The following is a 115,343-nucleotide window of genomic DNA, read 5'->3' as shown; positions in this document are numbered from 1 at the left end:
TTCTGAAAGTTTTACAACTTCATTATTCATGTCTGCCATTTTTTGATAATCTGTAATGATATCATCTAAAAAAGCATCTACTTCTTCTCTTCTATAGCCACGAGCCATAGTTTTTTCAAAATCTTTCTCATAAATATCTTTTGCTGATAATTTTAATGAAACATCTGACATTTTTTCCACCTCATTCGAAACTTTGATCTTGAGACCACTGCAAGTCGTTGATGAAGTCAGTGAGTTCATCAAACGTCACAATATCACAAGTATAGTTTGTTTTTTCCATAAAATCAACTAACATAGATTTAAAAAATTTAGGACTTGCTTCTTGTTCTTCATCGTATATTAATAAAGTTTGATCAGTATGGTCTAGCATAAATTGGTCGGTTTGTTTAAATTGAAACGGCCCCTGATACTCAGAATGAAAAACACTTTCAGTAAAATCAGCGTTATTAATAATATTCATGTACTTAGCTTGATTTTGTTCATTCCATTTAGATGTATGTCCCTCGAAAGGCGTTATCACACCTAGTTTAAGTTCGGGGTATATTTCTTTTAATTCAATAACAACATCTGCAGTCCATAATTCAATGCCCATCTGACCTTGTATTAATACCCATTCCAAACCTTCATCTAATAACTGTTCAATTTTATGTTTAATAAATTGCTTTAGATAGTAAACTTCTGGAGCATCATCTTTAAATATATTTAATTCATAAGATTTATATCCAGTGATATAAACAGTTTTAACCATAATTTCCCTCTTTAAACATTAAATTTTAAAATATTATTCAAATCATATTGTACAGCTTTAATTTTTTCTGTAAAAAGCTTTCGACTTGTTCGTTTAAAATGGCATTCTACGGAAAGTTCTTCAATATTTTTAAATAATAAATCAACTTTCTTCTTGTTCATATATGTAGTATTAACGAGTGATTGTTCATAGTTTCTCAGTTGATTGAGCTGTGTATCTATATTTCGAACATATGGTTCTACAACTTTATGAAAATCTTCGTCTTCCTCTTTTTCTCTAACTCGTTCATATTTTTGGCCCATATGATTGACTTCTAATATTAAATTTTTAATGATATCTAACATCTAGTAGCCTCCTACATTATTAATCTATCATATTGTTTATCCCCCGTCATACGTGACGTATTGTTTTTATAGTTATAAATTGCACGTTAAATAAAAAAACTACCTGTTTACTATGCTTTATATAAAAATAAACGTGTTAAATAAGCATACAAAGGAAATAAATGTGTCTATTTTTATTGTTTATTTAATGAAAGCACGTTAAAATAAGGTTTGATGTATTTTAGGTTAGTGAAAAATGCATTAATTTTATAAAAGTTTGGTTAATTGTAAAATCTTGTGTATAATAATCGCAGTTTACTACCAGACTTGTGTGGTGAAATATATGAATTATCCTAATGGTCAACCATACAAAGAAAATAAGACTTTGGACGGACGCAAATCGTCATCATACTCAAGTAATATTGAATATGGTGGACGAGGTATGTCACTGGAAAAAGATATTGAGCATTCTAATGCTTACTATTTAAAAAGTGGCATCGCAGTCATTCACAAGAAACCTACTCCTGTACAGATAGTCAATGTTCACTATCCAAAACGGAGTAAAGCTGTGATAAATGAAGCTTATTTTCGTACGCCTTCAACAACAGATTATAATGGTGTCTATAATGGCTATTATATCGATTTTGAAGCAAAGGAAACGAAGAATAAAACTTCTTTCCCCTTGAATAATATCCATGATCATCAAGTTGATCATATGAAGAACACATACCAACAACGAGGTATTGTTTTTTTAATGATAAGATTTAAATCACTTGATGAAGTTTATCTATTACCCTATTCTAAATTTGAATTCTTTTGGGATAGATACAAAAAAGATATTAAAAAATCGATAACAGTTGAAGAAATACGAAAAAATGGTTACCATATTCCTTATCAGTATCAACCTAGATTGAATTACCTCAAAGCAGTTGATAAGTTGATATTAGATGAAAGTGAGGACCGCGTATGACGGAAAACAAAGGGTCTTCTCAGCCTAAAAATAAAGGCAATAATGGGAAGTCCGACGAAAAAAAGAATAGAAATGTGAAGAGAACGATTATTAAGATTATTGGCTTTATGTTTATTGCCTTTATTGTTCTATTGTTACTCGGTATCTTACTATTTGCATATTACGCATGGAAAGCACCTGCATTCACTGAATCTAAGTTAGAGGATCCTATCCCTGCTAAGATTTATGATAAAAACGGTGACTTAGTTAAGACGTTAGATTATGGTCAACGTCATGAACATGTGAATATCAAAGATGTACCACAAAGTATGAAAGATGCCGTCTTAGCTACAGAAGATAATCGCTTCTATGATCACGGTGCTTTGGACTATAAACGTCTATTCGGTGCAATAGGTAAAAACTTAACTGGTGGATTTGGGGCTCAAGGTGCTTCTACCTTAACTCAACAAGTTGTTAAAGATTCATTCTTATCACAACAAAAATCTATCGGTCGTAAAGCTCAAGAAGCTTACCTTTCATACCGATTAGAACAAGAGTACAGTAAAGATGAAATATTCCAAGTTTACTTGAATAAAATTTACTACTCTGATGGTGTAACTGGTGTTAAAGCTGCTGCTAAGTATTACTTTAATAAAGACCTTAAAGATTTAAACTTAGCTGAAGAAGCTTACCTAGCCGGCTTACCTCAAGTACCAAATAATTACAATATTTACGATCATCCTAAACAAGCTGAAGATCGTAAAGACACTGTATTATACTTAATGCATTATCATCATAGAATAAGCGATAAAGAATATGAGAAAGCTAAGAAAATCGATGTTAAAGCTAACTTAGTTCAAAGAAGTGATAAAGAACGTCAAAATACTACAGAAGATAAAAACCCAGAGTTAGCATCTTATGTGAACTTTGTTAAATCAGAATTAATGAATAACAAACACTTCAAGAAAGAAAACTTAGGTAACGTTCTTCAAAGTGGTATTAAGATCTATACAAATATGGATAAAGATGTTCAACAAACGCTTCAAGATAAGATTAACAATGGTAGCTTCTACAAAAACGATGACCAACAAGTTGGTGCTACTATCTTAGATAGTAAAACTGGTGGTTTAGTAGCCATTTCTGGTGGACGTAATTATAAAGACGTCGTTGACAGAAACCAAGCTACAGATCCACATCCTACTGGTTCATCATTAAAACCATTCTTAGCTTATGGTCCAGCTATTGAAAACATGAATTGGGCAACTAATCATGCTATTCAAGACGAATCTTCATATCAAGTAGACGGTTCAACATTCCGAAACTATGATACGAAGAGTCACGGAACTGTCTCTGCATATGATGCATTAAGACAAAGTTTCAACATCCCTGCCCTTAAAACTTGGCAACAAACTAAATCTAGCGCAGGTAACGATGCACCTAAGAAATTCGCATCTAAAGTTGGTTTAGATTACGATGGTAAAATTGGACCATCTGAAGTACTTGGTGGTTCTTCATCAGAATTCTCACCAACTCAATTAGCATCTGCATTTGCTTCATTAGCAAATGGTGGTACTTATAACAATGCTCATTCAATTCAAAAAGTTGTTACTCACGATGGTGACACTATTGAATATGATCATACTAGCCATAAAGCAATGAAAGATTCTACAGCCTATATGTTAGCTGAAATGCTTAAAGGTACATTTAAAGCCTATGGTTCAGCTTATGGTCACGGCGTATCTGGTGTTAATATGGGTGCTAAAACAGGTACTGGTACTTACGGTGCTGAAGTTTATAGTCAATATAACTTACCTGATAATGCAGCCAAAGATGTTTGGATCAACGGATTCTCACCTCAATACACTATGTCAGTGTGGATGGGCTTCAACAAAGTTAAAGAATACGGAACTAACTCTTTCGTAGGACATTCTGAACAAGAATATCCACAATATCTATTTGAAGAAGTCATGTCAGACATTTCTTCAAGAGATGGTAAAGACTTTAAAAAACCAAGCTCAGTTGAAGGTAGTGACCCTGATTCATTATCAGTAAAAGGACATTCAGATAGTAATACAACTAATAAGAGCACACATGGTGATAGTGATTCATCAACATCTTCTAATAGCGGTAACAGCAATGGAAGTAATGGATCATCATCAAATGGTTCATCAAGCTCTAACAGCTCAAATAGTTCAAATAGCAGTTCCCAACAAAGCGGAAATGCCCTAACTAGTCTATTCAGCTTTAATTCAATATTTAATAATAAAGCTTCATAATATAGACGAAACGCCCAAATCCTAAAATAGGATTTGGGCGTTTTTTTGTTTTTATATAAATTAAAAAGTACCTACTAGATTTAACCAGTGGGTACTTCAACTTTATTATAAGTATGAAATGATTAGTGAATCACAATACATTTATTGGTTTCTTTTTTTACGAATTTGGTACGAAGCATTCATTTTTATTAACTCGGATTTTAATGTTTTCATTTGTCTATAACCCATAAAATGATATTTTCTTGCTAACATGTATTGATAGCGCTCACCAAAATTCATAGGAACAACTGGATAGTTATCAAGCTCATTTAGATTTAACTCATTGATTTCATTTATTTGTTTAAAATAACTTATAATCATTTCGAAATAAGCATCTATAACTGGTTTTGCTTCTGCTGATTTTAATTGTTTTTGGCTTGCGAATTGATCGAGTTGTTGTTCTAACTCTTCAAAGTCTTGTTTAGTTATCAAATGTTTCACGCTTCTTTCAAACTTGCTTTGTATCTTTTCTGACCTTCTCTACAATCTTTGAACAATGGACAAATATCACATTTTGGCTTACGAGCGAGACAATGATATCGACCAAAGAAAATAAGTTGATGATGGCTTTTATTCCAACGGTCTTTTGGTATGACAGAACAAAGTCTATCTTCAACTTGTCTTACATTATCTTTCCAGCGATTAATACCTAAACGTTTAGAAACACGTTCCACATGTGTGTCTACAGCGAGTGAAGGTTCATTAAAAGCGACACTCATTACGACATTTGCAGTTTTACGTCCAACACCAGCTAAACTTTCTAGTTCTTGATGTGTTTGTGGAATCTTTCCATCAAATTGATCAAGTAATGATTGGCAAAGTTTTTTGATATTTTTAGCTTTATTTCTATATAATCCAATGGAACGAATATCCTGTTGTAATTCTTCATCACTTACATTTAGATAATCTTCTGGTGTTTTATATTTGGCAAATAATGAACGAGTAACTTTATTAACTAATATATCGGTGCATTGCGCAGATAAAAGTACTGCAATTGTTAATTCGAATGCATTATCATGTTTTAGTTCACATTCTGCATCTGGAAACATATCGGCAATTACATCAATCATTTCAAGTGCTTTTTTCTTACTAATCATCTGATTTCTCTCCATTTAACCAATCAAATTTTGGTACTTTCTTAACAGTGTGTTTCATTTTTGGTTTATTAAATTGCTTTCTAATTTCTTTTGAGTCATCAATTGTTTTGACATTATTTTTCTTCCAATTTAACAATATTCTATCCATATATTTAAAACTTAATTTATTTTGGCTATTTGCTTCATCAAGAGCAGCTTGAATAATTGATATATCATGTTTATCAACATCAATCCATTGGTTCAACGTTTCAATTTCATAAGGTGACAATGGTCTAGCAAATGTTTGTTCTATCATTTGGAATAATGTTTTAAACTTTTCTTTATCACTTTGTTCATTGGTATCAATTGTTTGCTTTTTAAGCAATTGACTTAGTTTTTCATAAAAAGGATCTAAATTCATATATTCTGTGAAGCGACCTTCTTCATCTTTATTAACGTTTAATTCTAATAATTCTCGTTGAATTAAATTTTGAATGACTGCAGTAACTTCACGTGGTTGCATCGTAGATCCCTGTTGAAGTGATTCAATGGATGGTTGTTTATTTGATGTTTCTGATGCATAAATAAGTTTGATTAAAATGATTAAATCTTGTTCATCTATACCTAGTTCACTGTAATGATCTAACAATTCACGACGAATCACAACTGGTCGTGTTTTTAATTGAAACTTGTCCATTGTAACCCCTCCTATCATTAAAATTTAGACCTTCATTATATTTGATTAAATAGAAGGATTTATGGATGCCCTTTATAAAATGCAATGCATCATTATAAATTAGTATAAGATAAAAATGAACGCCCAGTCTATTTATACGACTGGACGACATGTAATATAATAACTTAAATTTAAATGAATGATGCTTATGGGTATAAACGATTTAATAAACGTGGGAATGGTGCAGTTTCACGTACATGTTCTACGCCTGAAATCCAAGCAACCGTACGTTCTAATCCTAAACCGAAGCCACTGTGAGGTACACTACCATAACGACGTAAATCTAAGTAATAGCTATAAGCTTCTGAATCTAATTCATGTTCATTAATACGTTGTTCAAGTAACTCTAAATCATTGATACGTTCTGATCCACCGATAATTTCACCATAACCTTCTGGAGCAATTAAATCAGCACACAATACTGTGTCTTCATTTTCAGGGTTAGGTTCCATATAGAATGGTTTAATTTTTGTAGGATAATTAGTGATAAATACTGGTAAATCATAATGATTAGCGATAGCAGTTTCGTGCGGTGCACCGAAATCTTCGCCCCATTCAATATCATCAAATCCTTCTTCTTTTAAGAATTTAACTGCATCGTCATAAGAAATTCTAGGGAATGGCGTAGCAACCTTTTCAAGTTTTGATGTGTCTCTATCTAATATTTTTAATTCTAATTCACAGTTTTTAAGAACGGATTGTACAACGTGTGCCACAAATTGTTCTTGAACTTCTAAGCTTCTTGCATGTTCAGTAAATGCCATTTCTGCTTCAATCATCCAAAACTCAATTAAATGACGTCTTGTTTTTGATTTTTCTGCACGGAAAGTTGGTCCGAAAGAAAATACATATCCGTGAGCCATAGCTGCAGCTTCTAGGTATAGTTGCCCACTTTGTGATAAGAATGCATCTTCATCAAAATATTTAGTATGGAATAATTCACTTGTGCCTTCTGGAGCACTTGCAGTTAAAATTGGTGGATCAATTTTTGTGTAGCCATTATCATTAAAGAATTCATAAGTTGCTCTAATGATTTCGTTTCTAATTTGCATAACAGCATGTTGTTTCTTAGAACGTAACCATAAATGACGGTGATCCATAAGGAACTCAGTACCGTGATTTTTTGGTGTAATTGGGTAATCATGAGCCTCATGGATAACCTCGATAGATTTAACTTGCATTTCGTAGCCTAAATCTGAGCGGTTATCTTCAGTGATTGTACCAGTTACATATAAAGAAGACTCTTGTGTAATTTCTTTAGATAAATTAAAAACATCTTCGTCTACTTCTGATTTCACTACTACACCTTGCATAAATCCAGTGCCATCACGTAATTGTAAGAACGCAATTTTACCACTAGAACGTTTGTTAGTTAACCAAGCGCCAATTGTCACTTCTTGGTTAAGATGTTGTTTTGCTTGTTTAATCGTTGTATTCATAACCAGTCTCCTATTATTTTATCTTTTTTCAATACTTATTTATTTTAACAAAATATATTACCAACTTCTACAAGTTGAATTAAAAGTATGTGTATCCTATCACACAACTTTTATTTATCCACTGATTTTTGGATTTGTGATAATAATTTACTAAATTGATTAATGTCACCTTTTTTCTGGTGGTAATGTTCTAATGTTTGTTCAAAGAAACTTTTGTAATTACTATTGATGAGACGATCATCGAATGACACAATTAATCCTTTATCATTTTCATGTCGTATTAAGCGCCCTAAACCTTGTCTGAAACGTGTCACAGCATCAGGTAATACATAATCTTTAAAAGTTGATGTAAATTCAGAATTCATTAACCAATATTTAGCATTGTTTTTATTCATAAACGGTAATTTCGCAATCATGACGCATTTAATACCATTAGCTTGAAAATCAAAACCTTCAAAGAATGTTGAAGTACCTAAAAGAATAGACTTATCAAAGTGGTTAAACTGTTGAACAATTTTATAATTTTGATTTTGTTGTTGTGTTAATATGACATAATCCTCAAATTCAGGCAGTTCATTAAGCATATCTTGAACCATATGCATCATTTTATAACTTGTAAAAAGGATTAAACATTTAGATTCTGTTGTCGTTGTATATTCAATAACATAATTAACAATTGATGCTACATAATCGTCGACATTCTTATAGTTGTATGGTGCGACATCCGACGGAATAAATACATTAGTGTTTTTAGTATTTTGTAATGCTGATGCCACTTCGTACGTATTAAATTTAACATCTTTGTTAAACCAATTTTTAAAGGAGTCAAACGACTGATTAAACGTTAATGTTCCTGAAATAAATGTTAAGGATTTGAATTTATCTAAGACTTGTTGTGTCAAAATATCTTTAACAGCATAATCTTTTACAAGTAAACGAATCGTTGATTTTTGGCTTAAATTTTTAATTGAAATAAAGCTTGTATGATTATCTTTCAAACTTTGTTCTGTTTGTCTAAAACGCTCTTTTAGGTATAATAATTGCTTTCTCATAGTCTTTATAGTTTTGTGACTCATGCCATTAAACACTTCTAATGTTTTGTTTAATTTGTGTATTAAACGATGTAAATCTTTGATAATCTGATCATTGTCAAATTCGTAAACATAATGATATTTGTGTTTGTCATCGTCATATACGTCTGCGTTTTGTACAATATCGTAAATATTATTGAACAACTGTTCATTAAGTTCATGAATATCGTTAATATTTGATTTCAGACCAAACACATCTATTGGAGCTATATCTAATTTCTCTAAAATACGTTGTTGTTCTAAATGATCTATGGCTTTTAATAATTTTTCATTTTCATTTTTACCGATAAGCCCTAACTGATATTTAATATCTGCATAGTTTAATTCATTTGTAACTTGATTAAGTGCATAATCAGGTAAGCGATGTGCTTCATCAATAATACAATCGTCAAATAGCTGGTAAATTGAATTTTCAGCATCAGAATGAATTAAATGAGCGTGGTTCGTAACGCCAATTTGGATACTTTGAGCATTGCGTTTGAGGTAATTATAGTAATGAATATCATGACGAACTGGAACATAAGTTTCAATCTTCTGATCGAAATACATTTTTTGTCCGCCTTTTAAGTTCAATTCTTGAATATCACCTGTATCCGTTTCTGTAATCCAAATCAATAATTGCATTTTAAGTATACTAACTTCGTAATTGTTAGTTTCTTCTTTTAAAATTTGGCTTATAAGTCCAAGTGAAATATAGTCATTTTTACTTTTAATAAGTGTTGCGTTGACTTTGAAATTGAGTGCGTTATTTAAAGCCGGTATATCTTTTTCTAATAATTGACTTTGTAATAACTTTGTATTTGTTGAAATCATAACATGTCGACCAGTTTCGATATTATACATTAACGCAGCTAAAAGGTATGCTAGAGACTTGCCACTTCCAAGTGGTGCTTCTATCATGGCTTTTTCACCATGCATAAGTTGTTCTAAAATAATTTCTGATAAATAAAGTTGTTGCGGTCGATATGTTAAATCTAATTGTTTAGTTGCTTTTTTATATAGCGTCTTTAATGTGCCATTAAATTCAGTAACAGGTCCTTTTAAATCTACTTGCTTTTTATAAATAATTTGTTCAAATTGACCAAATTGTTGATCTAATGGTGCGGATTTATGTTGTCTTACCATTTCAAATAAAATGTGATATAAATCATATTTTAAGTCTTTACTTAAATAATATAATTGTTTCAATGTATCAAGCGGTAATTGTTCAAACTTTTCAAAGGCTTTAATCATTAAGTGAGCCGTGGTTGTAGCATCTTCATCTGCTCTATGTGCATTTGTTAGAGGGATGTTATGTGCTTCGGCTAATTCACTTAATTGATAGCTTTTATCTGTTGGGAAGGCAACTTTAAATAATTCTAACGTATCCATAACTCGTTTAGGTCGGTATTTGATATTGCAATTTTTAAATGCTTTTTTAATGAAGTTTAAATCAAACGCGACATTATGAGCAACGAATACACAGTCTTTAAGTTGTTGATAAATATCATTAGCAATATCTTTGAAATACGGTGCTTGTTCAAGCATTGTCTCTTCAATTGAAGTAAGTGCTTGAATAAACGGAGGTATTTCTAAATCAGTTCGAATCATTGAATGATATGTGCCTATTATTTTGTTTTGTCGAACGAAAGTAATGCCGATTTGAATAATATCATCGTAATCAAGTTGATTACCTGTAGTTTCTAAATCAACAACTGCATATGTTGCTATTCCCATAGCTATCTCTCCTAGTTTACATTGTTATAATTCTATATCTGCACTAATTAACCTTCTAAGTTGTCCTTGATTGTCCTTAACCATTAAGAAACCATCATGATCAATATCAATGGCTTCACCGATAAATTGTTCATTATTTTCTGTGAAAAGTAATGGTCTTTGCCACATGTTTGTAGCTGCAATATATTCCTCACGAATCTCTTCAAATGGTACTTTTAAGAATTGATTATATCGCTTTTCAATTTCTTTAATTAATATATCTAAAAATTCATAACGATTAAAATCGTATTCTGAATGTATACGCATACTTGTTGCTCTATGCCTTATCTCTTCATCAAAATCAGTTTCTTGATGATTCATATTAATACCGATACCACAAATAATTGCTTCAATCGCATCGTAATTGGCAACCATTTCTGTTAGGAAACCACACACTTTTTTGCCATCTATGTATATATCATTAGGCCATTTAATCGTAACATCATCAGTTGAAAATTGTTGAATCGCATCTTTAATTCCTAATGCCATAAATAAATTGAATTTCGGAATCATTGCGTACGGTACATCAGGACGAAGTACTAGTGACATCCAAAGACCTTTGCCTTTACTAGAAGCCCAATTTCGATTAAAGCGACCTCGCCCTTTTGTTTGTTCATCACTCAATATTAAAAAGGTATCATGATTACCTACTAGTGCTTGTTTCGCTTTTAATTGTGTTGAATCTACTGTACTCATCACTTCTATTTGATCAAATAAATCACGTTGCTCGATAATCGGATTAACAATACCACTATACCAATGATCTGGGAGTGTTTTTAGTAAATGCCCTTTATGATTAATAGATTCAATATCACAACCGTCTAGTTTTAATTGATCAATGACTTTTTTAACAGCTGCTCTTGAAATATTAAGTTGATCTGCTATGTATTGACCTGAAATATATTCAGGTTGATGTTCATATAGCATTCTTACAACATCTTGACTATATTTTGACATGACTATCCACCCATTTCATTATTTCATTATACGTATTGCTTACTTTGTTAGTTACGACGGCAATTTCTACTTTTCTTAAGACATCTTTGACCCATGGACCACCTTGTTGATTTAAATGTTGCATCAAATCATTCCCGTTTATAGCTAGTTGTTGTCGTTGATTAATAGGTAATTGTTGATATGAATCTTTAATTGTCTGTTGATTTATAATCAGTGGACTTGCAGTTTTAATGTGATTTTTAGAAAGAGTTGGCGTATGCTCAATAATAGTTAAAATATCATTAATATCAAAATCATACACCATCATTGTTAAATCTGATTTTGAATTGACTTCCGGTAATTGATTGATGATTGAAACCAGATGCTTAATATGTGATTGTTCTTTATTACTTATTTTAAGTTTTGATAATGGTTCTTCATTATTCATTTTCGCATTAAGTATAGCAATCCATACATCAAACTGCATAGGTTCATCAATTATTAAACGTTGCATGTCTAATTTTTCAAAATATGGAATATATTTAAAGGCATCTAATTGAATTAAATGATGATAGCTAGTAGCAATATTTTGACCACTGATTAATTTCTTTAGTTCAACGATAATACGTTCAATGGATAAATATTTGATATCTTCAATTTGATTTACCATAGCTTGGAACGTGTTATCTTCTATTGAAAAGTTAAGCTGAGATTGAAAACGTAAACCTCTTAATATACGAAGTGCATCTTCGGCAAATCTTTCAGAAGGATTACCCACTGTTCTTATAATGCCTTGATGAATATCACTTTCACCATTAAAATAGTCAAATGTCTTGTACTCAGTGTCCATTGCAATCGCATTTATTGTAAAATCACGTCTTTGAACATCTTCGTATAAATCTCTTACGAAATGAACATCACTTGGGCGACGGTGATCAATATATTCCTCTTCTGCACGAAATGTTGTTACTTCATAATTTTCATGATTGAATACTACATTAATCGTACCATGTTCTTTTCCTACTGGGATAGTATGGCTGAAAATGGATTCAATCTCGTCTGGTGTTGCACTTGTAGTAATATCTATATCGTGAATCTCTCTATGCATGAGATAATCTCTTACAGAGCCACCTACAAAATAAGCTTGAAATCCTTGTTGTTGTATTTGAGTTAATATGGGTTTGGCTTTTTCAAATAGTTCATTACTCATGCAAGTTCTCACCTTTATTTAACATTTGACGGTAATAATGTTCATATTGATCTGTAATCAATTCTGAGCCAAATCGTTGTTCTATATCTAATAACATTTGTGATTGTAATTGTTGATAAAGCTCATTGTCTTGTAATAGTTTAAGTGCATATTCAGCCGCTTTGTCACTGTCACCTACATCGACAATATATCCAGTTTCACCGTGTTTAATGACTTCTTTAATACCACCTGCATTTGAACCAATAGGAACGACACCTGTTTTCATAGCTTCTAAAAGCGTTAATCCAAAGCTCTCTTTTTCACTTAATAATAAAACTAAGTCTGATAATTGATAGAATGCACTAACGTTATCTTGCTTGCCTAAAAAGAGAACATTCTCTTCTACACCAAGATCTCGTGTTTTTTGACGCATATCAATGAGTTCTGGGCCATCACCTAGTAAAATTAATTTACTTGGGATTTGTTGATGAACTTTAGCAAATGTTTCAATGACTGTATCAATTCGTTTTACTGATCTAAAGTTAGAAACATGAATCAATACCTTTTCATGTGGTTCAATACCGTAATCAGATTTGAAGTTTTCATCATGACGAGTTGGAAACTCATTTTCTCTGACGAAGTTATATATAGGTATAATTTCTTTTTCAGTATGAATAATTTCTTTAGTTTGTTCTGCTAATGAATGACTGACACTTGTAACGATATCACTCTCTTCAATACCGAATTTAATAGCACCTTTAAGTGAATGGTCATAGCCAAGAACTGTTATATCAGTACCATGAAGTGTCGTCATAATTTTAATATCTTTACCTGACATTTGTTTTGCTAAAATACCACAAATCGCATGTGGTACAGCATAATGCATATGTAAAATATCTAAGTCATACTCTTTTATCACTTCTGAAATTTTAGTACTTAACGTAATATCATATGGTGGATATTGGAAAACGGCATATTGGTTTACTTCAACTTGATGGAAAATGATATTAGGTAATGGTTTGCGGATTCTAAATGGTATGTTTGACGTAATAAAATGAACTTCATGACCTCGCTCAGCCATTTTAATACCTAATTCTGTGGCAATGATACCTGAGCCACCCATGGACGGGTAACACGTTATTCCTATCTTCATTTATGTCCCATCCTTTCTATTATCAATTTATAAAATAGTTACTTTCTCTCGAATCGATTATAATCACGTGTATTGAATTTTTGCATAGTTTCATCAAAACTTTCAGTCATATCGATTCCTAATGAATTGGCAATACATAGTAATACAAATAAGTTATCGCCTAACTCTGCTTTAATCGTATTATCTTCTTCAGTATCTTTCTTTTTCTTCTCACCGTAATGATGATTAATTTCTCGAGAAAGTTCTCCAACTTCTTCTGTTAGTCTAGCGAGATTAGCTAAGGGAGAAAAATAACCTGCTTTAAATTGACTAATATAATCATCTACTTCTTTTTGCATTTGAGTCATTGATTTCAATTAAATTCTCTCCTTTGAATGCATTTCTAATATAGTATATATCAAAATAAAGTGATATGCATTCTTAGTGCAATTTAAGGTTGGTAATTTATTTTTATTGCTTATTGGGATGGTGATTAATGATGATTAATATGAAAAAGCATAAAAAAAACTGGTTAATAATGTCTGTATGACAATATCAACCAGTGGATGTGTCTAAATTTAAATCATATAGTTATTAATCACTTGATCTAGCGATTAAAATAATACGTGCTAATTCAGCTAATGCAACTGCTGTTGATGCAACGTAAGTCATTGCTGCAGCTGATAATACTTTTTTAGCGTGTTTGTACTCTTTCTCATTTACGATATTCAATGCTGTAATTTGTTTCATTGCACGTGAACTGGCATCAAATTCAACGGGTAATGTCACGATTGAGAATAAAACTGCTAGTGACATTAATCCAGCACCAATCCATAATGCAGTAGATCCAAAGGCACTACCTAATGCAGTTAACACAATACCTAACATAATAACAATGTAACTTAATGAACTACCTAAGTTAGCTACAGGTACTAATGCTGATCTGAATCTCAAGAATACATAACCTTGTTGGTGTTGAATTGCGTGACCAACTTCGTGGGCTGCAATGGCTGTACCAGCAACAGAAGGTCTATCGTAGTTTGCAGGAGATAAACAAACAACTTTTTTATTTGGGTCATAGTGGTCTGTTAAGAAACCATCACCTTTAACTACATCGACATCATAAATGCCGTTTGCATGTAGGATTTCTTCAGCTACTTCACGACCAGTCTTACCACTTGTGGATCTAACTTGTGAGTATTTTTCATAGTTAGATTTAACTTTATGTTGAGCCCACATTGGAATGACCATTAATATTACAAAATAAATAATCATTGATATTAAAGACAATAAACTCACTCTCCTTTAATCATATTTTACTGTCAAAATGCACTTTAATCAAATGATTTAACTTTCAATACTTGTTTAAGAAATAAATATAAAAATAGCGAAATGATACTTAGACAAATAGATAATACCCCAATTTCAATAACATGGGAAGCAATAAACTTATAATAAGGAAATTGCATTTTAACATAGTCCATATAATCGTTTAAAAACACCCAAATTAATGAAATTACAAAACCCAAAATAGTTATTTTAAAGCGAGGATAAAAGTAAAATGCTTGTAATGCCATAATGCCATGTGATATCAAAAGCATTAATCCATTAATAGTTACCTCTCCATCTATTACAAACATAATCAAGTTCATAATCACTGCCCAAACACCATATTTTATTAAAGTTACAAATGCTAGAGCTTCAATTATGGATGATGATTTATTTAATAACAATAATGCAATGGCTATAGTTAAAAATAAGGAAGCGGTTGGGCTATCTGGAACAAAAGGAACAAAATAAGATGGTGTTATATACAACTGACCACTATACCAGTCATAGCCATATATTGTACCTATCGCATTACATACAAGTAAAAATATTAAAAACGGTCGATAATATAATGAAACTTCCCAGTATTGTTTAATAGTCATTATTGTTATCTCCGATATCATGTTTAGTTTTCTTAGCTTTTAAAATATTAAGTATTTGTGTAAGTTGGTAAAATCTTTCTTGTTCTTTCATCTGTAGACTTAAATCTATATTATCTTGAAGTGTTTCAATTAAGGTTGTTTGTTTACGATCACTCATAGAGATTGAATACAAATCTTGAACATACGATGTATAATGTGGCGAATGGATTAATTGCGCTAAAATTAAATCGTCTAATCGACTTTCACGTTGATGTTCAGAAGAAAAATGCAATTGGATATCAAAAGTCATATCGTTATTTGCAATGACTTCGAAAATTTCATTTGTGTTAACGAGTTCTTGTTGATGGTCGTTAAATTGAATTGCAGAAGCATCTGAATTTACTTCTGCAATTTGTAATGTCATATGTTGTTGTATTTTTTCCTCGACGAAATGTATACGTTGTAGTTTTTTTGGACTAGCTTTTAAATAATTTAATACCCATGCTGAAATACGAGATTTAAATTCATAATGGAATAGCAAATATTCGATAAAACTTTGTTTCATTTTTGTAAGGGAGCTATTCATTTCGTACCATTCCTTTTAAGATTGTAAACGCATTGCTTCATCATGCCATGTTTCATTGCTTGGATCCATTTCAAGTAGTTGATCAAGAATAGATTTAGCTTGTTCTTTTTGCCCTATTTCTAAGAGATAGAAATAGTAGTCGCTTAAGAATTCAGATTGTGTTTTTAAAGTTGGATAAGCTAATTCAAAGAAATGTTGTGCTTCTTTGTCACGTTCTTCTTGTCCGTAGGCATATGCTAAATGCCACATAAACACTGGGTCTAAATCTTCTTCATCTACATATGTGAGCAAGTCGATAAGTGCTTCATAATCTTCTTCACTTCTATATAAATCACTTAAAATCAATAATGGCTCATGATATGCATTATCTACTTCTAGTGCTTGTTTTAATAAAGTGACACCTTCATTTGCATCGCCATGTTCAATTTCTATACTACCTGTTGAAACCATTAATTCTTTATAAAATTGACTTAAACGTAATCCTTCTTTACCAATTTCAATAGCATCCGGATAATTTTTTTCGTTTTCGTATAATGATTGTAAATAGAAATAACCTTGTAAGAAATCAGGGTCTTTCGTTAATAACGTTTTCATTATTTTAATGGCTTCTTGTGTTATGTCATTTTTTTCATAAGCAATTGCTTTTTTGAAATAATCTTCAGAATTCATCTCAGTTTCATTAATTTCATCATATAGGCGAATAGCATCACTATAATTTCCGCTTTGTAAGCTACAATCTGCTTGTCTAGAGAATAAGTTAATACCATTGACTTCATATTCACCAGTTTCAAGTACTGTTTCATATTCAGTGCTAGCACGTAAATATTGCCCATCGAAATATAGTAATTCTGCTAAAGCGAAATGTAGAATTGGATCATTAGGTTCTAATTGAATCGCGGCTTGAATTTTATCGATAGCGACTTCAAGCATATTAATTTGTTGATATAAATCTGCTTCGAGCATTAATTTTTCTGTAGATTCTTCAACTTGACTTAAATACTCTAACGCTTCGTCTGTTTGGTTCTCTGACATTAGTCCTTCAATAAAGTAAATAAGTAATTCACTTTCGTCTGGATATCTGTGATAGAGCGTTCGGAATACTTCTAAACCTTGTGGTGTTAAACCAAAGTTGTAAAGTGTTTCACCTAAAATGAATAGTGCATCATCGTTATTTGAACTCAACACTTCATTAACGCGAGTATCTAAATTTGTTAATTTTTGTAAATTGATATCGTCTATTAATTTATAGATATCTTCCATTACTATTTTCCCTCATTTTCTAAAAGCTTGAATTTTGGTAAGAAACCTGGAAATGAAACATTAACTGCATCAAATTGTTCTATGGATAAAGGTTCTGAGCTGAGTAGTGATGCAACAGCTAACATCATTCCTATACGGTGATCGGTTTGACTATCAACTGTGACACTAGTTTTAAATTCAGAAGGATGGATTATAAGACCATCATTTGTTGGTTGCAATTCAAAACCTAATTGATTTAGCATATCTGCTGTCGTATCAATTCTGTTTGTTTCTTTAACCTTTAATTCTTCAGCATCTTTAATCACACTCGTACCTGAAGCTTGTGTACAAAGTAATGCAATGACGGGTAATTCATCAATTGCTCTCGGTACAAGTTCTCCATGTATTTGAATGGGTTTTAAATTTGGTGTATAACGCACACGTATAGATGCAGTCGGTTCCGATTCTTCTGTAATGTCACTAAGTTCAATATGACCACCCATTTGTTTAACGATGTCTATGATACCTGAACGAGTTGGGTTAATGCCAACATTATGAATTGTAACATCACTGCCAGGTGTGATTAAGGCTGCAACGATGAAAAATGCAGCAGAAGAAATATCGCCTGGAACATGAAAATCACGTGGTTGTATATGTTGTACTGCTAATGGTTTGGTAGTAATCGTTTTATCATTAACTGAAATAGGAATATTAAAATGTTCAAACATAGTCTCTGTATGGTTACGGCTAACATCTATTTCTGTGATGCTAGAAGATTCTTGAGAAAAGATACTAGCAAATAAGATAGCGCTTTTTACTTGAGCACTAGCTACTTCCATAGTATATTGCATGCCTTTAATGTTTGAAGGCTTAATAATTAAGGGTGTGTAATTACCATCCACGCCACTAATTTGTGCGTTCATTTTTAGTAATGGTTTTAATACTCTATCCATTGGACGTTTACCGATTGAAACATCTCCCGATAATACACTTTCCAGACCAACACCACTTAACAATCCGGCTAATAAACGTGTTGTTGTGCCTGAATTACCTGTATACAGAACTTGATGTGGCGTTTTAAAATTTTGATAACCAGGTGAATCAACAATAATACGATCTTCTTCTTCGGTGATTGTTACACCTAAAAGTTCAAAGATGGCCATCGTTCTTTTACAATCTTCACCTAATAATGGTTTATATATAGTTGTTTGTCCTGTTGCTAATGATGCGAGCATAATTGCTCTGTGCGTGATGGATTTGTCACCAGGCACCTCAATGTTCCCTGTTAAAGGACCATTAATATCAATTGTTTGTGTAGTCGACATCATTTATTCACCTACTTTATTTTTGATTGAAGTTCGTTAAATGCAGCTAAGTGTGTAGATTTGTCTACATGTTCTACAACTGCATGACCTAATGATTTCATTAGTACCATTTGAATGCCATCTTGATTATTCTTTTTATCTAAAAGCATATATTGATAAATATCATCGAATTCCAATTCTTTTATAATATTAATTGGATATCCTAGTGATTCTAAATAATTAAGATAATGATCAATATCAAATGTGGTTTGTAATATTTGATTAGACACAATAAATTGATAAACAATACCTATCATAACAGCATGACCATGTGGAATTTTATATTTATATTCTATAGCATGGCCAAATGTATGCCCTAAATTTAAAAACTTACGCATACCTTGCTCTTTTTCATCATTCACAACGATATTTAACTTTGTTTCGATACCTTTATAAATATACGTTTCAATATCATCTAATGACGCTAATACTTCTTTATTAGGAAAATGTTGTTCGATATTGCTAGTGTCTTCTTGACCATTCAGTAATGCGTGTTTATAGACTTCTGCATAACCACTAAGTACTTCACTATATGGTAATGTTGTTAAGAAATCTAAATCATAAATAACAGCTTTAGGTCGATAAAATGCACCTATTAAGTTTTTACCATGTTGAGAATTAATTCCAACTTTACCACCAATACTTGAATCATGGGCTAAGATAGTTGTTGGTATTTGTATAAATGACACACCTCTTAATACACTTGCAGCTATAAATCCTGCAAAGTCACCTGTTGCGCCTCCGCCAATAGCGATAATTGCTGTATTTCTCGTAATTTTAAAGCTTAAAATATGTTCGACAATTTCATGGAAGTAATTAAAAGATTTCGTTTGTTCACCTGATGGGATGATTATTTTATGAGCGTTATTCACACTAATAAAGTAATCTATTTTATCTTTGAAATGTTGATACACTGTTTCATCAATGATAAAAAATGACTGATCATAAGATTGAGTGAAATCATGTAGTTGATTAATAGCACCATGCTCAACAATAATTGGATAATTGTTATCTTGATAAGTTGTATTTAACTTCATATTTATTCACCTGATTTAAATGATTAGAATTCGATATTTAACTGTCGACGTTCTGCGATTTGTGCTTTTAGTTGATCAATGTGATTAGCTTGGAATTCTTCTAATAATGCTTTAGCTAATTCAAAAGCTACGGCATGTTCGCAAACAACGCTTGCTGCTGGAACAGCACAACTATCTGAGCGTTCAATCGTTGCTTTGAAATCTTCTTTTGTGTTGATATCTACTGAGTTTAATGGTTTATATAATGTAGGAATAGGTTTCATTACACCATTAACAATGATAGGCATTCCGTTTGACATACCACCTTCAAATCCACCTAAGTGGTTTGAAGCTCTATAGTATCCTTGAGTTTCGTTATACATAATTTCGTCTTGAATTTCGCTACCAGGCTTTTCAGCGGCTTTAAATCCTTCGCCAAAGCTAACTCCTTTAAAGGCATTAATACTTACTACACCTTGAGCTATACGACCATCTAATTTTCGATCATAATGAACATAGCTTCCGATTCCTACAGGCATATTTTCTGCCATTACTTGAACCACGCCACCAATTGAGTCGCCTTCTTTTTTAGCTGCATCAATTTTATCTCTCATTTGTTGAGCAATATCTTCATTAATAACTCGAACGTCATTTTTATCGATATTAGATTTAAATGTCTCAGCATCGTATAGACCTTCATCTTTTATGCCGCCGATTTCTACAACACGACTATATATATGAATATCTAATTGAGCTAATAATATTTTAGAAACAGCACCCACTGCTACACGAGCAGCTGTTTCTCTAGCTGAAGAACGTTCTAAGACGTTTCGTAAATCTCTGTGGTTATATTTCATTCCGCCAACAAGATCAGCATGTCCTGGTCTTGGTTTAGAAATAGTACGTTTCATATTTTTTCGTTCTTCTTCACTAATTGGTTCAATACCCATGATATTTCTCCAATGAGTAAAATCATCGTTTGTTACGACTAGTGTAATCGGGCTTCCTAGTGTATAGCCATTTCTTACACCTGAAACAATCTCGATAGCGTCTTTTTCAATTTGCATACGACGGCCTCTACCATATCCGCCTTGTCGTTTAAACATTTCTTTATTAATATCTTCAGCTTTAATTTCTAAATTAGCTGGAAAACCTTCAATTATTACTGTTAGTTGTGGGCCATGTGATTCTCCTGAAGTTAAATATCTCACTAAAGCACACTCCTTTCCTTTTAGTTCTTTTATGAATTATTATATGTGTTTAATAATATCACAATCAATAAATCAATATAAGTTTATCGAGCTAACGTCATTTTTATTACAAATCAAAAATATGAGTTTAAGATTTATTTCTAAATGAAATTAATTGATTGATAGCAGATGATATTATTTTGTACAAGTTTTGATTGAATTATAATTACTTGCATATTATTTTGTTAAAGAACCAAATAAAAAAATGATAAAGTACCACTTCCTAAATTGGGTTAGTGATATTTACGCATTAGTTTTAGCTAAGGTATTCAATAAGTTATAACTAATGCAACAACTGCCAATATATAATTGAAGCCTGAGACATTGATTTATGTCTCAGGCTCTAAGGATAAAATGAATTACTTTTTTAAATTTTATTTTTTTATTCGTATAACCAAGCATCTCTAGGAGATTCATAAGTATTTACTTCTTCATCATTAAACCATAAACTAATTTCTCTTTGAGCAGATTCCACTGAATCAGAACCATGAATGATATTTCTACCAACTGTTAAACCTAAATCTCCTCTAATAGATCCAGGAGTAGCATCAGATGGGTTTGTGCTTCCGATGATATGACGAGAAACCGCTACAGCATCTTCACCTTCAACAACCATTGCAAAAACTGGTGCAGAAGTAATGAAAGAAATTAAATTGTTGTAGAAAGGTTTACCTTCATGTTCGCTATAATGCTTTTCAGCTAATTCTTGTGGTACTTGCATTAATTTGCCACCTACAAGTTTTAATCCTTTGTTCTCAATACGAGAAATTATTTCTCCGATAAGATTTCTTTGTACTGCATCTGGTTTAATCATTAAAAATGTACGTTCCACTTTGTGTTGTCCCCCTGTAATTTAAAATAACAAGCTTCTGAAGTATGTATAAATTAACTTGTCCGCTAATTATAAAGTAGCTAACTTATATACTACCAATTAATTAAAGCGCTTTCAAGCTGATTTACATGATTTACACATTTCTAGAACCCATTTTTTTAATTAACTTTTTAAATAAGTTTCGGGCTTGATTATCATCTAATTCATCAATTAGATTGAGCGCTTTATTCAAGTATTTTTCACTTATATCTTTTGAAACTTGAATATTATTTGAATTGCGTATAATATCTATACATTTTTCAAATTCTTCTTTATTACTGTCTCTATCTAAGTGAGCAATCATATCTTTGAAAGATGCATTATCTCTCATTTCAAGCAAAACTGGCAATGTGATGTGACCATTCATCAAATCGCTACCTACAGGCTTACCTAATTTCTTTTCAGTGCTAGTAAAATCGAGTATATCGTCGACAATCTGAAAACTCATTCCGATGTAATGACCAATCATTTTTAACTTTCTAATTGTTTCTTTGTCAGATTGAGACGTAATAGCACCTACTTCTGTAGCTAACTGAATTAGTAAAGCAGTTTTACGGTTAATTCTTCTTAAATAGTTAGTAATCGTTTGTTCGCTATTGAATTGATCTTGGAATTGGAATAATTCACCACGACATACGTCCACGATAGATTCAGATAAAATTTCATGAACACGTTGGTCTTTAATTTCTGATAAATGTTGTAAACCTAACGCAAGTAAGAAGTTCCCTGTGATAATCGCTGTTGTTTGGTCCCATTTCTTAGAAATTGTAAGTCTTCCACGTCGTTTATCACTTTTATCGATAACATCATCATGGACTAATGTTGCCATATGAATGAGTTCTAATGCTACAGCCACTTTATACGTATCTTCTGAAACGCCTTCTTCTTTACCGAACTGGCTACTAAGAATGACGAAAGCTGGTCTAACACGTTTTCCACCTGAAGAAAGTAAATGAAAAGCGGCTTCTTCAAGTACTTTATCATTACTATGAATTGATTGTTCTAAACGCTTTTCAACTTTTTTTATTTCATTGTTCATGTTTAACTTTGCCACGTTAATCACCTTTGGTCGTATCATTTTTGTTTATAGCCAAGGTGCATTGCAGCAACGCCACCTGTGAAGCTACGTACTTTTATGTTATTAAATCCTGCTTGTTGAAATAGTCGTTTTAATTTTTCTTTACCTGGAAAATCAAAAGTAGATTGTTGTAACCATTCATATTCTTCTTTTGATTTAGCGAATAATTTACCAAAGATTGGCATCACAAATTTAAAATATAAACGATATACTTGTTTGAATACAGGTAATGTTGGTTGACTCGTTTCTAAGCATACAACCATACCGCCTGGTTTAAGTACACGATTCATTTCTTTTAATGCGCCTAAATAGTCTGGCACATTTCTTAAGCCGAATCCGATTGTGACATAATCGAATGAATTATCATCAAATGGTAAGTTCATGGCATCTCCATGGACTAAATTAATATTGTCCATATTTGATGTTTTTTCTTTTCCTACTTCTAACATGTTTTCACTGAAATCAATACCAGTTACTTCTCCTTCAGGACCTACAGCTTTACTTAAAGCGATTGTCCAATCAGCAGTACCACAACATACATCAAGGGCTTTACTCCCTTTTTTGACTGACATTTCTTTCATAACATGTTTTCTCCACACTTTGTGTTGTTCGAAACTAATAATGTTATTAAGTCTATCGTATTTTTTTGAAATATTTTGGAATACTGTATGAACTTGTTCTTTTTTAGCGTTATTTTCAGCCATCTTTAATTACCTCTTCTTTTATCTAGCGTTTGTTTGATGTCTTTCATAATTAGATTAACACGTTCTTTATTATAATTTTTTAAATATGATGGATAGTAGTCATGTACATCGTCATATAAAAAGTCATATATCTGAGTTGCATTTCCTTCATTATTAAAATGAGTTAACGTAATATATGGGAATAATGTTTCAATTTTAAAAATTGCGTCACTCGCTTCTTCATCAGTTAATACATGTTGATGTAGTGAAGATTTAAGCTCGCTCACTTCAACAATAGCTTTACTCATTGCTAGTTGATATTCAGGATCATTTATTTCAGCTAGTATAGTATAGAAATGTGCACTTAATAAATCTCCAACTAGAATAGAATGCTTTGATAAACGATTGTTAGATATGTCATCTAGATGTTTCATCGAAGTGTCGATTGTGAGGCAAGCTAACTTTGCTTTTTCAGGTAGTGAGCATGTGTCTAAAAATTGACCCAACTTTTCATTGATTTGTATGGTTTCATAATCAACTATACCCTTAAGCCTTTGCTTAATATCTATATTTAATTTGCTTACAGTAGTTTCCATGTTCACACCTCACGATATTATCACTATTTATATTAACATTATATATCAAAAAATTAAATATTAGAGTCCCTTCTCATCTTTATTAGATTACAGAATTTATACTTATGTAAAAAGTAACGCTTTTTATGTATTATATGATTATGTATTTGGAGTTATGTTAAATAGTTAATTAATTTTTCTCTTTTTGATAGAGAACTAAATTTTTATTTTATACAAAAAGAAAAAAGCCCTCGAAGGGCTTTTTTAAGTAAAATTATTTTACTGCATCTTTTAATGCTTTACCAGCTTTGAATGCTGGAACTTTACTTGCAGGAATGTCGATTTCTTTACCTGTTTGAGGGTTACGGCCTTTACGAGCAGCACGCTCACGTACTTCAAAATTACCGAAACCGATTAATTGTACCTTTTCACCTTTAGCAAGTGAGTTTTGGATAGATTCAAAAACAGCGTCTACTGCTGAACCAGCTTCTTTTTTAGTTAAATCAGCTTGTTCTGCAACTGCATTGATTAAATCAGTTTTATTCATTATGAATTCACCTCCTGAGGTTTGATAATGATATCATTATATCATTATGGTTAGACTTTAACACACTGATTACTGTCACCGCAACGATTTATATATTAAAAACCTTAAAATAATACGATTAGAATTAATTTTTTTGGAAAACACATCAATAAAGTGTAAAATGACACTTTATTATTCTGATTTTTTGTCTCTACCCATTAATTCTTTAATACTTTCTTTAACAGGAACATCCTCGAATAACACTTTGTATAATGCTGTAGTGATTGGCATATCAACATTAACTTCTTGTGCTAAATAATAAACAGATTTAGTTGTATAAATTCCTTCAACTACCATTTTCATTTCTTCAAGTGCTTCATCTGTTGTTTTACCTTGGCCTAATTTATAACCTAATGTAAAGTTACGAGAATGAGTTGATGTACAAGTTACAATTAAGTCACCTATGCCACCTAAACCTAAGAATGTCATAGGATCGGCACCTAATTTTTCTCCTAAGCGACTAATTTCAGCTAAACCACGTGTCATAAGAGCTGCTTTTGCATTATCACCAAATCCCATTCCAGCTACGATACCACTTGCTACTGCAATGATGTTTTTCAATGCGCCACCTAGCTCAACACCGACTAAATCATTATTTGTATATACTCTTAAATAATCATTCATAAATAAATCTTGAATTAATTGGCTTACTGCTTCATCTTTTGATGATGCTGCCACAGTTGTAGGTTGTTTGATAACAACTTCTTCAGCGTGACTTGGTCCTGATAATACACCAATACCTGCATTGTGTTCAGGAGAGATTGAATCTTCCAACATTTCAGATACACGTTTGAACGTACCATTTTCAATACCTTTTGCAACATGAATAAAAGTCTTTTTAGTAGTTAGTAATCCATCGATTTTACTAGCAACTTCTCTCATTGCTTTAGTAGGTAAAGCCATTAAATATATATCTGCAAAATCTACAACTTTGCTTAAATCTGTACTGGCTTTAATAGATGGATCTAGTTTTGCTTCTTTTAAATAATTTTTATTCATATGATGTGTATTTAATTCTTCGACGTTTTCGTCATTTTTACCCCACATTAGTACATCATGGCCATTTTGTGCTAATACATTGGCTAATGCTGTACCAAAACTTCCCATACCAAATACTGATATTTTAGTCATATTAATATTCCCCTCCGTTTTAATTTCTTTTTCTTGGAATGATATGAACAGGTGTACCTTCAAATCCAAAGGCATGTCTAATTTGATTTTCAAGATAACGTTTATAAGAAAAATGCATTAATTCAACGTCATTAACAAATACAACAAATGTTGGCGGTTCAATCGCAACTTGTGTTGTATAAAAGACATTTAGTCTTCTACCTTTATCTGTTGGAGTAGGATTCATTGAAATTGCATCAGTCACTACTTCGTTTAATGTTGAACTTTGTACACGTTTTTTATGATTTTCACTTGCCTCTTTAATATAAGGGAATAACGTTTTCAATCTTAATTGTTCTTTAGCTGAGACAAAGGCAATTTGTGCGTAGTCTAAGAATTGGAATTCTTTTCTAACGTCTTCTGTAAATTTCTTCATCGTTTTACTGTCTTTTTCTACTGTATCCCATTTATTAACAACAATGACGATTGCTTTACCTTCTTCATGCGCATATCCAGCGACACGTTTATCTTGTTCAATAATACCTTGTTCTGCATCGATAACAACTAAGACGACATTTGAACGTTCAATTGCTTTTAATGCTCTTAAGACTGAATACTTTTCTGTAGATTCGTATACTTTACCTTTTTTACGCATTCCAGCTGTATCTATTAACACGTAATCTTGACCGTCGAATGAATATTCTGTATCGACAGCATCTCTTGTAGTACCAGCAACATTAGAAACAATGACACGTTCTTCACCTAAAATGGCATTGACTAAACTAGATTTCCCTACATTTGGGCGACCAATAATTGATAAACGAATTGTATCATCATCGTATGGGTCTTCTTGTTCTTCACCAAAGTTTTCAACGACGGCATCTAATAGATCACCTAAACCTAAACCGTGCGAACCTGAAATTGGATAAGGTTCTCCAAATCCTAAAGAATAAAAATCATAGATGTCGTTACGCATTTCTAAGTTATCTACTTTGTTTACTGCGAGAACGACAGGTTTTTTACTTTTATAGAGCATTTGTGCTACCATTTCATCGCTTTGTGTTAATCTTTCTCTAACATTAACCATAAATACGATAACGTCCGCTTCGTCGATGGCTATTTCTGCTTGTGCTCTAATTTGTGTTTGGAATGGTGCATCTCCTATTTCAATACCACCTGTATCTATAATATTGAATTCATGAGTTAACCATTCACCTGATGAATAGATTCGGTCTCTGGTTACACCAGGCGTGTCTTCAACGATAGAAACACGTTCGCCGACTACTCTATTAAAAATTGTAGATTTCCCTACATTAGGCTTGCCTACAATTGCTACTATAGGTTTAGTCATTTGTTAACTTCCTCTCTTTCTTAATCTCTATAATTTTATCACATGCAAGCACTGATTCAAAATACGTTTGTAACAAACGACTAAATATATTAAATAATACTTGAGAAGATGTAAAAAAACACTCCAATTAAAGAGATAACTCTAATTGGAGTGTAAATATAATTTATTGTTTATTAAAATTTAAGGTCTTTAAATTTATCACCAAAGACATCACCTAAAGTAGGGTTATCTTCCTCAGTATCTTTATTTAAATAAGATTGTGTTGTAGAAGCATCGCTTTCAACTACATCTTCGTTTGGTAAAGTAGCTTTGATAGATAATGATACACGTTCATTATCTTCATCAATACCTAAGATTTTAACACTAACTTGTTGACCTGGTTCTAATACTTCACCTGGTGTACCAATGTGCTTATGATCAATTTCTGAGATATGAACTAAGCCTTGTACTCCAGGAGCAATTTCAACGAATGCACCGAAGTTAGCTAATCTTACAACTGTACCTTCGATAACGTCATTTTCGTGGAATTGACCTTTAATTTGTTCGAATGGTGTTGGTAAAGTATCTTTGATTGATAATGAAATACGTTCAGTATCTTTATCAACTGATTTTACTTTTACTTTCACTTTTTCGCCAACTGAAACAACCTCTTCTGGAGATTGAACATGTTGATGTGATAATTCAGAAACGTGAACTAATCCATCTACACCACCAATATCAACAAAAGCACCAAAGTTTGTTAAGCGAGCAACTGTACCTTCAATCACGTCTCCATCATTAAGTGATTCTAATAATGATGCTTTTTTAACGTCATTTTCAGCTTGTTCAACAGCTTTACGGCTTAAGATTACACGGTTATTTTCAGGATCTAATTCTTCAACTTTAATTTTGATTGTTTGTCCTTCAAAGTCAGAGAAATCTTCGATAAAGTTTGTTGAAATTAATGAAGCAGGTACGAAACCACGTTGTCCTACATCGACAACTAATCCACCTTTCACAACTTCTGTTACTTTAGCTTCAATTATTTCATTGTTATCAAGTTTTTCTTGTAAATAGTCATATGATTTTTCAGTTTCAAGTTGTCTTTTAGATAAAATATATGCACCTGAATCATTTTCTTCATCAAATTCAATTTTCGTTACATAGGCTTCTATTTCATCGCCTTCTTTAACTACTTCATTAGGTTTTTCAATATGATGTGTGGATAATTGGCTAATAGGGATTATACCATTGTATTTTCCACCATTAATATGCACAACTACTTGTTTATCTTCAACCTGTTGTACTTCTCCAGTGACTTTGTCACCTTCTTTAATATCTTTAATCATTGATTCGTTGAATTCTTCAGTCATCTTGTCTGCCTCCTTATACACTACATAAGTATAACATCTTACAAACTGACTGAATTCTCAAGAAATTCCCCTTTTACACTTTAAGAAACTTTATGTTGATTTCATAGATGCAATTAAAAAGTGAATTTTTTAAATAAATTTCAATTTAAAGTTGAAGATGTATATTTATAGTGTTTATTTATATTAAGATTCAATCTAATTCTATTATAAGGGATAATAAAAGCTATATAAACGTTTCTGCTTATAACGTTTACATAGCTTTCAGTTAATTATTTAATTTGATCAACCATTTTTAAAATTTCGTTAGTTACTGTTTCAATAGATTTACCTGTTGTATCTAATGTAACGGCATCATCAGCTTTTCTTAGTGGTGAAATCTCTCTATTCATGTCATAGTTATCTCGTTGTTCAATTTCAGTTTTTAATTGTTCCAAGTTTGACTCGATGCCACGTAATTCATTTTCTTTTTGACGACGTTCAGCGCGTTCCTCAACAGAAGCAATCATATATACTTTTAGTTCGGCATTTGGAAGTACAACTGTACCGATATCTCTTCCATCCATAACTATACCTTTTTTAGCAGCTAAGTCTTTTTGCTTTTTAACTGCAAATGATCTAACTGGTTCTTTTGAAGCGACATATGAAACGTTGTTAGTAACATCATTTTCTCTTAAATAATCTGTTACATCTTCATTATCAAGCATCACACGTTGGCCTTTTGTTTCGTCATAAGTTAATTCTAATGTTGTATTTTTAATCAGTGCTTCAAAATCTTCTGTTTGGTTAGTACGTATATATTTGTATGTAATTGCTCTATACATAGCACCAGTATCTACATAAATCATAGAAAGCTTACTAGCAACTTGTTTAGCAATTGTACTTTTACCTGCAGCTGCAGGACCATCTAAAGCAATATTAATTAAACTCATTATCGAAATACCTACCTTGTTGTTTGATGAATAATATTTTATCATAAATATGTATTTTATTAATAGGAGGAAAAGTATGAAACGTCTACTTGTTATTCATACCGGTGGCACAATCAGCATGTCACAGGATAGTTCTAATAGAGTTATTACAAATAAAGAAAATCCGATTTCACAACATCAAGATATCATTAAACAATATGCACAAGTAGATGAGATTCATCCTATGAATGTACCATCTCCACATATGTCTATACAACATGTGAAGCAATTAAGAGATATCATTGTAGAAGCTCATCATGATAAAGACAATTCATATGACGGATTTGTCATTACTCATGGAACAGATACTCTTGAAGAAACTGCATACCTTTTAGATTTATTATTAGATATAGAGGAACCAGTTGTCATTACAGGTGCTATGAGATCTTCCAATGAAATAGGTTCTGATGGTCTATACAATTTTATTTCAGCGATTAGAGTGGCCTCTTCTGCAAAATCTCGTCGTATGGGTGTTATGGTCGTATTTAACGATGAAATACATACAGCACGCAATGTGACTAAGACACATACATCTAATACAAATACATTCCAAAGCCCTAACCATGGCCCATTAGGTGTACTAACAAAAGATAATGTACAATATCACCATCATCCTTTAAGTCATACAAGTTATCATAATATAAATCCTGGCTTAAATGTCCCACTCGTTAAATCATACATGGATATGCCAAGTGATATATTTAAATTTTATGCATCACAAGAAATCGATGGTTTAGTAATCGAAGCTATGGGACAAGGTAATCTTCCACCTACTTGTTTAGATGGACTAAATGCCTGCATAGATAAGAATATTCCTATCGTCATGGTATCTCGCTCATTTAATGGCATTGTAAGTCCAGTTTATGCCTATGAAGGTGGCGGGTATCAACTTGCTGACAAAGGGTTAATATTTTCTAATGGGTTGAATGGACCTAAAGCACGGTTGAAATTATTAGTGAGTTTAAGTAATGAACTTGAACGACACGATATTAGACAATATTTTGAAGAGTAAAATAAAAAATAATGGCGTAGAATTGATTTGATACTATCAATCTACGCCATTTATTTATGATTCTAAAGGTGTTTGCTTTTTAGCAAGAATACTTTGTGTTATTAAACCACCATGATATTTACCATTTTCTATAAAGATAGTATTGGCATCGTTGCCTGCTGCAATTACTCCGGCAATATAACAGTTTTCAACATTTGTTTCGTATGTTTCGCGGTTATATACGGGTGCAGTGCCGAATTCATTCGTATTAATATCTATTCCGATAGATTTTAAGAATTCATAGTCAGGGTGATAACCTATCATAGCAAATACATAATCATTAGGTATTTCAATAGTGTTACCATCTTTTTCGTAAACTACTTTATCCTCTGTAATTTGAGTTACATTGGCATTAAATTCCATTGTAATTTTTTCATGATTGACTAGTGATTCAAAATTAGGAAGAATCCACGGTTTAATTGCTTTAGGATAACGATCTCCTCGATATATTACAGTGACATTTGCGCCAGCTTTTTCCAATTCTAAGGCTGCATCTACAGCAGAATTTTTACCGCCTATAATGACTACATTTTGGTCGAAATAAGGGTGTGCTTCTTTAAAATAATGACTTACTTTTGGTAAATCAGCACCTTCAACTTCTAATGTATTATGCTGACCATAATATCCTGTCGCTACAGTTAAAAATTTACATTCGTACACATCTTTAGTAGTTGTAATTGTAAATCGGTTATTCATCTTTTTAACAGTTAATACTTCTTCAAATGGATTAATATTTAATTGATGATGTTTAACTACTTCACGATAGTATACTAATGCTTGGTTTCTATGTGGTTTACTTTGTTCAACGATGAATGGTACATCGCCAATTGATAATTTATCGCTTGAAGAAAAGAATGTTTGATGTGTTGGATAATTGTAAATAGCTTCAACAACATTACCTTTTTCAATAACTAATGTTTCAATACCTTTTTTCTTTTGTTCAATGGCTGCACTTAAGCCACAAGGTCCACCACCAATGATGATACTTTCTATTTTTTGCATGTCATACGGCCTCCTTTAATCACCAAACTATTATATCAGTTATGATCTATTTACGCGAAGTCCTTGATTAAGAAAAATTTATAATTTTAGTGACGTTTTAAGAAATGGAAAATAAATGATTTTGGATAAATAAAAAAACTGTGAGCAATGATTTAACATTACTCACAGTCTATAAATGGTTATAAATAAAACCTATGGTATTACTAATGTTTGACCATCATGGATATCATTACCACTTATACCATTTGCTTGTCTAATTTTTTGAACATTGGCTGGTGAACCACTGCCATAATATTGAATTGCAATTCTGTATAAGTTCTCTTTACCATTAACAGTATGTGTTTGTTTACCTTGTTGGCTATTACTGCTTTGACTATTATTTGATTGTTGACCGTTTTGTTGAGAATTTTGACTTTGGCCATTTTGGTTATTGCTGCTATTTTGACTATTTGTAGCTTGAGAATTAGCACTATTACTATCATCATTTGAGCTATTACTACTTGAGCCATTGTCGTCTGAATCTGAATCAGATGCTGAATTACTATTTGAAGAATCATTTGATGTTGCTTTATCTTTATCAGAATCACTTGATTTATCTTTGTCTTTAGAGCTATCTTTATCTTTATTGCTATCTTTGTCTTTGCTTGTATCATTATTTTTCATGCCGTCTTTGCTGTCTTCATTAGCTACTTTATTATCATTATTTCCACTATTGTTGTGGTTATTTAAAGCCATACCAGCAAAAATAGCTATAGCACCTAATATTAATACAGCAGCGATAATTGGTAAGATAATCTTCATGAAGCCGCCTTTTTTCTTACCATGATTATTATCATCATGGTCATGATCATCATTATGATTGTTATCATGGTCATGATCTTTTGCTTCATTTTTATCATGATGATGTTTAGCTAACCCAGCGGCACCAGCAGCGCCAGCAGCACCTGCACCTACTGCAGCAGCTTTTTTACCTTTGCCTGATTTTTCGTTATCTTTTTTAATTTCGTTGTTATCATCTTTATGATCATGTTTGTCATCATGCTTATCATCGTGTTTTGAATCATGTTTGTCATCATGCTTATCATTTTTATTGTGCTGATGTTTAGCCAGTCCGGCAGCACCTGCAGCGCCAGCAACCCCAGCGCCTGTTGCGGCAGCTTTTTTACCTTTATTATCTTTCTTATCTTGACGGTCAGCATCTTCATGACGAGTATCTTCATCTTTGTGACCACGTTGATCATTGTCATGATCTTTTAAGTTATCGTCATGTTGTTTATCATTTGTTGTATCATGGCTATCACTATTTAGATGCTTATCATCGTGTTTTGAATCATGTTTGTCAGCATGCTTATCATTTTTATCGTGCTGATGTTTAGCTAGTCCGGCAGCACCTGCAGCGCCAGCAACCCCAACGCCTGTTGCAGCTGCTTTTTTACCTTTATTATCTTTTTTATCTTGATGGTCAACATCTTCATGACGAGTATCTTCATCTTTATGACTACGTTTTAATGTTTCGTCTTGTCGTGAGTCTTTGTCAGATTCGTGGTTTGAAGTATTGTCATGTGTTGTTTCTTGTCTGTGATCATTATTTACTGTTTGATGCTCTTGTGATTTGCTTGAAACATCCTTAGATGAAGCATCATAGTTTTTGTTGTCTCCGTTATGTAATGATGTATCATCGAATCTATCATCTAATGAGCCATCTTGGTTAGAACTAGTTTGTGATTCAGATTGACGATTATTATTTGTAGCGACATCTCTACGACGTTTACGTCTCTGCGCATTTCTTGGTGGGAATTGTTGATTCGCTTTTTCTTCTACTTTGTCTGTAGGTTTGTCTTCATCATGTTCGTTTGAAGATGTCTGTTCTTTATGATCTTCTGAGTCTATAGATTGACGATTCTTTTCAAAATCATCTTTGAAGTTATTATTAGACACATTCATCATCCTCTCTATTTTAATTTTGTTTTGATACATAAACTATACCCACAAAATAAATGATTATGTATGTTAATCAAGAATTTTTAAAGGTATTAAAGAATTGTTCATAGATTAATTATAGCTTGAATATTTCGTTAAGCAAAATGAAATCTATAGCTCTAATAAATTTTGAAGCTTTTCTTTATAATTTAGCTTACGTTTTACCTTTTTACGGTTAATGACTTTAATTTCAGATAGTTCTGTATCATTATCACAACATTGATTTGGGATTTCTGGTTGTTCATTAAAAAATTCTAATAAATATTTACGACGACATTGATCTAATTGTTTATAACCTAACATTCGACTATATCCTAATTTCTTTCGTTTATAAGATTGATCAAAAATATAATGAAGTTTAGCAATAGTATATTGATTGTACAATATGGACAAAATAGTTTTTTTCTCCGGAGGTATAAATTGACCTAATTCAAATTGATTAATATCTTCGGGCGTAATTCTATCTGCAAATAAAATAGTTTCTAATATATATGCATCGTCAGGTTGATATAGACTTATAGCTTGGCTTTGACGACCATCTCGACCCGCTCGTCCAATTTCTTGTAAATAATTAGATGGACTTGAAGATAAATGGAAATGGATCACTGTTCTTATGTCTTTTTTATTTATACCCATGCCAAATGCGCTTGTTGCGACAATAACTGGTATATCATTATTTAAAAATTGTTGTTGAACAGTATGTCTCTCTTGATAACTTAAATCTCCGTGATAAATACCAGTTAAAAAACCAGAATCATATATTAGATTAGCTAAAGTTAAGCACATTTTTTTAGATGACACATATATGATTGTGGGTCCGGTAGACGTAAGTTGTGGTAAAAGCCAATTTATTTTTTCTTCGTCAGATGCAAAGTTCATATGTCTTAAAGAGATGTTTAGACGGTTCATACTTGTTTTAACTGTATGAAGATTAACATTTAATATCTCTTTTAAATCATTTTCTAAATGTGGTGGTGCTGTGGCTGTTAAAGCTAAAATTGTTGATGATTTAAAATGAGAAGTGATTTTTCCAATTAGAGCATAATGTGGTCTGAAATCATAGCCCCACTCTGATAAACAATGGGCTTCATCGAGAACGATTAAACCAAAATCAATATTTGCAATCAGTTTGAAGTTTTGAGTTTGTAAAATAAATTCCGGACTGAGATATATAAATTTACTTTGATTAATCTTTTTAAAATTTTGTCGTTTTTCATTTTCATCCATACCTGAGTGTATACAACTAACGGCATGTTCTCCATTTAATTTCATTTGCATAACTTGATCATCCATTAATGAAATTAGAGGTGAAATAACAAGTGTAGGTTTTTCTAAAATATATGTAGGTAGCTGATAACATAAGCTTTTACCGCTGCCTGTTGGCAATATGCCAAGTGTATGTTGTTGATTTAAAACACTAGTTATTATTTCTTCTTGTCCGGGTTTAAATGAATCAAATCCGAACCATTGTTTAAGTTTCTCTTGTAGCAACTATGTCACCTCTTTCTATACCAACAATCATCAATTTAATTTGAAAGTATGATAGTTCAGAGAATTGTTGTTTATATTCTCGAAGTTTCAATCCTAAATTTGAGCTATAGTAATTTATAAAAATGTCTTTTTCCGATAAATCAATAAATGTTTCATAATCGTGCATATATCCTTTGATAAATAATTCTAATAAGTGGTCTTCTATAGTGTTAATTTTGACGTTTTGAATAGTTGCAATTTCTTGGGGTGATTGACCTTGTTGTAGTTGTCTGTATGTCATTTTTGTTTTGTTTAGTAATGTAGGTAAAATAATTGTCTGATGTAGTATGGGATAATCGTTATTATTTTCGAGTTCATACATCAGGTCTACTAATTGATTCATTTCCAATTCAAATAATTCTTCTTGGCTTATGGATTCTATTAAACTTACTTGTTGTCTAGTATACATAGGCTCTTCATAGCCTTGTAAATAATAATGCAAATAAATATGGGCATTTTTACTTGCTAATTTATCAAATAGTTGATGAATTTCGTTATAAACTTGTGTTTCTAGCTGCTGTTCTCTGATTAGTTTGTATATATCTTTAACACGTTGTTGTATGTAAGTTTGTTGAGCAACAGGGACAAATTTATATGCTTGATGTTGACTTTGGGAAACTGTTTGAATAAGTAACTGTATACAATTAAATGTCTTAATAAGACTGTCATAAGTAAATCTAGGATGCATTTTAATTTCGTATAAAGCATCATAATTATCTAGTTCATTTAAATATCGCTCAAAAGACGGATATTTTAATCGGGGGAAACTATGATATAATGACAAAAGTTGTTGACTACAAGCGTCGAAAAATGTTTGATGAGATTTCTTTCCCATCAAAATATTATATATACTTTTATTTGTTTTGTAGTTGAATGCATGTTGATAAGCATGTTTGATAATTTGATACAAAATGAACCCTCACTCTATAAAACGAATATATTGAAAATTAGACTATCGATGTCTACAATAGTAGTATTGTAATTACTAGTGTAGCATTTTTTTCAAAGGAGGCGAATGAAATTGGCTAAATATACAATCGTTGATATGGATACTTGTATTGCATGTGGTGCATGTGGTGCAGCAGCTCCAGATATCTATGATTATGATGACGAAGGTATAGCATACGTAATCCTTGATGATAACCAAGGTACTGCAGAAGTGCCTGAAGAGTTATATGAAGATATGGAAGATGCACTAGAAGGTTGTCCTACTGACTCTATTAAAATTGAAGAAGAGCCGTTCGATGGTGACGCGCTTAAATTTGAATAATAAATATTTAAATCTCCCTATCACATTTTGTGAAGGGAGATTTTTTAAATAGTCGACAAAGTTATTGACTTTGCAGGCAGCTTTATATGTACATATTTTTCCAAGGTACAGTTTCAGCCTATAATTCTATACAGATAAATCTGTAAGAATTTATTTAGTCTTCAACTAGTACTGTTCCTTTGGGAGTCAGCACATTAATACTGCCCTATATTTTTATATTATAAATGTATATTATTTTTAACTCTGTTATATATGAAGAAGAATATCAGTGAGATAACAATTCCTTTAATAATATTGAAAGGAATAACACCAGATACGATAATTACTTTTAGGTTATGGACAATGTCTGTTAAGTTAAATATCATACCGTAAAGTGGTAGTAAAACGAAATAATTTAAGATACTTAACACGATTGTCATAACAATTGTACCGACAATAAGTCCCATTGTTAAAGATTGATTACTACGTTTATTTTTATAAATATAGTAAGCAGTTAATAGGAAACTTGTAATTGCAAGGAAGTTGGCAACTGGCCCAACTGGATCTCCCATGTTAAAGAAAAAGTTAAGTAAGTTCTTAATAAAAGCTACAATTATCCCTGCCACTGGTCCTAATAAAAATGTAGCTAGCAATGTAGGTACATCACTAAAATCTAAAGTTAAGTATGGTGGTAAAAATGGCAATGGAAATTTAATGAAAGTTAATACAAATGCCACTGCACTTAACATACTTATTGTAATTAAACGTCTGTTTTGGTTTTGTTGCATATTAAATTTTCTCCTTTCATTCATCTTGCTAGAAAAGGAGGAAATTTGCACAACAAAAAACCTCCATCTTCTCCCATCCAGACTATACTGTCGGCTTCAGAATCTCACTGAATCAAGCAAGAAAAACGCATATATTTATACATAGTGTTCTTCTAGCGTCGCAGGCTTTATTTACTGCCGGTTGGGAATTACACCCGACCCCGAAGATGAATTGAATATTATTTTTTTATTTAAATATATCATACATGATAACTCTGTAATGCACAATGCGTTTGCTCGTTAGAGTGTTGGTCTCATTCCTAATAGTGACACTAAATAGATTGATATGGATTTCTAATAGTTTATATTAGTAATTTAAGTTTAAAATCCAAGTTATACATTTTTAATATCGCATTCAAAAAAGCACTAAGATGATTTCATGTTAATCACCTTAGTGCTTTTAGCTTGTTAATTACATTTTGGACTGATCAATTTTAGGTAATTTAATAATAAATGTAGTACCTTCTCCTAGTTGGCTTTCTACTTCAATAGAACCACCATGCTCCTCAATGATCATTTTACATATAAATAGTCCTAAACCAGTACCTTGTTTGCCTCTTTTTCTTGAGGCATCTACTTTATAAAAGCGGTCAAATACTTGTTGTAAATGTTCCGGAGCTATACCAGTACCTGTATCTTGAATGCGTAAAATATCTTGATTGTCATTTTCATCTGTAGTAACTGATATAGTGTCGCCAGGTTGAGTATATCTTGACGCATTATCTATCAAGTTAGTTAACACTTGATCCATTCTATCCATATCATAGCTCCATAAATTATCATTGTTCACATCGAAATACATGTTTAATTCTAAATCAGTAGCTTGTTGGCGGTATTTCATATTCATCTTATTTAATAAATCTGAAATAGGTTGTATTTCTTTTTCTACTGATAAGCCTTCTGCATCCATACGTGCAACATTTAATAATTCGTTTACTAATCGATTTAATCGTTTAGATTCATCTAGAACAATAGCTAAGGATTCATGAATCTCGTCAGGTTCTGTCACTATACCATCTACAATAGATTCAGTATATCCTTGTAATAGCGCTATTGGAGTACGTAATTCGTGAGATACATTAGCTATGAAATCTTTTTTCATTTGATCTAAATTATGTTCATTTGTCATATCACGAATAATCGCTACAATACCGCTTCTTCCATCATTTTGGATTCTATCAATATAGCTCATAATAACGACGTAGTATCTTGTATTAGCTTCCAATTCTTGGAATTGTGTTTCTTTTGTATTAAAGGTTTGTTCAATTTGTTGTTCTATTGATTCAACGGCACATTCATCTAAGTTATGGAAGACTTGGTCTGCCATTTTATTAGATATAATGATTTCTTTTTGCTCATTAATACCTATTACACCTTCAACCATTGAATTAATTAAACTATCACGTATATTCTTAGATGTTGATAATGCTTCAACATGCTCTTGAATTTCAAAACTCATGTTATTAAATGCACGAGACAATTCACCAATTTCGTCTTTTGTAGTAACAGATGTAATTTGTGAATAATCACCTTGCGATACTTTTTGAGCTTGATTTCTAAGTTGACGTAAAGGTTTTGTGATTCGTGATGATAAGAAAAATGCAAAAACAGTACTCACCGCTAAGAATATAATTGCTGTTATTAATATAATGATAGTAATCGCATTATTTGTATCCTCAATAGATTTTAAATCTTTAAAAATGAATACACCACTATAGTTTGAATCACTACCATCTTGAGCTTTCATTGGATAACCAACAAGTATATAAGGATGGGATTTCCCCTTTTCATTAATAGTGACATTACGTGCTAATGGTTCACCATGTTCAAATACATTATTAAATTCTTTATTATTTTTAATTTCTTTAAGCATGGATTGCTTTGATGATGACGTTGTTTGTTGATAGGCAGTGTTATTATTTTTCATAATAATTAAACCACCTGGATTATCTATTAGCGTTTGACTATTTTTAATGGCTATATTTTGATTTTGAGAGCTTTCTACTAAATGACTAATTCGTTTGGCGTCTTCTTTAATTGAGTCTTCAGCTTCTTGAGTATAATAATATTGAATAAACGTAATGAACGCGGCACTTAATAAAATTAAAACTGTCGTTACTATAAAGATTATAGTTAACCACAGTTTTATTACTACACTATTTAGCCGGTTCATCGTTAGCATTAACCTCAAATTTGTAGCCGACTCCCCAAACCGTTTGTATCATATGAGCTGCGTCACTTGATACTTTGTTAAGTTTTTCTCTCAATCTTTTAACATGCGTATCTACTGTACGCAAATCGCCATAGAATTCATAATGCCAAACTTCTTTTAATAATTGTTCTCTTTCAAAAACTTTGTTAGGTGTTTTTGCTAAATAAATTAAAAGTTCGTATTCTTTTGGCGTTAAATTTACCTGTTCATTATCAGCTAATACTCTATGTGCATCGTTATCTATAATTAAATGATTAAATTCAATTACATCTCTTGCATGAGGTTCACTTTTCTCAGGTGTTGTTGATTGTGTTCTTCTTAATAACGCTTTGACTCTTAATACCACTTCTCTTGGTGAGAATGGTTTTACAATATAGTCGTCGGCACCTGACTCAAATCCTTCAACACGATTTGTTTCTTCACCTTTAGCAGTAAGCATTATGATAGGAGTATCTTTATGCTCACGTAATTGAGTGGCTACTTCGATACCGTCCAATTCCGGTAACATTAAATCTAGAAGAATGCACGCATAATCATTTTCCATTGCAAGTTGTAAAGCTTCTTTACCATTACTTGCTTCATGTGTTTCAAAAGATTCTCTTTCTAAATAAAGCTTTAGTAATCTTCTGATTCTGTCTTCGTCGTCAACGATAAGTATTTCATTCGTCATAATACTAATTTACCTCCCACACATGCTGTTCATTTCATTTGTTATTATAGCATATGAAATAATATTTAAGTTAGTATTTAAAATAACTTTGTGAAAAAAATCTCAAACATTAATCTCTACTATCTTATACATTACCATTTTCAGCTAAATGTCTAATAGTTTTAACTTCATGTGGTGTAAGTACTCGCCCTTCACCAGCATTTAACCCTTTTAAATCTAACGGTCCAAACTGGATACGAGTTAATTTACTAACTTGATGGCCGAAATGTTCAAACATACGACGTACTTGTCTATTTCTACCTTCACTTATTGTTATTTCCACTAATGTAGTATTCTTGTCTTTATCTTGATTTTTAACTTTAACTTGAGCTGGTTGTGTAAACCCATCTTCAAGTTCAATACCTTTTTCTAAAGCTTTCACTTCTTCACGCATCAAATAACCTTTAAGTTTAGCTACATATTTCTTTTTAATATGGTATCTAGGGTGTGTCATTAAATTAGTAAATTCACCATCATTAGTTAACAATAATACACCTGATGTATCGTAATCTAATCTACCAACTGGGTATATACGTGTTTCGATATCTTTAAAGTAATCAGTAACAACTTTACGACCACGATCGTCAGATACACTCGTAATAACTTGAGCTGGTTTATTAAATAAAATATAAAGTTTATCTTCTTGTTCTAATTTAATTCCTTCAACTTCTACAGTGTCAGAACTTGAAACTTTAGTTCCTAATTCAGTAACTACTTGACCGTTTACTTTAACCTTGCCATCTGTAATTAGTGTTTCTGCTTTACGGCGTGACGTATAACCACTACTTGCAATTCTTTTTTGTAATCTTTCTAATTCTTTACTCATTTGTATCTCCTTTTTGATTTACCAAGTTACTAAAGAATGCGTCCATTTCTTCGTCATCTTCTTGAGTGGTTGGTAAATCTTCTAATTTTTCTATACCAAATACATTTAAAAATAGATCTGTTGTAATTAATTGTTGACTACGTGAATTTTGGACTTCTTTTGCTTCAACTAGACCTCTTGCAATAAGTGTTTTAACAGCGCCGTCAGAATTGATACCTCTAATCATTTCAATATCGCTTCTAGTTAGTGGTTGATTATAAGCAATGATAGATAAAGTTTCCATCGCTGCTTGAGATAATTTCATTTTAGACTTCTGCTCTATGAGTGCTTCGATATAATTTGCCGCTTCTTTCTTAGTAGTAAGAACACAAGTTGTTCCAAATTGTTGAATGATGAGACCATTTGACTCATAAGTTTCGATTAACTTTTTTAATTCATCTTCATTTACTTCTAATATTTCGAGCAACTGTTTAACTTCTAGTCCTTCATCACCAGAGGTATATAACAAAGCTTCTAATATGCCGTGCTTATTCAACGCTGTAATTCACTCCTCTTAAAATGTTAATATCATCAAAATTATGGTGTTGTTCAATATTAATGATACCTGATTTAGACATTTCTAAAATTGCTAAAAAGTGTGTGACCACTTGTTCGATTGGTTCTGTAAATGTAAATAGACTAAAGAAATTAAATGATGCATTGTTCTTTAATCTATCAGTTACTTGATGTGTAGCTTGTTGAATTGTAAATGTTTCTTTTCTGATTTCTACTGAATGAGGTTTATTAATTTCAACACGATTTTTAACACGTTGATAAGCGACTATTAATTCGGTTAAGTCAATTGTATTAGATGGATCCCATGATTCATCTGTTTCCAAATGTGATAAATCAGTTGGATGTTTTGTATAATAATAATAATCACGTTCTGCTTTCATGTCATTTAGAATTTCAGTGTATTCTTTATAATTTTGGTATTCAATTAACCTACCTACTAAATCTTCACGAGGGTCTTCATCTAAGTCTAAATTTTCTTCTGATTGTGGTAATAATAATTTACTTTTTATCATTAATAATTCAGAAGCCATAACCAAGTATTCGCTAGCAACGTTAATTTCTAATTGATTCATAGCGTGAACATACTGCATGTATTGTTCTGTTAAAGATTTCATAGGTATATCATAAATATCTATTTCAAATTTTTGAATTAAATGTAATAACAAATCTAGAGGACCATTAAATGCGTCCAGTTTTACTTCATACATAGTATCTACCTCATATTGCAACTTATGTGCATATTTCACTAAAATATTATAGCATGAATTTATATAACTTTTAAAATTAAGGTGAAAATCAGATGGAACAAGCATTAATTCAGTTTTACTATCAGTTTCATAAAAATCAACATTATTTTTTATGCCATGATATTTTGGAAGAAGCGTGGAAAGAAAATAATGATTACAGTAAACAAGATGCTGTTGTAAGTTTAATCTTATGTGCAACAGCATGCTATCACTATAGAAGACGTAATTTCAAAGGCGCAATAAAATCTTTTAATAAAGCAAAGCAAGTGATTACTCATGCTTCACGAAAAGATCAAATGACACTTCATTTAGACATTGCCATGTATATTCAATTGCTTGAAATGCAAATAGATAGAGTTGAACAACAATTACCATTTATACCTATCCAGTTACCAATAAATATTCAAATGTTAAATCAATTAGAATTAACATTTCCAGATTATTACTTTATGTCCACACCTGTAAAAAATGAAAACATTGTTCATCATCATTTGTTGAGAGACCGTAGCGAAGTAGAATTAGCTAGACAAGCGGCATTAGTAGAAAGACATTATAAAATAAAAGATATTGATAATAAGAAAGACCAGTAATATAGGTGTATTTACCCTATTATTACTGGCCTTTTATAATATAATAACTATGCTCTAGGATGATATTGATTATATATTTTTCTGACTTGAGATTTTGATACATGTGTATATAACTGAGTTGTTGAAATATCTGAATGTCCTAGCATCTCTTGTACTGCACGTAAATCAGCACCATTTTCAAGTAAATGAGTAGCAAATGAATGTCTTAGTGTATGTGGTGTTAATGTTTTGTTGATATTAGCTTTAAGACCATTTTGTTTAATCATTTTCCAAATACCTTGTCTTGATAATGGTTTCCCATGCATATTTAAAAATAAAACATTCGTTACAGTTTGTTTTAATAATTGAGGTCTAACTGTTTCGATATAAGTCGTTAAATAATCTATAACTGTATCACCTAAAGGAACAATACGCTCTTTATCACCTTTACCAAATACTCTTACAAAGCCCATCATTAAATTAACGTCTTCAATTTCAATTTGTATCACTTCAGATACCCGCATACCAGTTGCATAAAGTAGTTCTAACATTGTGCGATCACGGTAGCCATTATTTTTATTTAAATCTGGTGCATTTAATAATTGAATAACTTCGTCGACTTCTAATACGTCTGGTAATTTTTTCTCATATTTGGGCGTTTCGATTAATACTGTAGGATCTTTTGCAGCATATTTTTCGCGTAATGCAAATTGGTGAAAACTGCGTATTGTTGAGATGAAACGTGCAATAGATTTTGAAGATTGACCTTGATCTATTAAATAACCTAAGCATTCTTGAATTATTTGTCGGTCTACAAAGTCAATATTCGCTATTTTTTGTAGTTCTAAAAACTCTTTGTATTTATTTAAATCTCTTCGATAAGCACCAATTGTATTTACGCTTAATCCTTTTTCAATTTGTATAAATTTTAAATACTCTTCTATGATTGTATCTATCATAAAGCACCTCTTTTGAAGCGGTGGCTTCTTAATTAAATTACTTCACCATTAGAGATATAAAGACTTTCTCAGTTAACAATGCAATATGATTGTATTATTGGCTGTGTAATTAACTATAGTGAGAATAATCTTTATTATTTCTGTTCGGATTGCTTTTTAGCTTGGCAATCTGAACATACACCGTGGAAAGTTAAGCGGTGATCTAAAATTTTGAAGTTAAATTCTTTTTCAACACGATTTTCAACTTCTGGTAATAGGTCTTCTTCAATTTCTTCTACTTTACCGCATTCCATACAAACTAAATGGTGATGGAAATGTTTAGCGCCCTCTTTACGTAGATCAAAACGTGCAACCCCATCACCAAAATTGATTTTATCTAAAACTTTTAATTCTGCTAATAATTCTAAGGTACGATATACAGTTGCTAAACCTATTTCTGGAGATTTATCTTTAACTTTTAAATATACATCTTCGGCACTTAAATGGTCTTTCTCATTTTCTATTAGAACTCTTACAGTAGCCTCACGTTGTGGAGTTAATTTATATGAAGACTGTTGTAATTGTTGCTTCACGCGATTTAATCGTTCTTCCACGGAAGCCTCACTCCTCTACTAAGAATTATAATCATTTTAATCTAAAGTATGATTCACAATATAAATTACCAGTATTCTCAATAAAACGCAAGGATATTCCTTTATTATTTAGAATGATTATAATTTAATAATAGATGCTGAAGTGCGATAATTGTTTTCGCATCTTCAATTTCAGCGTTTTGCAAGGCTTTTCTCACTTCTTCAATTGAGAATTTATGAACTTCAACGAATTCATCGTCATCTAGATTCATTTCGCCTACTTCTAAATTATCAGCAAAATAAATCGTTAATTTCTCATTAGAAAAGCCAGGAGAACCATACATATCAGTAACATACTGTAAATCTTTAGCAATGTATCCTGTTTCTTCTTCAAGTTCTCTTTTTGCTGCTTCTTCACGTTCTTCATCTTTTTCCAATTTACCCGCAGGTATTTCAAGTAGTGGTTTTTCTACTGGTTTTCTAAATTGTTTTACAAGTAATACTTCATTTTCAGGAGTAACTGCACATATTGCAACTGCGCCGTTATGATAAATCAATTCACGTTTAGATGTTTGTCCATCGGGTAATTCAACATCGTGGATTTCTAAATCTATAATTTTACCATTATAAATCACAGTTCTATCTATCGTTTTTTCGTTAAATTCCATTTATAATCACGGTCCTTTTAAATGTTTTAATAAATTGATAAACTTAATGCGTTAGTTAAAGTGTATCGAAAGGAGAAACTACATGCAAAAGAATATTTTGAAAAGTGGTTTAGAAATTTCTGAGTTAGGTTTAGGTTGTATGAGTTTAGGTACTGATTTTAAAAATGCCCAACCTATTATTGAAAGTGCAATCGAAAACGGTATTACTTATTTTGATACTGCAGATATGTATGATCAAGGTATAAATGAGGAAATCGTTGGCAAAGCATTGAAACAATATCAAAACCGAGATGATATTGTCATCGGTACAAAAGTTGGAAATCGACTCACTGAGGATGGTAATATCACTTGGGACCCATCTAAAAAGCATATTAAAGAAGGCGTAAAAGGTTCATTACAACGTCTTGGATTAGATCATTTAGATTTATATCAATTACATGGTGGTACTATAGACGATCCATTAGATGAGACAATCAGTGCATTTGATGAATTAAAACAAGAAGGTGTCATTCGAGCATATGGTATATCTTCTATTCGCCCTAACGTTATAGACTACTACTTAAAACATAGTCAAATTGAAACATTGATGTCTCAATTTAATCTAATCGATAATCGTCCCGAAAGTCTATTAGATGATGTTCACGAAAAGCAAGTTAAAGTATTAGCTAGAGGTCCTGTATTTAAAGGATTACTAACATCTAATAGTAATAATGCATTGGATAAAAAGTTTGCTGATGGTATTTTCGATTATACAAATGATGAGTTAGGAGAAACAATTGCATCTATTAAAGAAATTGAAAGTAACCTTACTGCCCTTTCATTTAATTACTTAACTTCTCATGATGCATTAGGTTCAATCATTGTTGGTGCAAGTAGTGTTGAACAATTAGAAGAAAATGTTAAGAACTACTATAAAGATGTTAGCTTAGATCAAATTAAAGCTGCAAGAGAACGTGTGAAAGACTTACAGTATACACAACATTTAAAATAAATTAATTATAGTTTGAGCCATTAATTGATGTCATATAACATTGATTAATGGCTCTTTTTCTTTTATGAATTATATTCTATTTACTTAGTGATTCGTTTTATTCTTAAACAATGAAGAAAAATGTTTCTCTAAAAATCTTGGAGCTAATTGATATAGTTTTAACATATTGTGCATCCATGATGGTTGGTTAATTTCTTCTTTCTCTAAAATGATACCTTCTACTATTCTAGAAGCTAGTTGTTTCGAATTAATCATGATTGAGCGATATTGATTAAAATAAGATAATGACGGATCAGCTTTTTGATGAAAAGGTGTATCGATTGGACCTGGGTTAACAGTCATCACATGAAGATGTGGTTCTTCTAATCGTAAAGCATTAAGAATTTGGTTAAAAGCAGCTTTAGATGCACCGTAATGTGCTGCATGCGCTTGTGTGACAAAAGCAGCTTGGCTTGAAATACCTATAATATGTGCGTGTTCTACTAGATGAGGTTTTAGTATTTTAAAAAGTAAATTGAAGCTGATGATATTTATATTATACGTTTCTATGATTTCATCGGTTGTATGATCCGATAAAGATTTAAAGTATCCTAAACCAGAACTATACACTAGTCCATGAATTGGAGATTTCATTTTATTTGATAAAGCCCTAATATCATTTTGATTTTGTAAATCACATTTTAAAACATTAACTAAATAGGATTGAGAACCAAAATTGATTTGCTGAAATTTTTCAATATTACGTGCAAGAATTGTTACTTTAGCACCTCTTTTAATAAGTTGATGTACAATTTCTAATCCCAGTCCACTTGTTCCTCCTGTAACTATATAATGTTGTCCTATCATGTTTAATCCCTCCTTCGTATATACCGTTTATAATTTATGTTACTATATATTTATATTCTTAAAGTATCATTATTTTATAATAAAAATGAAGGTGATGTGAAGTATATGAAACTTGTATTTTATGGTGCTGGTAATATGGCACAAGCGATTTTTACAGGTATAATAAACTCTAGTAATTTAGATCCTAATGACATTTATTTAACTAATAAGTCTAACGAGAAAGCTTTAAAAGATTTTGCTGACAAATTAGGTGTCAATTATAGTTATGATGATGAAGCATTACTTAAAGATGCAGATTACGTATTTTTAGGCACTAAACCTCATGATTTTGAAGCTTTAGCTGAGAGAATTAAAGATTCAATTACAGAAAATAACCGTTTTATTTCTATTATGGCTGGATTATCAATAGATTATATTAGAGAACAATTGAATACTAATAATCCTTTAGCACGTATTATGCCTAATACTAATGCCCAAGTAGGTCATTCTGTAACAGGTATAAGTTACTCTAACAATTTTGGTCCTAAATCTAAAGATGAAGTTAATGAATTAGTTAACGCATTTGGTTCAGTTATTGAAGTTTCAGAAAACCATTTACATCAGGTAACAGCTATAACTGGAAGCGGACCTGCATTTTTATATCATGTATTTGAACAATATGTTAAAGCAGGTACTGAATTAGGTTTGGAAAAAGATCAAGTTGAAGAGTCTATACGTAATTTAATTATAGGTACGAGTAAGATGATTGAACGTTCAGATTTAAGTATGGAACAATTAAGAAAGAATATTACTTCTAAAGGTGGTACAACACAAGCTGGTTTAGATGCCTTATCTCAATATGACTTAGTAGCTATTTTTGAGGATTGTTTAAGTGCAGCTGTTAATCGCAGTGTTGAATTATCTAAAACTGAAGATTAATTTATTATATACTAAAACGCCGCAGAATTTGTCTCTGTGGCGTTTTAAATTTAAATTTTGAATGAGTCAAAATCATTAACGAATGTAAATTTAGGTGTGTCTGTGGTATTTTTCAACTCATTATAAACTTCATCAATATATTCTTTTGTATATCTATTGCTCATATGTGTTATCAAACTTTGTTTAACATTTGCTTTGCGCATCAGTTCAAAGACATCATCTATATGACTATGATGATAGCTATTTGCGAGCGTCTTTTCCCCTTCAATGTATGTTGCCTCATGTACCATAACATCAGCATCTTTCGCTATGATATGTTCGTTATGACATGGCTTGGTATCTCCAAAAATAGCAACAATTGGTCCAGATTTAGCATTTCCTTTAAACTGATCAGATTGGTATATCTTCCCATTAAATTCAAAAGTATCATTCATTTTAACTTCTTGATATTTAGGGCCAGGCTCAAGACCTATTGATTTAAGTGATTCTACGTCAATTGTTCCAGGTGTTGTAGGTGTTTCTAATCGATAACCGTATGACGTTATCCCATGATTCAAAATTTCAGCATGTACTGTAAAACCGTCATGATGATAATCTAAACGTTCATCGATTTCTATGTATGTAATTGGATAATTGAGATGTGATTCTGACAACGATAATGTTGTTTCTACATACTGTTGTATTCCTTTAGGTCCAATTAATGTAAGAGGTTTATTTTCTCCACCTTGAAAGGACCTACTCGTTAGTAATCCTGGAAGCCCAAAAATGTGATCTCCATGCATATGAGTAATAAAAATATGATCAACTTTACCTAATTTTATTGAATGATGAAGAATTTGATGTTGGGTACCTTCTCCTACATCAAACAACCAAATTGAATTGGAATAGGGTTCTAGATTTAAAGCAATTGCTTGCGTATTTCTCTCTTTAGTTGGTAGTCCGGCACTAGTACCGAAAAATGTGACTTCCATGCTCACACCTCCCTCTCTTCGATTCATTCTATCATATATAATGACAATTTTTATAATAAGAAATAAAATATAATTATCAATATTCCATTTGAGTACAACGTATTAGTTTTAATTTCATATCATAGTTTTACACATGTTTGTGAGTCGTATAATTTGGTAAATATGTATGATATCGATTATCATTTATTTAAATGATAAATTGCTTATGAACTTTAATAAAGCATATTATATGACCATAAGTTTTCTTTATCATATAATATAATAATCATATATCTTTTATAGAATTGAGGTTTTATTCTTGAGTACAAAACAAAAACACATACCTTGTTTAATTACAATTTTCGGAGCAACTGGTGATTTAAGTCATAGAAAGTTATTCCCTTCCATTTTCCATCTTTTCCAACAAGACAACTTAGATGAACATATAGCTATTATAGGGATTGGACGTCGTGATATTAGTAACGATACATTCCGTGAACAAGTTAAAGCGTCAATCCAAAATCACGTTAAAGAAACACAACGAATTGATGAATTCATGGAACATGTGTTTTATCATAAACATGATGTGAGTGATGAAGAAAGTTATCAATCATTACTAGAGTTTAGTAATCAATTAGATACTCAATTCAGTTTAAAAGGTAATCGTCTGTTTTATCTTGCTATGGCGCCACAGTTTTTCGGAGTCATTTCAGATTATTTAAAATCATCTGGATTAACTAATACTAGTGGTTTCAAACGTTTAGTTATTGAAAAACCATTCGGTAGTGATTTAAAATCAGCAGAATCACTAAACAATCAAATTCGTCGTTCATTTAAAGAAGAAGAAATTTATCGTATAGACCATTACTTAGGTAAAGATATGGTTCAAAATATTGAGGTATTACGCTTTGCTAATGCAATGTTTGAGCCTCTTTGGAATAATAAATATATTTCTAATATTCAAGTAACATCTTCAGAAATTTTAGGTGTAGAAGATCGTGGCGGCTATTATGAATCTAGTGGCGCTTTAAAAGATATGGTTCAAAACCATATGTTACAAATGGTTGCTTTATTAGCTATGGAAGCCCCTATTAGTTTGAATAGTGAGGATATACGAGCTGAAAAAGTTAAAGTATTAAAATCATTGCGTCAATTACGTCCACAAGATGTTAGAAAGAATTTCGTTCGTGGACAATATGGCGAAGGAGTAATTGATGGTAAACAAGTTAAAGCTTATCGCGATGAAGATCGTGTTGCAGAAGACTCTATTACACCTACATTTGTATCTGGTAAATTAACTATCGACAACTTTAGATGGGCAGGCGTACCGTTCTATATTAGAACTGGTAAACGCATGAAATCTAAAACGATTCAAGTCGTTGTAGAATTTAAAGAAGTTCCAATGAACTTATATTATCAAACTGACAAATTATTAGATTCAAACTTATTAGTTATTAATATTCAACCAAATGAAGGTGTATCACTACATTTAAATGCTAAGAAAAACATTCAAGGCATTGATACAGAACCTGTACAACTTTCTTATGCTATGGGTGCACAAGATAAAATGAATACAGTTGATGCATATGAAAATTTACTTTTCGATTGTCTTAAAGGCGATCCAACTAACTTTACTCATTGGGAAGAACTTAAATCAACTTGGAAATTTGTTGATGCTATTCAAGAACAATGGTCAATGGTGGAACCAGAATTCCCTAACTATGAATCTGGTACGAACGGTCCATTAGAAAGTGACTTACTACTAAGTAGAGATGGTAATCATTGGTGGGACGATATTCAATAAAAAGTTTAAATTGAAAATGTGACTAAATAAATCAAATAGTGAATGATTATAGTATAACTGTGATGTTTGATATCTTATCTCCAAACAAGTGAGTTGAGTTCATCAACATCTCAGTTTCTGTAGTCGTTCACTTTTTTATTAATTTGATTTATTGATAGGCTTTCAGGTGTATATTTAGTCAAAATAATGTAGAATAAAAGTTAATGATTGAAAATAATTGGAGTGAATATATTGGACGTTATCAAGCAAATACAACAGGCAATTGTTTATATCGAAGACCGTCTACTTGAGCCGTTTAATTTGCAAGAATTAAGTGATTACGTTGGTCTCTCCCCCTTTCACCTTGAACAATCTTTTAAAATGATTGTAGGGTTATCACCAGAGGCGTATGCACGGGCAAGAAAACTCACATTAGCTGCTATAGATGTTAAACATAGTGCGAGTCGCTTGGTAGATGTTGCTAAAAAGTATAGATATGCAAATTCAAATGATTTTGCAAATGACTTTAGTGATTTTCATGGCGTTTCACCAATTCAAGCATCAACTAAAAAAGATGAACTCAAAATGCAAGAACGAATTTATATAAAATTGACAACTACAGAAAGAGCACCTTATCCATATAGACATAAAAAGACTGATGATATTTCGTTAGTTGGATATGCACGTTATATTGACGCTAAGGATTTATCAAATCCTTTTAATGTTCCTGATTTTTTAGAAGATTTGTTGTTAGATGGTCAATTAAAAGAGTTACAGCGTTATAATGATGTAAGTCCATTTGAATTATTCGTCATAAGTTGCCCTCTTGATTCTGGTTTAGAAATTTTTGTAGGTGTACCAAGTGAACGATACCCTGCTCATTTAGAAAGTAGATTCCTACCTGGTAGGCATTATGCTAAGTTTAATTTACAAGGTGAAATTGATTATACGGTGAATGAAGCTTGGTATTATATTGAAACAAGTTTGCAATTAACTTTACCTTATCAAAGAGATAGTTTATATGTGGAGGTATACCCATTAGATATATCATTTGATGATCCTTTTACAAAAATACAACTGTGGTTACCTGTAGAACAAGAAAATTATGATTATGACAATTGAAAATGTATAAAAAAGCATGCCCTTAATAATGACTATATGTCAGTATTAAAGGCATGTTTTTCATTAAATATAATTAAATTTTAAGCACAAAAGCTTCATAAGGTTGAATCTTATCAAAATTAATATCAGTATCATAATTGTGAAGTAATATATCGAATGCTTTGATGTCGTCATCTAAATTAAGTTTACTTTCTTTATCAGTTAAGTTACCAACAATTAATACTTTTTCGTTATCAAGCGTTCTAGTATAAGCAAATATATTTGGATTATCAGCATCAATTAAATCAAATTGACCGTATGTGTAAATATCAGCTGATTTTTTTAATTGAATTAATGATTTATAAAAATTTAGAACAGAATTTTCATCTTCTAATTGGTCAGCAACGTTGATTTCTTTATAATTTGGATTGACTGGGAACCATGGTTCTACATTGGTAAATCCGGCATAATTATTGCTATTCCATTGCATAGGCGTACGTGAATTATCTCTGTTTTCCATTTTATACTTATCTAATAATTGATTAACATCTCCACCATTTTCTTTTACGATTTGGTATTCGTTTTTAACTGCAACATCATTAAAGGTTTCTATACTTTCGAATGGATAATTTGTCATACCAATTTCTTGACCTTGATAAATAAACGGCGTGCCTTGTTGAAGGAAATAGACAACAGCATGGCTAGTGGCAGATTCGTACCAATATTGACTATCATTACCCCATGTGGACACACGACGAGGTTGGTCATGATTTTCAATAAAGAGCGCGTTCCAACCTTTACCTTCTAGTTGCTTTTGCCAACGATTTAATACATTTTTATAAGCAGTAACATCAAATTGTGAATCTCCTGTACTCCATAAACCTAGATGTTCAAATTGGAAAATCATATTAAATTTACCATTAGTTTCGCCAACCCATTCATCGGCATTATCTGGTTTTACACCATTTGCTTATCCAACAGTCATAATATCGTATTGAGATAATGATTCATCTTTCATTTCTTGTAACCAATCTTGAATACCAGGTTGGTTCATATCTACATCAAATGCCGGCGCATATGTTTTACCTTCTGGTACTGGTAAATCACCTGCTTCAAAAGTTTTCTTAATATGCGTAATAGCATCAACTCTAAAGCCGTCGATACCTTTTTCAAACCACCAATTCATCATATCGAATACAGCTTGTCTTACTTCTTTATTATTCCAATTTAAATCTGGTTGTTTTTTACTAAATAGATGGAAATAGTATTGCCCAGTATGCTCATCATATTCCCAAGTTGACCCGTTAAAAATGCTTTCCCAGTTATTTGGTTCGGAGCCATCTTCTTTCGGGTCCTCCCAAATGTACCAATCACGTTTAGGATTGTCCTTACTTGATTTAGATTCGATAAACCATGGATGCTCATCAGAAGTATGATTAACAACTAAATCAAGTATTAATTTCATACCTCTTTGATGAACGCCTTCCAATAAACGATTAAAATCATCCATTGTACCAAATTCATCCATTATATCTTGATAGTTACTAATATCGTACCCATTATCATCATTAGGAGATTTATACATTGGGCTTAACCAAATGACATCAATGCCTAGGTCTTTTAAGTAATCTAATTTCTCAATAACACCTGGTAAATCCCCGATACCATCATTATTACTATCTTTGAAACTTCTTGGATATACTTGATATGCTACTGCCTCTTTCCACCAATTTTTTGTCATTTGAAAACACACCTCTATTAATATTTTGTAATGAAACCGGTTTCTTTAGTAATTATTTTATCTTTAAAATGAAACGTCGTCAAAATATTTATTTTATATAGTAAATCAGTTACTTATATCTTTAGGAGTAATAAAAAGATTATAAAAAACGCCTTACATATGTATGTAAGACGTTAAAATAATTTATTTATTCTTCTTCAACCCATTGTGTATGGAATACACCTTGTCGATCTTTACGTTCATAAGTGTGAGCACCGAAGTAGTCACGTTGTGCTTGGATAAGGTTAGCAGGTAAATCTTCTGAACGATAACTATCGTAATAGTTTACACTTGCAGAGAAACCTGGTGTTGAAACACCATTTTTAACTCCTGTTGCAACAACGTCTCTTAAAGCGTCTTGATAATCTGTTACGATATTTTTGAAGTAAGGATCTAATAATAAGTTTTCAAGGTTTGGATTGTTATCATAGGCATCTTTAATTTTTTGTAAGAATTGAGCACGAATAATGCAACCTTCTCTCCAAATCATTGCAAGCTCGCCTAATTTTAAATTCCATTCATGATCTTCACTTGCTTTTCTCATTTGAGCAAAACCTTGTGCGTATGAACAAATCTTACTCATGTATAAAGCTTTTCTAATTTTTTCTAAGAATTGTTGTTTATCACCATCAAATGAAGCAGTTGGACCATTTAGTGATTTTGATGCATTTACACGTTCTTCTTTGATAGATGAGATGAAACGAGCAAATACTGATTCAGTAATAATTGTTAATGGAATACCTAATTCTAATGCGTTAATAGAAGTCCATTTACCAGTACCTTTTTGACCAGCTGTGTCTAGAATCTTTTCAACTAAAGGTTCGTTATCTTCATCTAATTTAGTGAAAATATCACCAGTAATTTCAATTAAGTAACTTTCAAGTTCTCCTGCATTCCAATCTTTGAAAGTTTGAGAAATTTCTTTATGACTCATACCTAACAAGTCTTTCATCATTGCATAACTTTCAGCAATTAATTGCATATCTGCATATTCAATACCGTTATGAACCATTTTTACATAGTGTCCAGCACCATTTGGTCCAATATAAGTTACGCAAGAAGCGCCATCTTGAGCTTTTGCTGCAATAGCATCAAGGATATCACTAACTTTATTATATGCATCTTCTTGTCCACCTGGCATTAATGAAGGACCAGTTAAGGCACCAACTTCTCCACCAGATACACCCATACCAATAAAGTTAACACCACTTTCAGCTAAAGCTTTATTACGACGGATTGTATCTTGATAGTTAGTATTACCGCCATCAATAAGAATATCATCATCATCTAATAAAGGTAATAAACCATCTATTGTTGCATCAGTAGCAGGTCCGGCTTTAACCATTAATAAAATTTTACGGGGTTTTTCTAAAGAATTAACAAATTCTTCTAATGAATATGTTGGGTGGATACTTTTTCCTTTTGATTCTTCCACCATTTCATCTGTTTTTTGTCTTGAACGGTTATAAACAGATACACTGTAACCACGTGATTCGATGTTCCATGCAAGGTTTTTACCCATTACGGCTAAACCTACTACACCTATTTGTTGTGTCATATTACTTACCTCTCTTATTCGAATATTTCAATAGTATTGTATCACAAATTAAGTATTTACTTCACTAAATTGACCGTGCTATTCTGCTACGAGTTCAATTATTTTTAGAACTTGATTTGTTAATAAATTAAGGTCTTTTACTGCTATTCTTTCACTAGTAGTATGGATATTTTCATAACCAACACCTAAAATGACAGATGGTATTCCATAAGTATTGATAATACTACCATCTGATCCACCACCAGAAATAACAGTATCACCTTTAAGACCTAAACTAATTGCACTTGCTTTAGCAAATTTAGTTACTTCGGCATCATCACTAATTTTGAAACCAGGATAACTTTTCTCGATTTCTACTTGAGCTTGACCTCCAAGTTCACTTGCAGTTTGTTCAAAAGTATCTTTCATGTGTTGAGCTTGTTGTTCAATACTTTGGTCATTATGTGAACGTGCTTCTGCCTCTATAACAACTTCATCAGCCACTATATTAGTAGCAGAACCACCATGAAACTTACCTATATTAGCAGTTGTTAAGTCATCAATTTGACCAAGTTTCATTTTACTAATCGCTTTAGCTGCAATATTTATAGCGCTTATACCTTCTTTTGGCGTACTAGCATGTGCGGTTTTCCCTTTTATCGTTGTGTTGATTTTCATTTGTGTTGGCGCACCAACAACTGTAGTTCCAACGTCAACACTCGCATCAATTGCATAGCCAAAATCAGCATCTAATAAAGAAGTATCTAGTGCTTGGGCACCAAGTAATCCTGATTCTTCACCTACAGTAATAACGAATTGGATTTGTCCATGTGATAAATTTTGTTCGTTAATTGTAGTGATTGCCTCTATAATAGCGGCTAAACCTGCTTTATCATCAGCCCCCAAAACTGTTGTTCCATCTGAGTATACATAGCCATCATCCGCTACATTAGGTTGAACTTTAATTCCTGGCACAACTGTGTCCATATGGCTTGTAAAATACAACTTCGGAACATCTTTATCTGATAAATTACTTCTTAATGTACAAACAAGATTGTTTGAACCTAATCCTTCTGTTTCACTTGCTTGATCTTCTTTAACCTCTAAACCAAGTGATTCAAATTTCTCTTTTAAAATGGGTTGGATGACTTGTTCATGTCCAGTTTCTGAGTCAATTTTTACTAATTCTAAAAATGTATTTAAGAGACGTTCTTTATTCATCTTTAATATTCCCCCTTAATCATATAACTATAGTTTAACTGAATTCTGAATATATCAAAAATAAATTGATTGCATTCTCGATTTAAATCATATAATTTTATCTTATAATTAGATTTCGTATTAAATTAAGACACAATTTAATATGTATTAGGCAATTGGAGGAACACCTTATGATGAATAAAGTTTTACGTATTATTATTATTGTTATGTTAGTTGCTGTAGTTTTAGCACTACTACTTACAAGTTTAGTTCCTATGATGAATTAATCTGATATTAAAAGATGTTCTTAATAGAAGTAGCCAGTGGCATATATGCCACTGGCTATTTTTTAATATACTTATTAGTTTTTTATGCGAAGTTCTTAATTTCACTATGCATTTTTAATGAACCAAAGTGAGATTTAATATTCAAATATTCTTCTAATTCATTTAACAACTGAATGATATTAGCACGTGAATTGAGTGCTTGATGTGATGTTGGTAAAGGTAATTCATCTAATGATAGTCGTATTTCATATAAGGAATGTAATCTTAAAGCAGTATAATCATTACTATTGACGTTATGACCAATTTCACAAAGCAATTGTGAAATATGCTCTAAAATAGGATCTTTAGTTTGAATATTTTCTATTAAAAATTTCATTCGTTTTAATAATTCAACTTGTTCTTCTCGCATATCAAAATAATGATAATATGAGTTTTCATTTCTCACGAAGTGGTTTTTAACATCTCTAAAAGCTAAAGATTTTGCTTTTTTAATATTTAAAACCAGTGGTTCGAACGTTATATTTAGGTCATGGTTTTGTTGTTTGCAAGCTTTGTCAAATGCAATAAATACATCAGTAATTTGGTGTTCAATGTCATTTTTATAGCGTTTTAATGTTTTATCTAAACTTGGCATCATTAAGTTCATAATAAATGCTATACCTAGCCCAACAATGAGTAATAGTATTTCATTTATTATAAGATGTCCATCGATTGTTTTAGCATTAAAAACGTGTAATAAAATAACACAACTTGTAATGACACCTTCTTGTGCATTCAATACAACTGTTAACGGTATAAATAGCAATACTATTAAACCTAACACAATTGCGTGTTGTCCAAGTATGGAAAATATTGCAGAACCTAAAAATAATATTAATAAACAAGATACTAAACGTGAAATAATAGCAGTTAAAGAATGTATTTTTGTATGTTTTATACAAAGAACTACTAGGATCGCACTTGAAGCATAATTATCAAGGCCTAGTAGTTTACAAATAATAACGCCTAGAGTCATACCAACAGCTGTCTTGAGTGTTCTAAATCCAATCTTATAAGGATTTAACTTGAGCATCTAATTATGACCTCTTATCTTTCTTCACAATATTGATCAAATAATCCTTGTAATTGACTAATGACATTCATTACATCATGTCCTTCGATTTGATGACGTTCAATCATTTCAGTGATTTTACCATCTTTAATAAGTGCGAAAGAAGGACTTGATGGTGCATAACCTTCAAAATAATCTCTTGCTTGTTGTGTTGCTTCTTTATCTTGACCAGCAAACACTGTTACGAGTCTATCAGGTAATTTATCATAATGAAGTGCATGTGTAGCCGCAGGACGAGCAATACCACCCGCACAACCACATACAGAATTAACCATAACTAATGTTGTGCCATCTTGTTTTAAAACTTTATCTACTTCGTCTGCTGTAGTTAATTGTTCATAACCAGCTTCTTCAATTTCATTTCTAGCTTGATCTACGACTCCATTCATATATAAATCAAAATTTAAATCCATAAATTAGAATCACCTTTCATTTTTTTAATTTACTGTCTTTATTTTACTAATTATAGTTACATACTTCAACATGCTTGATTAACCTATATGATAATAGGCATAAATACTTCCTAACATATGAAAGCATTTATGCCTAATCTTATAGTTGAATTTACTCTTGCTTTATAAATCTAAATATCTTTTAATCATTCTGACCTTATGAACGGTAATGTTATTGTATAGAGTTAACTATATAGTAAGTTTAATAAATATTTGTATTTTCTACAGTATATTGTTCAACACGTTGCTTAATATGATTCATAAATTGACCAGTTTGTAAGCCATCTAAAATTCTATGATCAATAGAAATACATAAATTAACCATGCTTCTAATTGCAATCATATCATCGATAACAACAGGTTTCTTAACGATTGATTCAACTTGTAATATAGCAGCTTGAGGATGATTAATAATACCCATAGAAGATACTGAGCCGAATGAGCCAGTATTATTCACTGTAAATGTTCCACCTTGCATATCTTCTTGAGTTAATTTGTTATTTCTAGCTTTTTGAGCAAGTTCATTAATTTCTCTTGCTATACCTTTAATTGATTTTTCGTCAGCATGTTTAATGACTGGAACGAATAATTTATTTTCATGAGCTACTGCTATAGAAATATTAATATCTTTATGAATTTTAATTTCGTTACCATTCCAACTACTGTTTAACATTGGATAAGCTTTTAATGCATCCGCTACTGCTTTTACAAAGAAAGCAAAGAATGTAAGATTATAACCTTCATTTTTCTTAAAGCTATTTTTAAAGTGATTTCTAGTTTTCACTAGGTTAGTTGCATCAGCTTCAATCATCATCCAACCGTGTGGAATTTCAGTAGCACTTGTAACCATATTTTGAGCAATCGCTTTACGCACACCATTCACTGGCATTGCATTTTGAGTAGATTCGATTTGATCTTGTGAATGATTAGGTATAGTAGTTGATTTTGGTTCATTTTGTGGTTGTGCATGATTGTTATTAGTTTGATTTTCAGTTGGATTATTAATATAAGCTAATACATCTTTTTTTGTAACTCTACCTTCAAAACCTGTACCCGTAACCTGTGATAAATCGATTTGATTTTCAGAAGCTAATTTAAATACTACTGGTGAAAATCGTCCATTATTTTTAGGTTTGTCTGAGTTTTCTTTTGATGTCGAGTTTTGTTGGACACTAGATTGTGTATCTTGATGATTTACTTGAGTGTTTTCAGTTTTCTCTTGTTGTTTATTATCATTAGAAGTATTTTCTACATTATTTTCATTAGGTGAATCGATTTTACAAATAACAGTATTAATTTCTACTGTTTCACCTTCGCTAATAACTATTTCAGTAATTGTACCTGCAACAGTAGAAGGCACTTCAGCAGTTACTTTGTCAGTAATTACTTCACATAACGGTTCATATTCTTCAACATAATCGCCAACAGATACTAGCCATTGTTCTATAGTACCTTCATGTACACTCTCGCCTAGTTTTGGCATTTTGATATCCATTATTAAGCCTCCTTAAAATTCTGCGAGTTCTCGCATTTTCGCTTGTATTTTTTCTGGATTCATCATTAACTCGTTTTCTAATACTGGAGAGAATGGCATTGATGGTACATCAGAACCTGCTAAACGCATAATTGGTGCATCTAATTCGAATAAGCAATTTTCAGCAATAATAGCTGAAACCTCTGACATTACGCTACCTTCCAAGTTATCTTCAGTTACTAGTAGTACTTTTCCTGTTTTCTTAGCACGATCAATGATTGTTTCTTTATCTAATGGATAAACAGTTCTTAAATCAACAACTTCTACATTGATACCATCTTCTGCAAGAATATCGGCAACTTGTAAGCAATAATTAACCATTAAACCATAACAAAATACAGTGATATCATCACCTTCACGTTTTACATCAGCTTTACCTAAAGGAACTGTATAATATTCTTCTGGTACTTCTTCTTTTAAGAAACGATATGCTTTTTTATGTTCAAAGAAAAGTACTGGATCATTTGATTCAATTGAAGACAATAATAATCCTTTAGCATCATATGGAGATGAAGGGATAACGATTGTTAAACCTGGTGTTGATGCAAAAATACTTTCAATACTTTGTGAATGGTATAAACCACCATGCACGCCACCACCAAAAGGCGCTCTTATAGTAATTGGACATTGCCAATCATTATTTGAACGATAACGCATTTTTGCAGCTTCACTAATAATTTGGTTTGTTGCAGGTAAAATAAAGTCGGCAAATTGAATCTCTGCAATAGGACGTTTACCTAACATTGCAGCACCAATAGCTGTACCAACTATATTAGATTCTGCTAAAGGTGTATCAATGACGCGTTCTTTACCATATTTACTTTGTAGACCAAGAGTAGCACCGAATACGCCACCTTTTTTACCAACATCTTCTCCAAGAATAAAAGTATTTTGGTCTTTTTCCATAGCTACATCTTGAGCTTGGCGAATCGCGTCTAAATAAGTCATCTTAGTCATGATTGATACTCCCTTCTTCTTCATAAACATAGGCATAAGCTTCTTCTACAGAAGGATATGGTGCTTCTTCAGCAGCTTTAGTAGCATGATTAATGATTTGTTTATGCTCCTCTTCAATTTCTGCTAACCAAGCGTCATCAATAATTCCTAAATCTAATAAATGGTTTTTAAAATGAATATTACAATCTGCTTCTTTTAATCCATCACGTTCTTCTTGTGTTCTATATTTATCATCATCATCAGATGAATGAGCAGTCATTCGAGAAGTTACGGCTTCTATTAGTGTAGCACCTTCTCCGTTAAGTGCGCGATCACGTGACTCTTTCATCGCTTTATATACAGCTATTGGATCATTACCATCAACTTGTTCTCCATGCATACCATAACCTATTGCTCTATCTGATAGATTTTTAGCAGCATATTGTAAAGAATCTGGAACAGAAATAGCATATTTGTTATTAATAATGACACAAACAAAAGGTAATTTATGTACACCTGCAAAATTTAAACCTTCATGAAAATCACCTTGGTTTGAACTACCTTCACCAACTGTTGCAGTTGCTATGTTTTGTTTGTTGTCCATTTTTAAAGCTAAAGCTGCACCAACTGAATGTGGTATTTGAGTAGCCACGGGTGAACTTTGTGATAAAATCCCCTTTTCTCTGTGACTATAGTGGGATGGCATTTGTTTACCACCTGAATTAACATCATCTCTTTTACCGAAAGAAGCTAACATCGTATCTAAAGGTGTAATACCCATATATGTTACGAAAGCTAAATCTCTATAATAAGGAGAAGATATATCACCTTGTTTCATAGCGTAAGCCATTCCTATTTGAGTTGCTTCTTGTCCTTGACCACTAACAACGAAAGGAATTTTCCCAGCTCTATTGAGTAACCAAAGTCTTTCGTCCAGTTTTCTGCCAAGATCCATCCATTTATACATATTTTTTAGGTCTTCTTCTGTAAGGCCTGCTGACTTATAGTCAATCATGTCATTTCCTCCCTAATTATACGTGAATTGCTCTGTCTTCAACTTTTAGTCCAAGTTCCATCAATACTTCAGAAAGTGATGGATGGGCATGTGTAGTTAATCCGAGTTCTAATGAAGACCCATTCATAAATTGTAGTAATGATACTTCATTAATTAACTCAGTTACATGTGGACCTATCATATTTAGTCCAATAATTTCATCTTGTTCTTGATCAATAATGATTTCACAAAAACCATTTTGATTATCAATTGAATCAATCATGGCTTTCCCAATTGCTTTAAAAGATACTTTAAAATTCTTGGCTTTAATATTATCATTTTTAGCTTGTTCTAAATTTTTACCAATTGATGCAATTTCAGGATAAGTGTAAATGCATTTTGGCATTAAATCATAATTAACTGGAAGTGGAGCATTATCAAACATATGTTCAACTGCCACTATTCCTTCTTTAGAACCAACATGAGCAAGCTGAAGTTTACCAATACAATCACCTGCTGCATATATATGTTTATCTTCAGTTTGTTGATATTGGTTCGTAATAATGTGACCAGATTTTGTTGTCTTAATTTTAGTATTATTAAGTCCAATATCAGTTGTATTAGGCTTTCTACCAACTGATAATAGGATACGTTCAACAGTGATTTGTTCATCATTAATTTTAATTGTTGCTTCATTAGTTTCATCATTAATAGAAACACTTTGATTATCTAAGGCAACATTTTCAAAAAACTTAGTTCCTCGATTTTCGAGCTCATTCTTAATTGTTTTAGCAATTTGTTTACTTTCATTCGGTAAAATACGCTCATTAGCCTCAATTACGGTAACTGAAACACCTAAATCAGTTAAATATGAGGCAAATTCTAATCCAATTACGCCCCCACCTATAATAGCTATACTATTAGGTAATTGATCCATTTTTAAGATATCATCGCTAGATAAAATAACTTGATGATCAAATTGTAAAAATGGCAATTCTGAAGGAGTTGAACCGGTAGCTATTAATACAAATTGATTAGGAATCATTTCATTTTCGCCATCTTCAAATTCTACTGAGATAGTTCCACTTTGTGGTGAAAAGATAGACTCACCTAATATGCGTCCAGTTCCATTATAAATGTCGATATGGTTTTGTTTCATCAAATGTTGTACACCTTGATACATTTGATTGACAATTTCGTCTTTTCTTTCTAATATTCGTTCATAATTAAGGCTATATTCAGGAACTTCGATCCCAAATTGCTTAGCGTGTTTCACTGTATGGAAGACTTCTGCAGATTTTAGTAATGATTTTGTAGGGATACAACCTTTATGTAAGCATGTACCACCTAAAAGAGACTTTTCTACAATTGCAACTTTCTTACCAAGTTGTGATGCACGAATTGCTGCCACATAACCAGCAGTTCCTCCACCGAGTACTACTAAATCATATTGTTTTTCAGACATTTGCTTACTCCTAACTCTATGTATAGAGAAATTCAATATACATGTGTTATTGAATATTCTCATATAAATTGTTATTAACTATCTAACGTTCTCTCAAATAAAACAATACTTTAATATTTTACATCAGTTAAAACATTTTAGAAATTCTAAAATGTTCATTTTTTTGAATAAAAAGTGACTAAACACATTATTTGTTTAAAAGAAATTTCAAAGTTTATGATTTTCTTTGATTTTGAGCAATCATTTCTTTTGCATTTTCTCGGGTAAGATCAGTTACGCTAGCTCCCGAAATCATACGTGCAACTTCATCAATTCTATCATCATCTTCTAATTCTTTTACTTGAGTCGTCGTACGATCTTCTGTTGTCTGTTTAGAAATAAGTAAATGATGATCACTCATTGTTGCAACTTGTGGTAAGTGAGAAATACATATAACTTGAATATATTCAGCAATATCACGCATTTTTTCTGCCATTTTTTGGGCTGCCTGACCAGATACTCCAGAATCAACTTCATCAAATAAAATAGCAGTTTGTCCTCTAGATTGAACAAATATACTTTTTAACGCTAACATAATTCTAGATAATTCTCCTCCTGAAGCTATTTTATTTAAGCTTTTTAGAGGTTCACCTTTGTTAGGACTGATTAAAAATTCTACAAATTCTATACCTTCGATATTAGGTTCATCTAAGGGTTTGAAAGATATTTCAAGATTTGCGTCTTTCATTTGGAGATTTTGAATTTCTGCGACGATGTGGTCTCTTAATTCTCTTGCAACTTTTCGTCTTTCTCCTGATAAAGATTTACCTATTTTAATCACTTGTTTATATAAATCGTTAATTTCTTCGCGTAATTGAGAAGTACTTTCTTCATAATTTTCAATTTTACTTATTTCATTTTCTAATTTACCTTGGTATGCGATGAGTTCAGAAATATCTTTACCATATTTTCTTTTTAGATTATTAAGTAAATTCATACGCGATTCTAGTTCATTTAACATTTGCTCATCAAATTCTGTATTTGTCATTTCATCGTATAATTCATGTTTTGCATCTTCTAAAGTATAGTAAAATTGATCCACTTCTTCTTTTAATTTTACATATTTATCTGGAACAATATCATTAATTTCATTTAGAAAATTGCTTAATTCGTATAATCGATCAGTGATAGCATTTTCATCAGTTAGTGTTAAATGCGCATTATTTAAAGCAAGACTTAATTTTTCTGAGTTTTGTATTCTTTTAATATCTGTTTCTAACTGTTCAACTTCACCTTCTTTTAATGAAGCTTCAGATATCTCTTCTAATTGGAATTTCATTAAATCTAATCTTTGTAATAACGCTTGGTCAGCTGATTCTAATTCCTCTAGCTCTTTACGTTTAGCTTTATATTGATTAAATACACTATGATATTCTGAAAGTAACTGACTATATTGGTCACCAGCATAATCATCGAGTAACTGTAAGTGATACTTCTGCTTTAATAAAGATTGTGTTTCATGTTGGCCATGAATATCCAATAATTCTTGCATCACTTTTCTTAAATCTTGTAAAGTTATTGTCTGATTATTAATTCTACAAATACTTTTACCTGAGCTAAAAATTTCTCTCTTTACTAATAAAAAATCTTCATCTATATCAATATTTAGATTTTGTAAGACATGAATTGCATCTTTACTGTTATCGATATCAAAAATACCTTCAATTATAGCTTTCTTTTCACCGTGTCTAACATAATCTGATGAAGCTCGCATACCAATGAGTTGACCAATTGCATCGATAATGATTGATTTACCTGCACCAGTTTCACCACTTAAAACAGTTAAACCATCTGAAAATTGAATTTCTAATTCATCGATGATTGCAAATTGTTTTATTGATAAGGTTTGTAACATAAATTCATCGCATCCTTATAATAAATTGAAAATTCTAGTTTTAATTTCTTCACTTGCTTCTTCATTACGACAAATAATAAGGCAAGTATCATCACCACAAATTGTTCCTAATACTTCTTCCCAATCAATTTGGTCTAAAATTGCGCCTATAGATTGAGCGTTTCCTGGTAATGTTTTGAGTACAAGAAGATTACCAGTTCCTTCTATATTTACAAATGAATCCATTAAATATCTTCCTAATTTTTCTAAAGGATGATATTTACGATCATTTGGTAAACTATATACGTATTGACCTGAAGCAGCAGGAACTTTGATCAATTGTAGTTCTTTAATATCTCGTGAAACAGTTGCTTGTGTTACATTAAGTTCGTATTCATTTAAACGTTTTACTAATTCATCTTGAGTTTCAATTTGTTCATTCGAAATAATTTCTCTAATCTTTATATGTCTTACAGATTTCTTTGGCAAAATTAACACCTCTAGTTACGAATATTTATACAATTATTTTAACATATGCATTTCATATCTACTACTCATCACCATTCGAAATACTACTATAAATTAAGTTCAATAGGCATGATGATAATGATGTAATAACAACTGAAGATAAATTAATTAATAGTTAATTATATGCATTTTAGAAATATAGTGAATATTTATTGTATAACGACAGTGAGATTCTAATTAAAACATAAAATAAGGTTAACAAAAATTGAATGTAATTTCTGTTAACCTCTTATTGAAAAATTATTATAAGTACTAAATGGTTTAGTGATCTCGATTGTAAAATAATTCTACGATTTGTTTTAAGTTAGAAGTATCATATTTATCATTAATATTTTCTAAAGATTTAAGTGCTTCATTTTTATGATAATTTAACTTTTCTTCTGCACCGTCTTTATTTAATAGTGATACATACGTACTTTTATCATTTTCTAAATCACTACCAACTTTTTTACCTAATTTTTGTTCGTCACCATAGATATCTAATAAATCATCTTTAATTTGGAACATTAATCCTAAATGATCACTAAATTCGTTTAACATTTCTGAAGTTTGTTCGTCAGTATGAGCAATATCTACTGCACTCATAATTGCAAAAGTTAATAGTGCGCCTGTTTTTGTTCGGTGAATTGCTTCTAAAGTTGATAAATCTATTGCTTTGTCTTCACTTTGCATATCAAGAGTTTGTCCACCGACCATGCCTAAGTGTCCGCTAGCATATGCTAGACGTTGGATGACTTTGATTTTAGTTGTATCGTTTATATTTGTGTCATTCGATACTAGATCAAAAGCTTTTGTTAAAAGTGCGTCACCTGCTAAAATTGCTTTCCATTCGCCATATACTTTATGATTTGTTAGTTTACCTCTACGGTAATCATCATTATCCATCGCTGGAAGATCATCATGAATAAGCGAATATGTATGAATCATTTCTAATGCTAAAGCAGTTTGCATTCCTTTTTGGTAATCTACTTCTAACATATCTAATGTAAGAAGCAGGAGAACTGGACGGAGTCTTTTGCCGCCTGCATTAAGTGAATAAAGCATACTTTCCTCTAAATCAGTATTTAAATTCGACTGTGGAATAGTTTCTTTTAGAGCGATATTAATCTCATTAATTAAATCATTCATTTGTAGATTCTTCATTATCTTGCTCCTCGTTTTCCTCTTGCATTAATTTGTTTACCTTTTTCTCGGCATCTTTTAATGTTGAGTCACACGCTGTAGATAGTTTCATTCCTCTTTGATATAAATCTAAAGATTCCTCTAATGAGACGGTTTCATTATCTAATTTTTGTACGATACTTTCTAATTCTTGCATCATTTCTTCAAAGCTTTGTTTTTCTTTACTCATCATTACACCTTACTTTCTTAACAATGGCGTCGACTTGACCATCTTTCATAGTTAATACTATGTCATCATTTTCAGACATATCTTTAGTACTAGTTATAACATTGTCATCTTTATTAACAATAGCGTAACCACGTAACATCGTATTTGTTGGACTTAACTGATTAAGTTGTTCTAGCTTAGATTTAAGTTCTTTTTTATATTGAGTTAAATCATAATTCATCTTTTGTGACAGACGAGATTTGAATTGATCATTTTGTTGCTGATTTCTAATAATAGATGTTTGTATGTGTTTAGGATTAAATCGTTGCTTTAATAAATTGAGTTGATGTTGTTGTTGTTCTAATTTAATCGTTAATTTTTGTTTTAATTGCTTTTCTAAATCGTCTCTTTTTTGAATTTGTTGATCATATAATAAAGATGGTTGTTTGAATTTATAATATGATGACAAATGCTCAAGATGTTTCTTTTGCTGTTCGACATATTGTTTAATGTGTCTAGTTAATGTGAATTGATATTGTTTGATTTGTTGCAATAATTCATACTGGTCTGGCGTTGCCATGACAGCAGCTTGAGTTGGCGTTGCAGCGCGTACATCCGCCACAAAATCACTTAATGTAAAATCTGTTTCGTGCCCAACTGCAGAAATAATAGGTGTTTCACATTCGAAGATTGCTTTAACAACCTCTTCTTCATTGAAATTCCATAAATCTTCTATGGAACCACCGCCACGACCAACTATAATTGTATCAACATCAAGACTATCAGCATATTTAATTTTCTCTATAATGTCTTCTTTTGCTTGTTGTCCCTGTACCAGTGTACTTATTTGTACTTGTTCAACTAAAGGATATCTACTATTAATTGTTGAATGTATATCTCTAATAGCTGCTCCTGTACATGCTGTTAATACCGCAATTTTCTTAGGGAATTTAGGAATAGATTTTTTATTACTATTATCAAAATAACCTTCTTTTGAAAGTTTCTTTTTGAGTTCTTCTAATTTTTGATATAAATTGCCTATTCCATCCAACTGCATCTTATTAACATAAATTTGATAGTTACCTCTACGCTCATAAACAGAGACTCGTGCTTCTAATAAAACTTCGTCGCCTTCTTTAGGTTCGAAGTTAAGTTTTGACGCACTACCTTTAAACATCATTGCACTTATGACACTTTCTTTATCTTTCACATTAAAATATAAGTGGCCGCTAGAATGTTTTTTGAAATTGGATAACTCGCCTTTGATTAGAACTGATTGTAAATGTGGATCTTGATCAAATTTGTATTTAATATATTTGGTTAATGTTGAAACTGTTAAGTAATCAGTCATAATTATCACTCAATTTTATTAGTTTATATTACTTAATACACCATTGATAAATTTATAATGGTCGTCATCACTAAATTGCTTAGCTAGTTCTACGGCTTCGTTAATGACTACTTTTGCTGGAGTTTCACTATGCAAAATTTCAAATGTTGCCATACGTAAGATGATACGATCTGTTTTTAGTAATCTTTCAAGTGACCAATCTTTAAGGTATGGTTTTATTTTTTCATCTAAAACAGGTTCATGATCCTTAACTCCAGTTACAAGCCAATGAATAAAATCGAAATCTAAATCTGGATAATCATCTTTGATAAAGTTTATAGCTTCATTAATTGTTAAATCTGTATCTTTTATCTCTAATTGAAATAAAGTTTGGAAAGCTTGGACTCTTGATTCTTTACGACTCATAAATTACTCCTTCAAACGTTTTTATAAAAGACAAGGTACTGTTGAGAAATATTATTTTAATTTTAAAATCTCTGAACAAGTACCTATCTTAAGTTAATATTTATTTTTCTATTACTATTTGAGTAATATGAACATTAATTTGTTGTGGTTCAATGGCTGCCATTGTTGATATTTGATTAAAAATAGCAGTTTGAATTTGATTTGCGGTTTTGGAGATATTGATACCATGCTTAAGTGCACAATAAACATCAATATAAATACCGTCTTCTCTTGCATCTATTTTTAAATCTCTATTTAAATTTTTACGACTAATTTTTTCTAAGTTAGTATTTTTAAGTTCTGCAAAATGTCCTGTAATGCCATCTACTTCTGATGTGGCAATACTTGCAATAACAGATAAAACTTCTGGAGCAATTTCGATTTTGCCTAAATTTGTATGAGAATAATCTGCAACATTGACCATTGTTTTAACCTCCTATTGTTTGTCATCAGCCATAATATTATATTTTTCAAGGAATTTCGTATTAAATTCACCACTTCTGAATACATCATTATTCAATAATCTTAGGTGGAAAGGTATTGTCGTATCTATTCCTAAAACTAAATACTCACTTAAAGCTCTAATACCTGTCATGATAGCTTCATCGCGCGTTGATTCATGAACGATTAATTTCGCTACCATAGAATCATAATAAGGTGGAATTGTATAATTAGTATAACATGCAGACTCGATTCTTACTCCGAATCCACCCGGTGCTAAATACTGAGTAATTTTACCTGGAGAAGGCATAAAATCTTTATATGGATTTTCAGCATTTATTCTAAATTCAATAGCATGACCATTAATTTTGATGTCTTTTTGTTTGAATGGTAATGCTTCACCCATTGCAACTTTTAATTGTAATTTAACTAAATCAACACCTGTTACCATTTCAGTTACTGGGTGTTCAACTTGGATGCGTGTATTCATTTCCATAAAGTAGAATTTATCATCATTTAAGTCATATATAAATTCGATTGTACCTGCGTTTTCATAGTTTACAGCTTTAGCTGCTCTAATAGCTGCATTACCCATTTCTTGGCGTGTTTCTTCAGATAATATAGGTGATGGTGCTTCTTCAACTAATTTTTGCATACGACGTTGAATTGTACAGTCTCTTTCACCTAAATGGATAACATTTCCGAAACTATCACCAATAATTTGGATTTCAATATGACGGAAGTTTTCGATGAACTTTTCTAAGTATAAACCGCCATTACCAAATGCAGTTTCCGCTTCTTGTTGTGTCATTCTATATCCAGTTTCAAGTTCTTTCTCATCACGAGCAACACGGATACCTTTACCGCCGCCACCTGCAGTAGCTTTAATAATGACTGGGTAACCAATTTTCTTAGCGACTTTCTTTGCATCATCGATATTATGAACTAAGCCTTCACTACCAGGTACAACAGGTACATTAGCTTTTATCATTTCTGCTTTCGCAACGTCTTTGATACCCATTTTTTGGATTGATTCATAGCTAGGTCCGATAAATTTTAGCTGACATGCTTCACATAATTCTGCAAAGTCAGCATTTTCAGCTAAAAATCCATAGCCAGGATGTACGCCATCACAACCAGTTGATGTTGCAATTGATAGGATATTGGGAATGTTTAAATATGAGTCTTTAGACAGGGTTGGACCGACGCAGTATGCTTCATCAGCAATTTGAGTATGTAAAGCGTCTTTGTCTCCTTCTGAATAGACTGCAACTGTTTGAATACCTAACTCATGGCATGCTCTTATAATTCTTACAGCAATTTCACCACGATTAGCGATGAGTATTTTCTTCATTATTTCACCTTGAATAACGGTTGGCCATACTCTACCATTTGTCCGTCTTCTACTAATATTTCTACTATTTCTCCTGAAATTTCAGCTTGAATTTCATTGAATAACTTCATTGCTTCTAAGATACAAACAGTTGTATCGTTGGAAACTTTATCTCCAACTTGTACATATGCACCCTCTTCTGGAGAAGGTGATTTATAAAACGTTCCTACCATTGGTGCGTTAATTGTTTCGTAATTGTCTGAAGCTGTTTCTTGAGTTTGATTATCTTCACTAGGTTGTTGCACAGGTTGAGTAGCATGTTGAGGTTGTGCTATTGATTGCGCTGGCGCTTGTGCTACTTGTGGCGTTATAATTTCAGTTTCTTTTTGTTTTTTTAAGTTAACTACGCTACCTTTGTTATCTTCAATGTTAATTTCAGTTAAGTTTGATTGATCAAGAATCTCAATTAATTCTTTTATTTCTTTAAAGTTCATAATTATTACTGACTCCTTCAGTTTGTTTTCATCTACCCGTCTATTTTACTTGAGTAAACCGCTCAATTCAAGCATGAGAAGATATCCTCTAATTTCATTTTAAATTGAGAGCGATATATCAACGATTAAATTGATAAGTAATATAAATAGATTAATCGTATATAGTCATTTGTAAAACATAAAAAACGTGAAAGATCGTATGTTGATTGCTTTCACGTTATTGTGTTAGTTTAATATTTTTTATTGAAAATTTGATTTAAAATGCTTATTGCTTTATCAATTTGTTGTGAAGTAATAGTAAGTGGAGGTAGTAATCGAATAACATTTTGGCCTGCTGGTAAAACAATTAATCCTCGGCGACGAGCTTCGTTAACTAATTGTTCTATATTTAATGTTGTTTCAATACCAATCATTAACCCTTTACCACGGATGTCTATAATATTTGGATTATCATTTAATTGTTTTTTTAATTTAGCAAGTAAAGTTTTACCTTTTAAACTAATTTGATTTAAAAATTCTTTATCTTTTACTATTGAGAGGGTTTCTTTAGCCACTGTCATTGCTAATTTATTTCCGCCAAATGTAGATCCATGACTACCATAATCAAAGGCATGGCTCAAACGACGATGTCCTATCATAGCACCACACGGTATACCATTTGCAAGCCCTTTAGCAGATGTAATAATATCAGGTTGAATACCATACTGTTCATATGCAAATAGCGTTCCAGTGCGACCTATTCCAGTTTGAATTTCATCTATTATCAATAATATGTTGTTGTCTTTGCATAACTGATTTAATTGATTAATAAATGTTGATTGCACCAGATGTATACCTGATTCACCTTGAATTAATTCGAGCATAATTGCTGCAGTATCACTAGAAATTAATGATTTAACACTTTCAATATCATTGAATTTGGCAAACGAAAAATGTGGAACACCATCACCAAATCCATATTTAATTTTAGATTGTCCTGTCGCTGACATTGCACCATAAGTCCTACCGTGAAGTGATTGTTCAAAGCAAATTATAGATTGTTTACTAGTGAATTTTCGTGCTAATTTAATGGCTGCTTCATTTGCTTCGGCACCACTATTACAAAAGTAAACACAATAGTCTTGATCATCTACTAACGATTTTGCAACTTCTTCTTGTAATGTATTTATGTATAAATTAGGCGTGTGCCAAATAAGGTTAATTTGCTGTTGTAATGCATCAATAAGTAGTGGATGAAATCCTAAGTTTGTAACACCAATTCCTGATGAAAAATCGAGATATTTATTACCATTTTCATCGATTAGTTCATTGCCCTGTGCTTTTACGAATTCAATATTTGATCGTTTATAATTTTGAAATAAATAACTCATTAGATGTTCCCCTCTATGACTGTCCCTGTTAACAAGTTGTCACCTATGATAACTTTCTTGACCCCTGATTTTACTGTATCAACAGCACTTTCAATCTTAGGTATCATTCCACCAGTAATAATGTTTTCTTTTATTTTAGTTTGTACCTCATTTATATGTAATCGATTGATAAGTTTTCCGTTTTCTAAGACACCTTTTACATCTGTCATTAGAATCAATTTTTGTGCTTTTAGTGAAATAGCTATGGCAGTTGCTAAATGGTCCGCATTAATGTTGATTAATTCACCATTTATATGAGTTCCTAATGATGCTAATACTGGGATATTATTTTTATTTAAAAGATCGTTAATATAATTTGGATTAATTTGTATAGATGTACCTACAGAACCATATATTTTATAATTCAAATACTCTGCTTGTATAAAAGAGAGTTGCTTATCTTTTAAGTGATTGACTGCTATGTTTTGCTTCTTTAAATATGCAGTTAATTGTGCCCCGACATGATTGAAAAGTGCTTCTTTTATTATAGGAAGATCTGATTGTGATGTTATTCTAAGACCATCTTTTTTTATTGTAGTATGGCCAGCATTGATTAATAATTCTTCAATCACTTTTCCTCCGCCATGTACGATAATAATTTTATATCGTTGTTTAATCCAAATTTTTAATTGTTGAATTGTTTCAGGTGTAATGTTTTTTGTTGCAATACCGCCCATTTTTATTACTATAATTTTATTCATATTATTACCTCTAAGTTGTATATAAAGCGTTTATTTTTACATAGTCATAAGTTAGGTCACATCCCCAAGCAGTTCCATTTTGATTTCCTTGATGCATATTGATAGAAATTTTAATATGATCTTTTTTTAATAGATGTTGCATTTGTTGTTTATCAAAAGCTTCAGGAGTTGAATGAGTCATAACAAGTATATCTTCAATAGCAATGTCTATATTTGTTACATCAAAGTTTGTCTTTGTATAGCCTATAGAGGCAAGAATACGTCCCCAATTCGGGTCTTCTCCAAAAATTGCTGATTTAACCAAACTAGACCCCACTACTGTTTTAGCAATCATTCTAGCAGATGTTTCTGTAGGCATTCCCATTACTTTAACTTCTATTAGTTTGGTTGCACCTTCTCCATTTTTAGCGATTTTCATAGCAAGATTTCGCATGACGTGCTCTAACATATTGCAAAACGTTATGTATTCCTCCGTGTTCGGTAAAATTTCCTGATTACGTGCTAAGCCATTTGATAATACAAGTACTAAATCATTAGTTGATGTGTCTCCATCTATTGTGATTTGATTGAACGTTTTATTGACATTAGTTTGTAATGCCAGCTGTAATGTTTCAGTTGATATATTGGCATCACAAGTGATAAACGCTAACATCGTAGCCATATTTGGATGTATCATACCTGATCCTTTTGCGACACCTGCCATAGTGATTTTCTGTTGATGAATGGTTTCAGTGACCACACATGTTTTAGTAGTTAAATCAGTAGTTAATATAGCTTTTGCAAAATGATGAGCGTTACCATATTTATTTAACCGTCTAATCCCATTGTCGATGATATCCATTGGCAAGTGTTTACCAATGACACCTGTAGATGCGACAGTTACTAGATTTTGATTAATGTTCAGTGCATTAGCAGTGAGTTGTTGCATTGAGACAGCATCTTCCATACCTTGAGAGCCAGTACATGCATTTGCAATACCAGAATTAACAATAATAGCTTGTACTTTACCATTTGCCTGAATAGTTTCATTATTTAAAATTAAGGGAGCGGCTTTAACTTTATTAGTTGTTTGTACATATGCAACACTTGCGGGTATTTCAGACACAATCCATCCTAAATCTAAGTTTTTCTTTTTTATGCCTGAATGAATACCATCTGCGGTATAACCAATAGGACTTGCTATGTTTCCTGTGATTTCTATCATGTTGTTACTCCTTACTACACTATTGATGGTAAAGTGCGAAGACCTTCTGTTTCATCAAACCCATACATAAGATTAATATTTTGAAGGGCTTGTCCAGAAGCGCCTTTGATTAAATTATCTAACACTACCATAATTGTTAAAATATTCATAGATTTATTATATTTAAAACCAATATTTACAAAATTTGAACCAATCACATCTGTCAATTGAGGCATGTTATTCACTATACGTATAAAATACTTATCTTTATATGCTGAGTCATAACTAAGTTTAATTTTACTTGGATGAATGTCACTATTTAACTTGCAATAAATAGTAGAAATAATTCCTCTATTAACAGGTATTAATGATGTAGAAAATTGAATATTCTGTAAATTTTTATCGTACTTTTTTAGCATTTGTAGAATTTCTGGTATATGCTGATGTTCATTCAATTTATATGTAATATAATTATTGTTTATATTTACAAAATGACTAGTAGTGGTTGGGTTTTTACCTGCTCCAGATAATCCACTCTTTGCGTCAACGATGATTGAATCTAACTGAATTAATTTATCTTTTACTAGTGGTATAAGTGCAAGTTCTACTGCTGTTGCGTAACAACCTGGGTTTGAAATGAATTTTTGGTTTTTTATATTAGAAAATTCAGGAAGACTATATGTAAATTGTTCTTGTATATCTAATGAAACTACTTCTTTCTTGTACCATAATTGGTAATCATCAGGAGGCAGTCTATGATCTCCGGATATATCAACGACTGGAAATTGATAATTAATAAAGTATGAAGATAATTGACTTGCTATTCCGCTAGGTGTGGCAAATACTACTAAATCTGCATGTTTCATTATGTAACGAGCATCAAATGGTTTAATTACTAAGTCACAGATACCTTTTAAATGTGGATAGATTTCAGATAGTTTAGTGCCAGTAGATTGAGTCGCATGTATAGAAACAACTTCTAAGTGGTTATGCGAATGGATAAGTCGCACTAATTCTAATCCAGAATAACCAGTAATCCCCACAATACTAATACGCATACTTAAACCTCTTTTCGTATTTTTATACAATTATATTGTATACTTATAAAATTATCAAGCCTACAATATAATATTTTAGTTAATTAAAATGCAAAAAAACACTCACAACTATCATTTCTGACAGTTATGAGTGTTGAAGAACATCAATTTGATGACTATCCTCTTGAAATGTAACTTCCGTCTCCAGTATTAATTACTAGAATGTCACCTTCGTTAACGAATAAAGGTACGTTCAATGTATAACCAGTTTCAACTGTAGCTGATTTTGTAGCACCAGTTGCAGTATCACCTTTAATACCTGGTTCAGTTTCAGTAACTTCTAATTCAACAGTTTTTGGTAATTCAAGTCCAATTACTTCTCCATCATAAGATTGAATTTGAACTTCCATATTAGCTTTTAAATAATTTAATTCATCTTTTAGATAATCGCCTGGTAATTCTGTTTGATCGAATGTTTCATTATCCATGAATACATGATTATCACCATCTGCATATAGGTATTGCATACGACGATTTTCAATCATAGCTTGTTCAACTTTTTCGCCTGCTCTAAATGTTTTTTCTTGAATAGCACCAGTTCTTAAATTACGTAATTTAGAACGAACGAATGCAGATCCTTTTCCTGGTTTTACATGTTGGAAATCAATTACTTTCCAAATACCATTATCTACTGATATTGTTAAACCTGTTTTAAAATCATTTACTGAAATCATTCAGTTTCCTCCTCAATATACACGCTTATTCTAAAATAATAAGGTCTTTTGTGCATTTAGTAAAGACTTCACAACCATTTTCTGTAATTAAAATATCATCTTCAATTCTAACGCCACCTAATCCATCAACATAAATACCTGGTTCAATCGTAACGCAATTATTAACTTGAAGATGTCCAGATGCTTTTTGTGAAAGCAATGGTCCTTCGTGTATGTCTAAACCAATACCGTGACCTAATGAATGGCCAAAATGCTCACCATATCCTTTTGCTTCAATGTAATTACGGGATAATTCATCTGCTTCTTTAACAGTTAAGCCCGGTTTAATTTCATCGATAGCTTTTATTTGTGCTTTTAATACTATATCATAAATTTCTTTCATTTTTGGATCTGGTTCACCTATCGCAAATGTTCTTGTTATATCAGAACAATAACCTTTGTAATATGCGCCAAAATCCAATGTGATCATATCGCCTTGCTCAATAATTTTATCACTTGCCACACCATGAGGTAAAGCGCCTCGATAACCTGATGCTACAATCGTATCAAAAGAAGGACCATCTGCTCCTAATTGTAACATTTTACTTTCTAAGGCAGCTTTGACTTCACGTTCTGACATACCAGCTTTTACAACTGTTAATATATAGTCATATGTTTCGTCAACGATTTGTGCAGCTTTTTTAATTATATCAATTTCTTCTTCTGATTTTACTTCTCTAATTTTTTCAATTGCATCAGAAATACTGATTAATGTAATCATACCTTTATTTAATTCGAGGTACGTATCATAACTCACCTCATGACCTTCAAAACCTACATTTTCTAATTTTTCTTTTTCAAGAATAGATTTGATTTCGGAAATCATATCATTTTTTCTATTTACAATTTCAAACTCAGTAGCTTGTTTTTTAGCTTGTTCTGTATATCTAAAATCTGTAACTAAATATTTGTGGTTTGATGAAATAATCAATGCCCCACTTGTACCAGTAAATTCTGATAAATATCTTCTGTTGTAATCTGAAAGGATGACAATTGCATCTAGTTTTTTAGATTTTAATAATTGTTGAACTTGCTCTAATTTATTCATATAATACCTCCATAATTAGTATAACGTTTGTACATTTTATTTGAATACATTAAAATGATAGCATAATCAATAAATAATATAATAGTTTTTAGTTTAGGGAGATAATCATGAAGAAATATATAATCGTGATTGGCGCATCTTGCTTATTAGCTGGTTGTGGTAGTCAAAATCTTGCACCACTAGAAGATAAAACTACAAAACTTAGAGATGACAATCATCAATTAAAATTAGATATTCAGCAATTAAATCAAGATATTAGCGATCAAAAATCTAAAATTGCAGGATTACAAAAAGATAAAGAAAATAGTAAGCAAACAGCTACTAATAAGAAAAAAGAAAAGAATTTAAATGCAAGCTCTTCTTATTATAATAAAGTTGCAAAATCTATAGAGAAGTATAATGACATAGATGCGGATGTGAAAAAAAATAAAGGAAGTAACTCTATCCAAAAGAAATTATCAACAATTACATCTGATTTAAACGATGCTTATAGTACATATAAATCTGATATAGATGAAGACTCAATGACAAGTGAAGATAAATCAACGAAAAAAAGTATTAATAAGATAAATAAAAATATAACTTCAGCCTTTAGTGACATCGAACAAGGTTATCAAGAAAAAAATAAAAAGAAAATTAATAAAGGACAGAAAAAATTAGCTAGTGTACAAAGTGAAGTTAATTAGAATTAGGTGGATTTAAATGAAAAATATAATGTTTTATATCGTTATAGCGATTGCAGCATTTGGTTTGATAATGAATTTAGACGTATTTTTGTTTTCAATCGTTAAAATGTTAATTAGTTTCGCAGTTTTAGTGTTAATTATTTATCTAATATACTACTTTTTCTTTTTAACAGAAGATCAAAGAAAGTATAAACGAGCTGCAAGAAAATATCGTAAAAGAAATAAATAGTAATAAAAATAAGCAGTAGTCATTGATATCATTAATTTGATGATGACTACTGCTTTATTATTGATTATATTACTTTCTATATGTCCATTCATCTGAACGGAATTTTTCTTCTAGTTCTTTAACTTTGTTCATTTGTTCATCGGTAAGTGTTAATGGTTTAAATTCAATTTGTAAACCTTCTTTAAAACCTTCTTTAAATGCATCTTCCATTTCATTTAGGGTTATGTGCTTTTCTGAGATGTCGTTAATCGCTACCGCTTTATCTACAAATGCTTCTTTCATTTTGTTTTTTAATCGATCATGTTTAAAAATAAATAAGTCAAAAAGTTCGTCTACATCAATGTCTTGTAAAATAGATCCATGTTGCAGAATCACGCCTTTTTGTCGTGTTTGTGCACTTCCAGCAATTTTACGACCTTCAACAACGAGTTCATACCAACTAGGTGCATCGAAGCAAACTGAACTACGTGGTTGTTTTAATTTTTCTCTTTCTTCCTTGGAACGAGGAACAGCAAAATAAGTTTCGAAACCTAAATTTTTAAAGCCTTCTAATAATCCTTGAGAAATAACTCTATAAGCTTCTGTTACGGTTGTAGGCATTTTAGGATGTGATTCAGGAACAATAACACTGTAAGTTAGTTCTTTATCGTGTAACACTCCTCTTCCACCTGTTTGTCGTCTCACTAGTCCATAGCCTTTTTCTTTTACCTTTTCAATATCTATTTCTTTTTTTAATCGTTGGAAGTAACCCATTGATAGTGTCGCAGGATTCCATGTATAAAACCGTATGACCGGATCAATTTCCCCCCTAGAAACGAAATTAAGTAGTGCTTCATCCATTGCCATATTGTAATATGGATCTTTACTACCAGTGTTAATAAAATTCCATGTTTCTGTCATGATTAAATCCCCCATTAATAATTGCTTTAGTAACAAATTTGATTATAGCCCTATAATTACGAATAAATTATTAAAACATCTGTAAATGTATAAAAATATTTTGATAATTTGTTCTAACAGTCTTATAATTATAATATCGGTAAATTAGGGAGGATGCAACATGAGTATCTCTTTGTATATTGCAATTATTATTTTAATAATAATAATTGGTTATATGGTCGTTCAACAAATTCTTAATAAACGAGCTGTTAAAGAATTAGACCAAAATGAATTTCATAAAGGTTTACGTAAAGCACAAGTAGTTGATGTGAGAGAAAAAGTTGATTATGATTATGGTCACATTAACGGTGCTCGAAATATTCCAATTACTATGTTTAAACAAAGATTCCAAGGTTTAAGAAAAGATCAACCTATATATCTTTGTGATGCGAACGGTATAGCAAGCTATCGTGCTGCTCGTATGTTAAGAAAAAATGGCTATAATGATATTTATATGCTTAAAGGCGGCTATAAAAAATGGACTGGTAAAATTAAGTCCAAAAAATAGTCATTTGATATTTTTATGAAAATATTAAATGATTTCGGAGTAAAGATAATGTGACTTATATAAAGTCGCATTATCTTTACTCTTTTTTATGTAAAAAGAGCCCGTTAGTGTACTGGAATGATACACTAACGGGCTCTATAAAAATTATTATTTTTCAGCATGTAGATTTTCAAATTTAAGAATTGGTTTTCTTGCAGCTGTTGTTTCATCTAATCTGTCTATTATTGTAGTATGAGGGGCTTCAAGAACTTTATCTGGATCGTCTTTAGCTTCATTAGCAATTTGGATTAAAGTATCTGCAAAATGATCTAATGTCTCTTTAGATTCAGTTTCTGTAGGTTCAATCATCATACCTTCTTCCACATTTAATTGGAAGTAAATTGTTGGCGGATGTACACCGAAGTCTAATAATCTTTTAGCCATATCTAATGTTCTAACACCATATTGTTTTTGTTTAATACCACTTAACACAAATTCGTGTTTACAATATTGTTGATATGGAATCTCAAAATGATCATTTAAGCGTGCTTTTAAGTAGTTAGCATTTAATACCGCAGCTTCTGAAACTTCTTTAAGGCCTTTTGCACCCATTGTTCTAATATAAGTATAAGCTCTTAGATAAATACCAAAGTTACCGTAGAATGGTTTAACTCGTCCAATAGAGTTTTTGATATCATTATCATATTTATAATAGTCATTTTCTTTAATTACCATTGGTTTTGGTAAATAACTTGCTAATTCTTTTACAACTCCCACAGGTCCAGAACCAGGGCCACCGCCACCATGTGGACCAGTAAATGTTTTATGAAGATTTAAATGAACTGCATCAAATCCCATGTCTCCTGGGCGAACTTTATCCATAATAGCATTTAAGTTAGCGCCATCATAGTATAATAAACCACCAGCTTCATGGACAATTTCTCTAATTTCCATAATATTTTTTTCAAAAATACCTAATGTATTAGGATTCGTTAACATGATCGCTGCTGTATTTTCATTTACAACACGTTTTAAGTCTTCAATATCGACTTCTCCACGTTCGTTTGATTTTACGGTAACTGATTTGAACCCAGCAAATGATGCTGACGCAGGGTTTGTTCCGTGAGCTGAGTCAGGAACGATAACTTCATCACGATGACCTTCACCATTATTTTGGTGGTAAGCTTTGAAAATCATTAATGCAGTCCACTCACCATGTGCCCCTGCAGCTGGTTGAAGCGTAACTTCATCCATACCTGTAATTTCTTTAAGTTCTTCTTGTAAACTATAAATAATTTCAAGAGATCCTTGGATTTGGTTTTCATCTTGAAGTGGGTGTGCTTCACTGAAACCAGGAATTCTTGCTACCTTTTCATTAATTTTAGGATTGTATTTCATTGTACATGAGCCTAACGGATAAAAACCAGTGTCGACACCGAAGTTTTTGTTAGATAACTCTGTATAGTGACGTACTAAATCTAATTCAGCTACTTCAGGGAATTCAGCTTTATCTTTTCTAATAAATTTATCATCTAAAATCGATTCAAATGAATTGTTGTTAATTTCGCTTTGCGGTAAAGAATAGGCATATCTACCCTCTTTAGATCTTTCAAAAATAAGTGGACTTGATTTACTTACCATTAATTTCACCAGCTTTCTTAACAAATGTATCGATTTCTTCTTTAGTTCTTAATTCAGTAACTGCAATTAGCATATGGTTATTGAATTCACTTGAAACTACACTCAAGTCAAAGCCACCAATAATGTCTTCCTCAGCTAAAGCTTTATTAACTTCGGTAATTGGTTTATTAAATTCTACTACGAATTCATTGAATGAAGTACCTTCTAAAACATTAAATCCAGCGTCTTTAAATGATTGTTTAGCATAGTTAGCATGTTCAAAGTTTTGTACAGCTATATCATATATACCTTGTTTACCTAAAGCTGACATTGCAATAGATGAAGCTAGAGCATTTAACGCTTGGTTAGAACAAATATTTGAAGTTGCTTTATCACGACGAATATGTTGTTCACGTGCTTGTAAAGTTAATACAAAACCTCTGTTTCCTTCATCATCTTGGGTTTGACCAACTAATCTACCTGGTACTTTACGCATTAGCTTTTTAGTAGTAGCGAAGTAACCACAATGTGGTCCACCGAATTGAGATGGAATACCAAATGGTTGTGTATCTCCAACTACTATATCAGCACCGAATGATCCAGGAGGTGTTAATAAACCTAATGCTAAAGGATTTGCATAAACAATAAATAATGCTTTTTTATCTTCTATAAAGCTTTGAATTTTCTCTAAGTCTTCTATTGAACCAAAGAAATTTGGATATTGTACAGCTAATGCTGCAGTTTCATCGTCAACTGCTTGTTCTAGTTTTTCTAAATCAGTTATAGTACCATCTAAATCTACTTCTACGACTTCAAATTCTTGACGTGTTTTAGCATACGTATTTAATACTTGTAATGCTTGATAATGTAATCCTTTTGATACAACAATTTTATTCTTTTTAGTGTGACTATAAGCTAAAATACATGCTTCAGCAAAACTAGTCATACCATCATACATAGAAGAGTTTGCTACATCCATATTAGTTAATTCACAAATTAATGTTTGAAATTCGAAAATAGCTTGTAGTTCGCCTTGTGAAATTTCTGGTTGATATGGTGTGTAAGCAGTATAAAATTCTGATCTAGAAATCATTGCATCTACAACAGAAGGTGCATAGTGGTCGTACACGCCAGCACCAAGATAAGATGCGTGAGTTTCTTTTGTAACGTTTTTACTAGCAACTTTATTTAAACGTTTTAATAAAGTTGTTTCAGATTCACTCTCTCCAATGCCTAAATCTCTATTTAATAAAATATCTGAAGGAACATCTCCAAATAATTCATCAATTGATTTTGCACCTATAGTGTCTAACATTTCTTGCTTATCTTTATCAGTTAACGGTATATAACGATGACTCAATTCGTCCACCCCTTTGTTCTATTTTTCAATTTGGTTCTTCTTAACAATTTTTGCTTTTACTTGTCTTTTTCTAATTTGAACTAGTACTTCTTTACCCATTTCAAACTCATCTCTATTGATAATAGCTAATGCGATTGATTTATCAGAAGAAGGTGATTTTGTTCCTGAAGTTACTTCTCCAATTTGATTACCATCTAAATCTAAAACTTCGTATCCAGTTCTAGCAATACCTTTATCTAAAATTTCTAATCCAACAGTACGTCTTGTTGAACCATTTTCTTTTTGGTCTTTTAATACAGATTTACCGATAAAATCTTCTTCAATTAAAGGTTTAGCAGCAAATGCAATTCCACCTTCATATGGAGTAATTGATTCAGTTAAATCTTGACCATGTAGTGGTAAACCAGCTTCTAATCTTAAAGTATCTCTAGCACCTAAACCACAAGGAACTACGTCGTATTCTAATAAACCATTCCAGATATCTACAGTATCTTTAGCATCACAATAAATTTCAAAACCGTCTTCACCTGTATAACCTGATTGTGAAAGAATAACGTTTTTATTTAAAAGTTGAACATCTTTTTTAAATTCAAACATACCCATTTCAGAAATATCTATATCTACTAATTTTTGCATTAGGTCTCTAGCTTTTGGTCCTTGTAATGCTAATTGACCATAATCTTTAGAAACGTTTTTAACTTCAACATCAAATTTTTTAGATTGTTTTTCAATCCATTGGAAGTCTTTATCGGTATTTCCGGCATTAACAACTAATAAATAGTCATTATCTGCTAATTTATATGTAACCAAGTCGTCAATAATGCCGCCTTCTTCATTACATAAAGCAGTGTATATTGCTTTTGAATCAGTTAGATTGTTAGTATCATTCGATAAAATATATTGTACGAATGCTTTTGCATCTGTACCTTGAATTTGAACTTCTCCCATATGACTTACATCGAATAAACCAATTTCATAACGAACAGCATTGTGCTCTTCTTTAATACTTGAAAATTGAACAGGCATTGCCCATCCACCAAATTCTACTATCTTAGCACCACTGTCTACATAATTTTGATATAATGGCGTCTTTTTTAACTCGCTTGTCATGTCAAAACCCCCTATATTTATTTAAAAACAGAGTAGCAAATCAATTGCTACCCTGTTTAAAGTTATTCTCCAGGAACGCGTAACAGTATTATCCTTTTGCCTGAGAGTTTCGTAGTATTGCTACTTGCACCTTCGGCGATAAAAGCTATCTTTTATTCTCTCTAATACTGATCAATCGCTAGTTAATGAAGTTGTAATTTCTTGATAAATATTTGATACATTTTGATTACTATTCACTTTCATGAATGCGATTTCATTATATCTTGAAATCCTTGATGAATACAAGTTTTTTAGTTGATTTAGTGACTTATTATTAGCATTTGGTCTATGAGGATCATTAACGATTCTTTCAAATACAGTTTCAATGTCACAATCTAACCATATTACATTTTTTTGTAATTTTAATAAATCAAGAGAAGCTTGATTTTCAATTATTCCACCACCTGTAGAAATAATATCAAACTTATTTAAAGTGTCTTCTAAATATTTATACTCTAAATCTCTAAAGTGTGTTTCACCTTTTTCATCAAAGATTTGAGGTATTGTCATATGTTCTTTTAGTTCAATATATTGATCTAAATCCACATAACTAAGATTTAATTGATTTCTCATGTAACTTCCTACTGTAGTTTTACCAGTACCCATGAAGCCTATTAATATAATTGGTGTTTTATTTAATTGCAACAACATCTACCTCTTTAAGCTTATTAACTATAACTTCTTGATATGTTTTTTCTAAGTTATGTGTTGTCTTTAATTTTAAACTATATTGGCTTACATAAAAAGATATAATGGTTAAATAAATGAAAAATATAATCATTAAAAAAGGACTTATAAATGCTTTTTGCTTATAAATAGAGGGTTTTAATTTGTTTATAATTCGGATTTCCTACCTTTAGTATAATTTTGATTACGTTATCATTCGACTTTATTATTTTTTCTACAATAACTTGATTTAATAAATTAACATTCCCCTTGCCGTTAATTTGTTTATATACTTTATTGTTTTTAAATGTATATTCTATACTTCTTTCATTATTCCTTAAAATTAATGTATGATTGTTTTTCATAAATAATTTAAGATTATGTTGATTTATGTCTCTTATTAAATCTCTATGAAAGAATTCAAATTCTATTGAACTGTTTTCGTTAGCTAACGCTTTATAATGACTCACTAGTTTTATAGTTAAGGGGAGTGAAGTAAGGATTACTATGGTAATAAGTAGAGCAAAAATCATTTCAATAAAAGTAAACCCTTGTAACCTATTTCTTAACACAATAGTTTTTCTTTTTCGCCCAATTTGAAACACAAATTTTTTGTTTAGACATTGTAACTTGAAATTGATCAATAAATACTCCTTGCTTTATTTGTTTTATATCGAATTTATTTAAGGCTACTATAATGACTTTTTGCATTTCTAATAAATCTAATTGATTTTGATAAGTTTTAATAAGATGATTAATTGAACTCATGAACACAAGCGTAATCGTACTCATGATTAAAAAGGCCAATAAACTATCTAATAGAACACTCCCCTTAATTTTATATTTTAATATACCTTATACGCCCCTTTTCTATGTGAAATATTAATTTATAATTCCCATGTTTCATTTTTAAGTTTATTGAACCAAAATTATTAATATGTCCATCTTTATTAAATGTTAATAATTGTATCTTAGCTATATTTACTATTTTTCCGCCTTTAATTTTCAACTGATATTTTGAACCATGTTCTTCTTTTACTTTTATAGAATTTTTTTGATTAGTAAATTTTAATGAAATTGATTGTTTATCATTGATAGCTTTAGACTTTAAATAATTCATTTGAGTTATCAGATGATTAATGTTTAGTTCATCATTAGAAGCTGATACTGATAATAGTGTTTTACCAATAAGTGTACATGCAGTTAGTATAGCTAGAATAAACATAACCATTAACATCTCTAGATAAGTAAATGATGCTAAATATTTAATTTGCAACCGCTTCGCCATTATTAATACTAATAGTTTCTCCTGATTTGCAATTTTTTTGGTTTTCTTTAATAAATCCTTCAGAAATTAAGTCTTGGATGGTATTAGGATTTCTATTATGTTTTAAAGTATATGCTTCAATTTGACTATTAACCATTTTCACTTGAGCATCACAACCAGTAGTTTGTATATGAGCGGTTTGTTTAGCTATATTGGGAATAATTAGAATAAGCAATAAGCTAATTATTAATAAAACTAGTAACATTTCAATTAATGTAAATGCCTTTTTGTTAAACAGTGTTTTGAATATCTTCAATTTATAAGTCCTCCTAACTATTTAATTGACTGCAACATGTCAAATATAGGTAGCATAATAGTTAAATAAAGTGCAACGATAAATAATCCTAATACTAAAAAGATAACTGGTTGAATGAATTTAATGTGTCTTTTAGCCATAGCTTCGAATTGTTGTATAAGTATTTGGCTATATAGCGTTAATTCGATATCAAGTTTCCCACTTTTTTCTCCTTGTTCTATAAATTTAATCAAGTCATTTTCATAGCAATTCAGTTTTTTTAATATATTAGGTAGATTTTCTCCTTGATTTGACTGCTTGAGTAATTTGTCTCCTAAAAATTGATGAAATTGGTTATTCTCTGATTGTTTATATATTCTAACGATTATCTGTAAATTAACACCATTTCTATAAAAATGAGCAAACTCATTTGATAATTGATACGTTTTTAAAATTTTATAATAATGCTTAATAATTGGAATGTGACACAAAAATTGAATTTGATTTTCTATAGTCATCTTATTAAAACGATATTTAAATATGATAGATAATATACATATTACGCTGGATAAAATTATGATGAATAAAGGGAATGTCGTAATAAAATAAGAAAGAATAGATTGTAATGGAGAAAGTTCTATATTCATAGATTGGTATAATTCTTTAAATTGAGGTATAACTGTAAAATTGAGTAACGTTAATATTAATATAAAAGTAATTATTAATACGATGGGATACTGTATGGTCTTTAAAACATTTTGAGTAACTTGTAGTTGCTTTTTTAAATATCTATTAGATTCCAATAGAGAAAGTTCTAAATTTCCAAATCTTTCAGCTAAATATGTTTGAGTAACAATGTCACTTGAATAATCTAAGTATTTAAATACTTCCCAGCAAGTTGCACCTTGTTCTATTTTATTTAAAACTTCATCATGTGATTTATCTCCTCTATATTTAAAATGTAAATTTAAAAATTTAAATGATTCGTAAAGAGTAAATCCATGTTTAAGTAATTGATGTAATCTATACACTAAATCTAATTGTTCAGATTTAGTTAGGCATTTGGCTTGTCTAAATTTAAATATATTTATCAGCAATGGTTTCACATATAATACCTTCTTTAGTCATATCATCTAATTTTGATGCTAATCGTTTAAAAGATTTTGGCATCGTTTGGTTATGTTCAAAAAAGTAATTAATTTGATTTTTAAACATTAGTTCACACACTAATTGTCTATGATTATGTGATGTTGTAATTAATCGTTGATTGGAAATTAAATTGATAGCTTGAGATAATTCTTGAACTGTTACTCCCATTTCTAATAATCTAAGTAAAGCCCCTCTACAATCATTGGCGTGTAATGTACTTAATACCAAATGACCACTTAGACTAGCTTGAAAGACATATTTAGCGATTTCGGCATCTCGAATTTCTCCAATTAAAATAACGTCTGGATCACATCTTAAAATTGCTTTAAATGAACTAGCGTATGTAATACCTGCTTTGTTATTAACAGAAATTTGAGTAATACCTTTTAAAATTTGTTCAACTGGATCTTCAATAGAAATCACATTTAGGTTTAACTCCTTTTGTGCATACATAACCATTTGATACATTAATGTACTCTTTCCTGAACCTGTAGGACCAGTAAAAAGCAATAAACCTTGCTTCTTATTCATAAAATGTTTAAAATCTTTAAACTCGTATGTTTCCTTTTTACTCTGAAAATATTGAGGCACAATTCTTATAACACAACTTTCACATCCAATTGATAAAGGAAGGGTTGAAATACGTAAGTAATAAACTGACCTTAATTTATATGTATAGCGGCCACTTTGAGCGATTTGTTGTGTAGAAACATCTAATCCAGCTTGGAATTTCATAAACACCAATAACTTACGATAAATATTAATATCAAGTGTTTCATAAGGTGTTAATGTATCATTTACTCTAAATTTAATATGAACATAATGCTCCATAGGAATAAAGTGTATATCACTCGCTTTATATGCAATTCCTTTATTAATTATTTCTTGAAATAGAATCTTCATAAAAACACCTCCTACATATATTAACGTAGGAGGTGTTAGTTTTACTTTAACCATTTAAAAATGGATTTAATTGTTCATCATCAACAGTTGTATAAGTACCGTGGCCTGGGAATAATGGTAAATCTCCATCTAATTCAAATAATTTATCTTTAATAGAATCTACTAAAGTTTCATAATCGCCTTTGTATAAATCTGTTCTACCAATGCCATTATTAAATAATGTGTCACCGACTACTGCGAATTCTTTGAAAACAAAAGATAAACTTCCAGGTGAATGTCCAGGTGTATGCAATACATCAAATGTAAAATCACCAATTTGAGCTGGTCCCTCATCAAGTGATTTTGGTTTGGCCTGACTTATAACTTGAGGCATACCATATTGTTTGAATTTTGATGCACCATTTTTTTCTGGATCATTTAAGAAGTCGAATTCTTCTTTATGCATATAAACTGGTACATTATATTTTTCTATAATATCGTCTAATGCCCCAATATGATCGTAATGGGCATGTGTCAGTATAATAGCTTCTAAAGGTTTATTAATTTGATTTAATTTTTTTATAATTTTATCAGATTCACTAGATGGATCTACGAGTAATACTTTGTTTTCATTTTCAATAAAATAGGTATTAGTATCTACTAAACCTAAAGTTAAACTAGAAATTCTCATGATTTATTCCCCACTATTATCTAAATGTTTTTGTACAGATTTTAATTTATCATTCATCTTTCTAGATTTATCTCTGCGATCATCAATTCTTATATTTGTACAAACTCTATCTAATCCTTTATCAAATGGTAATTCATGTATTGCTTGTACAACTTCGAATAAATCCTTTAAATCACCTTCAATAAGTGTATTCATAGGTGTTAATTGATAATCGATTTTACCTTGATCTTTAAATTCTTTTAACTTTGTTTGAATTTCAGCGATGTATTTACTAACGCTTGGCCCTTCAGTACCTACTGGAATAACTACTACGTCAACAATTGCCATTATTTTACACCTTCCTTATCTAAAATATATGTTTTGATAAGTCCTGCTGCACCTGTAATACCTGCATCATTACCTAATTCTGCTTGTACAATTTCTGTTTCATGTTGAGCTGGATTAAACGTTAAATTACGATATTCAGTTTTAATATTTTCAACTAAAATTAAACCAGCTGTAGACATTCCACCACCTAGTACAATGTATTTAGGATTACTAGTAACACTAATAATACTACATAAATAAGCGATATAATTTGCTACTTTTTCAGTGATAAAGATACAGAATTGGTCACCTTCTTTAGCTGCATCAAACACAGCTTTAGCTGTAACTTCATTATCTTTTATAAGTTGTAAAATTGAAGATTTAAACGTTAATTTTGGATAATAAAAGTTAACTAAATTGACAACACCTGTAGCAGAGGCAACCGTTTCAATACAGCCTGATTTGCCACAGTTACATTTGAAACGTTGGTCGAAATCAGCTCTAAAATGGCCAATTTCAGCACCTGAACCATTATGACCATGTACTAACTCACCATTTGAGATAATACCTCCACCAAGGCCTGTACCTAATGTGATAGTTACAACATCGTCAGCACCATTACCAGCACCTTTATGTTTCTCGCCTAATGCAGCAACATTGGCATCATTATCAACATACACTGGACAATCGATGAAATTTTGATAGATTTCAGTGACATTAACATTGTTGTCCCAATGTAAGTTAACAGCTCCGTTAACGATGCCTGTTTCAAAATCTACAGGTCCAGGAACTCCAATACCAACACCGATTACATCAGACATGTTGTAATTTAATTCTGCAATTTTTGCTTCAAATGATTCATGTATATTTTTTAAAAGTAGTTTTCCTGTATGATCAGTAGTGTCTGTATGAATTGACCATTTTTCAATTCTATCTAGATTAGTATTAAAAATACCTAATTTACAAGTAGTCCCACCAATATCAGCAGCTAAAATAATTTTTGTCATTTATGTTCATTCCTTCTTTGGTTTATTATCAATATACATTTAAGATATTCATCTTTAGTTAATAATTCATAACTGTATAAAGATTTGATTTCTTGTAACATCATTTCATACATATCTTCTGGATCTTTGAAATAGATGATATATCCATATTTTTTTAATAATTGCAAAACATCATAGAAATTATTAATTTTACGAGTCACTTTTCTCACTCAACTCTTTTTCTAAATTTTTATATTGAGCATTTTGAGGATTAGCTTTTCTAGCTTTTTTAATATATTTTAAAGCTTTACTTTTATCTTTTAGTGAACGATTAGCAATTGCCATTTCATAATTCAATGCACCGGAATTAGGAAACAGCCTTAATCCACGTTCCCATTCCGCCATTGCTTCAGCTTTAGAACTTTTAGCAGCTGTAATTAAACCGCTTAGGTAATATGTTTGATCATCAGCGTAATCTTTTTTAATAGATTTATTTACAATTTTTCTAGCTTCATCATAATTACCGGATAACATTTGATCCCGAATTAATTTATCATAAATATTATCTTCTTTAATACTAAAAATTCTTATCTGCATTGCCACAAACAATACTAATAAAATAATCAGTAGTATCCAGAAAATATTACGGTTAACAGTAAAATAATAACCAATTAAGGTAATTAAGAGACCACCAATAAATCCGCCTAAATGTGCCATAACATTAATATTAGACATGAATATTGATAATCCGATTAAAATAACTAAAGCTATTAATAATTGGCCAATTACTTTTTTATCAAAGCTTTTACTTAAATATAAAATTGCAAAAATTGAACCAATAAGCCCAAAAATAGCACCACTGGCACCAACAGAAATCGTTGTTGTATTAAATGATAAAGAAACAAAATTTCCAAATATGCCTGCAAATAAATAGATGACTAACATACGCCATGAACCTAATACCGATTCAACTATTTTACCAAAAATAAAAAGTGAAAGCATATTCATGAGTATATGTTCAAAATTAAAATGTAAAAACATTGAGGTAACTAAACGATACCATTCACCATGTACGACGTTGAAGTGTACTAATCCACCTACATCAAGTAATTTTACATCAGAAAAACGATTAAAATAAAGTATCATGCATAGCCATAAGACTATATTAATTATTATTAAGGAATATGTAACTGGTGAAAAGCGTTGCATATGTTTATCTAAGAGATTAGATGAAAGAACTTTGTTTCTATAAAAGATAGATGTCTTTTTAGAATCCTCTCGATTTATCATTTTAGATAAAATAACATTTGGCATTGCAAGTTCTAATTCCCTCTCATCACTAATCCTTCTAAATTTTATTTTTTGCGGATAGGTTTCATCTAATGATTCAGTCGATAATGATTTATCAGTAAAATAATAAAATAGAATTGTTTGAGGTTGAAAGCCAGCTAGTTGTTCTATATTTTCCTTATTTTCAATAACTCTGCTTTTATCAAACCGAATTTCCTGAGTCGTAGTGATATGATTCGAAAAAATTACAATTGTTTTCTTTCTTTTGTTACTTAACCAAATTTCTTGGTCATCTTTTTCTCTATTAATTACATCGTAGTTTAAATACCTAATCCAGTAATAAATGGTTTTCCAAAATTGCTTTTTAATGTTCATGTATGCCTCCATTGGTGGCTATTATAAATAATTAATTGATCGACCGGTTGATCGTGTGTATCGGGTTGAAAATCAGTTAATTGAAAATCATATAGCAAACTTATTGTATTGGTCTTGAAATTTGATAGAAAGCGATCATAGTAACCCCCTCCATATCCTATTCGATAGCCATCTTTTCTAAAGCCAACACCAGGTACGACGATTAAATCTAAATGATTGGAAGTATTTGATTCAGAAACTGAATGATTAATACCTTTTTCATCTTTTTCTATGTCATTAATATTTAATAATTGTTTAAAAGTCATAACTTTAGTCTGATAATTAACTTCAGGTACATATAATTCTTTATTATCGTTTAAAGCTTGTTGAATCATTTGATATGTATTTACTTCATGTGACAATGACAACACAAATCCTATAGAAGATGCATTTTGATATGCTTGAGAATTAATAAGTTCTGTGGCTAACCAATTGTCTGCCTCATTTTTCTGCATGCTATTATGCTGTTTCATTTTAGTTAAAATATTAGCTCTTATATTTTTTTTGCTCAAATTTTCACCTACTTTTACTACCCCATATTATAACGTTTATCTAATTTTATGTCATTATGTTGACTAAGATATTAACTTTTTAATGATATTAAAATAAGCGATTGTACAAATTTTGTTAAAAGCTTTGAATAAAATGAGGTTTTGTAAACATAAAATATTTGACTACAAAATTTAAAAAGACGAAATTCCGTCTGAGGAATTTCGTCTTTTGGTATTGAATATTTGTTAAATAAATTAATTATTTAGTTTCACGGTGTAAAGTTTGTTTATTATCACGTGCACAGTATTTTTTCATTTCAATACGTTCAGGGTTAGTTCTTTTGTTTTTTGTAGTGATGTAGTTTCTTTCACCACATTCAGTACAAGCTAATGTAACGTTAACGCGCATGATTATTCCTCCTTACCTTTTCTAAATACGACCTTTACATTATACCAATTACTTTATTAATTGCAAAGTAAATTTTAAGAATCTGTATCAATAGTTTGTAATGTATTTAAATTTTAATTATTTATCACTACTATTTTCAGTGCTATCTCCATTTTTATCTTTATCTTTGAAATAATAATCGATAACATCTCTTCCTAAGTCTCCACCGTTTAACCAAGGTGGTGGAACTGGTTGATTGGTATAGACAATAGAAAATGCTAGTTTTGGATCTTTAATTGGTGCATAACCAATATAAGTTGAGTTTACTCTAGATTCCCCATCTTGGAATACTTCTGCTGTTCCTGTTTTACCTGCTGAAGGTACAACTGTGTTTTTAAAGCTAGCATAACCGGTACCATCTTTTTCATTAAATGCCATTTTGAATCCGTCTTGAACTTCATTTATTTCTCTTTGAGAATTATTTACTTTATTCAATACATTACCTTTAATTTTTCGTTTTACCGGTCCTAGTTCATCTTTATTAGTTGAATCGTGTATAGACAGTCCAATATGAGGTTGAATTCTATAACCGTCATTTGCGATTGTTGATACATATTGAGAAAGTTGCAATGGTGTATAAGTATCGTATTGACCAATAGATAAGTCTAAGTAATTACCTGGATTATTAGTTAATGGTTCAATTTGACCATTTGTTTCATTTGGTAAATCTATACCTGTTTTAACACCAAGACCAACTTGATTTAAACCTTTTCGAAGCTTTTGACCAGCTAATGTAATATCGTTTGGTAATGGCATACCAGAATAATATGGATCTCCAGCTAATTTTAAGGCTGTTTTAAACATATAAACGTTTGATGAATGCATAAGTGCTTCTTTATCATTTATTGTCACTCGACCATCTTTATTAAAGTATGAACGTTTAGTTAAACCGCCCTGGAATTTTAATGGTTCATCGACCATTTTTTCTCCTACTTTAATGGCATGATTTTGATAACCGGCAAGTAAAGTTCCGCCTTTTACCGATGAACCTACTGCAAATTGAGCAGTAAAGTTACCAATATCATAATCTGTTAATTTGCCGCTTTTACTTATTTGTTTACCAGCCATAGCTAAAATGTCACCATTTTTCGGATCTTGAACAACTATCATGGCATTGTCCATATCTTTAGCGCCTTGACTACGTAATTTTTCAATTTGTTTATCTAATAATGATTCTACTTTTTTCTGTAAATCAATGTCTATTGTTAATTGTAAATCATGTCCTCTAGAACCTGGATTAATAACTTCAGATTTTATTACTTTACCAGATTTATCAGTCGTATATTTCATTTGTTTCTTCTTACCACGAAGTACATCTTCATATTGATATTCTAAATATGATTTACCGACACGATCATTGCGTGAATAACCTTTAGATAAATATTGTTCAGTTAGTTCTTTAGGCAAACCTTCTGTAGATGTTGAAACTTCGCCAAATATACCTCTAAGCGTATCTTTATATGGATACTTTCTATCCCAATCCATAGATGTATTTACACCAGGTAACTTAGATAATTGTTGAGATACTGCAGCGTATTCTTTTTCTGTTACATCCTCATTTTTAATAGTTTGCGGATCTAGTGTACTACCTGCATTCATCTCACGGTATATAGCTAAAATTTGTAACTCTTTGTCAGATAAGTCATCTAATTGTTTTTTACCAATTTTCTTTCTTTGCTGTTCATCATATTGTTCTTGTGTAATGCTACCATTTTCTAATAGAGATTGTTCTTTTTTCATTAAAGCTTTAGCTTTTTCAGGGTGTAAAGTGACCCAGAAGTCTTTTTCGTCTCTATCAGTAATTTTGTCAGTATCCATTTTGATTAATGATGATAATTTTTTAGCTGTATCTAACATTTCTTTTTGTGAGGTTTTACGACCTCTAGTATATGTAATCGCCATTTTAGAGGCATTATCAACTAATACTTTACCATTACGGTCTACAATACGACCTCTAGGCACAGATTCGTTCACAGTGATATTCTCATCGCTTTTGATTAATTGCTTATAATGAGAACCCTGGGCAATCTGTAGGTAACCGAGTCTGAGTACTATAATTGCAAATATAAACACAACCAAACCAAAAATGAAATTAATTCTCCGGTTCATCGTGTTTCTTACTTTTTCATCATTTGATTTTTCCTTTAATCTTTTAAGCAAAACAACCTACCTCTATTCAAAGTATCTCTTTAAAATGATATATGAAAAACAAAAATTTTTCTATCATTTTGATAAAAAAGTGAACAGACATTAATTAAAACACTATCGTTTTTTATTTATGACGACCTTTTTGTAATCCTTATTTATAATTAATTTTACATTCAAATCATTTTCATTAATAGACATAATATCATATTAATCATAGAAAAAAGAGCCTAGAACATTATAACAATGTTCTAGACTCTAACATCAAAATATAAATTATTTTGCAGCGTTATATAATTCGTCAACTTTATTCCAGTTAACTACATTCCAGAAAGCGCTGATATAATCTGGACGTTTGTTTTGATATTTAAGGTAATAAGCGTGTTCCCAAACATCTAAACCTAAGATAGGTGTTTTACCTTCAGTTAATGGATTATCTTGGTTTGGAGTTGTAACGATTTCTAATTGCCCGTTATTTACTACTAACCAAGCCCAACCTGAACCAAAACGAGCTGCTGCTTTGTCAGCAAATTCTTTTTTGAATTCATCTAAAGAACCCCATTGTTCTTTAATTTTATCTACTACTTCACCTTTTTCTTCTGAGTTAGGTGTTAGTAATTCCCAGAATAATGAGTGGTTTAAGTGTCCGCCACCATTATTTCTAACAGCAGTTTGGATATCAGAAGGTACACTGTCTAAATTAGCTACAATTTCTTCGATTGATTTAGCTTCTAAATCAGTACCTTCAACTGCAGCGTTTAATTTTGTTACATAAGTGTTATGGTGTTTATCATGGTGAATCTCCATAGTTTCTTTATCGATGTGTGGTTCTAATGCGTCAAATGCATATGGTAATTTTGGTAATTCAAATGCCATAAATAATCATCCTCCTAAAATGTCTGTATCTTAATCATAACAAGCAGTCACAATTTCGACAATAAATGTGCTTAATATATAACTGCTAATTATTGTTACATGTATTATATATCTCAAAACGATGATATTTAAACATTTATTTACTATAATTAGTGAATTCGTACTAATGGAGTATGTTTTTTTAGTATTTATGTGTATTTTCGCTTTCTAATATAAAAACTAGCCATAGTCTTCTTGTCGATAGACTATGGCTAGTAAGATTAATGATTTACTTTTTGACATTTTTCACAAGTACCGTAAACTTCGAGTTTGTGAGTATGAATATCAACATTTGGTAAATATTGTTTAACTTGGTCAATTGGACAAAAATCAATAACTTTAGTATCACCACAATTTTCACATATAAAATGATGGTGATGATGATTAGTACAAGCGATTCTAAATTTCATTTCTCCATCTAGTTCAGTACTTTCAATAATTGCTAAGTCTTTAAATAAATGAAGGTTTCTATAGATGGTATCAAAAGATATACCTGGATAATCTTTATCCATAACTTGTTGAATATGTTTAGCATTAATGTATTTATCTTCTTTAACAAATATATTAAGCATATCGTTACGTTTATCTGTATATTTTAAACCATTATCTTTTAATATTTTAATAGCATCACTAGTGTTCATATTTACGATCCCCTTTTTGTGACTTTAATTTTAACTTTTGATAAGTCATTGTAATCATTAGCATAATGACTAATAGTACTACAATCACGCCACCAGGTGAAATATTAATGTAAAATGCGAGAACTAATCCAAGTATCACTGATAATTCACCTATGATGATACTAAGGATAATTAATTGTTTGAATCCTTTTGTCCAACGCATCGCTATTGCTACAGGTAAAGTGATTAACGCACTAACTAACAATATACCTACTACTCTCATAGAAGCAGAAATAACCATTGCAACAACTACAATAAATAAAAACTGAATCCATTTTGGTATTCCTATAACTTTACTATACTCTTCGTCAAAAGATAAAATAAATAACTCTTTATAAAATAAAGTTATGAATAATAAAACTAGTATTGTAATGAAGATAATTGTAGTTAAATCACTGAAATTAACTGCACTAATTGAACCAAATAATAGACCAACTATCTCTTGATTAAAACCATCTGCTAATGAAATAAATATAGCACTTAAGGCAATACCTGCACTCATAATAATTGGAATGGCAATTTCTTGATAATTAGTATATGAGGTACGCAATTTTTCAATTAATAATGCACCAATAATGGCGAATAATATTCCAAACCACATAGGATTAATGAAAGTTAGTGCTGGCAATACTGTTATAATAAACATGCCAAATGATATACCGCCCAATGTTACATGGCTTAGTGCATCAGCAATAAGTGACAACCTTCGTACTACTATAAAAGCTCCAATTAATGGTGCTATAAATCCTATTAAGATACCACTGATCAAGGAGTATCTCATAAAATCAAAGTTTAATAATGCATCTATCACGAGTTACACTCCTCAAATTTATTTCTATGAATCGATTCTAATTTAGGTACAACATTCTCTATCATGTTGATGATCAACGAATTGAACTGGGTGTCCATATATTTTGGAAATTTCAACCTCATCAAGAGATTTAAAATCTTCAGTCGTACCATGAAAATGAAGATGTTTATTTAAGCATGCAACTTCTGTTGCTGTATCTGCTACTACACCAATATCATGTGTAACTAATATAATGGTTATGCCTTCCTTTTTTAATCGATCAAGCGTTTCATAAAATTCATTTACATGTTTAGCATCAATACCATTAGTAGGTTCATCTAATACAAGCACGCTAGGATTAGAAATCAAAGCACGTGCAATAAGCACACGTTGTTGTTGGCCACCTGATAATTCTGCAATGTTTTTATCAATTAAATGTTCTATATTTAATCTTTCTAAAACATGTTCTACTTTCTTGATGTCTTTATTATTAAAACGTTGAAAAAGTTTTTTTGTTTTAGTTAAACCACTTAAAACTACTTCTTTAACACTTGCTGGAAAACCAGCTGTAAACGAAGAGGCCTTTTGTGAAACATAACTTATTTTTAGAGCTGATTTATTATTTTTAATAGGATGACCATCTATAAAAATGTCGCCGGATTGTAATGGCAGCAAACCAAGTATGATTTTTAAAAGTGTTGATTTGCCGGCTCCATTAGGACCAACAATTGCTAAAAATTCACCTTTGTTAATTTTAATATTTATATTTTCTAAGACTTGTTTATGATCAAAATAGTAATCTATATTTTTAAGTTCAAATACTGGTGTAGTCATTTTTTCACCTCATTTTATACTATACATGTTGATGAACTTAATGTAAATTGTAATGCTTACGACTAATAAAAGACGTTACAGAAATATCTGTAACGCCTACTTTTAATATTATTAGTTTAAAATTTTATCTTTTAAATCTGGATCAAATGTCTGAGATTTTAACATTTCAATTTCATGTTTATAAGGTGGTTTCTTATTCTTTTTATCTTCACCAACATAAGGTGTTTCCAAAATTTTTGGAATGTCTTTGAAAGTATCGTGATGAACAACGTAATTTAATGCATCAAAGCCTATATGACCAAATCCAATATTTTCGTGTCTATCTTTATGTGCACCTTGTTCATTTTTACTGTCATTTACGTGTACGACTTTAATTCTGTCTACACCTATAATTTTATCAAATTCATTTAAAACACCATCAAAATCTTCTTTGATATTGTATCCAGCATCATGCGTATGACATGTATCAAAACAAATGGATAAGCGTTCATTATATTTCACGCCATCAATGATACGAGCAATTTCTTCAAAGTTACGACCTATTTCAGAACCTTTACCTGCCATTGTTTCTAAAGCGATACGAACATTGTTATCATTTGTTAATACTTCATTCAGACCATCGATGATCTTTTGTATACCTACATCTGCACCAGCGCCAACATGAGAACCGGGATGTAATACAATATCTTTAGCCCCAATTGCTTGTGTACGCTCAATTTCGTTCTGTAAGAAATTGACACCTAATTCAAATACTTCTGGTTTAGTTGTGTTAGCAATATTAATGATATATGGAGCATGTACTACAATATTAGATAGACCATATTGTTCCATCACTTCATGACCTTTTGTAATATTTAAATCTTCAATACTTTTACGACGTGTATTTTGTGGCGCTCCTGTGTATATCATAAATGTTGATTCGCCAAATTTATGTGCTTCTTCTGCAGACCCTTCTAACATTTTTTTACCACTCATAGATACATGTGAACCTAATAACATCTTTTTCACCTATCCTTTTCTATTCTTTCTATCTTGACGATTTTGACGTTTACTGTATTGTTTACGCTCTTGTCGTTTCATTTTCTCAACTTCCTGCTTAAATTTCTTTTTATAACCAGGTTTAACTTTACGTTTGGTTTTACTACGTACTTTATTTTTAACTTCATTTGTTAAATGATCATCTTTACGTTGTCTAGTACGTCGAGTGTTATGCGCCTTGATAGGTGTAAGTTCATCATTTTTGATATCAACATTTTCGAAAACGTATCCTCTATCTTCGATTGCTGAAATATTTTCTTCTTCATCAGGACTATATAACGTAATAGCAACACCGTGATAATTACCACGACCAGTACGTCCAACACGATGAGTAAAGAAATCTATATCATTTGGTACATCGAAATTAATAACATGACTAACACCTTCAATATCAATACCTCTTGAAGCTAAATCACTCGCAATTACAAATTGGAAATCAAGATTACGTATACGTTTCATTTGTTGTTTACGTTCACGAGGTGTTAATCCACCATGAATCATACCAACTTTGATACCTGCTTCATTTAATGAACGTGCTAATTCATCGGCATTGTCTCTACTATTACAGAATATAATACATAGGTATGGATTTAGAATATCTATTAATTTAAGTGTTTTTTCAACTTTGGCTGCACCTTTTGTAGGAATTAAATAAAATTCTATATTTTTCTTATTTTGAGACTGACTATCAACTTCTACAAAATCTGGTTGTTCTAAATATTTATTTAAAAATGGTTGTAGAGATTTAGGAATTGTTGCACTAAATACTGCAATATTTGAACTATCTTCTAGGCGAGATGCTATAAGGTCTACATCTTCAATTAAACCTAAATCAATCATTAAATCAGCTTCATCAATAATTAAATAAGAAGCTAAATGTGTGTGTAAATGACCACTTTTAGCTAAGTCATTAATTCTAGTTGGTGTACCAATAACTAATTGTGGTTGTTGATTACATCTTTGCTTGTCCTTTTCAATATCAGTACCACCAATAAATAGTTTTACGCTTACGCCTTCTTTAAAACTACTTAAATGATTAGCGGCTTGATATAGTTGTTGTGCAAGTTCTCTAGTTGGTGCTACAACAATAGCTTGTGGTTCTTGAATATTTATATCTATTAAACTAATTAAAGGTAATAAAAAGGCATGTGATTTTCCTGTACCTGTTTGTGACTGTCCAATAATATTAGTTTTCTTTAAAATTCTTGGAATAATTCGATTTTGAATTTCTGTCGGTTTTTCAAAATTTAAATCTTTAACTGCTTCAATCATACTATCTTCAAGACCGAAGTATTCGAATGGATGTTTTGCCATGTTATGGCCTCCTTATAAGTTCATCTTTACTATTATAATGTAAATGATGAAGATTTTAAATATATGTGAAAGGATCTGTATTAATATTAGAAGCAACAACTTTGATATCATTTGAATTTTCTTCTAATAACAATTCCTGTAGTAAAAGTTTTAATCCTTCTTTCATCACATATTCACTATAGTGGTTGATATCTAATAAATTTATTCCTTCTATTTTCGCATCTAATGCATCATGGTGTTTGATGTCACCGGTAATAAATATATCGGCACCTAATTGAGCAGCTTTATATTCAAAACCTATTCCAGAACCACCAATCATAGCAACTTTACTAATCATAGCATTTGAATTACCTACGTATCGAACACTTGGAATTTGAAGTTGTCTTTTCACTTGTTCTACAAAGTCCTCAATTTTCATTGGTTCTTTTAATTCTCCCATTATTCCTAAACCGTAATTACCTTCTTTATTCAATTCAATAAAGTCATATACTGGTGTTTCATAAGGGTGATAGTGATGGATAGCTCGCTCAGTTAACTGACGTTGTTGATAAGATATCATAAATTCTAATTTCACTTCATCAACGAATTCTATTTCATCAATTGAACCAATATACGGATCTGCATCACCAACAGGTTTAAATTGACCTCTCCCTTTACTTTCGAAGAAACAATATTCATAATCGCCTTCTTTAGCAAGACCAATATCATTGAGCTGTTGTTTAAATGTTTCTAGATGATCTTCAGGTATAAATGTTTGAACTTTATAGTATTGAATTGGTTCTTTATTAATTAACTGTGTATGTTGTAAACCAATTTTGGAAGCTAACATTGCATTTACACCATTAGGATTAACATCTAAATTTGTATGCATAGCTATTAAATTAATATTATTTTGAATAAGTAATCTGATTATTTCGCCATATCCTTGATTAGTAATTGATTGAATGCCTTTAAAAATAAGTGGATGATGACTAATAATGATATTAACATTTTCATTAATTGCTTGTTGAACAACATCAATAGTACAATCTAATGCTGTTAATATTCCATTCACTTCTTGAGATTCATCGCCTATTAATAAACCTACATTATCCCATGATTCAGCAGTATTAAACGGAACATGCTCATCTAACATAGCCATTAATTCATTAACTTTCACTATTTAACACCTCTTTAATCAATTTTATTTCTGATTCTATTTCATTATATCGATGTAAGTGTAATTCTGGATTGAGTTGTTGCTTAATCTTTTCTAATGCCTTCAATTCTCTTTCCCATTTATTATAAAAATGTTTATTTTTATTTTCTAGTAAAATAGGACCGAATTTGAGTTCATATTCATTATATTCAAGAGGTGAAGTTTGGTATTCGGCTATAACTATTTCATAGATATGGCCTTTTTCTTCTAAAATGATTTCATCTAAAATTTTGTATTGAATACTTTGTAATAATGTTCTTACATTTTGAGTTTGAATATTACTTTGTAGTATTAATCTAGGATGAGAATGTAATTTATGTTGGCCTTCTTCTAATATTTTAGCTATTAAAGGCCCTCCCATGCCACATATCGTTATGTTATCTATTTGTTCGTTATCACGAATTACGCTAAGACCATCACCTAGTCGCACTTCAATTTCATTATCCAGTTCATTGGCGTTAACATTTTTTTGGGCAGCTTCAAAAGGTCCTTTGATAACTTCACCAGCAATTGCTTTAGTACTTAGATTAGACTGAATAGCAAAAATAGGTAGATATGCATGATCGGACCCAATATCGGCAAGTGTACCTTGTTTAATAAATTCTGACACTTTTAATAATCTTTGGTTTAATGTGATCACTAAGGTATTCTCCTTTATTTTATTAAAATCATAAATGCCTCTATATGTATTAAAATAATAAATCATCGGTTTATAAAAAATAAAGACTGGGACAAGCTTTATGCCCCAGTCCAAAACTATTTAATCCATAAAGTCTTTAAGACGTTTACTTCTACTTGGATGTCTTAACTTTCTTAATGCTTTAGCTTCAATTTGACGGATACGTTCTCTAGTTACGCCAAACACTTTACCAACTTCTTCAAGTGTTCTAGTTCTTCCATCATCAAGACCAAATCTTAAACGTAAGACATTTTCTTCTCGGTCTGTTAAAGTATCTAAAACATCTTCAAGCTGTTCTTTAAGTAACTCGTATGCAGCATGGTCTGAAGGACTTTGTGCTTCTTGGTCTTCAATGAAATCACCTAAATGACTATCATCTTCTTCACCAATAGGTGTTTCTAATGATACAGGTTCTTGAGCAATCTTAAGGATTTCTCTAACTTTTTCAGGTGGTAAATCCATTTCTTCACCAATTTCTTCAGGTGCAGGGTCACGTCCTAAATCTTGTAATAATTGACGTTGAACACGAATTAATTTGTTAATTGTTTCAACCATATGCACTGGTATACGAATAGTACGTGCTTGGTCAGCAATAGCACGAGTAATTGCTTGACGAATCCACCAAGTTGCATAAGTAGAGAATTTAAATCCTTTATTGAAGTCGAATTTTTCAACTGCTTTAATTAGACCCATATTACCTTCTTGAATTAAATCAAGGAATAACATACCTCTACCTACATATCTTTTAGCAATACTTACTACTAAACGTAAGTTTGCTTCAGCTAATCTAGATTTAGCTATTTCGTCACCTTGTTCAATTCTTTTAGCAAGCTCAATTTCTTCTTGTGCACTTAATAAGTTAACACGTCCGATTTCTTTTAAATACATACGTACTGGATCGTTAATCTTAACGCCTGGAGGTGCACTTAAATCATTAGGATTTAATTTAGCATCTGTATCTGAATTGTCTTTTTCATTTACTAATGTGATATCATTGTCATTTAATTGATCAAAGAAATCATCCATCATATCAGAATCCATTTCGAAATTCTGTAATTTTTCAGCAATTTCTTCGTGACTTAAATGACCTTCTTTTTTACCTTTTTCAATTAATTGTTTTTTAACATCTTCCATTGTTAAAGTCGGATCAATTGTTTGTTTTTTAATTTTAACTTTATCAGACATGAAACGGCCTCCCGGTATTAATATAAACTTTCAATTTATTCATTTTTATTATTAGTAATTTGATTATAATGATGGTAATGCTAATAAAATATAGACTAAATTTCATATTTTCGTTTAGTTAAAAGCAATGTATTTTCAATGATGCGTTAAATAAACCAGTAGATTAATCATCTTCTGAAAAATATTACTTTCTTATGAAATATCAGTCAAAATAACTCCCTTTAAAATACATATAATTATTCTGAATAGTCATTTTTAGATATTATTTGTTTACCCAATGTAAATACATGGTAACCATTCATAAATCTCTAAAATACAACGATATCATAAATTTTTGTAAGATTACATTCTACTTTTGTTTTTATTAACAATTAATTGAAGATAATATTTTTGTAGTTCTGTATCTCCTATACGAGTTGCTTCTCGCAATTTATGATTTAAAACTTCTAAAGATTCGCCATCTTTATTCTCGTTCATGATATTAATATAATCTTCTAATTCTTGTTCAAATGGTTCTTCATTTAAGTTATATGAATCAAGTGATATCAACGCTTCTCTTAAGTCATTATTTTCTATATATTGAATCATTGTACTTAATTGGTAAACATCATTATTAGAAAAATAATCATGCAAAGTATTAAATATACGCTTGAAATACTCATTTGTAAAGTCGTCAGAATTGACTTTTTGATAGTAATTTAAAAATGTATCTTTATCTTGCATAAAGTGTTTTAACAAGGAACGTTCTGCCTTTTCATGACGATTCAATTGATTGAATTGTATCGTTTGTTGCGGTGGCTCGTTATAAAAATAAGATTGATCTGGGTAAGAAGACTGAACATTTTGTGTTTGCTGTTGATGAGCCACTTCATAGTCCAAAGTCTCAAAACTAACTTTAAACAATTCTGAAACGTCTTGCAATACCTTTTTCTGAAGTATGGATGAACGCATTAAAGCTATATCCTGAGTTACTTCTTTTAAATATCTTTCATAAGCCAAATCATTATTTTGAATTTCATCTTTATGTGTTTGAACTTTAAACAAGACGAAAGATTTTTTATCTTTTTGAACAAGTTCTAGAAATGCTTCATTTCCATACTTTCTAATATATTCATCTGGGTCCATATCAGAAGGCAATTGAACGACAAATACATTTAAACCTTGCTCTAAAAGCGCTTGTCCAGTTTTTAATGTTGCTTCTTTACCTGCAAAATCTCCATCAAACATTAAAGTAATATTGGATGTTAATTTTTTTATGAATGTGATATGTTCATTTGAAAGTTGAGTCCCCATACTTGCTACAACAGATTTCAAACCAGCATGGTCTGACTTAATAACATCCATAAAGCCTTCAAGTAATATAATTTCATCATTTTTTCTTATATTTTTTCTAGCTTTATCGAGATTATATAATAACTTTCTTTTCTGGAAAATAGGTGTTTCTGGACTGTTTAAATATTTAGGCTCTTGATTAGTATAGGTTCTTGCTGAATATCCAACAATTCTTCCTTGAGCATTTTTAAGAGGAAACATAATTCTATCTCTAAATCGATCATAATAGCTAAAGTTTTCCTCATTTCGAGATAAAAGTCCCGCTTCATACGCTAATTCGATATCATAACCTTTTTTCTCTAAAAAATCATGACAAAAATGAGACGAATTAGGCGCATAACCAATTCCTCTTTCTTTAATTAATTGTTCTGGAAAATCACGTTCTTTCAAATAATTAAGCGCTTGTTCACCTTCAACAGTTTTCATAAGTGCATAATGGTAATATTCTTGCATGAGTTCATGCATTTCTATCATTTGTAAATCATCAGTTGCGATTTGTGTGTTTGTATTTTGATATTGGCTATTACCCACATCAACTGATATATTGACACGTTCGCCTAACTCTTTTACAGCTTCTGTAAAGGAAATATCTTTTATTTCTTGTGTGAATTGAAAAACATTGCCACCCTTTTTACAACCGAAACAATGACAGATTTGTTTATCTTCTGACACAGTAAAAGAAGGGGTCTTTTCATCATGAAAAGGACACAAACCGATATAATTGCGTCCTCTTTTTTCAAGTTTTACATATTCACTTACTAAATCAAGTATATCTGTCTTATCTTTGATTTCATTAATGACCGATTGTTCTATACGCAAAATAAATCACCTATTAAATATTAGTCTTAATATTATACCTTTTTTATGCATTAAATGAAATTATTTTGTTTTATTATTTTCAATATAATAGATGATGTCATTAGCTGTCTCTTCAATTGCTTTATCTGTTACATCTATAACTGGACAACCAACTTTCTCCACTAGTTCTTCAAAATAATTTAATTCTTCTTTTATTCGTGCTTCAGTAGCATATCTTGCTGTGTCACCAAGACCAAGTTGTTTTAATCTTTCTTTTCGTATTCTATTTAATTTTTCTTCACTAATTTTTAAAGCAATACATTTTGATGAATCAATATTAAATAGTGCATCAGGAGGTGTAACTTCTGGCACAATTGGTATGTTCATGACTTTATAACTTTTATGAGCTAAATATTGTGATAGTGGTGTCTTTGATGTTCGAGAGATACCTAAAAGGACGATATCTGCTTTTGGTAAACCTTTAGGATCTTTCCCGTCATCATATTTAACAGCAAACTCAATTGCATCAATCTTTTTAAAATAGGCATCGTCTAATCTATGGACAATACCTGGTTCATAGTAAGGTGTTTCTTCAATTGAACCAGATAATAAATCCATTAAAGGTCCCATAATATCAACTGATTTTAAATTATGTTCTTTTACTTTAGCTACCATATATTTTTTGATTTCTGGTTTAACCAAAGTATATACGATGATAGCATCTGTATCTTCGGCTACTTGAACCACTTCATCTACGTTTTCAAATGATTCTATGTATGGGTAACGTAAAAATTCATGTTTACATTGCTTAGGATTAAATTGTGAAACACCTGCACGAGCAACTAACTCTGCAGTTTCTCCAATTGAATCTGAAGCAACAATTATGTTTATATTATCCATCTATTAACCACCTATTCTTTAAATAATGATACAAATAATTTTGTAATTGTCGTTTTAGATACTCTTCCAACGACTTCATATTTTTGATTATCTTTTAATCTTACAATGGGAATAGCATCTATTTCTTTATCTATCATTTGATTAGCAGCATAGATAATTAGTTCACTTTCTTCTAAATAAGTAAGATTAGGCATACGAGTCATATTAACGCTAATCGGCATTGTATGAATATCATTTCCAATCATTGAAGCTCTCAATAAATCTTTTCGTGAACAAACTCCAATAAAATCATTATCCTTATTTGTGATAAACAAAGTACCAGCATCTTCTAAAAATATAGTACAAATGGCATCGTAAACCGACATATCTTCTTTTACCACTACCGGTTGTGACATATAATCCTTTACAACATACTGGCGTAGTTGTTCATGGATGATTTTATTTTTAGATTTGCCTGAATAATAATAACCTACTCTAGGTCTTGCTTCTAAAAATCCTGACATCGTAAGAATAGCTAAATCTGGTCTTAATGTTGCGCGTGTTAAATTTAATTGATCGGCGATATGCTCACCTGTTATTGGTCCATGTTGCTTGACGATTTCAACTATTTGTTCTTGTCTTTGATTCAGTTCTATAGGTCTTCACCCCTCTTATATACATTATATATTATAACCGTTATTTTTATTTGCCACAAATACATATAAACGCTTGCTATTAAATATTTAATCAATTAGAATAATTATAAAGCGAGCTAAGGATGGTGTAAGCTTAGCATATAAATATTGGCATAAAATTAAATTTATTTTAAAGCGAGTGGCTACACTAATTTGGGTGGAACCGCGGGTTAAATGATATTTTAATGTATATGAATTATACTAAATAAAAATTAACTCGTCCCAAGATGATTAAGCATATTTAATTGTGTTTTATTGTCTTGGGGCGTTTTTATGTGTAAGGAGAGAATTATTAATGGCAAATGATATGGAACAAATCGTACAACTTGCAAAGCACAGAGGATTCGTATTCCCTGGTAGTGACATCTATGGTGGCTTATCTAATACTTGGGATTACGGTCCACTAGGTGTTGAATTAAAAAATAATGTTAAAAAAGCATGGTGGCAAAAATTCATTACACAATCACCATATAATGTTGGTTTAGATGCAGCTATTTTAATGAACCCTAAAACATGGGAAGCATCAGGACATTTAGGTAACTTTAATGACCCTATGATTGATAACAAAGATAGTAAAATTCGTTATCGTGCAGACAAACTAATTGAAGATTACATGCAACAAGAAAAAGGCGATGAAAACTTTATTGCTGATGGCTTAAGCTTTGATGAAATGAAAAAAATCATTGATGATGAAGGTATTGTGTGTCCAGTAAGTGGTACTGCTAATTGGACTGATATCCGTCAATTCAATTTAATGTTTAAAACATTCCAAGGTGTAACTGAAGATTCAACTAACGAATTATTCTTACGCCCAGAAACAGCACAAGGTATTTTCGTAAATTATAAAAACGTTCAACGTTCTATGCGTAAAAAATTACCATTTGGTATTGGACAAATTGGTAAATCTTTCCGTAATGAAATTACTCCAGGTAACTTCATTTTCAGAACACGTGAATTTGAACAAATGGAACTTGAATTCTTCTGTAAACCTGGTGAAGAAATTGAATGGCAAAATTATTGGAAAACATTTGCTAGTCAATGGTTAAAAGATCTAAATATTAATGAAGACAATATAAAATTACGTGATCATGATGCTGATGAATTATCTCACTATTCAAATGCTACAACTGATATCGAATACAAATTCCCATTTGGTTGGGGAGAACTATGGGGTATCGCAAGTCGTACTGACTTTGACTTGAAAAAGCATAGTGAACATTCAGGTGAAGATTTCAAATATCATGATCCAGAAACAAATGAAAAATATATCCCATATTGTATTGAACCTTCTTTAGGTGCTGATCGTGTAACATTAGCATTCTTATGTGATGCTTACGCTCAAGAAGGAGTAGAAGGAAGTAAAGATGAACGTACAGTCTTAAAATTCCACCCTGCTTTAGCACCTTATAAAGCTGCAATCTTACCATTGAGTAAAAAATTATCAAGTGAAGCAATTAAAATCTTTGAACAATTAAGTCAAACATTCTCAATAGATTTTGATGAATCACAATCTATTGGTAAACGTTACCGTCGTCAAGATGAGATTGGTACACCATATTGTATTACATTTGACTTTGATTCATTAGAAGATAATCAAGTTACAGTACGTGACAGAGATTCTATGGAACAAGTTCGTATGCCTATTTCAGAACTAGAGACATTCTTAGCAGAAAAAATTAAATTTTAATTATGTTGAGATAATTTCTCATTGATTAATACTAAAGACCGCAATCACAAGAGCTTTGTGATTGCGGTCTTTTATCTAGATTTTAAACTAATTATTTATCTAAATCATTTAATTCTAATCTTTTCAATTGATTGATTAACTTTTGACTTTTAAAAAACATGCCTGCATATTCTCTATAAAGCATTATCATTAATTCTGACATTTCATCTAAAATGTCTTGATGTATTTTTAGTTCATTCATCTTATCAATTGGTAATTTTAATAATATATCTAATAGATACAATGTTCTATTTGATAATTGTAATGCATGAGGGTCTTGATATGCTTCACTTTTTGAAATGGCACCATCAAATTTAAAACTATACCCTATTAATTGAGATTGGTCTGTATTGCCGCTAACAGCACATATATTAAACGAGGCAGAAAAACCATATTTATTCATACATTTGAGTAAGACTATGATAGACATTAATTGTGCAGATTGTCCTGAAGAAATTTTATTTAAAACAAACTGTAATAAGTCAAAATTAAATTTTGATATTTCTTCTTCTTCCATTGAACGGTCAATTGTTTCAGCACACAATGTCGCAAAGCTACTTTCATACAAATCAAGTTGTAATTCATAATGTTGATCAATGACATCTACAGAATTAAGTGTCCCCATACCTCGCCACTTATTATAAATAAATAAGCCATACACAAACATTTGTGTATGTGCTTGTAAACCTGTTTTAACTTTTTTAGCTCTTCTAGCCATCAGCGGTACTTTAGCGCCATGTTCGTTTAAAATCGTAATGATTTTATCTGATTCGCCGTATTCTACAGATTTTAAAATAATCCCTTTTTGTTTCATTAACATACTAACTCACCATCTTTTGAGTTAATCTTGATCTTCTATATATCCAATTTGGCGAATAAAATTAACTTTATTTCTCCAATCTTTCTGAACCTTAACCCATAATTCTAAATAAACTTTAGAACCTAAAAGCATTTCTATATCGTGTCTTGCACGTTTACCTACTTCTTTAAGTTTTTTGCCACCTTTACCGATAACAATACCTTTTTGAGAATCACGTTCTACATAGATTGTAGCTTCAATACGTACGCGATCTTCATCTTCTTTAATCATACGGTCAACATTTACACCAATAGCATGAGGAATTTCTTCGCTAGTTAAATGTAAAATTTTCTCACGAATGATTTCACCTACTACAAATTGTTCTGGGTGATCGGAAATTTGATCATCAGGATAATATTTTGGTCCCTCTGGTAAATAAGATTTTAAAACATCAATAAAATGATCAACATTTAAACCTTCTAACGCAGAAATTGGAATAATTTCAGTAAAGTCCATATATTTTTGATACTTTTCAATTTGTGGCATTAGCTCATCTGGATGAACTAAATCAATTTTGTTTAATACTAAAAATACAGGTGTCTTTAAATCTTTTAGCATATTCATGATATATTCATCGCCACGACCGATATCTTCATTAACGTTGACCATAAACATAATTGCGTCTATTTCAGAAAGCGTATTTGTTGCCACTTTCATCATATAATCGCCTAATTTATGTTTAGGTTTATGAATCCCAGGTGTATCAATAAAAATAATTTGAGCATCATCTCTAGTCATTACACCCTGAATTTTATTACGTGTAGTTTGAGCTTTGTCAGACATAATTGCAATTTTATGACCAATAACTCTATTTACAAATGTAGATTTACCTACATTAGGTCTTCCTATAATTGAAACAAATCCTGATTTATGTTCTGTCATTTATTTAAATCCTTTCCAGAAAATCCGTATGGTAATAATTCTTTAACTGATGATTCAATCATATCACCTTTGTGATTAGTCATATATACTGGCATATCATCGTCGCATAATTCTTTCAATACTTGACGACATTCCCCACAAGGTGAAGATGGTTGATCAGCGTCTACAGTGACAGTAATTGATTCAAAATCACCGGGCTGATAACCAGCAGATATCGCAGAAACTAAACTAGCTCTTTCAGCACAAATTGACATTGAATATGCTGCATTTTCAACATTCGTTCCGTAAAATGTACGTCCATCCTTAGCTTTTAAATAGGCGCCTACTTTAAAATGACTATATGGTGAATAAGATCTTTGTTGTGCTTCTCTGACTTCTTTAAAATAATGAGATTGATAGCTCATGTTGCCCTCCTATAATAAGTTAATAAAATATGGAATAAAAACAATTAAACCAATTAATAAAGCTAAAATTGACACAATCATTACACTAAATGCGGCAATGTCTTTTGCATATTTGGCATAATCATGATATTCAGATGTAACAAGGTCTACGACGTATTCTACTGCAGTATTAATCGCTTCAAAAGCTAGGACTAAACTTATTGCTAATAGAATAAATAACCACTCTAAGCGATTGATATGAAAAATGAAGCCAAAAACAATTGCAATAATACTAGCATAAATGTGAAGAGAAAACTTTTGGTCTTTAATTAATAGTGTTTTCAAGCCATTGAGTGCATAGCTAAATCTTTTCACGATTAATCTCTCGTCAATCCATAAGCATTTAATATAGCATCTTGACGACCAAACATTTCTTTTTCATCTTCTTCATTCATATGATCATATCCTAATAAGTGAAGAAAACCATGTAACGCTAAAAACCCTAATTCACGTTCAAAAGAGTGACCATAAGACTCTGCTTGTTCTTGTGCAACATCCGTACATATTATAATGTCTCCCAATACTCTTGGAATATCAAATTCGCTTGTATCAATTTCTGGCTCATCTTCTTCTAAAGCAAATGATATTACATCTGTCACTTTATCTTTATCTCTGTACATTTTATTAATTTCTTGAATTTCAGTTTTATCAACGAAGGTTATGGATAATTCAGCGTTTTCATTAATTTGCTCTTCTTGTTTAGCGAAGTTCAATAAATTTTCTATTTGTTCATACCAATCATCATTTACTAATTCTGTGTGATCACTAAAATCTATTGTAAACATTTAGTCCTCTCCTTCGTATCTATCTATGATTTTACTTACAAGTGGATGTCTTACTACATCGTCTTGCTCTAGTTTCATGATACTAATTCCTTTAACGCCATGTAGTTTTTTTACTGCTTCTTTCAAACCACTATTAACACCTTTTGGTAAATCTATTTGTGTTTGGTCACCAGTTACTACCATTTTTGAACCAAAACCTAAGCGCGTTAAGAACATTTTCATTTGTGCATGTGTTGTATTCTGTGCTTCGTCTAATATTACGAATGCATCATCTAATGTTCGACCACGCATATATGCTAAAGGCGCGATTTCAATAATACCTCTTTCAATGAATCGAGCTGTTTGTTCTCTACCTAATACAGTATTCAATCCATCATAAAGTGGTCTTAAATATGGATCAACTTTTTCTTTTAAATCACCTGGTAAGAAACCTAGTGATTCACCTGCTTCAACAGCTGGACGTGTTAACACAATACGTTTAACATTCCCTTTACGCAATTGTTTAGCAGCATATACAACAGCTAAAAATGTTTTACCTGTACCAGCAGGTCCAATACCAAATACTAAGTCATTTCTATTCATAGCATTGACATACATACGTTGTCCCATTGTTTTAGCGCGGATAGTTTTGCCGAACGCATCTTTTGTTATTTCTTCTTCATATAAATCTAAAAGTTGTTGAATGGTTCCATTTTCTGCCATCTTAATAGCAGCTTCAACATCTTTAAGCGTAATATTATTTCCCAATTCAATCACTTTTAATAAATTGGTTAGAACTAATTCGGCTTTTTCTACATGCTCAATTTTTTCACCTTTAACAGCGATTTCTTGTCCACGAGCATGAATTACGACATCAAAACTATCTTCAATAGCTTTTAAATGTTCATCATTATTTCCAATTAAAGCTTGGGATTGATTAATGTCGTCGATTTGAATTATTCCAGGCATAAACGCGCTCCTTTTCAAATTACAGTTTTATAATTCAATACACCCATTTTAAGGGCTAACATACTTATATTATACCATTCTTGAACATATATTAATTAAGATTCGTTTCAATTTAAATAACAATTTACTATAAAACTAGCTTTTTCAATAACGAAGTGAGCTATCATAGACTTAACCTTTTAAAACAAGAAGTGGTAATACAACTAAATTTTACTAAATTCTAAATATCTACTCAAATTTTATTAATATAAGTAATAAAAAAGATACTTCTAAAAACAATATTTAAAAGTAGTATTTAATGTTGAAAAAAGCTCGAGACATTTCTGCCCCGAGCTATTACAAATTAAAGTTGTTTAGGTTTATTTAAAATTTCATTCCAAATAATACCATTCACTATTTCATCATTATCAAATTGAAAAGCTGACTTACTCATATTACGTTCTACATTTTGTGAATTGAGTAATTGTTTTAATCTGACTCTTTTCGTACGTTCTGAAAGATATTTATCATTAATAATATCTTGCGCCTTTTTCTCAATTAAAGCGAGCTGTTTTTCTTTTTCCCTATCTATCTCACTTCTTACATTCTTTAAATCTTGATGTAAATTTGATTCAAGTTCTTTACGTAAATTTTCAGCGCTTTCATCTCTAGATGTTGATTGTTTTACAGGTTCACGTACTTCTTTTTCATTATGATAAGGTGTTGGATCTGGTTTAGGAATGGAATCATCATAGTCAGTAGGTCTACGATGTAATTCTTCAGATGTAGGTTTACTGTTCTCTATTTCTTGATTCAATGGAGGGAGATTATCATCAAATGTTCTTTTTTTATCACTTGATGTTTCTCCATTAATTTCATCACTAAGTTCTTTAAATGTCTTTTCAAATTCTTCGAAAAAACCACCTTTTTTTGGTTGTTGGTTTTCTTTAGGTGTGGACGGTGGTTTTTGATTTTGTCTTTCCTCATGACTCTTATCACGTAGGGTACTAATTATTGTTGCTATGATCGATATGACAAAAATAATTATCCCAATATTCATTTAATCACCCCACAATTATTGTTCTGGTGATTCGTCATCATTTTGATCAGTACGTTTATTAATGGCAATTCTCATGCCTGTGTCAGCTTCAATATTTTTTAGATTATAATAATCTTTTACACCAATGTTTCCAGAACGTAAAGCCTCAGCCATTGCTAATGGAACTTCTGATTCTGCTTCTACAACTTTAGCACGCATTTCTTGAACTCTTGCTTTCATTTCTTGTTCTGATGCTACTGCCATTGCACGACGTTCTTCAGCTTTAGCTTGTGCAATATTTTTATCTGCAAGTGCTTGCTCAGTTTGTAGATCGGCACCAATGTTTTTACTAATATCTACATCGGCAATATCAATTGATAAAATTTCAAATGCAGTTCCTGAATCTAAACCTTTACTTAGCACTGTTTTTGAAATATTATCCGGATTTTCAAGAACCTCAGTGTGGTGTTGACTTGAACCAATAGTAGAAACAATACCTTCACCTACACGTGCTATAATTGTTTCTTCACCAGCACCACCGACTAAACGGGCAATATTCGCGCGTACAGTGATACGTGCTTTAGCTTTAACTTCAATACCATTCATAGCTACACCAGCGATAAAAGGTGTTTCAATTACTTTAGGATTTACAGACATTTGAACTGCTTCTAAAACATCTCTACCTGCTAAGTCAATCGCTGCACCACGTTCAAATGGTAAATCTATGTCTGCACGTTGAGCAGCAATGTTTGCATCAACGACTCTATCTACATTACCGCCTGCTAAATAATGAGATTCAAGTTGATTTGTTTTTAAATTTAAACCAGCTTTATGTGCTTTAATTAAAGGACCAATTACTTTTCTTGGTGATACTCTTCTTAAACGCATACCTACTAAAGTACCGATACCAACATGAACACCAGCTGCTAAAGCTGAAATCCATAGGCCTACAGGTACAAATGAAAATAGTATTAATAAAGCTACAACAATAATGACTGCAATTATTATAAATCCAATACTAATCATTTTAACTCTCCTTTATAACTATTCTATTTCTCTTACTACGACACGTGTGCCTTCAACTTCAAGTATCTTTACTTGTCTGTTTCTTAATATGAATGTGCCATCAGAAACTGCATCAATACGTTCATCATCTAACTTAATGATACCAGCAGGTCTAAGGTCCGTGACGGTTTGAGCCGTTTTACCGACTAAATGAGGGCGATCATCGTGAGAAGTGAACCCTGATTCAGCATTAGTTGAATCTTTCAAAATAACTTTATCTAAAAATGGAATATTTTTCTTAAATATTTTCACTAATACCACCCATTCAATTATTGATAATATTAGAGCTACAATCACATTACCTAACATAAGTAGCAGGTTATTGCCTAACATCACAATACTAATTGATATGAGTATTATGCCAATAATACCTATGACTGCACCAACAATAAATAATTCGATAATAACGAATAAAACGCCAATAGCAAAAAGTATTACAGATAATATGTTGACATCACCTTTAATAAGAAAACCTAGAAACAAAATTAATAACGATAATGATGCTAAGATACCAATCATATTTATTTTTTTAGAATATAATTGATATAAAAACCCTAGAAAAATAATACATGTTAGAAGAAGTGATACCAACGGATGGACAATTACGTTAGTTATATCTTTAACCCAACTATTTTCAGTTGAAAATTGAGTTAACAGTAAAGTATGTATTACATTTGAATATGTCACTATTTCACCTCACTCTCACCATAATTATACATGAAAACGCAGACATATTATAGTGATTTAGTAATATATAAAAATATTTATTAAATTAAATTTAAACTCAATTTATAAAAGTTAGTTTTCTATAGATAACAAAAAACACCTCAGTTATTACAACTAAGGTGTTTCATATTTATAATTAAC

Annotated in this window: 118 protein-coding genes, 2 pseudogenes and 2 riboswitches (1 of these 122 only partly in view); of the genes and pseudogenes, 14 read left to right on the top strand and 106 right to left on the bottom strand. The window is 31.1% G+C overall.

The features are described from left to right. The 3 genes in view from gpsB to NSQ15_RS06530 are tightly spaced (at most 11 nt apart) and all read right to left on the bottom strand, a layout consistent with a single transcriptional unit that may run on beyond the window. A protein-coding gene (gene gpsB / locus NSQ15_RS06540; protein WP_017637985.1) for a cell division regulator GpsB crosses the window boundary here: on the bottom strand, nucleotides 1–171 show its start. Its footprint begins 174 nt before the window's first position; 171 of the gene's 345 nt are visible here — the first part of the coding sequence; the start codon lies at nucleotides 169–171; its stop codon lies off the left edge, out of view. A 10-nt stretch (nucleotides 172–181) separates the two neighbouring features. After that, complete coding sequence (locus tag NSQ15_RS06535) at nucleotides 182–748, bottom strand: DUF1273 domain-containing protein (RefSeq protein ID WP_017637984.1); 567 nt, start codon at nucleotides 746–748, stop codon at nucleotides 182–184. An 11-nt stretch (nucleotides 749–759) separates the two neighbouring features. Next, nucleotides 760–1,092, bottom strand: a complete 333-nt coding sequence (locus NSQ15_RS06530) for a DUF1798 family protein (protein WP_070453779.1) — start codon at nucleotides 1,090–1,092, stop codon at nucleotides 760–762. 322 nt (nucleotides 1,093–1,414) lie between these two features. On the opposite strand from NSQ15_RS06530, the gene recU reads away from it, so the two are divergent. Further along, nucleotides 1,415–2,041 carry a Holliday junction resolvase RecU gene (gene recU / locus NSQ15_RS06525; RefSeq protein WP_017637982.1) on the top strand — a complete coding sequence of 209 codons (627 nt, stop codon included), beginning with the start codon at nucleotides 1,415–1,417 and terminating at the stop codon, nucleotides 2,039–2,041. Continuing rightward, nucleotides 2,038–4,296 carry a transglycosylase domain-containing protein gene (locus NSQ15_RS06520; protein WP_070453781.1) on the top strand — a complete coding sequence of 753 codons (2,259 nt, stop codon included), beginning with the start codon at nucleotides 2,038–2,040 and terminating at the stop codon, nucleotides 4,294–4,296. Before recU ends, NSQ15_RS06520 begins: the two co-directional genes overlap by 4 nt. A 141-nt stretch (nucleotides 4,297–4,437) precedes the next feature. On the opposite strand, the gene NSQ15_RS06515 is transcribed toward NSQ15_RS06520, so the two are convergent. From NSQ15_RS06515 to cmk, 25 genes are all read right to left on the bottom strand, one after another. After that, entirely contained in the window at nucleotides 4,438–4,767 is a 330-nt protein-coding gene (locus tag NSQ15_RS06515; protein ID WP_026083522.1) for a YpoC family protein, read from the bottom strand. A 5-nt stretch (nucleotides 4,768–4,772) separates the two neighbouring features. Then, a complete protein-coding gene (nth, locus tag NSQ15_RS06510; protein WP_017637979.1) occupies nucleotides 4,773–5,432 on the bottom strand; it encodes an endonuclease III in 660 nt (219 codons plus the stop codon). Next, on the bottom strand, nucleotides 5,425–6,108 hold the full coding sequence (locus NSQ15_RS06505) for a DnaD domain-containing protein (RefSeq protein WP_017637978.1): 684 nt from the start codon (nucleotides 6,106–6,108) through the stop codon (nucleotides 5,425–5,427). Before NSQ15_RS06505 ends, nth begins: the two co-directional genes overlap by 8 nt. Before the next feature lie 185 nt (nucleotides 6,109–6,293). After that, the gene (asnS, locus tag NSQ15_RS06500; protein WP_070453783.1) at nucleotides 6,294–7,586 is read right to left on the bottom strand and encodes an asparagine--tRNA ligase; all 1,293 of its coding nucleotides are present in this window, start codon (nucleotides 7,584–7,586) and stop codon (nucleotides 6,294–6,296) included. 110 nt (nucleotides 7,587–7,696) lie between these two features. After that, complete coding sequence (locus NSQ15_RS06495) at nucleotides 7,697–10,393, bottom strand: helicase C-terminal domain-containing protein (protein ID WP_340747036.1); 2,697 nt, start codon at nucleotides 10,391–10,393, stop codon at nucleotides 7,697–7,699. Between the two features lie 24 nt (nucleotides 10,394–10,417). Beyond that, nucleotides 10,418–11,389, bottom strand: coding sequence for a biotin--[acetyl-CoA-carboxylase] ligase (locus NSQ15_RS06490; protein ID WP_340747035.1), 972 nt, complete (start codon nucleotides 11,387–11,389; stop codon nucleotides 10,418–10,420). Next, nucleotides 11,376–12,578, bottom strand: a complete 1,203-nt coding sequence (locus tag NSQ15_RS06485; RefSeq protein WP_070453786.1) for a CCA tRNA nucleotidyltransferase — start codon at nucleotides 12,576–12,578, stop codon at nucleotides 11,376–11,378. The genes NSQ15_RS06490 and NSQ15_RS06485 overlap by 14 nt, the downstream gene beginning before the upstream one ends. Next, on the bottom strand, nucleotides 12,571–13,710 hold the full coding sequence (gene bshA, locus NSQ15_RS06480; protein ID WP_340747034.1) for an N-acetyl-alpha-D-glucosaminyl L-malate synthase BshA: 1,140 nt from the start codon (nucleotides 13,708–13,710) through the stop codon (nucleotides 12,571–12,573). The genes NSQ15_RS06485 and bshA overlap by 8 nt, the downstream gene beginning before the upstream one ends. A gap of 38 nt (nucleotides 13,711–13,748) precedes the next feature. Then, the gene (locus tag NSQ15_RS06475; RefSeq protein ID WP_017637972.1) at nucleotides 13,749–14,066 is read right to left on the bottom strand and encodes a nucleotide pyrophosphohydrolase; all 318 of its coding nucleotides are present in this window, start codon (nucleotides 14,064–14,066) and stop codon (nucleotides 13,749–13,751) included. A 217-nt stretch (nucleotides 14,067–14,283) separates the two neighbouring features. Continuing rightward, nucleotides 14,284–14,979 (bottom strand): zinc metallopeptidase, encoded by a 696-nt coding sequence (locus NSQ15_RS06470; protein ID WP_017637971.1) that lies wholly within the window; start codon nucleotides 14,977–14,979, stop codon nucleotides 14,284–14,286. Between the two features lie 44 nt (nucleotides 14,980–15,023). Next, on the bottom strand, nucleotides 15,024–15,620 hold the full coding sequence (locus NSQ15_RS06465) for a DUF1405 domain-containing protein (protein WP_017637970.1): 597 nt from the start codon (nucleotides 15,618–15,620) through the stop codon (nucleotides 15,024–15,026). Next, complete coding sequence (locus NSQ15_RS06460; protein WP_217193909.1) at nucleotides 15,610–16,185, bottom strand: YpiB family protein; 576 nt, start codon at nucleotides 16,183–16,185, stop codon at nucleotides 15,610–15,612. The genes NSQ15_RS06465 and NSQ15_RS06460 overlap by 11 nt, the downstream gene beginning before the upstream one ends. A gap of 15 nt (nucleotides 16,186–16,200) precedes the next feature. Further along, the gene (locus NSQ15_RS06455) at nucleotides 16,201–17,445 is read right to left on the bottom strand and encodes a tetratricopeptide repeat protein (protein WP_070453792.1); all 1,245 of its coding nucleotides are present in this window, start codon (nucleotides 17,443–17,445) and stop codon (nucleotides 16,201–16,203) included. 2 nt (nucleotides 17,446–17,447) lie between these two features. Beyond that, on the bottom strand, nucleotides 17,448–18,749 hold the full coding sequence (aroA, locus tag NSQ15_RS06450; RefSeq protein ID WP_070453794.1) for a 3-phosphoshikimate 1-carboxyvinyltransferase: 1,302 nt from the start codon (nucleotides 18,747–18,749) through the stop codon (nucleotides 17,448–17,450). 11 nt (nucleotides 18,750–18,760) lie between these two features. Next, nucleotides 18,761–19,825: a 3-dehydroquinate synthase gene (gene aroB, locus NSQ15_RS06445; RefSeq protein ID WP_070453796.1), complete on the bottom strand. Its 1,065-nt coding sequence runs from the start codon at nucleotides 19,823–19,825 to the stop codon at nucleotides 18,761–18,763. Between the two features lie 23 nt (nucleotides 19,826–19,848). Then, nucleotides 19,849–21,015 (bottom strand): chorismate synthase, encoded by a 1,167-nt coding sequence (gene aroC, locus NSQ15_RS06440; RefSeq protein WP_340747033.1) that lies wholly within the window; start codon nucleotides 21,013–21,015, stop codon nucleotides 19,849–19,851. 421 nt (nucleotides 21,016–21,436) lie between these two features. Then, complete coding sequence (gene ndk, locus NSQ15_RS06435; RefSeq protein ID WP_017637965.1) at nucleotides 21,437–21,886, bottom strand: nucleoside-diphosphate kinase; 450 nt, start codon at nucleotides 21,884–21,886, stop codon at nucleotides 21,437–21,439. A gap of 133 nt (nucleotides 21,887–22,019) precedes the next feature. Further along, nucleotides 22,020–22,979, bottom strand: a complete 960-nt coding sequence (locus NSQ15_RS06430) for a polyprenyl synthetase family protein (RefSeq protein ID WP_037536644.1) — start codon at nucleotides 22,977–22,979, stop codon at nucleotides 22,020–22,022. A 20-nt stretch (nucleotides 22,980–22,999) separates the two neighbouring features. Beyond that, the gene (locus tag NSQ15_RS06425; RefSeq protein WP_017637963.1) at nucleotides 23,000–23,707 is read right to left on the bottom strand and encodes a demethylmenaquinone methyltransferase; all 708 of its coding nucleotides are present in this window, start codon (nucleotides 23,705–23,707) and stop codon (nucleotides 23,000–23,002) included. 2 nt (nucleotides 23,708–23,709) lie between these two features. Next, nucleotides 23,710–24,282: a heptaprenyl pyrophosphate synthase subunit A gene (locus NSQ15_RS06420; protein ID WP_029055326.1), complete on the bottom strand. Its 573-nt coding sequence runs from the start codon at nucleotides 24,280–24,282 to the stop codon at nucleotides 23,710–23,712. Between the two features lie 253 nt (nucleotides 24,283–24,535). Then, on the bottom strand, nucleotides 24,536–24,808 hold the full coding sequence (locus NSQ15_RS06415) for an HU family DNA-binding protein (RefSeq protein ID WP_001043863.1): 273 nt from the start codon (nucleotides 24,806–24,808) through the stop codon (nucleotides 24,536–24,538). 171 nt (nucleotides 24,809–24,979) lie between these two features. Then, nucleotides 24,980–25,978: an NAD(P)H-dependent glycerol-3-phosphate dehydrogenase gene (locus NSQ15_RS06410; protein ID WP_017637961.1), complete on the bottom strand. Its 999-nt coding sequence runs from the start codon at nucleotides 25,976–25,978 to the stop codon at nucleotides 24,980–24,982. Between the two features lie 19 nt (nucleotides 25,979–25,997). Beyond that, a complete protein-coding gene (gene der, locus NSQ15_RS06405) occupies nucleotides 25,998–27,308 on the bottom strand; it encodes a ribosome biogenesis GTPase Der (protein WP_340747032.1) in 1,311 nt (436 codons plus the stop codon). A gap of 173 nt (nucleotides 27,309–27,481) precedes the next feature. Beyond that, complete coding sequence (gene rpsA, locus NSQ15_RS06400; RefSeq protein WP_124760080.1) at nucleotides 27,482–28,660, bottom strand: 30S ribosomal protein S1; 1,179 nt, start codon at nucleotides 28,658–28,660, stop codon at nucleotides 27,482–27,484. A gap of 269 nt (nucleotides 28,661–28,929) precedes the next feature. Continuing rightward, complete coding sequence (gene cmk / locus NSQ15_RS06395) at nucleotides 28,930–29,589, bottom strand: (d)CMP kinase (protein WP_017637958.1); 660 nt, start codon at nucleotides 29,587–29,589, stop codon at nucleotides 28,930–28,932. Nucleotides 29,590–29,665: 76 nt separating this feature from the next. On the opposite strand from cmk, the gene NSQ15_RS06390 reads away from it, so the two are divergent. Further along, nucleotides 29,666–30,640, top strand: coding sequence for an asparaginase (locus NSQ15_RS06390; RefSeq protein ID WP_070453806.1), 975 nt, complete (start codon nucleotides 29,666–29,668; stop codon nucleotides 30,638–30,640). A 54-nt stretch (nucleotides 30,641–30,694) separates the two neighbouring features. Here the strand turns inward: NSQ15_RS06390 and ypdA are convergent, their stop codons facing one another. The 4 genes from ypdA to NSQ15_RS06370 all read right to left on the bottom strand — a co-directional run bounded on the left by ypdA (nucleotide 30,695) and on the right by NSQ15_RS06370 (nucleotide 36,101). Next, entirely contained in the window at nucleotides 30,695–31,681 is a 987-nt protein-coding gene (ypdA, locus tag NSQ15_RS06385) for a bacillithiol disulfide reductase YpdA (RefSeq protein ID WP_029055321.1), read from the bottom strand. 192 nt (nucleotides 31,682–31,873) lie between these two features. Next, nucleotides 31,874–33,625: an elastin-binding protein EbpS gene (gene ebpS / locus NSQ15_RS06380; RefSeq protein ID WP_340747187.1), complete on the bottom strand. Its 1,752-nt coding sequence runs from the start codon at nucleotides 33,623–33,625 to the stop codon at nucleotides 31,874–31,876. 147 nt (nucleotides 33,626–33,772) lie between these two features. Further along, the gene (locus NSQ15_RS06375; protein WP_070453810.1) at nucleotides 33,773–35,152 is read right to left on the bottom strand and encodes a RecQ family ATP-dependent DNA helicase; all 1,380 of its coding nucleotides are present in this window, start codon (nucleotides 35,150–35,152) and stop codon (nucleotides 33,773–33,775) included. Next, nucleotides 35,133–36,101, bottom strand: coding sequence for a helix-turn-helix domain-containing protein (locus tag NSQ15_RS06370; RefSeq protein ID WP_070453812.1), 969 nt, complete (start codon nucleotides 36,099–36,101; stop codon nucleotides 35,133–35,135). Before NSQ15_RS06370 ends, NSQ15_RS06375 begins: the two co-directional genes overlap by 20 nt. Before the next feature lie 111 nt (nucleotides 36,102–36,212). On the opposite strand from NSQ15_RS06370, the gene NSQ15_RS06365 reads away from it, so the two are divergent. After that, on the top strand, nucleotides 36,213–36,461 hold the full coding sequence (locus NSQ15_RS06365; RefSeq protein WP_017637952.1) for a ferredoxin: 249 nt from the start codon (nucleotides 36,213–36,215) through the stop codon (nucleotides 36,459–36,461). A 218-nt stretch (nucleotides 36,462–36,679) separates the two neighbouring features. Here the strand turns inward: NSQ15_RS06365 and NSQ15_RS06360 are convergent, their stop codons facing one another. The 6 genes from NSQ15_RS06360 to NSQ15_RS06335 form a co-directional block, all read right to left on the bottom strand. Then, a complete protein-coding gene (locus NSQ15_RS06360) occupies nucleotides 36,680–37,228 on the bottom strand; it encodes an ECF transporter S component (RefSeq protein ID WP_029055317.1) in 549 nt (182 codons plus the stop codon). 61 nt (nucleotides 37,229–37,289) lie between these two features. Next, a riboswitch (FMN riboswitch) is annotated at nucleotides 37,290–37,440 on the bottom strand. 239 nt (nucleotides 37,441–37,679) lie between these two features. After that, nucleotides 37,680–39,440 carry an ATP-binding protein gene (locus tag NSQ15_RS06355; protein WP_340747031.1) on the bottom strand — a complete coding sequence of 587 codons (1,761 nt, stop codon included), beginning with the start codon at nucleotides 39,438–39,440 and terminating at the stop codon, nucleotides 37,680–37,682. After that, nucleotides 39,424–40,149, bottom strand: a complete 726-nt coding sequence (locus NSQ15_RS06350) for a response regulator (protein ID WP_017637949.1) — start codon at nucleotides 40,147–40,149, stop codon at nucleotides 39,424–39,426. Before NSQ15_RS06350 ends, NSQ15_RS06355 begins: the two co-directional genes overlap by 17 nt. Nucleotides 40,150–40,273: 124 nt before the next feature. Next, nucleotides 40,274–41,014, bottom strand: a complete 741-nt coding sequence (locus NSQ15_RS06345) for a pseudouridine synthase (protein ID WP_017637948.1) — start codon at nucleotides 41,012–41,014, stop codon at nucleotides 40,274–40,276. Beyond that, on the bottom strand, nucleotides 41,007–41,549 hold the full coding sequence (gene scpB, locus NSQ15_RS06340) for an SMC-Scp complex subunit ScpB (protein WP_070453817.1): 543 nt from the start codon (nucleotides 41,547–41,549) through the stop codon (nucleotides 41,007–41,009). The genes NSQ15_RS06345 and scpB overlap by 8 nt, the downstream gene beginning before the upstream one ends. Beyond that, nucleotides 41,542–42,276, bottom strand: a complete 735-nt coding sequence (locus tag NSQ15_RS06335) for a segregation and condensation protein A (RefSeq protein ID WP_340747030.1) — start codon at nucleotides 42,274–42,276, stop codon at nucleotides 41,542–41,544. The genes scpB and NSQ15_RS06335 overlap by 8 nt, the downstream gene beginning before the upstream one ends. A 92-nt stretch (nucleotides 42,277–42,368) precedes the next feature. Between NSQ15_RS06335 and NSQ15_RS06330 the strand changes: the two genes are divergently transcribed. Beyond that, on the top strand, nucleotides 42,369–42,905 hold the full coding sequence (locus NSQ15_RS06330; protein WP_340747029.1) for a DUF309 domain-containing protein: 537 nt from the start codon (nucleotides 42,369–42,371) through the stop codon (nucleotides 42,903–42,905). A gap of 47 nt (nucleotides 42,906–42,952) precedes the next feature. On the opposite strand, the gene xerD is transcribed toward NSQ15_RS06330, so the two are convergent. From xerD to NSQ15_RS06315, 3 genes are all read right to left on the bottom strand, one after another. Beyond that, nucleotides 42,953–43,840, bottom strand: coding sequence for a site-specific tyrosine recombinase XerD (gene xerD, locus NSQ15_RS06325; RefSeq protein WP_026083518.1), 888 nt, complete (start codon nucleotides 43,838–43,840; stop codon nucleotides 42,953–42,955). A 137-nt stretch (nucleotides 43,841–43,977) separates the two neighbouring features. Continuing rightward, a complete protein-coding gene (gene fur / locus NSQ15_RS06320) occupies nucleotides 43,978–44,436 on the bottom strand; it encodes a ferric iron uptake transcriptional regulator (RefSeq protein WP_017637943.1) in 459 nt (152 codons plus the stop codon). A 104-nt stretch (nucleotides 44,437–44,540) separates the two neighbouring features. Beyond that, a complete protein-coding gene (locus NSQ15_RS06315; RefSeq protein ID WP_017637942.1) occupies nucleotides 44,541–45,083 on the bottom strand; it encodes an NUDIX domain-containing protein in 543 nt (180 codons plus the stop codon). Between the two features lie 82 nt (nucleotides 45,084–45,165). Between NSQ15_RS06315 and NSQ15_RS06310 the strand changes: the two genes are divergently transcribed. Further along, nucleotides 45,166–46,074 carry an aldo/keto reductase gene (locus tag NSQ15_RS06310; protein WP_017637941.1) on the top strand — a complete coding sequence of 303 codons (909 nt, stop codon included), beginning with the start codon at nucleotides 45,166–45,168 and terminating at the stop codon, nucleotides 46,072–46,074. An 84-nt stretch (nucleotides 46,075–46,158) separates the two neighbouring features. Here NSQ15_RS06310 and NSQ15_RS06305 read toward each other — a convergent pair whose 3' ends face one another. Continuing rightward, nucleotides 46,159–46,920 carry an SDR family NAD(P)-dependent oxidoreductase gene (locus tag NSQ15_RS06305; RefSeq protein WP_070453822.1) on the bottom strand — a complete coding sequence of 254 codons (762 nt, stop codon included), beginning with the start codon at nucleotides 46,918–46,920 and terminating at the stop codon, nucleotides 46,159–46,161. A gap of 105 nt (nucleotides 46,921–47,025) precedes the next feature. Between NSQ15_RS06305 and proC the strand changes: the two genes are divergently transcribed. Next, complete coding sequence (gene proC / locus NSQ15_RS06300) at nucleotides 47,026–47,838, top strand: pyrroline-5-carboxylate reductase (RefSeq protein ID WP_029055310.1); 813 nt, start codon at nucleotides 47,026–47,028, stop codon at nucleotides 47,836–47,838. A gap of 50 nt (nucleotides 47,839–47,888) precedes the next feature. Here proC and rnz read toward each other — a convergent pair whose 3' ends face one another. Continuing rightward, nucleotides 47,889–48,809: a ribonuclease Z gene (rnz, locus tag NSQ15_RS06295; RefSeq protein WP_070453823.1), complete on the bottom strand. Its 921-nt coding sequence runs from the start codon at nucleotides 48,807–48,809 to the stop codon at nucleotides 47,889–47,891. A gap of 298 nt (nucleotides 48,810–49,107) precedes the next feature. Here rnz and zwf point away from each other — a divergent pair, with 298 nt between their 5' ends. Both zwf and NSQ15_RS06285 read left to right on the top strand, forming a co-directional pair. After that, nucleotides 49,108–50,592: a glucose-6-phosphate dehydrogenase gene (gene zwf, locus NSQ15_RS06290; RefSeq protein WP_017637937.1), complete on the top strand. Its 1,485-nt coding sequence runs from the start codon at nucleotides 49,108–49,110 to the stop codon at nucleotides 50,590–50,592. Nucleotides 50,593–50,823: 231 nt separating this feature from the next. Next, on the top strand, nucleotides 50,824–51,693 hold the full coding sequence (locus NSQ15_RS06285) for an AraC family transcriptional regulator (RefSeq protein WP_340747028.1): 870 nt from the start codon (nucleotides 50,824–50,826) through the stop codon (nucleotides 51,691–51,693). A 73-nt stretch (nucleotides 51,694–51,766) separates the two neighbouring features. On the opposite strand, the pseudogene NSQ15_RS06280 reads toward NSQ15_RS06285, so the two are convergent. The 3 genes and pseudogenes from NSQ15_RS06280 to NSQ15_RS06270 all read right to left on the bottom strand — a co-directional run bounded on the left by NSQ15_RS06280 (nucleotide 51,767) and on the right by NSQ15_RS06270 (nucleotide 56,210). Beyond that, nucleotides 51,767–53,413: pseudogene (locus tag NSQ15_RS06280) on the bottom strand (glycoside hydrolase family 13 protein). A gap of 187 nt (nucleotides 53,414–53,600) precedes the next feature. Further along, nucleotides 53,601–55,010 (bottom strand): NADP-dependent phosphogluconate dehydrogenase, encoded by a 1,410-nt coding sequence (gene gndA, locus NSQ15_RS06275; protein WP_340747027.1) that lies wholly within the window; start codon nucleotides 55,008–55,010, stop codon nucleotides 53,601–53,603. A gap of 78 nt (nucleotides 55,011–55,088) precedes the next feature. After that, the gene (locus NSQ15_RS06270; RefSeq protein WP_046466714.1) at nucleotides 55,089–56,210 is read right to left on the bottom strand and encodes a M20/M25/M40 family metallo-hydrolase; all 1,122 of its coding nucleotides are present in this window, start codon (nucleotides 56,208–56,210) and stop codon (nucleotides 55,089–55,091) included. Nucleotides 56,211–56,365: 155 nt separating this feature from the next. Between NSQ15_RS06270 and NSQ15_RS06265 the strand changes: the two are divergent. After that, a pseudogene (locus tag NSQ15_RS06265) lies at nucleotides 56,366–56,476 on the top strand (hypothetical protein); the annotation flags it as partial. A gap of 82 nt (nucleotides 56,477–56,558) precedes the next feature. On the opposite strand, the gene NSQ15_RS06260 reads toward NSQ15_RS06265, so the two are convergent. The 21 genes from NSQ15_RS06260 to NSQ15_RS06160 all read right to left on the bottom strand — a co-directional run bounded on the left by NSQ15_RS06260 (nucleotide 56,559) and on the right by NSQ15_RS06160 (nucleotide 76,913). Continuing rightward, entirely contained in the window at nucleotides 56,559–57,548 is a 990-nt protein-coding gene (locus NSQ15_RS06260; protein WP_070453831.1) for an aromatic acid exporter family protein, read from the bottom strand. Nucleotides 57,549–57,562: 14 nt separating this feature from the next. After that, complete coding sequence (brxB, locus tag NSQ15_RS06255; RefSeq protein ID WP_017637930.1) at nucleotides 57,563–58,000, bottom strand: bacilliredoxin BrxB; 438 nt, start codon at nucleotides 57,998–58,000, stop codon at nucleotides 57,563–57,565. A gap of 241 nt (nucleotides 58,001–58,241) precedes the next feature. After that, nucleotides 58,242–59,534 carry a dihydrolipoamide acetyltransferase family protein gene (locus NSQ15_RS06250; RefSeq protein ID WP_017637929.1) on the bottom strand — a complete coding sequence of 431 codons (1,293 nt, stop codon included), beginning with the start codon at nucleotides 59,532–59,534 and terminating at the stop codon, nucleotides 58,242–58,244. 12 nt (nucleotides 59,535–59,546) lie between these two features. Beyond that, nucleotides 59,547–60,530: an alpha-ketoacid dehydrogenase subunit beta gene (locus NSQ15_RS06245; protein ID WP_017637928.1), complete on the bottom strand. Its 984-nt coding sequence runs from the start codon at nucleotides 60,528–60,530 to the stop codon at nucleotides 59,547–59,549. Next, nucleotides 60,523–61,524, bottom strand: a complete 1,002-nt coding sequence (locus tag NSQ15_RS06240; RefSeq protein ID WP_017637927.1) for a thiamine pyrophosphate-dependent dehydrogenase E1 component subunit alpha — start codon at nucleotides 61,522–61,524, stop codon at nucleotides 60,523–60,525. The genes NSQ15_RS06245 and NSQ15_RS06240 overlap by 8 nt, the downstream gene beginning before the upstream one ends. 16 nt (nucleotides 61,525–61,540) lie before the next feature. Then, entirely contained in the window at nucleotides 61,541–62,968 is a 1,428-nt protein-coding gene (lpdA, locus tag NSQ15_RS06235) for a dihydrolipoyl dehydrogenase (RefSeq protein WP_070453836.1), read from the bottom strand. A 214-nt stretch (nucleotides 62,969–63,182) separates the two neighbouring features. Beyond that, a complete protein-coding gene (gene recN / locus NSQ15_RS06230; RefSeq protein ID WP_117239014.1) occupies nucleotides 63,183–64,862 on the bottom strand; it encodes a DNA repair protein RecN in 1,680 nt (559 codons plus the stop codon). Nucleotides 64,863–64,877: 15 nt separating this feature from the next. Next, a complete protein-coding gene (gene ahrC / locus NSQ15_RS06225) occupies nucleotides 64,878–65,330 on the bottom strand; it encodes a transcriptional regulator AhrC/ArgR (protein ID WP_017637924.1) in 453 nt (150 codons plus the stop codon). 300 nt (nucleotides 65,331–65,630) lie between these two features. Continuing rightward, nucleotides 65,631–66,512: a polyprenyl synthetase family protein gene (locus tag NSQ15_RS06220; RefSeq protein WP_017637923.1), complete on the bottom strand. Its 882-nt coding sequence runs from the start codon at nucleotides 66,510–66,512 to the stop codon at nucleotides 65,631–65,633. Further along, nucleotides 66,490–66,720 (bottom strand): exodeoxyribonuclease VII small subunit, encoded by a 231-nt coding sequence (locus NSQ15_RS06215; RefSeq protein ID WP_017637922.1) that lies wholly within the window; start codon nucleotides 66,718–66,720, stop codon nucleotides 66,490–66,492. Before NSQ15_RS06215 ends, NSQ15_RS06220 begins: the two co-directional genes overlap by 23 nt. Then, nucleotides 66,713–68,050 carry an exodeoxyribonuclease VII large subunit gene (gene xseA / locus NSQ15_RS06210; RefSeq protein ID WP_217232477.1) on the bottom strand — a complete coding sequence of 446 codons (1,338 nt, stop codon included), beginning with the start codon at nucleotides 68,048–68,050 and terminating at the stop codon, nucleotides 66,713–66,715. The genes NSQ15_RS06215 and xseA overlap by 8 nt, the downstream gene beginning before the upstream one ends. An 18-nt stretch (nucleotides 68,051–68,068) precedes the next feature. Further along, nucleotides 68,069–68,455 (bottom strand): transcription antitermination factor NusB, encoded by a 387-nt coding sequence (gene nusB / locus NSQ15_RS06205; RefSeq protein WP_017637920.1) that lies wholly within the window; start codon nucleotides 68,453–68,455, stop codon nucleotides 68,069–68,071. Between the two features lie 100 nt (nucleotides 68,456–68,555). Continuing rightward, complete coding sequence (locus tag NSQ15_RS06200) at nucleotides 68,556–68,918, bottom strand: Asp23/Gls24 family envelope stress response protein (protein WP_017637919.1); 363 nt, start codon at nucleotides 68,916–68,918, stop codon at nucleotides 68,556–68,558. A gap of 12 nt (nucleotides 68,919–68,930) precedes the next feature. After that, nucleotides 68,931–70,289, bottom strand: coding sequence for an acetyl-CoA carboxylase biotin carboxylase subunit (gene accC / locus NSQ15_RS06195; RefSeq protein ID WP_017637918.1), 1,359 nt, complete (start codon nucleotides 70,287–70,289; stop codon nucleotides 68,931–68,933). Next, a complete protein-coding gene (accB, locus tag NSQ15_RS06190; RefSeq protein ID WP_017637917.1) occupies nucleotides 70,289–70,762 on the bottom strand; it encodes an acetyl-CoA carboxylase biotin carboxyl carrier protein in 474 nt (157 codons plus the stop codon). The genes accC and accB overlap by 1 nt, the downstream gene beginning before the upstream one ends. A gap of 230 nt (nucleotides 70,763–70,992) precedes the next feature. Beyond that, complete coding sequence (locus tag NSQ15_RS06185) at nucleotides 70,993–72,132, bottom strand: acetylornithine transaminase (RefSeq protein WP_340747026.1); 1,140 nt, start codon at nucleotides 72,130–72,132, stop codon at nucleotides 70,993–70,995. Beyond that, nucleotides 72,132–72,872 carry an acetylglutamate kinase gene (gene argB, locus NSQ15_RS06180; protein ID WP_070453842.1) on the bottom strand — a complete coding sequence of 247 codons (741 nt, stop codon included), beginning with the start codon at nucleotides 72,870–72,872 and terminating at the stop codon, nucleotides 72,132–72,134. The genes NSQ15_RS06185 and argB overlap by 1 nt, the downstream gene beginning before the upstream one ends. A gap of 10 nt (nucleotides 72,873–72,882) precedes the next feature. Continuing rightward, nucleotides 72,883–74,076, bottom strand: coding sequence for a bifunctional glutamate N-acetyltransferase/amino-acid acetyltransferase ArgJ (gene argJ, locus NSQ15_RS06175; protein ID WP_340747025.1), 1,194 nt, complete (start codon nucleotides 74,074–74,076; stop codon nucleotides 72,883–72,885). A gap of 14 nt (nucleotides 74,077–74,090) precedes the next feature. Beyond that, the gene (gene argC / locus NSQ15_RS06170; protein ID WP_070453845.1) at nucleotides 74,091–75,113 is read right to left on the bottom strand and encodes an N-acetyl-gamma-glutamyl-phosphate reductase; all 1,023 of its coding nucleotides are present in this window, start codon (nucleotides 75,111–75,113) and stop codon (nucleotides 74,091–74,093) included. A gap of 155 nt (nucleotides 75,114–75,268) precedes the next feature. Continuing rightward, on the bottom strand, nucleotides 75,269–75,826 hold the full coding sequence (gene efp, locus NSQ15_RS06165) for an elongation factor P (RefSeq protein WP_017637912.1): 558 nt from the start codon (nucleotides 75,824–75,826) through the stop codon (nucleotides 75,269–75,271). Between the two features lie 25 nt (nucleotides 75,827–75,851). Further along, a complete protein-coding gene (locus NSQ15_RS06160) occupies nucleotides 75,852–76,913 on the bottom strand; it encodes a M24 family metallopeptidase (RefSeq protein WP_213406137.1) in 1,062 nt (353 codons plus the stop codon). 107 nt (nucleotides 76,914–77,020) lie between these two features. Here NSQ15_RS06160 and NSQ15_RS06155 point away from each other — a divergent pair, with 107 nt between their 5' ends. After that, a complete protein-coding gene (locus tag NSQ15_RS06155; protein WP_340747024.1) occupies nucleotides 77,021–77,599 on the top strand; it encodes a hypothetical protein in 579 nt (192 codons plus the stop codon). A gap of 16 nt (nucleotides 77,600–77,615) precedes the next feature. After that, complete coding sequence (locus NSQ15_RS06150) at nucleotides 77,616–77,828, top strand: SA1362 family protein (RefSeq protein ID WP_029055294.1); 213 nt, start codon at nucleotides 77,616–77,618, stop codon at nucleotides 77,826–77,828. A 69-nt stretch (nucleotides 77,829–77,897) separates the two neighbouring features. Here the strand turns inward: NSQ15_RS06150 and NSQ15_RS06145 are convergent, their stop codons facing one another. Further along, nucleotides 77,898–78,728 (bottom strand): lipoate--protein ligase family protein, encoded by an 831-nt coding sequence (locus tag NSQ15_RS06145; protein ID WP_217193922.1) that lies wholly within the window; start codon nucleotides 78,726–78,728, stop codon nucleotides 77,898–77,900. A gap of 160 nt (nucleotides 78,729–78,888) precedes the next feature. Here NSQ15_RS06145 and NSQ15_RS06140 point away from each other — a divergent pair, with 160 nt between their 5' ends. Next, the gene (locus NSQ15_RS06140; RefSeq protein ID WP_017636957.1) at nucleotides 78,889–79,275 is read left to right on the top strand and encodes a rhodanese-like domain-containing protein; all 387 of its coding nucleotides are present in this window, start codon (nucleotides 78,889–78,891) and stop codon (nucleotides 79,273–79,275) included. Between the two features lie 147 nt (nucleotides 79,276–79,422). Here NSQ15_RS06140 and gcvPB read toward each other — a convergent pair whose 3' ends face one another. The 29 genes from gcvPB to NSQ15_RS05995 all read right to left on the bottom strand — a co-directional run bounded on the left by gcvPB (nucleotide 79,423) and on the right by NSQ15_RS05995 (nucleotide 106,711). Beyond that, a complete protein-coding gene (gene gcvPB, locus NSQ15_RS06135) occupies nucleotides 79,423–80,895 on the bottom strand; it encodes an aminomethyl-transferring glycine dehydrogenase subunit GcvPB (RefSeq protein ID WP_340747023.1) in 1,473 nt (490 codons plus the stop codon). After that, nucleotides 80,885–82,234, bottom strand: coding sequence for an aminomethyl-transferring glycine dehydrogenase subunit GcvPA (gene gcvPA / locus NSQ15_RS06130; RefSeq protein WP_154834972.1), 1,350 nt, complete (start codon nucleotides 82,232–82,234; stop codon nucleotides 80,885–80,887). Before gcvPA ends, gcvPB begins: the two co-directional genes overlap by 11 nt. A gap of 18 nt (nucleotides 82,235–82,252) precedes the next feature. Beyond that, nucleotides 82,253–83,344 carry a glycine cleavage system aminomethyltransferase GcvT gene (gene gcvT, locus NSQ15_RS06125; RefSeq protein ID WP_124760093.1) on the bottom strand — a complete coding sequence of 364 codons (1,092 nt, stop codon included), beginning with the start codon at nucleotides 83,342–83,344 and terminating at the stop codon, nucleotides 82,253–82,255. Between the two features lie 78 nt (nucleotides 83,345–83,422). Next, a riboswitch (glycine riboswitch) is annotated at nucleotides 83,423–83,519 on the bottom strand. Further along, nucleotides 83,516–84,034, bottom strand: coding sequence for a shikimate kinase (locus tag NSQ15_RS06120; protein ID WP_070453853.1), 519 nt, complete (start codon nucleotides 84,032–84,034; stop codon nucleotides 83,516–83,518). It overlaps the preceding riboswitch by 4 nt. 573 nt (nucleotides 84,035–84,607) lie before the next feature. After that, entirely contained in the window at nucleotides 84,608–84,856 is a 249-nt protein-coding gene (locus NSQ15_RS06115; protein ID WP_185640402.1) for a hypothetical protein, read from the bottom strand. Nucleotides 84,857–84,887: 31 nt separating this feature from the next. Further along, nucleotides 84,888–85,337, bottom strand: coding sequence for a competence type IV pilus minor pilin ComGD (gene comGD / locus NSQ15_RS06110; protein WP_340747022.1), 450 nt, complete (start codon nucleotides 85,335–85,337; stop codon nucleotides 84,888–84,890). Next, nucleotides 85,315–85,626 (bottom strand): competence type IV pilus major pilin ComGC, encoded by a 312-nt coding sequence (gene comGC / locus NSQ15_RS06105; protein WP_029055749.1) that lies wholly within the window; start codon nucleotides 85,624–85,626, stop codon nucleotides 85,315–85,317. Before comGC ends, comGD begins: the two co-directional genes overlap by 23 nt. A 23-nt stretch (nucleotides 85,627–85,649) precedes the next feature. Next, the gene (gene comGB / locus NSQ15_RS06100) at nucleotides 85,650–86,717 is read right to left on the bottom strand and encodes a competence type IV pilus assembly protein ComGB (RefSeq protein WP_124760094.1); all 1,068 of its coding nucleotides are present in this window, start codon (nucleotides 86,715–86,717) and stop codon (nucleotides 85,650–85,652) included. After that, nucleotides 86,689–87,663 carry a competence type IV pilus ATPase ComGA gene (gene comGA / locus NSQ15_RS06095; RefSeq protein WP_070453859.1) on the bottom strand — a complete coding sequence of 325 codons (975 nt, stop codon included), beginning with the start codon at nucleotides 87,661–87,663 and terminating at the stop codon, nucleotides 86,689–86,691. Before comGA ends, comGB begins: the two co-directional genes overlap by 29 nt. A gap of 46 nt (nucleotides 87,664–87,709) precedes the next feature. Further along, nucleotides 87,710–88,333 (bottom strand): MBL fold metallo-hydrolase, encoded by a 624-nt coding sequence (locus tag NSQ15_RS06090; RefSeq protein WP_017636253.1) that lies wholly within the window; start codon nucleotides 88,331–88,333, stop codon nucleotides 87,710–87,712. Nucleotides 88,334–88,336: 3 nt separating this feature from the next. Beyond that, nucleotides 88,337–88,660 carry an MTH1187 family thiamine-binding protein gene (locus NSQ15_RS06085; protein ID WP_017636254.1) on the bottom strand — a complete coding sequence of 108 codons (324 nt, stop codon included), beginning with the start codon at nucleotides 88,658–88,660 and terminating at the stop codon, nucleotides 88,337–88,339. Beyond that, nucleotides 88,660–89,646 carry an ROK family glucokinase gene (locus NSQ15_RS06080; protein ID WP_017636255.1) on the bottom strand — a complete coding sequence of 329 codons (987 nt, stop codon included), beginning with the start codon at nucleotides 89,644–89,646 and terminating at the stop codon, nucleotides 88,660–88,662. Before NSQ15_RS06080 ends, NSQ15_RS06085 begins: the two co-directional genes overlap by 1 nt. Beyond that, a complete protein-coding gene (locus NSQ15_RS06075; protein ID WP_017636256.1) occupies nucleotides 89,643–89,846 on the bottom strand; it encodes a YqgQ family protein in 204 nt (67 codons plus the stop codon). The genes NSQ15_RS06080 and NSQ15_RS06075 overlap by 4 nt, the downstream gene beginning before the upstream one ends. Then, the gene (locus tag NSQ15_RS06070) at nucleotides 89,836–91,290 is read right to left on the bottom strand and encodes a rhomboid family protein (RefSeq protein ID WP_124760097.1); all 1,455 of its coding nucleotides are present in this window, start codon (nucleotides 91,288–91,290) and stop codon (nucleotides 89,836–89,838) included. Before NSQ15_RS06070 ends, NSQ15_RS06075 begins: the two co-directional genes overlap by 11 nt. Beyond that, entirely contained in the window at nucleotides 91,287–91,841 is a 555-nt protein-coding gene (locus tag NSQ15_RS06065; protein ID WP_217193926.1) for a 5-formyltetrahydrofolate cyclo-ligase, read from the bottom strand. The genes NSQ15_RS06070 and NSQ15_RS06065 overlap by 4 nt, the downstream gene beginning before the upstream one ends. A 238-nt stretch (nucleotides 91,842–92,079) precedes the next feature. After that, entirely contained in the window at nucleotides 92,080–92,229 is a 150-nt protein-coding gene (gene rpmG / locus NSQ15_RS06060) for a 50S ribosomal protein L33 (RefSeq protein WP_017636259.1), read from the bottom strand. Nucleotides 92,230–92,346: 117 nt separating this feature from the next. Next, entirely contained in the window at nucleotides 92,347–94,428 is a 2,082-nt protein-coding gene (locus NSQ15_RS06055; RefSeq protein WP_340747021.1) for a peptidoglycan D,D-transpeptidase FtsI family protein, read from the bottom strand. Between the two features lie 261 nt (nucleotides 94,429–94,689). After that, nucleotides 94,690–95,289, bottom strand: a complete 600-nt coding sequence (locus NSQ15_RS06050) for a superoxide dismutase (RefSeq protein WP_017636261.1) — start codon at nucleotides 95,287–95,289, stop codon at nucleotides 94,690–94,692. A gap of 260 nt (nucleotides 95,290–95,549) precedes the next feature. Further along, on the bottom strand, nucleotides 95,550–95,969 hold the full coding sequence (locus NSQ15_RS06045; protein ID WP_017636262.1) for a Fur family transcriptional regulator: 420 nt from the start codon (nucleotides 95,967–95,969) through the stop codon (nucleotides 95,550–95,552). Continuing rightward, nucleotides 95,959–96,819: a metal ABC transporter permease gene (locus NSQ15_RS06040; protein WP_017636263.1), complete on the bottom strand. Its 861-nt coding sequence runs from the start codon at nucleotides 96,817–96,819 to the stop codon at nucleotides 95,959–95,961. Before NSQ15_RS06040 ends, NSQ15_RS06045 begins: the two co-directional genes overlap by 11 nt. 42 nt (nucleotides 96,820–96,861) lie before the next feature. After that, nucleotides 96,862–97,632, bottom strand: a complete 771-nt coding sequence (locus tag NSQ15_RS06035) for a metal ABC transporter ATP-binding protein (RefSeq protein WP_017636264.1) — start codon at nucleotides 97,630–97,632, stop codon at nucleotides 96,862–96,864. Nucleotides 97,633–97,743: 111 nt separating this feature from the next. Beyond that, on the bottom strand, nucleotides 97,744–98,631 hold the full coding sequence (locus NSQ15_RS06030; protein ID WP_070453866.1) for a deoxyribonuclease IV: 888 nt from the start codon (nucleotides 98,629–98,631) through the stop codon (nucleotides 97,744–97,746). 9 nt (nucleotides 98,632–98,640) lie between these two features. Continuing rightward, the gene (locus tag NSQ15_RS06025; protein ID WP_029055742.1) at nucleotides 98,641–99,984 is read right to left on the bottom strand and encodes a DEAD/DEAH box helicase; all 1,344 of its coding nucleotides are present in this window, start codon (nucleotides 99,982–99,984) and stop codon (nucleotides 98,641–98,643) included. Nucleotides 99,985–100,039: 55 nt separating this feature from the next. Continuing rightward, entirely contained in the window at nucleotides 100,040–101,143 is a 1,104-nt protein-coding gene (locus NSQ15_RS06020) for a Nif3-like dinuclear metal center hexameric protein (protein ID WP_340747020.1), read from the bottom strand. Continuing rightward, nucleotides 101,133–101,822: a tRNA (adenine(22)-N(1))-methyltransferase gene (locus NSQ15_RS06015; protein WP_340747019.1), complete on the bottom strand. Its 690-nt coding sequence runs from the start codon at nucleotides 101,820–101,822 to the stop codon at nucleotides 101,133–101,135. Before NSQ15_RS06015 ends, NSQ15_RS06020 begins: the two co-directional genes overlap by 11 nt. 120 nt (nucleotides 101,823–101,942) lie before the next feature. Then, the gene (gene rpoD, locus NSQ15_RS06010) at nucleotides 101,943–103,046 is read right to left on the bottom strand and encodes an RNA polymerase sigma factor RpoD (protein ID WP_029055739.1); all 1,104 of its coding nucleotides are present in this window, start codon (nucleotides 103,044–103,046) and stop codon (nucleotides 101,943–101,945) included. A gap of 342 nt (nucleotides 103,047–103,388) precedes the next feature. Beyond that, nucleotides 103,389–105,197 (bottom strand): DNA primase, encoded by a 1,809-nt coding sequence (gene dnaG, locus NSQ15_RS06005; protein ID WP_217193929.1) that lies wholly within the window; start codon nucleotides 105,195–105,197, stop codon nucleotides 103,389–103,391. Nucleotides 105,198–105,257: 60 nt separating this feature from the next. Beyond that, entirely contained in the window at nucleotides 105,258–106,076 is an 819-nt protein-coding gene (locus tag NSQ15_RS06000; protein WP_017636271.1) for a pyruvate, water dikinase regulatory protein, read from the bottom strand. A gap of 11 nt (nucleotides 106,077–106,087) precedes the next feature. Then, nucleotides 106,088–106,711: a helix-turn-helix transcriptional regulator gene (locus NSQ15_RS05995; RefSeq protein WP_081581202.1), complete on the bottom strand. Its 624-nt coding sequence runs from the start codon at nucleotides 106,709–106,711 to the stop codon at nucleotides 106,088–106,090. 334 nt (nucleotides 106,712–107,045) lie between these two features. Between NSQ15_RS05995 and NSQ15_RS05990 the strand changes: the two genes are divergently transcribed. Beyond that, nucleotides 107,046–108,437: a glycine--tRNA ligase gene (locus NSQ15_RS05990; RefSeq protein ID WP_029055737.1), complete on the top strand. Its 1,392-nt coding sequence runs from the start codon at nucleotides 107,046–107,048 to the stop codon at nucleotides 108,435–108,437. 91 nt (nucleotides 108,438–108,528) lie between these two features. Here NSQ15_RS05990 and recO read toward each other — a convergent pair whose 3' ends face one another. From recO to NSQ15_RS05945, 9 genes are all read right to left on the bottom strand, one after another. Continuing rightward, entirely contained in the window at nucleotides 108,529–109,290 is a 762-nt protein-coding gene (gene recO / locus NSQ15_RS05985) for a DNA repair protein RecO (RefSeq protein ID WP_176745296.1), read from the bottom strand. A 27-nt stretch (nucleotides 109,291–109,317) separates the two neighbouring features. After that, nucleotides 109,318–110,217, bottom strand: a complete 900-nt coding sequence (era, locus tag NSQ15_RS05980; protein WP_070453876.1) for a GTPase Era — start codon at nucleotides 110,215–110,217, stop codon at nucleotides 109,318–109,320. Further along, complete coding sequence (gene cdd, locus NSQ15_RS05975; protein WP_017636276.1) at nucleotides 110,214–110,621, bottom strand: cytidine deaminase; 408 nt, start codon at nucleotides 110,619–110,621, stop codon at nucleotides 110,214–110,216. The genes era and cdd overlap by 4 nt, the downstream gene beginning before the upstream one ends. A gap of 9 nt (nucleotides 110,622–110,630) precedes the next feature. Further along, on the bottom strand, nucleotides 110,631–110,975 hold the full coding sequence (locus tag NSQ15_RS05970) for a diacylglycerol kinase family protein (protein WP_017636277.1): 345 nt from the start codon (nucleotides 110,973–110,975) through the stop codon (nucleotides 110,631–110,633). Between the two features lie 2 nt (nucleotides 110,976–110,977). Then, on the bottom strand, nucleotides 110,978–111,445 hold the full coding sequence (gene ybeY / locus NSQ15_RS05965) for an rRNA maturation RNase YbeY (RefSeq protein WP_017636278.1): 468 nt from the start codon (nucleotides 111,443–111,445) through the stop codon (nucleotides 110,978–110,980). Continuing rightward, the gene (locus NSQ15_RS05960; protein ID WP_017636279.1) at nucleotides 111,446–112,393 is read right to left on the bottom strand and encodes a PhoH family protein; all 948 of its coding nucleotides are present in this window, start codon (nucleotides 112,391–112,393) and stop codon (nucleotides 111,446–111,448) included. Between the two features lie 343 nt (nucleotides 112,394–112,736). Further along, a complete protein-coding gene (locus tag NSQ15_RS05955; protein WP_070453878.1) occupies nucleotides 112,737–113,432 on the bottom strand; it encodes an iron transporter in 696 nt (231 codons plus the stop codon). Nucleotides 113,433–113,447: 15 nt separating this feature from the next. Then, nucleotides 113,448–114,437 carry a flotillin-like protein FloA gene (floA, locus tag NSQ15_RS05950; RefSeq protein WP_340747018.1) on the bottom strand — a complete coding sequence of 330 codons (990 nt, stop codon included), beginning with the start codon at nucleotides 114,435–114,437 and terminating at the stop codon, nucleotides 113,448–113,450. An 18-nt stretch (nucleotides 114,438–114,455) separates the two neighbouring features. Further along, nucleotides 114,456–115,133, bottom strand: coding sequence for an NfeD family protein (locus tag NSQ15_RS05945; protein WP_445684188.1), 678 nt, complete (start codon nucleotides 115,131–115,133; stop codon nucleotides 114,456–114,458). Nucleotides 115,134–115,343: the final 210 nt, after the last annotated feature.

Origin of the sequence: Staphylococcus sp. FSL W8-0774, from assembly GCF_038006785.1 — a bacterium.
Classification (GTDB): domain Bacteria; phylum Bacillota; class Bacilli; order Staphylococcales; family Staphylococcaceae; genus Staphylococcus; species Staphylococcus pasteuri.
Note: the sequence above shows the minus strand (reverse complement) of the source record. Positions and strands in the feature narration are given on the sequence as shown.

Excerpts from the sequence above, each read along its gene's own strand:
- NSQ15_RS06425 (WP_017637963.1), bottom strand. The coding sequence starts at position 23,707 with ATGGCTGAAAATAACGCTAAAAAAGAACAAGTTCATACAGTATTCCAA.
- NSQ15_RS06120 (WP_070453853.1), bottom strand. The coding sequence starts at position 84,034 with ATGTTGTTGCAATTAAATAAAACACCAATTATATTAATAGGCTTCATG.
- NSQ15_RS06150 (WP_029055294.1), top strand. The coding sequence starts at position 77,616 with ATGAAAAATATAATGTTTTATATCGTTATAGCGATTGCAGCATTTGGT.
- NSQ15_RS06080 (WP_017636255.1), bottom strand. The coding sequence starts at position 89,646 with ATGACAAAAATTATTTTAGCTGCTGATATTGGTGGGACTACTTGTAAA.
- nusB (WP_017637920.1), bottom strand. The coding sequence starts at position 68,455 with ATGAGTCGTAAAGAATCAAGAGTCCAAGCTTTCCAAACTTTATTTCAA.
- NSQ15_RS06490 (WP_340747035.1), bottom strand. The coding sequence starts at position 11,389 with ATGTCAAAATATAGTCAAGATGTTGTAAGAATGCTATATGAACATCAA.
- NSQ15_RS06335 (WP_340747030.1), bottom strand. The coding sequence starts at position 42,276 with ATGTATGAAGTAAAACTGGACGCATTTAATGGTCCTCTAGATTTGTTA.
- NSQ15_RS06330 (WP_340747029.1), top strand. The coding sequence starts at position 42,369 with ATGGAACAAGCATTAATTCAGTTTTACTATCAGTTTCATAAAAATCAA.
- efp (WP_017637912.1), bottom strand. The coding sequence starts at position 75,826 with ATGATTTCAGTAAATGATTTTAAAACAGGTTTAACAATATCAGTAGAT.
- NSQ15_RS06085 (WP_017636254.1), bottom strand. The coding sequence starts at position 88,660 with ATGGCAATTGTTGACGTAGTAGTTATTCCAGTAGGTACTGAAGGGCCA.
- NSQ15_RS06240 (WP_017637927.1), bottom strand. The coding sequence starts at position 61,524 with ATGATTGACTATAAGTCAGCAGGCCTTACAGAAGAAGACCTAAAAAAT.
- NSQ15_RS06390 (WP_070453806.1), top strand. The coding sequence starts at position 29,666 with ATGAAACGTCTACTTGTTATTCATACCGGTGGCACAATCAGCATGTCA.
- NSQ15_RS06160 (WP_213406137.1), bottom strand. The coding sequence starts at position 76,913 with ATGAATAAATTAGAGCAAGTTCAACAATTATTAAAATCTAAAAAACTA.
- recN (WP_117239014.1), bottom strand. The coding sequence starts at position 64,862 with ATGTTACAAACCTTATCAATAAAACAATTTGCAATCATCGATGAATTA.
- NSQ15_RS06315 (WP_017637942.1), bottom strand. The coding sequence starts at position 45,083 with ATGGAATTTAACGAAAAAACGATAGATAGAACTGTGATTTATAATGGT.
- NSQ15_RS06360 (WP_029055317.1), bottom strand. The coding sequence starts at position 37,228 with ATGCAACAAAACCAAAACAGACGTTTAATTACAATAAGTATGTTAAGT.
- NSQ15_RS06220 (WP_017637923.1), bottom strand. The coding sequence starts at position 66,512 with ATGAAGAATCTACAAATGAATGATTTAATTAATGAGATTAATATCGCT.
- NSQ15_RS06485 (WP_070453786.1), bottom strand. The coding sequence starts at position 12,578 with ATGAGTAATGAACTATTTGAAAAAGCCAAACCCATATTAACTCAAATA.
- bshA (WP_340747034.1), bottom strand. The coding sequence starts at position 13,710 with ATGAAGATAGGAATAACGTGTTACCCGTCCATGGGTGGCTCAGGTATC.
- NSQ15_RS06215 (WP_017637922.1), bottom strand. The coding sequence starts at position 66,720 with ATGAGTAAAGAAAAACAAAGCTTTGAAGAAATGATGCAAGAATTAGAA.
- era (WP_070453876.1), bottom strand. The coding sequence starts at position 110,217 with ATGACAGAACATAAATCAGGATTTGTTTCAATTATAGGAAGACCTAAT.
- NSQ15_RS06410 (WP_017637961.1), bottom strand. The coding sequence starts at position 25,978 with ATGACTAAAATATCAGTATTTGGTATGGGAAGTTTTGGTACAGCATTA.
- NSQ15_RS05955 (WP_070453878.1), bottom strand. The coding sequence starts at position 113,432 with ATGAATATTGGGATAATTATTTTTGTCATATCGATCATAGCAACAATA.
- ypdA (WP_029055321.1), bottom strand. The coding sequence starts at position 31,681 with ATGCAAAAAATAGAAAGTATCATCATTGGTGGTGGACCTTGTGGCTTA.
- brxB (WP_017637930.1), bottom strand. The coding sequence starts at position 58,000 with ATGGATTTAAATTTTGATTTATATATGAATGGAGTCGTAGATCAAGCT.
- NSQ15_RS06345 (WP_017637948.1), bottom strand. The coding sequence starts at position 41,014 with ATGAGTAAAGAATTAGAAAGATTACAAAAAAGAATTGCAAGTAGTGGT.
- argJ (WP_340747025.1), bottom strand. The coding sequence starts at position 74,076 with ATGATAGAAATCACAGGAAACATAGCAAGTCCTATTGGTTATACCGCA.
- NSQ15_RS06520 (WP_070453781.1), top strand. The coding sequence starts at position 2,038 with ATGACGGAAAACAAAGGGTCTTCTCAGCCTAAAAATAAAGGCAATAAT.
- gcvT (WP_124760093.1), bottom strand. The coding sequence starts at position 83,344 with ATGACAAGCGAGTTAAAAAAGACGCCATTATATCAAAATTATGTAGAC.
- NSQ15_RS06025 (WP_029055742.1), bottom strand. The coding sequence starts at position 99,984 with ATGGCAAAACATCCATTCGAATACTTCGGTCTTGAAGATAGTATGATT.
- NSQ15_RS06310 (WP_017637941.1), top strand. The coding sequence starts at position 45,166 with ATGCAAAAGAATATTTTGAAAAGTGGTTTAGAAATTTCTGAGTTAGGT.
- NSQ15_RS06035 (WP_017636264.1), bottom strand. The coding sequence starts at position 97,632 with ATGACTACACCAGTATTTGAACTTAAAAATATAGATTACTATTTTGAT.
- lpdA (WP_070453836.1), bottom strand. The coding sequence starts at position 62,968 with ATGTCTGAAAAACAATATGATTTAGTAGTACTCGGTGGAGGAACTGCT.
- NSQ15_RS06535 (WP_017637984.1), bottom strand. The coding sequence starts at position 748 with ATGGTTAAAACTGTTTATATCACTGGATATAAATCTTATGAATTAAAT.
- NSQ15_RS06530 (WP_070453779.1), bottom strand. The coding sequence starts at position 1,092 with ATGTTAGATATCATTAAAAATTTAATATTAGAAGTCAATCATATGGGC.
- NSQ15_RS06000 (WP_017636271.1), bottom strand. The coding sequence starts at position 106,076 with ATGGATAATATAAACATAATTGTTGCTTCAGATTCAATTGGAGAAACT.
- recO (WP_176745296.1), bottom strand. The coding sequence starts at position 109,290 with ATGAAACAAAAAGGGATTATTTTAAAATCTGTAGAATACGGCGAATCA.
- ebpS (WP_340747187.1), bottom strand. The coding sequence starts at position 33,625 with ATGAATGTGTCTAATAATAACTTCAAAGATGATTTTGAAAAGAATCGT.
- NSQ15_RS06260 (WP_070453831.1), bottom strand. The coding sequence starts at position 57,548 with ATGCTCAAGTTAAATCCTTATAAGATTGGATTTAGAACACTCAAGACA.
- cmk (WP_017637958.1), bottom strand. The coding sequence starts at position 29,589 with ATGAGTTTAATTAATATTGCTTTAGATGGTCCTGCAGCTGCAGGTAAA.
- NSQ15_RS06140 (WP_017636957.1), top strand. The coding sequence starts at position 78,889 with ATGAGTATCTCTTTGTATATTGCAATTATTATTTTAATAATAATAATT.
- NSQ15_RS06185 (WP_340747026.1), bottom strand. The coding sequence starts at position 72,132 with ATGAGTTATTTATTTCAAAATTATAAACGATCAAATATTGAATTCGTA.
- rpoD (WP_029055739.1), bottom strand. The coding sequence starts at position 103,046 with ATGTCTGATAAAGTTAAAATTAAAAAACAAACAATTGATCCGACTTTA.
- NSQ15_RS06155 (WP_340747024.1), top strand. The coding sequence starts at position 77,021 with ATGAAGAAATATATAATCGTGATTGGCGCATCTTGCTTATTAGCTGGT.
- NSQ15_RS06070 (WP_124760097.1), bottom strand. The coding sequence starts at position 91,290 with ATGAACATTAAAAAGCAATTTTGGAAAACCATTTATTACTGGATTAGG.
- NSQ15_RS05990 (WP_029055737.1), top strand. The coding sequence starts at position 107,046 with ATGGCAAATGATATGGAACAAATCGTACAACTTGCAAAGCACAGAGGA.
- NSQ15_RS06420 (WP_029055326.1), bottom strand. The coding sequence starts at position 24,282 with ATGGAAACTACTGTAAGCAAATTAAATATAGATATTAAGCAAAGGCTT.
- rpsA (WP_124760080.1), bottom strand. The coding sequence starts at position 28,660 with ATGACTGAAGAATTCAACGAATCAATGATTAAAGATATTAAAGAAGGT.
- NSQ15_RS06270 (WP_046466714.1), bottom strand. The coding sequence starts at position 56,210 with ATGAATAAAGAACGTCTCTTAAATACATTTTTAGAATTAGTAAAAATT.
- nth (WP_017637979.1), bottom strand. The coding sequence starts at position 5,432 with ATGATTAGTAAGAAAAAAGCACTTGAAATGATTGATGTAATTGCCGAT.
- NSQ15_RS06030 (WP_070453866.1), bottom strand. The coding sequence starts at position 98,631 with ATGTTATTAGGTTCACATGTATCTATGAGTGGTAAAAAAATGTTAGAA.
- NSQ15_RS06415 (WP_001043863.1), bottom strand. The coding sequence starts at position 24,808 with ATGAATAAAACTGATTTAATCAATGCAGTTGCAGAACAAGCTGATTTA.
- rnz (WP_070453823.1), bottom strand. The coding sequence starts at position 48,809 with ATGGAAGTCACATTTTTCGGTACTAGTGCCGGACTACCAACTAAAGAG.
- NSQ15_RS06465 (WP_017637970.1), bottom strand. The coding sequence starts at position 15,620 with ATGACTATTAAACAATACTGGGAAGTTTCATTATATTATCGACCGTTT.
- proC (WP_029055310.1), top strand. The coding sequence starts at position 47,026 with ATGAAACTTGTATTTTATGGTGCTGGTAATATGGCACAAGCGATTTTT.
- NSQ15_RS05960 (WP_017636279.1), bottom strand. The coding sequence starts at position 112,393 with ATGCCTGGAATAATTCAAATCGACGACATTAATCAATCCCAAGCTTTA.
- rpmG (WP_017636259.1), bottom strand. The coding sequence starts at position 92,229 with ATGCGCGTTAACGTTACATTAGCTTGTACTGAATGTGGTGAAAGAAAC.
- der (WP_340747032.1), bottom strand. The coding sequence starts at position 27,308 with ATGACTAAACCTATAGTAGCAATTGTAGGCAAGCCTAATGTAGGGAAA.
- ybeY (WP_017636278.1), bottom strand. The coding sequence starts at position 111,445 with ATGTTTACAATAGATTTTAGTGATCACACAGAATTAGTAAATGATGAT.
- argC (WP_070453845.1), bottom strand. The coding sequence starts at position 75,113 with ATGCGTATTAGTATTGTGGGGATTACTGGTTATTCTGGATTAGAATTA.
- floA (WP_340747018.1), bottom strand. The coding sequence starts at position 114,437 with ATGATTAGTATTGGATTTATAATAATTGCAGTCATTATTGTTGTAGCT.
- accB (WP_017637917.1), bottom strand. The coding sequence starts at position 70,762 with ATGAACTTTAAAGAAATAAAAGAATTAATTGAGATTCTTGATCAATCA.
- comGA (WP_070453859.1), bottom strand. The coding sequence starts at position 87,663 with ATGAAGATTCTATTTCAAGAAATAATTAATAAAGGAATTGCATATAAA.
- NSQ15_RS06460 (WP_217193909.1), bottom strand. The coding sequence starts at position 16,185 with ATGAATAGCTCCCTTACAAAAATGAAACAAAGTTTTATCGAATATTTG.
- NSQ15_RS06505 (WP_017637978.1), bottom strand. The coding sequence starts at position 6,108 with ATGGACAAGTTTCAATTAAAAACACGACCAGTTGTGATTCGTCGTGAA.
- comGD (WP_340747022.1), bottom strand. The coding sequence starts at position 85,337 with ATGGCGAAGCGGTTGCAAATTAAATATTTAGCATCATTTACTTATCTA.
- NSQ15_RS06495 (WP_340747036.1), bottom strand. The coding sequence starts at position 10,393 with ATGGGAATAGCAACATATGCAGTTGTTGATTTAGAAACTACAGGTAAT.
- NSQ15_RS06200 (WP_017637919.1), bottom strand. The coding sequence starts at position 68,918 with ATGGTCAATGTTGCAGATTATTCTCATACAAATTTAGGCAAAATCGAA.
- argB (WP_070453842.1), bottom strand. The coding sequence starts at position 72,872 with ATGAATAAAATTATAGTAATAAAAATGGGCGGTATTGCAACAAAAAAC.
- cdd (WP_017636276.1), bottom strand. The coding sequence starts at position 110,621 with ATGAGCTATCAATCTCATTATTTTAAAGAAGTCAGAGAAGCACAACAA.
- accC (WP_017637918.1), bottom strand. The coding sequence starts at position 70,289 with ATGAAGAAAATACTCATCGCTAATCGTGGTGAAATTGCTGTAAGAATT.
- recU (WP_017637982.1), top strand. The coding sequence starts at position 1,415 with ATGAATTATCCTAATGGTCAACCATACAAAGAAAATAAGACTTTGGAC.
- xseA (WP_217232477.1), bottom strand. The coding sequence starts at position 68,050 with ATGACTGATTACTTAACAGTTTCAACATTAACCAAATATATTAAATAC.
- NSQ15_RS06090 (WP_017636253.1), bottom strand. The coding sequence starts at position 88,333 with ATGAGAATTTCTAGTTTAACTTTAGGTTTAGTAGATACTAATACCTAT.
- gndA (WP_340747027.1), bottom strand. The coding sequence starts at position 55,010 with ATGACACAACAAATAGGTGTAGTAGGTTTAGCCGTAATGGGTAAAAAC.
- aroB (WP_070453796.1), bottom strand. The coding sequence starts at position 19,825 with ATGAAGTTAAATACAACTTATCAAGATAACAATTATCCAATTATTGTT.
- NSQ15_RS06145 (WP_217193922.1), bottom strand. The coding sequence starts at position 78,728 with ATGACAGAAACATGGAATTTTATTAACACTGGTAGTAAAGATCCATAT.
- gcvPB (WP_340747023.1), bottom strand. The coding sequence starts at position 80,895 with ATGGTAAGTAAATCAAGTCCACTTATTTTTGAAAGATCTAAAGAGGGT.
- NSQ15_RS06305 (WP_070453822.1), bottom strand. The coding sequence starts at position 46,920 with ATGATAGGACAACATTATATAGTTACAGGAGGAACAAGTGGACTGGGA.
- NSQ15_RS06050 (WP_017636261.1), bottom strand. The coding sequence starts at position 95,289 with ATGGCATTTGAATTACCAAAATTACCATATGCATTTGACGCATTAGAA.
- asnS (WP_070453783.1), bottom strand. The coding sequence starts at position 7,586 with ATGAATACAACGATTAAACAAGCAAAACAACATCTTAACCAAGAAGTG.
- NSQ15_RS06045 (WP_017636262.1), bottom strand. The coding sequence starts at position 95,969 with ATGAACACTAGTGATGCTATTAAAATATTAAAAGATAATGGTTTAAAA.
- NSQ15_RS06250 (WP_017637929.1), bottom strand. The coding sequence starts at position 59,534 with ATGGATATCAAAATGCCAAAACTAGGCGAGAGTGTACATGAAGGTACT.
- NSQ15_RS06455 (WP_070453792.1), bottom strand. The coding sequence starts at position 17,445 with ATGGAAGATATCTATAAATTAATAGACGATATCAATTTACAAAAATTA.
- aroA (WP_070453794.1), bottom strand. The coding sequence starts at position 18,749 with ATGTCGACTACACAAACAATTGATATTAATGGTCCTTTAACAGGGAAC.
- NSQ15_RS06245 (WP_017637928.1), bottom strand. The coding sequence starts at position 60,530 with ATGACTAAGATGACTTATTTAGACGCGATTCGCCAAGCTCAAGATGTA.
- NSQ15_RS06350 (WP_017637949.1), bottom strand. The coding sequence starts at position 40,149 with ATGACGAATGAAATACTTATCGTTGACGACGAAGACAGAATCAGAAGA.
- NSQ15_RS06355 (WP_340747031.1), bottom strand. The coding sequence starts at position 39,440 with ATGAACCGGCTAAATAGTGTAGTAATAAAACTGTGGTTAACTATAATC.